General features: G+C 58.7%; 104 protein-coding genes, 3 tRNA genes and 1 riboswitch (1 of these 108 cut by a window edge). Of the genes, 61 read left to right on the top strand and 46 right to left on the bottom strand.

Annotation, left to right across the window (positions count from 1 at the left end):
- From EQV96_RS10785 to EQV96_RS10775, 3 genes are all read right to left on the bottom strand, one after another.
- Positions 1-1,429: the 5' portion of a proline--tRNA ligase gene (locus EQV96_RS10785; RefSeq protein ID WP_095003347.1), read on the bottom strand. It extends 287 nt beyond the left edge of the window; the window shows 1,429 of its 1,716 coding nt (coding positions 1-1,429); the start codon lies at positions 1,427-1,429; its stop codon lies off the left edge, out of view.
- A 103-nt stretch (positions 1,430-1,532) separates the two neighbouring features.
- Complete coding sequence (locus EQV96_RS10780; RefSeq protein ID WP_095003348.1) at positions 1,533-3,077, bottom strand: AmpG family muropeptide MFS transporter; 1,545 nt, start codon at positions 3,075-3,077, stop codon at positions 1,533-1,535.
- A gap of 42 nt (positions 3,078-3,119) precedes the next feature.
- Positions 3,120-3,473 (bottom strand): MGMT family protein, encoded by a 354-nt coding sequence (locus EQV96_RS10775; protein WP_095003349.1) that lies wholly within the window; start codon positions 3,471-3,473, stop codon positions 3,120-3,122.
- 141 nt (positions 3,474-3,614) lie between these two features.
- Here EQV96_RS10775 and EQV96_RS10770 point away from each other — a divergent pair, with 141 nt between their 5' ends.
- Positions 3,615-4,628 carry a DUF481 domain-containing protein gene (locus EQV96_RS10770; protein WP_095003350.1) on the top strand — a complete coding sequence of 338 codons (1,014 nt, stop codon included), beginning with the start codon at positions 3,615-3,617 and terminating at the stop codon, positions 4,626-4,628.
- Positions 4,629-4,806: 178 nt separating this feature from the next.
- Here the strand turns inward: EQV96_RS10770 and EQV96_RS10765 are convergent, their stop codons facing one another.
- The 5 genes from EQV96_RS10765 to EQV96_RS10745 form a co-directional block, all read right to left on the bottom strand.
- Positions 4,807-5,796 (bottom strand): fimbrial protein, encoded by a 990-nt coding sequence (locus tag EQV96_RS10765; protein WP_095019393.1) that lies wholly within the window; start codon positions 5,794-5,796, stop codon positions 4,807-4,809.
- A 10-nt stretch (positions 5,797-5,806) separates the two neighbouring features.
- A complete protein-coding gene (locus EQV96_RS10760; RefSeq protein WP_095025561.1) occupies positions 5,807-8,398 on the bottom strand; it encodes a fimbria/pilus outer membrane usher protein in 2,592 nt (863 codons plus the stop codon).
- Between the two features lie 99 nt (positions 8,399-8,497).
- Positions 8,498-9,175: a molecular chaperone gene (locus EQV96_RS10755; protein ID WP_095003365.1), complete on the bottom strand. Its 678-nt coding sequence runs from the start codon at positions 9,173-9,175 to the stop codon at positions 8,498-8,500.
- 93 nt (positions 9,176-9,268) lie between these two features.
- Complete coding sequence (locus EQV96_RS10750) at positions 9,269-9,790, bottom strand: fimbrial protein (RefSeq protein WP_095019395.1); 522 nt, start codon at positions 9,788-9,790, stop codon at positions 9,269-9,271.
- A gap of 783 nt (positions 9,791-10,573) precedes the next feature.
- The gene (locus tag EQV96_RS10745; RefSeq protein ID WP_095019396.1) at positions 10,574-11,332 is read right to left on the bottom strand and encodes an SDR family oxidoreductase; all 759 of its coding nucleotides are present in this window, start codon (positions 11,330-11,332) and stop codon (positions 10,574-10,576) included.
- Positions 11,333-11,384: 52 nt separating this feature from the next.
- On the opposite strand from EQV96_RS10745, the gene EQV96_RS10740 reads away from it, so the two are divergent.
- From EQV96_RS10740 to groL, 4 genes are all read left to right on the top strand, one after another.
- Entirely contained in the window at positions 11,385-12,110 is a 726-nt protein-coding gene (locus EQV96_RS10740) for a HugZ family protein (protein WP_095020921.1), read from the top strand.
- Between the two features lie 71 nt (positions 12,111-12,181).
- Positions 12,182-12,652 carry an FxsA family protein gene (locus tag EQV96_RS10735; protein ID WP_095003356.1) on the top strand — a complete coding sequence of 157 codons (471 nt, stop codon included), beginning with the start codon at positions 12,182-12,184 and terminating at the stop codon, positions 12,650-12,652.
- Between the two features lie 241 nt (positions 12,653-12,893).
- Entirely contained in the window at positions 12,894-13,187 is a 294-nt protein-coding gene (locus EQV96_RS10730; RefSeq protein ID WP_016779794.1) for a co-chaperone GroES, read from the top strand.
- A 49-nt stretch (positions 13,188-13,236) separates the two neighbouring features.
- Positions 13,237-14,877 carry a chaperonin GroEL gene (gene groL, locus EQV96_RS10725; RefSeq protein ID WP_016779795.1) on the top strand — a complete coding sequence of 547 codons (1,641 nt, stop codon included), beginning with the start codon at positions 13,237-13,239 and terminating at the stop codon, positions 14,875-14,877.
- 226 nt (positions 14,878-15,103) lie between these two features.
- On the opposite strand, the gene EQV96_RS10720 is transcribed toward groL, so the two are convergent.
- A complete protein-coding gene (locus tag EQV96_RS10720) occupies positions 15,104-17,053 on the bottom strand; it encodes an LTA synthase family protein (protein WP_095020922.1) in 1,950 nt (649 codons plus the stop codon).
- Between the two features lie 203 nt (positions 17,054-17,256).
- On the opposite strand from EQV96_RS10720, the gene colR reads away from it, so the two are divergent.
- The 5 genes from colR to EQV96_RS10695 all read left to right on the top strand — a co-directional run bounded on the left by colR (position 17,257) and on the right by EQV96_RS10695 (position 21,028).
- A complete protein-coding gene (colR, locus tag EQV96_RS10715; protein WP_016779797.1) occupies positions 17,257-17,940 on the top strand; it encodes a two-component system response regulator ColR in 684 nt (227 codons plus the stop codon).
- Entirely contained in the window at positions 17,930-19,210 is a 1,281-nt protein-coding gene (locus tag EQV96_RS10710) for a HAMP domain-containing sensor histidine kinase (RefSeq protein ID WP_095003358.1), read from the top strand. Before colR ends, EQV96_RS10710 begins: the two co-directional genes overlap by 11 nt.
- Before the next feature lie 196 nt (positions 19,211-19,406).
- A complete protein-coding gene (locus tag EQV96_RS10705; protein WP_095003359.1) occupies positions 19,407-20,087 on the top strand; it encodes a class I SAM-dependent methyltransferase in 681 nt (226 codons plus the stop codon).
- Between the two features lie 3 nt (positions 20,088-20,090).
- Complete coding sequence (locus EQV96_RS10700) at positions 20,091-20,807, top strand: lipopolysaccharide kinase InaA family protein (protein ID WP_095019398.1); 717 nt, start codon at positions 20,091-20,093, stop codon at positions 20,805-20,807.
- Positions 20,807-21,028 carry a hypothetical protein gene (locus EQV96_RS10695; protein WP_095003361.1) on the top strand — a complete coding sequence of 74 codons (222 nt, stop codon included), beginning with the start codon at positions 20,807-20,809 and terminating at the stop codon, positions 21,026-21,028. The genes EQV96_RS10700 and EQV96_RS10695 overlap by 1 nt, the downstream gene beginning before the upstream one ends.
- Positions 21,029-21,204: 176 nt before the next feature.
- Here EQV96_RS10695 and EQV96_RS10690 read toward each other — a convergent pair whose 3' ends face one another.
- The 7 genes from EQV96_RS10690 to EQV96_RS10660 form a co-directional block, all read right to left on the bottom strand.
- Complete coding sequence (locus EQV96_RS10690) at positions 21,205-22,302, bottom strand: DUF1513 domain-containing protein (protein WP_095003362.1); 1,098 nt, start codon at positions 22,300-22,302, stop codon at positions 21,205-21,207.
- A 14-nt stretch (positions 22,303-22,316) separates the two neighbouring features.
- Positions 22,317-23,381 carry an imelysin family protein gene (locus tag EQV96_RS10685; RefSeq protein ID WP_240882004.1) on the bottom strand — a complete coding sequence of 355 codons (1,065 nt, stop codon included), beginning with the start codon at positions 23,379-23,381 and terminating at the stop codon, positions 22,317-22,319.
- A 26-nt stretch (positions 23,382-23,407) separates the two neighbouring features.
- Positions 23,408-24,823: a di-heme oxidoredictase family protein gene (locus EQV96_RS10680; protein ID WP_095024295.1), complete on the bottom strand. Its 1,416-nt coding sequence runs from the start codon at positions 24,821-24,823 to the stop codon at positions 23,408-23,410.
- Between the two features lie 850 nt (positions 24,824-25,673).
- Positions 25,674-27,020: an imelysin family protein gene (locus tag EQV96_RS10675; RefSeq protein ID WP_095003032.1), complete on the bottom strand. Its 1,347-nt coding sequence runs from the start codon at positions 27,018-27,020 to the stop codon at positions 25,674-25,676.
- 161 nt (positions 27,021-27,181) lie between these two features.
- Complete coding sequence (locus EQV96_RS10670; RefSeq protein ID WP_095003033.1) at positions 27,182-29,233, bottom strand: GGDEF domain-containing phosphodiesterase; 2,052 nt, start codon at positions 29,231-29,233, stop codon at positions 27,182-27,184.
- Between the two features lie 243 nt (positions 29,234-29,476).
- Positions 29,477-30,073 (bottom strand): Fe-Mn family superoxide dismutase, encoded by a 597-nt coding sequence (locus EQV96_RS10665; protein ID WP_095003034.1) that lies wholly within the window; start codon positions 30,071-30,073, stop codon positions 29,477-29,479.
- A gap of 205 nt (positions 30,074-30,278) precedes the next feature.
- On the bottom strand, positions 30,279-30,881 hold the full coding sequence (locus EQV96_RS10660) for a LysE/ArgO family amino acid transporter (RefSeq protein WP_095003035.1): 603 nt from the start codon (positions 30,879-30,881) through the stop codon (positions 30,279-30,281).
- Between the two features lie 103 nt (positions 30,882-30,984).
- Between EQV96_RS10660 and EQV96_RS10655 the strand changes: the two genes are divergently transcribed.
- From EQV96_RS10655 to EQV96_RS10630, 6 genes are all read left to right on the top strand, one after another.
- Positions 30,985-31,881 carry a LysR family transcriptional regulator ArgP gene (locus EQV96_RS10655; RefSeq protein WP_240882002.1) on the top strand — a complete coding sequence of 299 codons (897 nt, stop codon included), beginning with the start codon at positions 30,985-30,987 and terminating at the stop codon, positions 31,879-31,881.
- A gap of 38 nt (positions 31,882-31,919) precedes the next feature.
- Positions 31,920-32,918, top strand: a complete 999-nt coding sequence (locus tag EQV96_RS10650) for an NAD(P)-dependent oxidoreductase (RefSeq protein ID WP_095003037.1) — start codon at positions 31,920-31,922, stop codon at positions 32,916-32,918.
- Positions 32,919-32,947: 29 nt separating this feature from the next.
- The gene (locus EQV96_RS10645) at positions 32,948-33,769 is read left to right on the top strand and encodes an ATPase (protein WP_095019405.1); all 822 of its coding nucleotides are present in this window, start codon (positions 32,948-32,950) and stop codon (positions 33,767-33,769) included.
- 259 nt (positions 33,770-34,028) lie between these two features.
- Positions 34,029-35,351 (top strand): MFS transporter, encoded by a 1,323-nt coding sequence (locus EQV96_RS10640; protein ID WP_095019406.1) that lies wholly within the window; start codon positions 34,029-34,031, stop codon positions 35,349-35,351.
- Positions 35,352-35,980: 629 nt separating this feature from the next.
- Positions 35,981-36,277, top strand: a complete 297-nt coding sequence (locus EQV96_RS10635) for a hypothetical protein (protein WP_095003040.1) — start codon at positions 35,981-35,983, stop codon at positions 36,275-36,277.
- Between the two features lie 188 nt (positions 36,278-36,465).
- On the top strand, positions 36,466-37,086 hold the full coding sequence (locus tag EQV96_RS10630; protein WP_095003041.1) for a flavin reductase family protein: 621 nt from the start codon (positions 36,466-36,468) through the stop codon (positions 37,084-37,086).
- Here the strand turns inward: EQV96_RS10630 and EQV96_RS10625 are convergent, their stop codons facing one another.
- Together EQV96_RS10625 and EQV96_RS10620 are read right to left on the bottom strand one after the other, a co-directional pair.
- Positions 37,087-37,320: a hypothetical protein gene (locus EQV96_RS10625; RefSeq protein ID WP_095003042.1), complete on the bottom strand. Its 234-nt coding sequence runs from the start codon at positions 37,318-37,320 to the stop codon at positions 37,087-37,089.
- A gap of 34 nt (positions 37,321-37,354) precedes the next feature.
- On the bottom strand, positions 37,355-37,669 hold the full coding sequence (locus EQV96_RS10620; RefSeq protein ID WP_095003043.1) for an antibiotic biosynthesis monooxygenase family protein: 315 nt from the start codon (positions 37,667-37,669) through the stop codon (positions 37,355-37,357).
- Between the two features lie 319 nt (positions 37,670-37,988).
- Between EQV96_RS10620 and EQV96_RS10615 the strand changes: the two genes are divergently transcribed.
- Positions 37,989-38,918 carry an AraC family transcriptional regulator gene (locus EQV96_RS10615; RefSeq protein WP_095003044.1) on the top strand — a complete coding sequence of 310 codons (930 nt, stop codon included), beginning with the start codon at positions 37,989-37,991 and terminating at the stop codon, positions 38,916-38,918.
- On the opposite strand, the gene EQV96_RS10610 is transcribed toward EQV96_RS10615, so the two are convergent.
- A complete protein-coding gene (locus EQV96_RS10610; protein WP_240882000.1) occupies positions 38,913-40,544 on the bottom strand; it encodes a 5-guanidino-2-oxopentanoate decarboxylase in 1,632 nt (543 codons plus the stop codon). The two genes, EQV96_RS10615 and EQV96_RS10610, sit on opposite strands and share 6 nt — an antisense overlap.
- 111 nt (positions 40,545-40,655) lie before the next feature.
- Here EQV96_RS10610 and EQV96_RS10605 point away from each other — a divergent pair, with 111 nt between their 5' ends.
- Both EQV96_RS10605 and EQV96_RS10600 read left to right on the top strand, forming a co-directional pair.
- Positions 40,656-41,540 (top strand): LysR substrate-binding domain-containing protein, encoded by an 885-nt coding sequence (locus EQV96_RS10605; RefSeq protein WP_153327336.1) that lies wholly within the window; start codon positions 40,656-40,658, stop codon positions 41,538-41,540.
- Positions 41,541-41,681: 141 nt separating this feature from the next.
- Positions 41,682-42,734, top strand: a complete 1,053-nt coding sequence (locus EQV96_RS10600) for a Fic family protein (RefSeq protein ID WP_095003047.1) — start codon at positions 41,682-41,684, stop codon at positions 42,732-42,734.
- Positions 42,735-42,737: 3 nt separating this feature from the next.
- Here the strand turns inward: EQV96_RS10600 and EQV96_RS10595 are convergent, their stop codons facing one another.
- A complete protein-coding gene (locus EQV96_RS10595) occupies positions 42,738-43,355 on the bottom strand; it encodes an NAD(P)-dependent oxidoreductase (protein ID WP_240881998.1) in 618 nt (205 codons plus the stop codon).
- A gap of 29 nt (positions 43,356-43,384) precedes the next feature.
- Positions 43,385-44,269 (bottom strand): MBL fold metallo-hydrolase, encoded by an 885-nt coding sequence (locus tag EQV96_RS10590; protein ID WP_130871929.1) that lies wholly within the window; start codon positions 44,267-44,269, stop codon positions 43,385-43,387.
- 112 nt (positions 44,270-44,381) lie between these two features.
- On the opposite strand from EQV96_RS10590, the gene EQV96_RS10585 reads away from it, so the two are divergent.
- Positions 44,382-45,287 (top strand): LysR family transcriptional regulator, encoded by a 906-nt coding sequence (locus EQV96_RS10585; protein WP_095003050.1) that lies wholly within the window; start codon positions 44,382-44,384, stop codon positions 45,285-45,287.
- Positions 45,288-45,674: 387 nt separating this feature from the next.
- Here EQV96_RS10585 and EQV96_RS10580 read toward each other — a convergent pair whose 3' ends face one another.
- The gene (locus EQV96_RS10580) at positions 45,675-46,556 is read right to left on the bottom strand and encodes a helix-turn-helix domain-containing protein (RefSeq protein WP_095019411.1); all 882 of its coding nucleotides are present in this window, start codon (positions 46,554-46,556) and stop codon (positions 45,675-45,677) included.
- Positions 46,557-46,729: 173 nt separating this feature from the next.
- Here EQV96_RS10580 and pobA point away from each other — a divergent pair, with 173 nt between their 5' ends.
- Positions 46,730-47,914, top strand: coding sequence for a 4-hydroxybenzoate 3-monooxygenase (pobA, locus tag EQV96_RS10575; protein ID WP_095003052.1), 1,185 nt, complete (start codon positions 46,730-46,732; stop codon positions 47,912-47,914).
- 57 nt (positions 47,915-47,971) lie between these two features.
- Positions 47,972-49,489, top strand: coding sequence for an MDR family MFS transporter (locus tag EQV96_RS10570; protein WP_095019413.1), 1,518 nt, complete (start codon positions 47,972-47,974; stop codon positions 49,487-49,489).
- A 49-nt stretch (positions 49,490-49,538) separates the two neighbouring features.
- On the opposite strand, the gene EQV96_RS10565 is transcribed toward EQV96_RS10570, so the two are convergent.
- The 3 genes from EQV96_RS10565 to EQV96_RS10555 all read right to left on the bottom strand — a co-directional run bounded on the left by EQV96_RS10565 (position 49,539) and on the right by EQV96_RS10555 (position 53,430).
- Positions 49,539-50,873, bottom strand: coding sequence for a sigma-54 dependent transcriptional regulator (locus EQV96_RS10565; protein WP_095024302.1), 1,335 nt, complete (start codon positions 50,871-50,873; stop codon positions 49,539-49,541).
- Positions 50,874-50,876: 3 nt separating this feature from the next.
- Positions 50,877-52,631 carry an ATP-binding protein gene (locus EQV96_RS10560; protein ID WP_240881996.1) on the bottom strand — a complete coding sequence of 585 codons (1,755 nt, stop codon included), beginning with the start codon at positions 52,629-52,631 and terminating at the stop codon, positions 50,877-50,879.
- A 73-nt stretch (positions 52,632-52,704) separates the two neighbouring features.
- Positions 52,705-53,430 (bottom strand): 4'-phosphopantetheinyl transferase superfamily protein, encoded by a 726-nt coding sequence (locus EQV96_RS10555; RefSeq protein ID WP_095003055.1) that lies wholly within the window; start codon positions 53,428-53,430, stop codon positions 52,705-52,707.
- Positions 53,431-53,562: 132 nt separating this feature from the next.
- Between EQV96_RS10555 and EQV96_RS10550 the strand changes: the two genes are divergently transcribed.
- The 3 genes from EQV96_RS10550 (at position 53,563) to EQV96_RS10540 (ending at position 57,241) form a co-directional block, all read left to right on the top strand.
- The gene (locus EQV96_RS10550) at positions 53,563-54,240 is read left to right on the top strand and encodes a response regulator (RefSeq protein WP_016779832.1); all 678 of its coding nucleotides are present in this window, start codon (positions 53,563-53,565) and stop codon (positions 54,238-54,240) included.
- A complete protein-coding gene (locus tag EQV96_RS10545) occupies positions 54,237-55,583 on the top strand; it encodes an ATP-binding protein (protein ID WP_095019415.1) in 1,347 nt (448 codons plus the stop codon). The genes EQV96_RS10550 and EQV96_RS10545 overlap by 4 nt, the downstream gene beginning before the upstream one ends.
- Before the next feature lie 323 nt (positions 55,584-55,906).
- Positions 55,907-57,241, top strand: coding sequence for a dicarboxylate/amino acid:cation symporter (locus EQV96_RS10540; RefSeq protein ID WP_095003057.1), 1,335 nt, complete (start codon positions 55,907-55,909; stop codon positions 57,239-57,241).
- 50 nt (positions 57,242-57,291) lie between these two features.
- On the opposite strand, the gene EQV96_RS10535 is transcribed toward EQV96_RS10540, so the two are convergent.
- Both EQV96_RS10535 and EQV96_RS10530 read right to left on the bottom strand, forming a co-directional pair.
- Positions 57,292-57,786, bottom strand: coding sequence for a SprT family zinc-dependent metalloprotease (locus EQV96_RS10535; RefSeq protein ID WP_095019416.1), 495 nt, complete (start codon positions 57,784-57,786; stop codon positions 57,292-57,294).
- Between the two features lie 145 nt (positions 57,787-57,931).
- Positions 57,932-58,534 carry a Yip1 family protein gene (locus EQV96_RS10530; RefSeq protein ID WP_095003059.1) on the bottom strand — a complete coding sequence of 201 codons (603 nt, stop codon included), beginning with the start codon at positions 58,532-58,534 and terminating at the stop codon, positions 57,932-57,934.
- A 268-nt stretch (positions 58,535-58,802) separates the two neighbouring features.
- Between EQV96_RS10530 and ttcA the strand changes: the two genes are divergently transcribed.
- Together ttcA and EQV96_RS10520 are read left to right on the top strand one after the other, a co-directional pair.
- Positions 58,803-59,627: a tRNA 2-thiocytidine(32) synthetase TtcA gene (gene ttcA / locus EQV96_RS10525; protein ID WP_095003060.1), complete on the top strand. Its 825-nt coding sequence runs from the start codon at positions 58,803-58,805 to the stop codon at positions 59,625-59,627.
- A 19-nt stretch (positions 59,628-59,646) separates the two neighbouring features.
- Positions 59,647-60,318 carry a DNA-3-methyladenine glycosylase I gene (locus tag EQV96_RS10520; RefSeq protein ID WP_095024304.1) on the top strand — a complete coding sequence of 224 codons (672 nt, stop codon included), beginning with the start codon at positions 59,647-59,649 and terminating at the stop codon, positions 60,316-60,318.
- 81 nt (positions 60,319-60,399) lie between these two features.
- On the opposite strand, the gene EQV96_RS10515 is transcribed toward EQV96_RS10520, so the two are convergent.
- From EQV96_RS10515 to arsC, 3 genes are read right to left on the bottom strand one after another with little or no spacing between them, the layout of a single operon-like run.
- Positions 60,400-60,807 (bottom strand): DUF2069 domain-containing protein, encoded by a 408-nt coding sequence (locus EQV96_RS10515; RefSeq protein ID WP_095003062.1) that lies wholly within the window; start codon positions 60,805-60,807, stop codon positions 60,400-60,402.
- Complete coding sequence (gene wrbA / locus EQV96_RS10510; protein WP_095003063.1) at positions 60,800-61,405, bottom strand: NAD(P)H:quinone oxidoreductase; 606 nt, start codon at positions 61,403-61,405, stop codon at positions 60,800-60,802. Before wrbA ends, EQV96_RS10515 begins: the two co-directional genes overlap by 8 nt.
- The gene (gene arsC / locus EQV96_RS10505; RefSeq protein ID WP_095019417.1) at positions 61,402-61,755 is read right to left on the bottom strand and encodes an arsenate reductase (glutaredoxin); all 354 of its coding nucleotides are present in this window, start codon (positions 61,753-61,755) and stop codon (positions 61,402-61,404) included. The genes wrbA and arsC overlap by 4 nt, the downstream gene beginning before the upstream one ends.
- A gap of 126 nt (positions 61,756-61,881) precedes the next feature.
- Here arsC and EQV96_RS10500 point away from each other — a divergent pair, with 126 nt between their 5' ends.
- Positions 61,882-62,346, top strand: a complete 465-nt coding sequence (locus EQV96_RS10500) for a TlpA disulfide reductase family protein (protein ID WP_095003065.1) — start codon at positions 61,882-61,884, stop codon at positions 62,344-62,346.
- A gap of 86 nt (positions 62,347-62,432) precedes the next feature.
- Here EQV96_RS10500 and EQV96_RS10495 read toward each other — a convergent pair whose 3' ends face one another.
- The 4 genes from EQV96_RS10495 to EQV96_RS10480 form a co-directional block, all read right to left on the bottom strand.
- Positions 62,433-62,837: an META domain-containing protein gene (locus EQV96_RS10495; RefSeq protein WP_095003066.1), complete on the bottom strand. Its 405-nt coding sequence runs from the start codon at positions 62,835-62,837 to the stop codon at positions 62,433-62,435.
- Positions 62,834-63,271, bottom strand: a complete 438-nt coding sequence (locus EQV96_RS10490) for a hypothetical protein (RefSeq protein WP_095003067.1) — start codon at positions 63,269-63,271, stop codon at positions 62,834-62,836. The genes EQV96_RS10495 and EQV96_RS10490 overlap by 4 nt, the downstream gene beginning before the upstream one ends.
- Positions 63,272-63,322: 51 nt before the next feature.
- Entirely contained in the window at positions 63,323-64,312 is a 990-nt protein-coding gene (locus tag EQV96_RS10485) for a 2-hydroxyacid dehydrogenase (protein WP_095003068.1), read from the bottom strand.
- A 134-nt stretch (positions 64,313-64,446) separates the two neighbouring features.
- Positions 64,447-67,212: a response regulator gene (locus tag EQV96_RS10480; RefSeq protein ID WP_240881994.1), complete on the bottom strand. Its 2,766-nt coding sequence runs from the start codon at positions 67,210-67,212 to the stop codon at positions 64,447-64,449.
- A gap of 202 nt (positions 67,213-67,414) precedes the next feature.
- Between EQV96_RS10480 and EQV96_RS10475 the strand changes: the two genes are divergently transcribed.
- From EQV96_RS10475 to EQV96_RS10445, 7 genes are all read left to right on the top strand, one after another.
- Entirely contained in the window at positions 67,415-68,143 is a 729-nt protein-coding gene (locus tag EQV96_RS10475; protein ID WP_095003070.1) for a response regulator transcription factor, read from the top strand.
- On the top strand, positions 68,133-69,494 hold the full coding sequence (locus EQV96_RS10470; protein WP_095003071.1) for a sensor histidine kinase: 1,362 nt from the start codon (positions 68,133-68,135) through the stop codon (positions 69,492-69,494). The genes EQV96_RS10475 and EQV96_RS10470 overlap by 11 nt, the downstream gene beginning before the upstream one ends.
- Positions 69,495-69,738: 244 nt before the next feature.
- Complete coding sequence (gene cysM / locus EQV96_RS10465; RefSeq protein WP_095003072.1) at positions 69,739-70,641, top strand: cysteine synthase CysM; 903 nt, start codon at positions 69,739-69,741, stop codon at positions 70,639-70,641.
- Positions 70,641-71,993, top strand: coding sequence for a 23S rRNA (uracil(1939)-C(5))-methyltransferase RlmD (gene rlmD / locus EQV96_RS10460; protein WP_095019421.1), 1,353 nt, complete (start codon positions 70,641-70,643; stop codon positions 71,991-71,993). Before cysM ends, rlmD begins: the two co-directional genes overlap by 1 nt.
- Before the next feature lie 118 nt (positions 71,994-72,111).
- Entirely contained in the window at positions 72,112-74,367 is a 2,256-nt protein-coding gene (gene relA / locus EQV96_RS10455) for a GTP diphosphokinase (RefSeq protein ID WP_095003074.1), read from the top strand.
- A 123-nt stretch (positions 74,368-74,490) separates the two neighbouring features.
- Positions 74,491-75,324 carry a nucleoside triphosphate pyrophosphohydrolase gene (gene mazG / locus EQV96_RS10450; protein ID WP_095003075.1) on the top strand — a complete coding sequence of 278 codons (834 nt, stop codon included), beginning with the start codon at positions 74,491-74,493 and terminating at the stop codon, positions 75,322-75,324.
- Between the two features lie 22 nt (positions 75,325-75,346).
- Positions 75,347-75,892 (top strand): DUF2058 domain-containing protein, encoded by a 546-nt coding sequence (locus EQV96_RS10445; RefSeq protein WP_019827734.1) that lies wholly within the window; start codon positions 75,347-75,349, stop codon positions 75,890-75,892.
- Between the two features lie 153 nt (positions 75,893-76,045).
- Here the strand turns inward: EQV96_RS10445 and EQV96_RS10440 are convergent, their stop codons facing one another.
- The 4 genes from EQV96_RS10440 to purM all read right to left on the bottom strand — a co-directional run bounded on the left by EQV96_RS10440 (position 76,046) and on the right by purM (position 78,925).
- Positions 76,046-76,228, bottom strand: coding sequence for a hypothetical protein (locus tag EQV96_RS10440; protein WP_016779856.1), 183 nt, complete (start codon positions 76,226-76,228; stop codon positions 76,046-76,048).
- A gap of 266 nt (positions 76,229-76,494) precedes the next feature.
- Positions 76,495-77,208 (bottom strand): DUF3108 domain-containing protein, encoded by a 714-nt coding sequence (locus EQV96_RS10435; protein WP_095019423.1) that lies wholly within the window; start codon positions 77,206-77,208, stop codon positions 76,495-76,497.
- An 8-nt stretch (positions 77,209-77,216) separates the two neighbouring features.
- Positions 77,217-77,867: a phosphoribosylglycinamide formyltransferase gene (gene purN / locus EQV96_RS10430; protein ID WP_240881992.1), complete on the bottom strand. Its 651-nt coding sequence runs from the start codon at positions 77,865-77,867 to the stop codon at positions 77,217-77,219.
- The gene (gene purM, locus EQV96_RS10425; protein ID WP_016779859.1) at positions 77,867-78,925 is read right to left on the bottom strand and encodes a phosphoribosylformylglycinamidine cyclo-ligase; all 1,059 of its coding nucleotides are present in this window, start codon (positions 78,923-78,925) and stop codon (positions 77,867-77,869) included. The genes purN and purM overlap by 1 nt, the downstream gene beginning before the upstream one ends.
- Before the next feature lie 371 nt (positions 78,926-79,296).
- Between purM and EQV96_RS10420 the strand changes: the two genes are divergently transcribed.
- The 5 genes from EQV96_RS10420 to EQV96_RS10400 all read left to right on the top strand — a co-directional run bounded on the left by EQV96_RS10420 (position 79,297) and on the right by EQV96_RS10400 (position 83,906).
- Complete coding sequence (locus tag EQV96_RS10420; protein ID WP_095003078.1) at positions 79,297-80,331, top strand: DUF2066 domain-containing protein; 1,035 nt, start codon at positions 79,297-79,299, stop codon at positions 80,329-80,331.
- 35 nt (positions 80,332-80,366) lie between these two features.
- Positions 80,367-81,440, top strand: a complete 1,074-nt coding sequence (locus EQV96_RS10415; protein ID WP_095003079.1) for an AI-2E family transporter — start codon at positions 80,367-80,369, stop codon at positions 81,438-81,440.
- Between the two features lie 224 nt (positions 81,441-81,664).
- Positions 81,665-82,369, top strand: coding sequence for a DnaA regulatory inactivator Hda (hda, locus tag EQV96_RS10410; protein ID WP_016779862.1), 705 nt, complete (start codon positions 81,665-81,667; stop codon positions 82,367-82,369).
- A gap of 225 nt (positions 82,370-82,594) precedes the next feature.
- Positions 82,595-83,221: an NlpC/P60 family protein gene (locus tag EQV96_RS10405; protein WP_095003080.1), complete on the top strand. Its 627-nt coding sequence runs from the start codon at positions 82,595-82,597 to the stop codon at positions 83,219-83,221.
- Between the two features lie 145 nt (positions 83,222-83,366).
- Positions 83,367-83,906: a C40 family peptidase gene (locus EQV96_RS10400; RefSeq protein WP_095003081.1), complete on the top strand. Its 540-nt coding sequence runs from the start codon at positions 83,367-83,369 to the stop codon at positions 83,904-83,906.
- Positions 83,907-84,070: 164 nt separating this feature from the next.
- Here the strand turns inward: EQV96_RS10400 and EQV96_RS10395 are convergent, their stop codons facing one another.
- Positions 84,071-85,378, bottom strand: coding sequence for a sorbosone dehydrogenase family protein (locus EQV96_RS10395; RefSeq protein ID WP_095003082.1), 1,308 nt, complete (start codon positions 85,376-85,378; stop codon positions 84,071-84,073).
- Between the two features lie 122 nt (positions 85,379-85,500).
- Positions 85,501-85,746: riboswitch (cobalamin riboswitch) on the top strand.
- A gap of 77 nt (positions 85,747-85,823) precedes the next feature.
- On the opposite strand from EQV96_RS10395, the gene cobO reads away from it, so the two are divergent.
- The 14 genes from cobO to EQV96_RS10330 all read left to right on the top strand — a co-directional run bounded on the left by cobO (position 85,824) and on the right by EQV96_RS10330 (position 97,206).
- Positions 85,824-86,435, top strand: coding sequence for a cob(I)yrinic acid a,c-diamide adenosyltransferase (cobO, locus tag EQV96_RS10390; protein ID WP_095003083.1), 612 nt, complete (start codon positions 85,824-85,826; stop codon positions 86,433-86,435).
- A 10-nt stretch (positions 86,436-86,445) separates the two neighbouring features.
- Complete coding sequence (locus EQV96_RS10385; RefSeq protein WP_240881990.1) at positions 86,446-87,759, top strand: cobyrinate a,c-diamide synthase; 1,314 nt, start codon at positions 86,446-86,448, stop codon at positions 87,757-87,759.
- On the top strand, positions 87,756-88,406 hold the full coding sequence (gene bluB / locus EQV96_RS10380; RefSeq protein WP_095003085.1) for a 5,6-dimethylbenzimidazole synthase: 651 nt from the start codon (positions 87,756-87,758) through the stop codon (positions 88,404-88,406). Before EQV96_RS10385 ends, bluB begins: the two co-directional genes overlap by 4 nt.
- On the top strand, positions 88,403-89,311 hold the full coding sequence (gene cbiB / locus EQV96_RS10375; protein WP_095019427.1) for an adenosylcobinamide-phosphate synthase CbiB: 909 nt from the start codon (positions 88,403-88,405) through the stop codon (positions 89,309-89,311). The genes bluB and cbiB overlap by 4 nt, the downstream gene beginning before the upstream one ends.
- The gene (cobD, locus tag EQV96_RS10370) at positions 89,304-90,296 is read left to right on the top strand and encodes a threonine-phosphate decarboxylase CobD (protein ID WP_095003087.1); all 993 of its coding nucleotides are present in this window, start codon (positions 89,304-89,306) and stop codon (positions 90,294-90,296) included. The genes cbiB and cobD overlap by 8 nt, the downstream gene beginning before the upstream one ends.
- Complete coding sequence (locus EQV96_RS10365) at positions 90,293-91,744, top strand: cobyric acid synthase (RefSeq protein WP_240881989.1); 1,452 nt, start codon at positions 90,293-90,295, stop codon at positions 91,742-91,744. Before cobD ends, EQV96_RS10365 begins: the two co-directional genes overlap by 4 nt.
- Before the next feature lie 94 nt (positions 91,745-91,838).
- Positions 91,839-92,360 carry a bifunctional adenosylcobinamide kinase/adenosylcobinamide-phosphate guanylyltransferase gene (gene cobU / locus EQV96_RS10360; protein WP_095024311.1) on the top strand — a complete coding sequence of 174 codons (522 nt, stop codon included), beginning with the start codon at positions 91,839-91,841 and terminating at the stop codon, positions 92,358-92,360.
- Positions 92,357-93,412, top strand: coding sequence for a nicotinate-nucleotide--dimethylbenzimidazole phosphoribosyltransferase (gene cobT / locus EQV96_RS10355; RefSeq protein ID WP_240881988.1), 1,056 nt, complete (start codon positions 92,357-92,359; stop codon positions 93,410-93,412). Before cobU ends, cobT begins: the two co-directional genes overlap by 4 nt.
- A complete protein-coding gene (cobC, locus tag EQV96_RS10350) occupies positions 93,409-93,987 on the top strand; it encodes an alpha-ribazole phosphatase family protein (RefSeq protein ID WP_095019430.1) in 579 nt (192 codons plus the stop codon). Before cobT ends, cobC begins: the two co-directional genes overlap by 4 nt.
- A complete protein-coding gene (locus EQV96_RS10345; protein WP_240881987.1) occupies positions 93,987-94,718 on the top strand; it encodes an adenosylcobinamide-GDP ribazoletransferase in 732 nt (243 codons plus the stop codon). Before cobC ends, EQV96_RS10345 begins: the two co-directional genes overlap by 1 nt.
- 88 nt (positions 94,719-94,806) lie before the next feature.
- A complete protein-coding gene (locus EQV96_RS10340) occupies positions 94,807-95,220 on the top strand; it encodes a MarR family winged helix-turn-helix transcriptional regulator (RefSeq protein ID WP_095003093.1) in 414 nt (137 codons plus the stop codon).
- Positions 95,221-95,281: 61 nt separating this feature from the next.
- On the top strand, positions 95,282-96,481 hold the full coding sequence (locus tag EQV96_RS10335) for an MFS transporter (RefSeq protein WP_165484598.1): 1,200 nt from the start codon (positions 95,282-95,284) through the stop codon (positions 96,479-96,481).
- Entirely contained in the window at positions 96,478-96,600 is a 123-nt protein-coding gene (locus EQV96_RS23260; RefSeq protein ID WP_254925250.1) for a hypothetical protein, read from the top strand. Before EQV96_RS10335 ends, EQV96_RS23260 begins: the two co-directional genes overlap by 4 nt.
- 54 nt (positions 96,601-96,654) lie before the next feature.
- The gene (locus tag EQV96_RS10330; RefSeq protein ID WP_165446506.1) at positions 96,655-97,206 is read left to right on the top strand and encodes a glutathione peroxidase; all 552 of its coding nucleotides are present in this window, start codon (positions 96,655-96,657) and stop codon (positions 97,204-97,206) included.
- Positions 97,207-97,292: 86 nt separating this feature from the next.
- On the opposite strand, the gene EQV96_RS10325 is transcribed toward EQV96_RS10330, so the two are convergent.
- The 3 genes from EQV96_RS10325 to EQV96_RS10315 form a co-directional block, all read right to left on the bottom strand.
- Positions 97,293-98,594, bottom strand: a complete 1,302-nt coding sequence (locus EQV96_RS10325; RefSeq protein ID WP_095003096.1) for an outer membrane protein transport protein — start codon at positions 98,592-98,594, stop codon at positions 97,293-97,295.
- Between the two features lie 146 nt (positions 98,595-98,740).
- Complete coding sequence (locus tag EQV96_RS10320) at positions 98,741-99,220, bottom strand: hypothetical protein (protein ID WP_095003097.1); 480 nt, start codon at positions 99,218-99,220, stop codon at positions 98,741-98,743.
- 266 nt (positions 99,221-99,486) lie between these two features.
- On the bottom strand, positions 99,487-99,711 hold the full coding sequence (locus tag EQV96_RS10315) for a hypothetical protein (protein WP_019407963.1): 225 nt from the start codon (positions 99,709-99,711) through the stop codon (positions 99,487-99,489).
- A 972-nt stretch (positions 99,712-100,683) separates the two neighbouring features.
- On the opposite strand from EQV96_RS10315, the gene EQV96_RS10310 reads away from it, so the two are divergent.
- Both EQV96_RS10310 and rmuC read left to right on the top strand, forming a co-directional pair.
- On the top strand, positions 100,684-101,007 hold the full coding sequence (locus EQV96_RS10310) for a hypothetical protein (protein WP_095003098.1): 324 nt from the start codon (positions 100,684-100,686) through the stop codon (positions 101,005-101,007).
- A 172-nt stretch (positions 101,008-101,179) separates the two neighbouring features.
- Entirely contained in the window at positions 101,180-102,544 is a 1,365-nt protein-coding gene (rmuC, locus tag EQV96_RS10305; RefSeq protein ID WP_165446514.1) for a DNA recombination protein RmuC, read from the top strand.
- A 115-nt stretch (positions 102,545-102,659) separates the two neighbouring features.
- Here rmuC and EQV96_RS10300 read toward each other — a convergent pair whose 3' ends face one another.
- Positions 102,660-106,130, bottom strand: coding sequence for a PAS domain-containing hybrid sensor histidine kinase/response regulator (locus EQV96_RS10300; RefSeq protein ID WP_095003100.1), 3,471 nt, complete (start codon positions 106,128-106,130; stop codon positions 102,660-102,662).
- 241 nt (positions 106,131-106,371) lie between these two features.
- Here EQV96_RS10300 and EQV96_RS10295 point away from each other — a divergent pair, with 241 nt between their 5' ends.
- Together EQV96_RS10295 and EQV96_RS10290 are read left to right on the top strand one after the other, a co-directional pair.
- Positions 106,372-107,523 carry a TDT family transporter gene (locus tag EQV96_RS10295; protein WP_240881986.1) on the top strand — a complete coding sequence of 384 codons (1,152 nt, stop codon included), beginning with the start codon at positions 106,372-106,374 and terminating at the stop codon, positions 107,521-107,523.
- Between the two features lie 115 nt (positions 107,524-107,638).
- Positions 107,639-109,513 carry an MFS transporter gene (locus EQV96_RS10290; protein WP_240882137.1) on the top strand — a complete coding sequence of 625 codons (1,875 nt, stop codon included), beginning with the start codon at positions 107,639-107,641 and terminating at the stop codon, positions 109,511-109,513.
- Positions 109,514-109,609: 96 nt separating this feature from the next.
- Here the strand turns inward: EQV96_RS10290 and sugE are convergent, their stop codons facing one another.
- The 3 genes from sugE to rdgC all read right to left on the bottom strand — a co-directional run bounded on the left by sugE (position 109,610) and on the right by rdgC (position 112,061).
- Positions 109,610-109,924, bottom strand: coding sequence for a quaternary ammonium compound efflux SMR transporter SugE (gene sugE / locus EQV96_RS10285; RefSeq protein ID WP_095003103.1), 315 nt, complete (start codon positions 109,922-109,924; stop codon positions 109,610-109,612).
- Positions 109,925-110,042: 118 nt separating this feature from the next.
- Positions 110,043-111,008, bottom strand: coding sequence for a bile acid:sodium symporter family protein (locus EQV96_RS10280; protein WP_095003104.1), 966 nt, complete (start codon positions 111,006-111,008; stop codon positions 110,043-110,045).
- A gap of 132 nt (positions 111,009-111,140) precedes the next feature.
- A complete protein-coding gene (rdgC, locus tag EQV96_RS10275; RefSeq protein ID WP_088379231.1) occupies positions 111,141-112,061 on the bottom strand; it encodes a recombination-associated protein RdgC in 921 nt (306 codons plus the stop codon).
- A gap of 160 nt (positions 112,062-112,221) precedes the next feature.
- On the opposite strand from rdgC, the gene EQV96_RS10270 reads away from it, so the two are divergent.
- The 3 genes from EQV96_RS10270 to EQV96_RS10260 all read left to right on the top strand — a co-directional run bounded on the left by EQV96_RS10270 (position 112,222) and on the right by EQV96_RS10260 (position 112,687).
- Positions 112,222-112,297: transfer RNA gene (locus tag EQV96_RS10270), tRNA-Val, on the top strand.
- Between the two features lie 19 nt (positions 112,298-112,316).
- Positions 112,317-112,393: transfer RNA gene (locus tag EQV96_RS10265), tRNA-Asp, on the top strand.
- Between the two features lie 218 nt (positions 112,394-112,611).
- Positions 112,612-112,687 (top strand) — tRNA-Val (locus EQV96_RS10260).
- Positions 112,688-112,738: the final 51 nt, after the last annotated feature.

Below are 112,738 nucleotides of genomic sequence, written 5' to 3'. Positions count from 1 at the left end.
CCAGGGCAACCTGGAACGGGGCCAGGGCATCGCTCCAGATAATGCCACGCTCGTCGTTGTTCTGCTCGATGGCTGCGGCAACCACGCGGGAAACACCAATGCCGTAGCAGCCCATGGCCAGGGTGACCGGCTTGCCGTTTTCGCCCAGTACCTGGCACTTCATGGCTTCGCTGTACTTGGTGCCCAGCTGGAAGATGTGACCCACTTCGATACCGCGCTTGATTTCCAGCGTGCCTTTGCCGTCCGGGCTAGGGTCGCCGGCCACCACGTTGCGCAGGTCGGCAACGGTCGGTACTGGCAGGTCGCGCTCCCAGTTCACGCCGAAATAGTGTTTGTCGTCGATATTGGCACCCACACCGAAGTCGCTCATCAGCTCGACCGAGCGATCAATGATGCATGGCAGTGGCAGGTTCAGCGGGCCCAGAGAGCCAGCGCCGGCGCCGATGGCGTCACGCAGTTCGGCATCCGAGGCCATGACCAGCGGGCTGTGCACCAGCGGATGGTTGGCAGCCTTGATTTCGTTGAGTTCGTGATCGCCACGGATCACCAGAGCGATCAGTTTGCCAGCTTCGGCGGCGTGAACGATCAGGGTCTTGACGGTTTTCTCGATTGGCAGGTCATAGCCATCAACCAATTGCGCGATGGTCTTGGCATCCGGTGTGTCGACCAGGCGCAGCTCCTGGGTGGCAGCAGGGCGCGAAGTTTCGGCGGGTACGGCTTCGGCTTTTTCGATGTTGGCCGCGTAGTCGGAACCATTGCTGAACACGATATCGTCTTCGCCGGATTCAGCCAGAACGTGGAACTCGTGGGAGCCGGCACCGCCGATGGAGCCGTTGTCGGCTTCAACTGGGCGGAAGTTCAGGCCCAGGCGGGTGAACACGTTGCAGTAGGCCTGGTGCATACGGTCATAGGTGACCTGCAGCGAAGCGGTGTCTGCGTGGAAGGAGTAGGCGTCCTTCATGATGAATTCGCGGCCGCGCATCAAGCCGAAGCGCGGGCGGATTTCGTCACGGAATTTGGTCTGGATCTGGTACAGGTTGATTGGCAGCTGTTTGTAGCTGTTCAACTCGTTGCGGCACAGGTCGGTGATCACTTCTTCGTGGGTCGGGCCCACGCAGAACTCGCGACCGTGGCGGTCTTTAAGGCGCAACAGTTCAGGGCCGTACTCTTCCCAACGGCCGGACTCCTGCCACAACTCAGCTGGCTGGATACTCGGCATCAGCACTTCCAGAGCGCCTGCAGCGTTCATTTCTTCGCGAACAATGGCTTCGGCCTTGCGCATGATCCGCAGGCCCATGGGCAGCCAGGTGTAGAGGCCCGAAGCAAGTTTGCGAATCATGCCTGCGCGCAGCATCAGCTGATGGCTGATAACGACCGCATCTGAAGGCGTTTCTTTCTGTGTGGCGAGCAAATATTGACTGGTGCGCATGGTTAGCCGGTGCCGTTGCTGATGACTAGAAATGACTCGGCATTGTACGGGCGAGATCTGCCTGCGTACAGGGCGGGCGGGGGAGGTGTGCTCCCCCTCGTGTTTATTGGGCCTTTTCCAGGTCGACAACGGGCTTTTGCCGGGCCCGGCGGCTCTCCTGATACCAGTGCAAGGCAATCAGCAGCAGCGTCGGGATGCCCATCACCGCGGTAATGATAAAGAAGTTGTGATAACCGAACTTCTCGACCATGACCCCCGAGTAACCGCCCATCAAGCGCGGTAGCAGCAGCATGATCGAGCTGAGCAGGGCGTACTGGGTGGCGGAGAATTTGAGGTTGGTCAGACTGGACAGGTAGGCTACGAATGCTGAGGTGGCGAGGCCGGAGCTGAAGTTGTCGAGGGAAATGGTGACAATCAGCATCTGCAGGTTCGGGCCCATATCGGCCAGCAACATGAACAGCAGGTTGGTGCCTGCCGATGCTGCACCACCGATCAACAGAATTGGCAAAATGCCGAAACGCACGATCAACAAGCCGCCCATGCCCGCACCGACAAGGGTCATGATCAGGCCGAAAATCTTGCTGACACCGGCAATCTGATCCTTGGTGAAACCCTGGTCGATATAGAACACGTTGGCCATTACGCCCATGACCGTGTCCGACATGCGGTAAGTGGCAATCAACCCCAGCAGTAGCAGGGCTTGCCAGCGATACCGAACGATAAAGTCATTAACCGGGGTCAGAACCGGAGCCAGGCCGCGTCGTCCGATGGATGAAAGGCACAACACGGTGAGCAGGGTGTACAGGATGGCGCGTAGAAACGCCCGGTCTTCCAGTATCAGGTTCAGCGGGCTGACCCCTTCAAACAACACGCCAGCAAAATCGGTGTTGTAGAGCTGGGTGAACATGGCCGGGACAGATACCAGCAGTACGATCAGTACAAAAACTGACGCCAGCTGATGGCCAAAGCTGTAGCGCCCGGCCGACAGCTGGGTGCGCAACGGTACCGGCGGTTCGCGCATAAACAGGGTGGTGAGCAGTGCGGGGACCATCAGCAGGCCGAACAGCACGTAGGTGCCGGTCCAGGCCGAATGTTTGTAGTTGAAGCCCGTCGAACCGAAGCCTTCGGCAAAGAACAGGGCGCCCGCCGTGGCCAGCAGGGCCGCTACGCGATAACCGGACATGTAACTGGCGGCGAGCGCGGCCTGCCGGTTGTCTTCGGCGATTTCCAGGCGATAGGCATCGACGGCAATGTCCTGGGTCGCCGAAGCGAAAGACACTACAACCGCAATGGCAATCAGCCAGGACAGATGTTTTTGCGGGTCACAAAAGCCCATGCCGATCAGGCCCAGGATAACCAGTGACTGTGACAGCACCAGCCATGAGCGACGCCGGCCAAGTTTGCCGAGTAATGGCAGGCGCCATTGGTCCAGCAGCGGCGACCACACCCATTTGAAGGCGTATGCCAGCCCGATCAGGCTGGCATAGCCAATGGTTTCGCGGGCCACACCGGCTTCGCGCAACCAGACGGAAAGGGTTGAAAACACCAGCATGTACGGCAAGCCGGCGGCAAAACCGAGCAGCAACAGCACTAGGGTCGAGGGGCTGGAATACGCAGCTAGCGCTTCGCGCCAGGTTTTACGGGGCATGGACTGGAGTCTGCCTCTGGTTGCGGAAACAAAGGGCGCACTCTAACCGCAGTGCTCTATCTGGCGCCAGCCATGGCGTCGCATATCCACGCGATTATTCATGATGCTCAAGCCTTCTGCCCGCAAACGCGCGCGCTGTTCATCACCAGACGGGCTACCTGCAGGCAGACTGATACGACCACCGGCGGCGAGCACCCGGTGCCACGGCAGGCGTGTATCGTCGGGGAGCTGGCTGAGCGTTCGCCCAACCCAGCGCGCTGCGCGACCCAGACCCGCCGCTTCGGCGAGTTGCCCGTAAGTAACCACGTAACCTGCAGGCACCATCATCAAGGTTGAATACAGCGCCGTGCGCCGAATCTCGGCGGGAGTTTGAAGAATGTCTGGCAGTGTATTCAAGGGACACTTCTGGTCAAGATGGGGGTTGTTACAGAACTATAGAATGAACTCCGGCACAATGAGTCGGTCTTTCTTCCTCAAGGGCGTATCCATCCGGATAATGCCGGCATTCTTCCGTTTTTCTGAGTTTCGCATCCGCTTATGTTGTCCAGAACCCTGTTATGCCTTGTTGTCATGTGCCTTGCTGCGCCCGTGTTTGCCGATACGGTGTGGTTGAAAAACGGCGACCGCCTGAGCGGCAAGATCAAAGTCTTTGATGGCGGCAAATTACTGATTCAGACCGAGTATGCGGGGGCCGTGCCCATTGACTGGAAGCAGGTCAAGACCCTGGAAAGTGATCAGGAATTGCTGGTCAAGCAGGATGCCTGGACCGGTGAAAAGGCCAAGTCATTGCAGGCGGCCGAAGACGGCAGCGTAACCCTGGTCAACGGTGAAGCACCGAAAACCGTAGCTCTGGCCAGTATCCAGCAACTCATCAAGCCCAAACCGCTGGTCGAAGACATGGTCTGGAAAGGCAATGTTGATGTGGCGATGGACTACAAACGGGCGGACAAGGATACCGACGACTACGATCTCGATTTCAAGACCACTGCCCGCCACGGCGCCTGGCGTCATCACGCAGAGGGTGAGTACAACCGCGAGTTTCAGAACGATGTGGTAACCACGGATAACTGGACTGCTGAGTACGCGCTGGATTACTTCATCAGCGACAAGTGGTACTGGCAAGGTCGTTTGACCTATAACCGCGACCGGGTGGAAGACATTTCCCGTCAGCGTACAGTCGGTACCGGCCCCGGCTACCAGTTCTGGGATGACGAATTGGGCGCATTCTCGCTGGGCTCACTGCTCAATCGCACTGATTACGAATACTCTGACGGTAAGAAAGACAACTTCTACTCGCTGGCCATGAAGTGGGATTACAACCGTTACCTGATGGGCAAAACAGTCTCGTTTTTCACCAATGGTGAATTGGGCAAGTCGCTGGAAGGGGAGTCGGACTACAGTCTCGATTCCGAAATCGGCTTGCGTTACAAGGTCACGGAATGGGCATCGCTGAATCTAAAGGCCGAGAAAGACCTGATTGGCAGCTCGAGTGGCTCTGATAACGCCCTCAACAAGACCCGCTATACCGTAGGGTTTGGCGTGGTCTGGTAGTAAAACCGTACGGCATGACTTGAGAGGGCGGGCTTGGATCTTGTGGGGAATCAGAAAACACCCGTTTGAATTCCAAGGATGTTGAAATTCACCAATGCCTGCCTCATTAGAGGCAGGGCTCTCCCTCAAAAACTAAGGTTCTGACCTGATATCTAGATGCAACCATCGACTTAAGGTATCAGTTGTAGGTCAGGGTAAATGTTGCCGTGCTGTTTGCCACGCCACCACTTACGCTTGCGCCGGTCTGATAATACCGGGCCGTCAGTGGGATTGAGTAGTTGCCGTCGTTCGTGACGGTCCCTACGGTAATATTAGTCGCCAGCTTTACAGGCGTACTGTTGTGAAGTAATTGTAAACCTATGCCCTTGGCCATGGTCCCGGAAGGGGTGGAGTTCAGCGCCAATACACCCTCGACGGCAGACGCATGGGGGCTGCCGTCCAGTTTGACCTGTACACGAGTGTTTGCATCGCAATTTAGCTCTATGGCGAATGGTGTTTCGGCGGCGACGCTACCGGGCCCAGTAAAAGTGCTCATCGGTATTCCATCGCCCATCGGAACGTTGATGGAAGCGCTGGTGACGGAGCAGGCAACGGGAACAATAGTATTAACGCCCACTAATGTGATGTTGGCGGTATAGAAGTTTCCAACAATGGACGCTCTGGCAATTCTTCCGGTGGTAAGAGTTCCTGCTCCTACGGCACCCGCCTTTGTTTTGATAAGTCTTACACGCATACCGCGGGGGATTGAAATATAATTGTTGGCGCCTAGGGGTTCGTCGTACGGTACGATGTAAGTGTTTGATTCATTATTTGTACTTATCCCGACCCCGTCAATATTGGTGTTGTATATTCGGTTTGCCAGGGGGCTCAGGACAGTAAATATTTCATTTGTCCAGCGGTATGTCCAACTCGTGTTGCACCCGAAAAAGGGATAGGAACTATGATATGGGCCGGTGCTTATTGTCGCCAATACGGTGCCAGCAGGACTGTCCCGCTGAACAATGATAGAACCAAAATTGATATCTTTTCTTATTTCTGAAGTGGCCCCGTTATAGAAAGAACAACTGGCTGTGGCGATGTTCGAAAAGGCAAGAATGAACAATCCGAAAGTAGCGTGACCTCTATGTTTTACGATAAGGTCACTGGCTTTATATTTGGCAAGAGTCATGGTTTTCCGCCTATTGACAGATGCTTGAAAGGGAGCTGATGGCGGGGGTGGCGTTTTGCTCTACAAGCAGCTCAGGCAAGATGAAGTGTGACGTGCATTGCTGGCCAGATTTATCCCCCCATTTTACATGCAGTGCTCCGGACTGCGGCACACCGCTGAGGTATACCTCGCCCTCCAGGCCGACAACGCCCTCATTATTAGAATGAGTTGAGTTCTCCAGCAGTGTCGCGGTAGCGCCAAAAGGTACGGGCTTGCCGCCGTGACTCAAAGAAATCAATACACGCTTGCCAACACGAGTCTTAAAGTCTGCCAATACAAGCGCACCTTTGGTAGGAATCACCGTTTTGGTATTGATCTCAATATCAACGTCGTCAGTGAGTGTTGCGGTGTCAAGCGCTACCCGGTTTTTTCGGTATGTACTGAGATAGGGCACGACAGCATAACCACGCGAGTCGGTTTTTACACCGGTAGTATTCTTTACTTTGGCACCGGCTGCGTCAGGTGCCCGAACCAAGGCCATGGTTTCACCATGTTGTTGTGAAAGCGTGACACCATAAGGGTGGGCTACAATACCGCCTTGCAAGTTGTAATTGACTTGCTGTGATCGGGTGTCGTAGTTATAACCAATCCTGGCTTCTCCATAAGTGCCTTTGTAGTTTGCGTTGGCATTACCGCTACTGCCGACACCTTGGTTTGCGTACCGCTGTTGAATACTGTAGCTCAGGTTGTTGTCTGCCAGTGCGGTGCCGCTCAGGCCTACGTCATGAGCGCTGCTGCCTTGCTTGCTGGCGTTGAAATTGTAACTGGCCCAACTGTTAGGGAGTGTCTTGCCCAAAGGGAACTGAACTTTGAAGGAAAGTTGCTGATCTTTGTTGTTGCGTCCAGTATCAAGCGGTGTCTGGGTGAAAGTATACGCCAAGCCGTAGTTGATGCTGCGGTAACTGAGGTCATAACCTGCCGTCAGGCTGCGCTCATATTTGTTTTGACGCCAGAAACTTTGTTGGTATCCATTAAGATAGAAGTTTCCTTTGTCTCCAAAAGATTGGTTGATGCTGAGCTGCGTCTTGCTGCGTTTAGTGCTGGTTCCGCGCCAATTATTGAAGTTGTCGGGGTCAATTTCGTTGGCTTCCTGAAAATCGTAGTAGCCGCTGGTGGAGTAGCGATATCCAGCCAACGTAAAGGTAGTGTCAGTGGTATTAATGGTTTTTGAATAGAGGAAGCGGTAAGACTGCCCTTGATGGCTGGACCCGTTGCGTAGTTTGGCGTGTGCCTGTGTAGCATCCACAGATACCGCCCCCCAACCTTCCAGCGTATGGCCAATACCAACAGTCGTTGCATTATATTTTCCAGATGCCAGTAAGCCACCATAGAGGGTGTAGTCATAGGGCAGTCCGTAAATCAGCGTGCTTTGCATAAAACTTGGTTTGCTGGCTGCGCTGGCGTTGGAACGATATTGTCCTGCAGTCACTGAATACTTCAGGCGCCCTTCACGTAGCATTACAGGTACCGCAGAAAATGATTGAGTTGAAAGGCGTACGGTGCCATCACTTTCGGTGATTGCAATTTCCAAGTCACCACTGGAGGACGTGGGATACAAGTCAGTGATTGTGAACGCACCCGCCGAGACATAGGTTTGATAAATAATGTAGCCATTTTGTCGCACGGTGACCTGGGCATTACTCTGGGCAATGCCTCGAACAACGGGTGCAAACCCTTTCAGACTGTCAGGGTACATGTTGTCGTCCGAATTTAATTGAATACCGCGGTATAGCACACTGTTGAAAACGTCACTGGGCGTTGAGCTGTCACCCAACGTCAGTTGCCCCTTTAGTGACTGAATATCCTTTTGCGCATAAGTGTCGAGGTTCTGCCAGTTGTTATTTCCGTTACGTGAATTATACGTAGAATAATTACGCAGCCTCCACGCGCCCAAGTTCAGGCCACTGCGTAAATTTAAATAATAGCTGTCGTTTGTCTTTGAGCGATTATTGCTATTATTATTGAGCGTGTTGGAGCCGCTGAAACTATAGTTCAACAGTGCAGCCGAAAGGCCTTGATCCCATAGCTGAGGATCCACGTAGCCATGAGCCTGGCTTGTGAGTGCGGCTTGGGGGATGCTGATATCCAGCCGCTGCAGTTTGAAATCGAACCGGCTGCTGGCATAGGGGATGTAGTCTGACAATGTACTGATTGCGCTTGTTGAGGGCAGTTGCTGCAAGGCCGGGAAAGCTTCCAGCTTGACCCCCATCTCCTGGAGTTGAGGTGAGGTCAGTTCGGGTTGAAGTGTTCCAGCGATACTCACAAAGTTTACGTCTCGATGGGCTACCCGATTATCATTTAGATATATATCGACACTGTATAGACCTGGTAGTTGCCCGCCCTGGTTGGCGAAGTACTCTAGGTCGATGGGCTTTTGTCCAGGATCACCCATTTCCAGAGCGTGGGGGTTGAAGTATTCCTGCGCAAAAGCTGAAGAGGGCTGGAAGGCGAGTTCTAATGTTGCGGGTATGCTGATCAATAAAGTCAGGTGAGTGCAGTGCAAGAGTGGCGCACGCTGGCGCACCTGGAATTTAAGGGCCTGGTAGAAAGGGGCTTTTTGCATGCGAACGACCTCGATACAACTGCAGTGAAACTCAGTCGCTATCGCTTGGCTGTGTGAAGTTTAGGGTGGCCTGGACAATAAAGTATGCAAAGTACCTGGCTACTGCAGTGCGGCACTTGCGGTGGGGGAAACTCCGCCATAATCGTTGATGGCTTGCCAGCTGACAGGTCCGGTCGCGTCGGGAGGAATCTCCCAGCTGAGCGTTTTTTGTGGGGCAACCATACCGGCATTTTGTATTTCTTTATCTCCCACGCGGACGTGAAAAAAAGAAACATGATACGGCGTTGGATTGTTAACTTTTAGCTGCCTGCCCTGGCGAGTAAAGGTCAATGCCTTGTAAGCTTCGGTCGCATCACCAGGGAGACCAGTAGGACGATAAAAAACCTTGATTCGACTTTTGACCGAAATTTGTAACTGGTTGGAATCGCTTTTCTCCGAGGCTGATATTGTTTTTACATTCACCCAGAATGCCGACTCTTTATCGGCGGGTAACTGCCCTCCCGTATGAATGATGCGCAGGGTGTTTTCTTGGTCTGCGTCAAGGCGAAAGAGGGGCGGCGTTATGATAAAGGGGGCTTTGTTGCTGTCGTGCAGGTTTTCTACCCAGGACTGAATCAGATAAGGCTCTGACGTTCCAGTATTGCTTACCGAGAAGGAAGAGTCTTTTCTTGCGGTGTCATAAATAACTCGAGTGCCTCCTATTACCACTCCCGCCGAAGCAGTATGAGTCAGGCTGGCGAGAGTTAGAGTAATACAGATGGACGTGAGCCATTGCATTGTGTGGTTTTCCTCAAGGTGCCTACCCCTTGCAAGGGGTGGGCACAGGTTGTCAGTACGCATTGAAATTACTCAATGCACGGTGAGTGGGGGCTAGTTGTAGTTGATAGTGAAGTCTGTGCTGCCGTTAGCCGGACCTGAAGTGACCGCCTTGGTAGCCATGTACTTGGCATAAAAAGTAAAGGTAGTGTCACTGGTGGTGGACAGCGTGCTGCTGGTGGAGCTTGTGCCGATCGGAATTTGTGTTGAGGCATCTTTTTCATACAGTGCGATGCCTACACCGGTCGCGACACCTGGCTCAGTCGTAAGTTTCAGGATGCTTGAGTTGTCACTGTCTGTGGGGCCGTCGAACTTTACGGTGGCCGTGCTGACGGTAGAAGGGCAACTGGTCAATACGATATCGAATTTAGTGGGTGACGAAGTAACACCGGCGGTGCTCAAGCTGCTCGTGGTGACAGAATTAAGTGGGACTGTCTGAGTGCCAGTCGCTGGCGTCACTGTGCATGCCGCGCTGAGAATAGTGCCCGTAAAGTTGATTGTTCCGTCCGCAGCATTAGCGATGCTTGCAATAGAGGAACCTGTCAGCAGTGTAAGAGCGATGATTTTAATTCGCATGCAGTTATTTCTCATGTCGTTTAGTTAAGTGTGTGGATAGTGCAATATATGAGGTGTTCCTGTTTTGCTGTTAAATTCTGTTACTCTTGTTGGGTGGAGGTTATGTCGCCTTGAATTCCTGGTTGACATCACAGTTTCTCTTTTAAGAGATACTGTGCGGTAGCTGCTTGGGTGTGTATGTTCGTTGTTTGGCTTTTAAATGCTATATGGGCATTTGCTATTGTTCTTGTAAGAGTTTTCTGAGAGGTTGCTGTGGCTAGACTATATAGCCGCTCACAGCAAAACCCCGGCATGAATGCCTGATATAACGGTCATGCCTGCGATGCCAGAGAAAAATAAGACCAATACCTGCATCGGCTACTGTATCAATCAGGTTTGCTCGAATATTCCCGGGATCAAGCCGCAGTAAAATTCCGCCTCAATCCAACAAGTGCGGGCTCGGGTATTGCGGGGCTATGAACTGCGCCTGGAGAGCGGTGGTGATAGGTGGGCAGCGCTAGTCACCCCCACCTTGAACATCGATTTAGCAAGCGTTGGGATTATCGGAGCAACGTTCAGGTCGAGCGAGAGCGTCGAGTGAAAGACCCGGTCGGCAAGGTGTTTGTTATCCGATTTTGATGTGTCGAAAGCCTGTGAATTGGCTTTCTTGGCGGTTTACCGCTTAGTCCGGCATCTCACAGCTTTGCGCTGACGCACTCCGAACGAGGTGAACGGTGAGGCCTGGATTGGGGGTCCAGGCCGTTTCATGATTGAATCCAAGCCTATCTTTGCGGGAGATGATGCCTAGATCCGCAACCCGCCATCCAGTTCCAGAATGCGCCCAGTGTAGTAGTCGTTTTCAAAAATGTACGCTGCCGAATGAGCGATTTCTTCAACCTTGCCCATGCGCTTGAGCGGAATGCCCGAGGTCATTTTTTCGAGGGCTTCGGGTTTCATGCCCAGGGTCATTTCGGTTTCGATAAAGCCCGGTGCAATCCCGGCTACTCGAATGCCGTAACGCGACAGTTCCCTGGCCCAGGTCACGGTGGCAGCAGCAACCCCGGCCTTGGCCGCCGAGTAGTTGGTCTGGCCGACATTGCCGGCACGGGAGATCGACGAGATATTGATGATCGCGCCCTCGCTGTTGAGCTCGATCATTTTCGCCGCTACCTCACGGGTGCACAGGAAAACTCCGGTCAGGTTGACATCAATTACCGCTTGCCATTGCGCCAGGCTCATCTTGGTCATAACGCCATCCTTGACCTTGAGCAGCAGGCCGTCACGCAAAATGCCGGCGTTGTTGACCAGGCCGTTGATCGCACCAAAATCTTCTGCAATTTGGCCAACGGTTTGCGTAACCTGTTCTTCGTCAGCGACGTTGCACAGGTAGGCTCGGGCCTCGACGCCGTGCGCCTGGCAGGCTGCCACCGCCAGTTCGAGTTTTTCCGGGTTGAGGTCGACCAGTGCCAGTTTGGCGCCCTTGGCTGCCAGGTACTCGGCCATGGCGCGACCCAGCCCCTGGCAGCCGCCAGTGATAATGATTACTTTGTCTTTAAGTTGCATGAGTGCCCTGATCTCGACCGTTATCTACGGATTTTTATTAAGGAGTCATAAGTTGAGCGTTGAAGCAGCCAAGCATGCCCGAGAATTACTGCTCAAGGAATACCGTGGCGCCCTGGCTACCCAGTCCAAGGCCATGCCGGGATTTCCCTTCGGCTCCGTGGTGCCTTATTGCCTGGATGAGCTGGGGAGGCCACTGATCCTGATAAGCCGCATCGCCCAGCACACCCACAACCTGCGCAAGGATCCCAAGTGTTCCCTGATGGTGGGGGAGCGGGGCGCTGAAGAGGTGCAGGCTGTTGGCCGTCTTACCGTGCTGGCTGAGGCCGTGCAATTGAGCGATCCCGCAGCCATTGAAGCCGCAGCCGAGCGTTACTACCGCTACTTTCCCGAGGCGAAGGGCTATGACACTGCCCATGATTTCGATTTCTGGGTGCTCAACCCGGTTCGTCATCGCTACATAGGCGGTTTTGGTGCCATCCACTGGCTGGACCAGGTCACGCTGGCAAACCCTTTCGCCGGGCAGGTCGAGGTGCGGATGGTCGAGCATATGAACAGCGATCACGCCAATGCCATTGAACACTACGTCAAACTGACCGGCCTGCCGCAAACAGCGCCAGCTATGCTGGTGGGCATCGACAGCGAAGGCATGCACCTGCGCATCGGCGAAGGCGTGCACTGGTTGGCTTTTCCGGAGCCTTGCAACACTTCGACACAGGTTCGCGAAGCCTTGGTTTTGCTGGCCCGTGCCAGTGAGTGGCCGAAAAAACAGATGGTCTGACCTTGAATTTGCACAGGCGCGCCGTCATCTAGTCTTGGTTGGAAGATATTCTTCCGGAGAGGAATCATTTGATGCGCGCTTTTCTATTGCTCTTTCTGTTGTTTCCAGTGCTAGAGCTGTACGTCTTTTTCAAGGTCAGCACCGCCATAGGGTTTTTCCCCGCGTTGCTGCTGATCATTGCCGGCTCCATGCTGGGTGTTCTGGTCGTTCGCGTCGCAGGCTTGGCCACGGCGCTCAAAGCGCGCGAAAGCCTGAATCGCGGCGAGCTGCCTGCTCAGCAAATGCTTGAAGGCCTGATGCTGGCGCTGGGTGGTGGACTGTTGGTTCTGCCTGGTTTTATCAGCGATGCGGCCGGTCTGTTGTTGCTGTTCCCGCCAGTTCGCCGGTTTCTGGTCAACCGCCTGCGCAAGCGTGCTGAAGAACAGGCCATTCGCCAGCGTGCGTTTGCCGAAGACTTCGAAGCCGCACGACCACGTGCCCATCAGCCTTTGGGGCGTGAGCCCAATGTGATCGAAGGCGAGTTCGAGCATCGCGATAAATAAGGCTTTGGCGTTATCAACACGGCACCTTGGGTGCCGTGTCTGTTTCAAGTGGCACGCCAGGTTAAAAATTTCGTGGGCGTGCCCTTGTAATAAGTGGATGCGCCCTTATGTAACGGACACCGCAGGGTTTTACTGGCAACAGCAAAATCCCAACCGCGAATCGCACCCGGCATTTCCGGACTTGTAAACCCAGCCGGTATTGACACCGGCCGATGAACACCTCAATTAGGAGAGATCGACAATGAAGCTTCGTCCTCTGCATGACCGCGTCGTAATCCGTCGCAGCGAAGAAGAAAAGAAAACCGCTGGTGGTATCGTTCTGCCGGGTTCTGCTGCTGAAAAAGCTAACAGCGGTGAAGTGATCGCCGTTGGTACGGGTCGCGTTCTGGACAACGGTGAAGTGCGTGCACTGGCCGTTAAAGTGGGTGACAAGGTTGTGTTCGGCCCTTACTCCGGCAGCAACACTGTAAAAGTCGACGGCGAAGACCTGTTGGTTATGGCTGAGAACGAGATTCTCGCTGTAATTGAAGGCTGATTTCCCGCTCCTTTTCCCGTTACTACAAAGTATTTAAGGAAGAACGAACATGGCTGCTAAAGAAGTTAAATTCGGCGACTCCGCCCGCAAAAAAATGTTGGCTGGTGTAAACGTCCTGGCTGACGCAGTAAAAGCGACCCTGGGCCCTAAAGGCCGTAACGTGATCATCGAGAAGAGCTTCGGCGCTCCGACCATCACCAAGGACGGCGTGTCCGTTGCAAAAGAAATCGAGCTGAAAGACCGCTTCGAAAACATGGGCGCGCAGCTGGTTAAAGACGTTGCCTCCCGTGCCAACGATGACGCTGGTGACGGTACTACCACTGCAACCGTTCTGGCTCAGTCGATCGTCAACGAAGGCCTGAAAGCCGTCGCTGCCGGCATGAACCCGATGGACCTGAAGCGCGGTATCGACAAAGCGACCATCGCTATCGTCAAAGAACTGCGTCAACTGGCCAAGCCATGCGCTGACGGCAAGGCAATTGCCCAGGTTGGTACCATTTCTGCCAACTCCGACAGCTCCATCGGCGAAATCATTGCCGAAGCCATGGAAAAAGTCGGTAAAGAAGGCGTGATCACCGTTGAAGAAGGCTCGGGCCTGGAAAACGAACTGTCTGTTGTTGAAGGCATGCAGTTCGACCGTGGCTACCTGTCCCCTTACTTCGTGAACAAGCCAGACACCATGGTGGCTGAGCTGGACGGCCCGCTGATCCTGTTGGTTGACAAAAAGATCTCCAACATCCGCGAAATGCTGCCAGTTCTGGAAGCCGTTGCAAAAGCCGGCCGTCCACTGCTGATCGTGGCTGAAGACGTTGAAGGCGAAGCCCTGGCGACTCTGGTTGTGAACAACATGCGCGGTATCGTTAAAGTCGCTGCTGTCAAAGCACCAGGCTTCGGTGACCGTCGTAAAGCAATGCTGCAGGACATCGCTGTTCTGACTGGCGGTACCGTAATCTCCGAAGAGATCGGCCTGAGCCTGGAAAGCACTACCCTGGAGCACCTGGGTAACGCCAAGCGCGTGATCCTGTCCAAAGAAAACACCACCATCATCGATGGTGCTGGCAACGATGCGGACATCCAGGCGCGTGTTACTCAGATCCGTGCTCAAGTGGCTGATACCACTTCGGACTACGACCGTGAAAAACTGCAAGAGCGTCTGGCCAAGCTGTCTGGCGGCGTTGCAGTGATCAAGGTTGGCGCTGGTTCCGAAGTAGAAATGAAAGAGAAGAAAGCCCGCGTTGAAGACGCTCTGCACGCTACTCGTGCAGCCGTTGAAGAAGGCGTGGTACCTGGCGGTGGCGTGGCACTGGTTCGCGCTCTGCAAGCCATCTCCGAACTGAAAGGCGACAACGCTGATCAGAACGTGGGTATTGCTCTGCTGCGTCGTGCTGTTGAAGCACCTCTGCGCCAGATCGTTGCCAACTCCGGTGATGAGCCAAGCGTAGTTGTCGACAAAGTGAAGCAGGGTTCGGGTAACTACGGTTACAACGCAGCCACTGGTGAATACGGCGACATGATCGAAATGGGTATCCTTGACCCGGCTAAAGTGACTCGTTCGGCTCTGCAAGCGGCTTCGTCGATTGCCAGCCTGATGATCACCACTGAGGCGATGATCGCTGAGATCCAGGAAGACAAACCAGCTGGCGGCATGCCAGACATGGGCGGCATGGGTGGTATGGGCGGCATGATGTAAGCCAGCCTTACCCCGCTACGCAAAAGCCCCGCCTGAGTAATCAGGCGGGGCTTTTTTGTAGGTCTGTTAAAAGCCCCTCACCCTAGCTCTCTCCCAGAGGGTGAGGGGATTGACCGAGGCGATGCAGGATTCAACTCAATGCATTCAGACTGTAGAGGGGCTGGGGTTTGCCCCAATCAGCCCCCTCTCCCTTTGGGAGAGGGTTGGGGTGAGGGTCGTGGGTCAATTAGCGTTCTGAAACCTGCACATGTCCCTTTTGCGCCGGCTTCCAGCCCAGCAACTGCTGCTTGAAGCCATGACTGGCACCCTGGTAGTAGGCTATTGCCCGCTCAATCAGCGGATCAGTCGCCGCTACCCGCGATTCAATACTGGTGCTCAGCGCATCATCATGGCGGCGCAGCCCCTGACGCGGGCTGAGAATGGCCAGGTCTTTGCCGTCAAACAAGCCCAGGTGCTGGTAGTTGCCCACGACCACGCGCGGCGGCAGCGGGTTGTCCTGCAACAGGTTGCGGCCAAAGAAGGTCGACTGGTAATCCAGGTTCAGCAAGCCGAGCAAGGTGGGCGCCAGGTCGATCTGGCTGGCCAGTTGCGAGTTTTCACGGGCGTCGATCAACTTGGGAGCATAGATAAACAGCGGGATCTGATAGTTGGTGATCGGCAAGTCTTCCTTGCCGGCACTGCCCGCCGTGTGGTCGGCAACGAAGACGAAAATCGTATTGTCGAACCACGGCTTTTTGCGCGCATCGTTGAGGAATTGGCCGATGGCGTAGTCGGTGTATTTCACTGCGCCGTCGCGGCCGTTACCCGATTTGATGTCGATCCGGCCCTCAGGGTAGGTGTAAGGACGGTGGTTGGAGGTCGTCATCAGTTGCAACAAAAACGGTTTTTGTTGCGCGTAATTGGCATCGGCCAGTTTCAGGGTTTCGCGGTACAAGTCTTCGTCAGCCATGCCCCACGCATTTTTGAAGTGGATATCGGCCTCATTAACGCTGCTTTGGTCGACCACGCGGTAGCCGTTACCGCTGAAGAAGGCGTTCATATTGTCGAAGTAACCGCGCCCGCCATAGACGAACACGCTGTCATAGCCCACGCCATTGAGCTGCTGGCCCAGGCTCGCAAAGCCGCTTTCACGGCCGATACGCTTGACGATTGAACGCCCGGGCGTCGGCGGAATGGCCAGGGTAATGGCTTCCAGGCCCCGGTCGGTACGCGTGCCGGTGGCATAAAAGTTGTTGAAGTACAGGCTCTCTTTACGCAGCTGATCCAGATTCGGCGTCAGGTTGCGGCCATCACCGTTGCTGCCCAGGTACTTGGCACTGAGGCTTTCGATGGTCACCAGTACGATATTGGGCTGGCGCACAGCACCCGGGTTATCGATGTTGCGGCGGATATCCAGTGGGTCCTGGCCCACAAAGGTGGCGTTGGGCTCGGTCAGTTCGGCGCGCAACTGTTTGGCCACTACATCGGTGGGCAGGCTGGCGTAAAACTGCTGGTAATCCAGCTCGTTGTTACGGAACGCAGCGAAGAACTGGTACGGGCCATTGCTCGCCAGTTCATGTTGGTAGGCGTTGCCGCCCTGGCCGCGCGGGCTGTCCTGGTCGAGCAGTTGCAGGCTCAGGCCCGCTACCAGCAGCAGGCCTGCAAAGGTGGCGATACGTCCACCCAGTGTCGGTAGCTCGGCATTCATGGCCGCATTGAACGGTTTACGCACTATCAGGCTCAATACAATGGCAGCCAGGGCGATGGCGCTGAGCAGGATGCCGATTGGATAGGATTCCAGTACGTTATTCAGCACTTCATCGGAGTAGACCAGGTAGTCCACGGCGATAAAGTTGAAACGTACGCCGAACTCATCCCAGAACAGCCACTCGGCCACGCCAGTAAAAAGCATGGCAAACAAGCTGACCGTCAGCAGGCCCTGCAGGAACCACTGGTGGCCGCGGCGACGCCACAGGGCTGGTGGGCATAACAGCAGATAGCCCCCCAGCGGCACGGCGGCATAGGCTAGAAAGCCAAGGTCGTAGAGCAAACCAATGCCAAACACGGGCAGCCAGTTGTTGCCGGCCTCTCCCAGGTGTGTAACTAGCAGAACGCCTCGGGTGATTAGAAAGGTCGCCAGCCAACAGCCAGTCAACAGCAGGAGATAGCGCATAGGCGCGGTGTGCAGCAGACGCATTAGTTGTTTTTCCTTAAACGCGGGGGTGCGAAAGTGTGCCGGCGCCACTGTATTGAGTTTGTGAACCGATAGTAAAAAAAATGTCATTTCTGTGAGAGCTATAACTAAATTGTCTGAGCGCCCTGTGGTGCTGGCCCTGCGCGGTTCTTGGCCTTAAGCTGCGCGGGCCAAGACGGCCGTAACTGTGAACGGAGAGAGTGCCCATGCGAATTCTATTGGTTGAAGACAACCGCGATATCCTCGCCAACCTTGCCGACTACCTGGGTCTCAAGGGCTATACCGTTGACTGTGCGCAAGATGGTTTGTCGGGCCTGCACCTGGCGGCCACCGAGCATTACGACCTGATTGTGCTCGATATCATGTTGCCCGGCATCGACGGCTACACCCTGTGCAAGCGCCTGCGTGAAGATGCCCGGCGCGATACCCCGGTGATTATGCTGACTGCCCGCGACCAGTTGGATGACCGCCTGCAAGGCTTCAAGTCAGGTGCCGATGACTATTTGCTAAAACCCTTTGCCCTGTCCGAGCTGGCTGCCCGCATCGAGGCGGTTTTGCGTCGTGCCCAGGGCGGCGGGCGACGAGAGTTGCAGGTCGGCGAGTTGCGTTACGACCTCGATACCCTGGAAGTGACACGCGAAGGCCGTCTGCTCAAGCTCAATCCGGTGGGCTTGAAATTGCTGGCGGTACTCATGCAGAAAAGCCCCCATGTATTGCGCCGCGAAGTGCTGGAAGAAGCCTTGTGGGGCGATGATTGCCCGGACAGCGACAGCCTGCGCAGCCACGTCCACCAATTGCGTCAGGTCATCGACAAGCCGTTCGACAAGCCTCTGTTGCACACCGTACATGGCGTGGGCTATCGCCTCGCCGAGGTTCGTGATGGAGTTTAGGCAAAGTCTTTCCCAGCGGATCATCATCGCTTTTGCATTGATGAGCGCGCTGGTGGCAGGGACATTCGCTGTGGGCATTATTGCCACCGTGCACCTGGTCGAAGAAAAACTCATATCGGCAGGGCTGGGCGGGGATTTGCAGCGCCTGTTGCTGATGGACAACGGCGCGGAGTGGAACCATCGCCCCAAGCCGAGCCAGCTGTTTTATTTCAGTGGCGGGCGTGGCGACTTTGCCCTGCCCAAGGACCTGCGTCATCTGGATCCGGGCTTTCATGAAGTGTTCCGTGACCAGTTGTCGTATCACGCGATGGTAGAAGTGGTCGATGGCCGGCGTTATGTCCTGCTGCAAGACCAGAGCGATTTTGAAGAGCGCGAGCGCGTGTTGTTTGCTGTGGTCGCCGTCGGTTTTGTCCTGGCGCTGGCGCTGGCGGTGTTCCTGGGTTGGACCCTGGCGCGGCGGGTGATGGCTCCGGTTATCCGTCTGGCACGTCAGGTTCGCCATCGCGATCAGTTACTGGGGCTGGCGCCGCCGTTGGCCCCGGATTATGCGGCCGATGAAGTGGGCGAGCTGGCAGTGGCGTTCGATGCCACGCTGGGTCGGTTGCGCGACACCCTGACCCGCGAGCGTTTGTTCACCAGTGATGTCAGTCACGAGCTGCGTACTCCGCTGATGGTGCTGGCCAGTTCCTGCGAGCTGTTGCTGGAAAGCCCGTCGCTGGATCAGCGCAGTCGTTCACAGGTCGAGCGTATTTCCCGTGCCTGTGAGGAAATGCGCGAACTGGTGCAAACCTTCCTCATGCTGGCCCGTGCCCAGCATGAGGATGCCAACATGTCGCCTACGGTGACCTTGACTACCGTGGCCGAAGGCCTGATCAGCCTGTGGCGCGAGCCAATTGAAGCTAAGGGTCTTGAGCTGATCTACGACCCCGGCAATCCGCTGGATACCCGTTATAACGCCACTTTCCTGCATGCCGTCATGGGCAACTTGTTGCGCAATGCCTTGCACTACACCGACAGCGGGTTTATCCGGCTGACCCTGGAACCCAGCGGTTTTGTGGTGGAAGACAGCGGCGTGGGCATCCCTGAAGAAAAGCGCCAGGCGATGTTTCAGCCCTTTGTGCGCGGCAGCGAAAAACGCGGTGAAGGCCTGGGGCTTGGCCTGTCACTGGTGCAGCGCATCTGCGATAGCCAGGGCTGGCGGGTCACACTGACCACCATGGAGCCAAATGGCTGCCGTTTTCGTGTCGAGCTTGGTCCGGCCGAGGTTTGAAGTCTTTTCTGCGGCCTGCGTTCTGCAGGCCGCACACCCCGAAAGTCTGGGCGTAAGTGGCCCTGCGCCAGTACTTTCAACCTGTAAAACCTTGAAATGTTTGTATGAATGGTCTGACAGAATTTTCACCTGTCCATGACCTGATGCACACGTCCCGCTGATTAAGGTAGTGCTCATTAGCTTCTGGAGCACTTGCATGAACTCGATCATCAAACTCAAATTTTCTGAAAAGTACGACCAGCATCACGCTACGCAATACCTGATCAAGCATCAGGACGGCCTGGCCCGACGTTTGTCGCACAAGCGCGATGAACAATTGGCGCGTCGCGCTTTGCAGCTGGCAGGCGAACCTCAGGTCGTTCTCGATTTGCCTTGCGGCGCGGGCCGTTTCTGGCCGTTGCTGGCACAAATGCCAAGCCGCGAGATCATCGGTGCCGACAACTCGGCGTCCATGCTGGAGGTGGCATCTTTGGCCCAACCCGCCGACGTAGTGAAACGGGTACGGCGCTTGCAGATGTCAGCTTTTGAAATAGATTTGCCTGACAACTCGGTTGACAGTGTTTTTTGCATGCGCTTGTTGCACCACATTGGCGATGCAAGCCACCGGATGGCTCTATTACGGGAGCTTCATCGCGTTAGCCGGGACAGTGTGATTATCTCGTTGTGGGTAGATGGCAATTTTAAGGCCTGGAAACGCAAGCGTCTCGAGCGTCAACGCGCTGCAGAGGCAGATCAATACGGTTACCAAAATCGTTTTGTGTTACCTGCTGCTACAGTGGAGGCGGAATTCAAAAAGGCAGGTTTCACCGTTCAGGACCATTTGGACTTTATTCCGCTCTATGCGATGTGGCGGGTTTACGTATTACGAAAGAGATAACTCATGACCGTTGATTTTGTACAGCAATCCCCCTCTGCGACTGAAGACCCATTCGAGTTTTACTGGAATCAGCAAGGCGAATGGGTTGAAGAGCCCAATCAGCGTCGTGGTGGCGAGAGTGGTGTACAACGGATTCATGATGGTGAAGGGCGCTTGCTCTACGCCAAACGACAGGTGGGGCATACCTACCGTAGCTGGCGTTACCCGCTGGGTCGCCCGACGGTGTTGCGTGAACAGGATGCGTTGCTGGCCTTGAGCGCTTTGTCGGTTGGTGTGCCGGAGCTGGTGTACTGCGGAGCGCAACAAGCAACAGACAAGCAATGGCGTGCATTGCTGGTGACCGTGGGCCTGGAAGGCTTTGTTGAAATCGATAACTGGTACGCCGCCGGTGAGCGCGAGCGCTGCGGTGAAGCGGTACATGACCGAGTGCTTGAAGCGATAGGCCATACCTTGGCTCGTATGCACCTGGGCCGTTGGCAGCACGGCTGCCTGTACGCCAAACATGTCTTTGTACGGGTGACGGGGCAGGGCGAGGGAGCCGAGGTTGACGTGGCTTTGCTGGACCTGGAAAAAAGTCGGCAACGCCTGACGGCCCAAAAAGCCGCTTCCCACGATCTTAAACAACTGCGGCGCCATTCGTCGTGGAGTGCTACAGAGTGGGACAGACTGATCTACTTTTATAAAACAGTGTTTGGCAGCGCTATCAAAGGTTTACGGTGATGAAGCGAGAAATAGCACGAAGTTTGTTTCTGCTGGGTGCCCTGGTCATTGCTGGCGTGGCGTTTGCCGCATGGGAACAGCCTGTGACTCGAGTGTTGAGCGGGGCCCAAATAGGGGCTCATTGTCCGTTGCCGCGCGTGGTCAAAGCTGCGGTAGCAACCCGGCCCGACCACGACCTGTTGCTGTTTATGTTTGGAATGAGCCAGGGGCTGAAGAAGTAATAGCCAAGTCCCTGTAGCAGTTGACGAGCCGTGCGAGGCTACGTCCGGCTGCGCAGCAGTCGTAAAACCATCCAGCGTTGGTGTATCTGATACACCGTGATCTTTGGGTTTACGACTGCTGCGCAGCCGGACGCAGCCTCTTTCCTTAGGCAGCGACTACAAGTGTTTCTGCAGCTCTACATGATATGCAAATGGTTGTCCCAAAGCCCCGAGGGTAAATCCAATGGCTTGGCTATCAGCTCGCTCTGACGGCAATCGTAGAAACGGCAACGGCCCTGGCCGGACGTAACCACAAAGCCATCCTCCACTGCACCCACCCCAGCACAATCCGGTAATGGCGCATCCAGGCGCAGCACGCCACTGTCCAGGTCCCAGATAAAGAACCGATTGCCCCGCGGAGCCGTCAGCGCAACCAGACGCAACTCGCTGTGAACCGCGACACTGGCGGTGTAATGGCCCATGGCGCGCAGTTGCTGCTCGGCCACCGGGAAGGGTTCAAATGGCTGGCCGGGACGCTTGATGGCCAACAGTTCCGACAACTCATGGGCATCCCCCATAAATTGCTGGCAAGCGACGATGGTGCCGTCACTGGCAATGCCCAAATGGCGCACACTGTTCATTTGCTGGCTCAGGGTTTCCTGGCTGATCAGGCTGCCATCACGGTGCATCAGCACCAGGCTGGGTTCCATCGCGTTCAGGTTCATTTCGACCCGGCTTTCGGCTTCGGTACGAATACCGCCGTTGGCCACCACCAGTGTTTCACCGTCAGGCATCCACGACACCTGATGCGGGCCGACGCCGTGGGTGGGAATTTCACCGCTGTGGATCAGGCGCTCGCCTTCAAAGCGATAAACCCCAAGCAAGCCACGGCCCGGATCAGTGGTGTCGTTTTCAGTGGTGTACAGCCACTCGCCGTCTTTATGGATGACCGCGTGCCCATAAAAATGCCTGTTGGGCCGGGACGTCAGGGTTTGCAGCAACTCCCCGTCTGTCAGGCTGATCAGGTAGCTTTCGGTACCGGGGCGCCGCGCCACGAACAGGGCAATGGGCAGTGTCGGATGGTTAATGATGTCATGGCAGCGCTGGCCGACCCGGGTGCTGAACACCTGAGTGCCATCCAGACGATAACCAACAGCCAGGTGATTGCCGTCTGCATCGTCGCGGGCACTCAGCAGCAACGGGCTTTGGCCTTTCTGTTTAAACAGTGACCAACCGCCCAGCGTGATTGCACTGAGCAATAAGCCACCAAGCTTGAGTGCTTGCCTGCGCATCATCGAACCTTCCTTTATCAATCGCCGTCGTTGGCGTTAAAGCCCAGCTGGATGCCCAGGGCCTTGGCCAGTTCGCCTTCGTGCAGGCGGTGAACCACGTTGAGGCTGTCGTAGATGGCGTTGAGCTGGGCGCGCCCGGCATCGTCAGCCAGCAACTCGTTGAGGGTGCGCTGGTTGTCATTGAACAGCTTGAGCGAGGTGGCGTAGGCCGCGTCGATCTTGTCAGCCAACGGCTTTTGTTCAGCGGGTAGCAGGCTGCGCAGGCCCTTGTTGTCGACACCGGCCCAAACGGTCTGGGCTGCGGCCAGGCTGGCGGCCAGGCTTTTGAGTGACGACTCGCTGCGCCATGCATCAGCCTGGAACGGTTGCGGGATGCCTTTGCTCTGGCGGCCCATTGGCGTGCCGAGTTTTTTCTTCAGGGTATCGAGTGCGGTGACCTGCACGCGCAGCACGTCAGCGATGGCTTCGTGGGAGTCGGCGTAGCGCTGGTTGGGGAACTTGCTCATTTGCGCGAGCATGCCGTCCGTGCTGTTCCAGCTGGCCAGAATCTCTTCGGCCAGTTGCTTCTGACGTTCGCCGATGGCAGTCAGCAGCGGGCAGTAACGGGCTTTTTGCGCATCGTCGGCCAGGTTGATATTGCTGTCGAACAGAATGTATTCGTAGGCAGACAGGCCTTGCACCACAACGCTGGACTTGGCCAGGGCCGCGGCATCGATCTGCGGCTGAGCGATCACCAGTTGTTCGACCTGACGGCCGACCAGGTTCTTTTTGTCCGGCCAGAACTGTACCTGCCACGAACGATTACCCTCGGCCAGCGGCCCGATCAGCAAAGGTTGCAGCTCGGCCCAGGCTTTTTGCGCATGCAGGAAGTCGGCGCGGGCCGTTTCCAGGGTTTCCTTGCCCTGGCAGTAGGCCAGTGAGCTGACGGCCAACTGGCGGTCAGCTTCAACCCAGCGGCTGTAGGTAGGCAGGATCACTTGTTTGGCGATGGCTGCCGAGGTGACGGCCTGCGGGTCTTGTGGCGAGCAGGCCGCCAGGGCGATGGCGGCAAGGCTGGTGAACAACAGCTTGGGTCGAAACATGTCGGGGTCCCCGATCTTGTAAAGCGTTAAAGAGAGTTCAGGAACGCCAGCAACGCGGCGCGTTGCTCGGCATTAAAGCGTAACACCTGCTGCCTGGCCGGTTCGGCCTCGCCGCCATGCCAGAGCACGGCTTCCAGCAGGTTGCGGGCACGACCATCGTGCAAAAACTGGGTGTGGCCACTTACCGCCTGGGTCAAGCCGATTCCCCACAACGGCGGCGTACGCCAGTCCTGGCCGCTGGCGGCGAATTCGCTGCGGTTATCGGCAAGGCCCGGGCCCATGTCGTGCAGCAGCAAGTCGCTGTAGGGGTGGATGACCTGATTGGCCAGCTCGGGCTCGGCGGCGTTGGCCGATGTGGTGAACGTTGGCGTATGACATGAGTTGCAGCCGGCCTGGTAGAACAGGTTTTTCCCGGCCAGCACCTGGGGTGCGCCGACATCACGGCGGGCGGGTACGGCCAGGTTGCGAGTGTAGAACTCCACCAGGCGCAGAATGTTGTCGCTGACCTCGGGTTCGCCATCGGGGCCATTGCCGTTGGGCGCCTCGAGGCAGGCAATTTGGGCCTTGGTGCAGTCATCGAAGGGTCTCAGGGAGGTCGTGAGCCCCATATCACCAGAAAAAGCGTGAACATTTTGTTGATTGAGGTTCGGTTGCCCGGCTTTCCAGCCAAAACGACCCAACACTGTCTTTTGTTGCGCGTCATCCCACACCCAGTTCGGGCGCCCGGCAATACCCTCACGTTTGTCGGCATTGGCCAGAATGGCTTCGTTGGGAATGGCCTCGAGCAGCCCCAGGCCGATCATCGGGGGTGCAATGCGGGCCGACATGCGGGTGTCGGGATGCATCGGGCCATAACCCAGCTGGGTAATCTGCAGGGTGGGCTTGCGCAGTTCGACTTCAGTGCCGTCCTTGAAACGCACGGTGACCGGCTCGTAATCGACCCGAACCTTGCCTTCGGGAGCTACACCGGGCACGGCCATATCCTGCAACTGGCCACCATAGACCGGCTCGGGCACGATGCCTGCCTGCTCGATCAGCGTGGCGTAAGCAGGGTCGTTGGGGATCGACAGGCGCACCAGCATCGACACCGAGTTCTTGGCGCCCGGAGCGGGAGGGTGGCCGCGACCATCCTTGATGTGGCAGTTCTGGCAGCCGTTGGTGTTGAACAACGGGCCCAGGCCATCACGGGCGGTTGTGGTGGACGGGGCTATGACCCAGGGGCTGCGAAAGAAGCTGTTGCCGACGCTGAAATCCAGGCGCCGGGTGGGCGACAAGTTGGCCGAGGGCATGGAAAACGAGTTCTGATCGGTTTTGCGCACCGTAGTAGCCCCGCCTGAGCGGGCTTCGCCGGGCTCGGGTTTGGTAAAGCGCGGGGCATTATCACAACCGCCAAGGCACAGGGCCATGAGCAGCAGAGACAGGCGAAGAGGCAACGAAGGCATCAAACGTCCAGATCAGCGAGCAAAATCGAGGGCGCAAAGTTTAGCAGGGAAGGGGAATTGAAATAAGAGGGATTAGCGTTTGCTGTGACTTGGGGCAGACAAATGACCCTGTAGAAACTCTGTTGCCGATCAAGCCCGCCTGTTGTTCGCAAATCCCTCATCCAAACCGGCCGCTCGACCGCCTCGACCGCCTCGGCAGCTTTTGATCTGGCTTTTGATTTTGATCTGCTGGCCCCATCGGCAGGCCGAGTGGAGGTTCTGCGCAGTGGGTCGACCGGCATGGATGCCGGGAGAGCCGCGATGGGCCATGGATGGCCCGTGGCGGCGTGCCCACGGAGCGGGACCGGAGCGAGGGAACCTGAGCGCAGCGAAGGCCGTACGCCAGGGGCAAGCCTTTTTGGTTACTTTTTCGGCGTCTGGAAAAAGTGACTCGCTGTAAGAGCGAAACCAATATCCCAGTTAGACATGAATGCCGGATATGTACTCAAAGTTCAAGTTAGAGCCACCAAGTACATATCCATTCGATGTGCCACGGCTCTCTACGGGTTCCGCCCTCACTCCGGCACTGTTATGGGGGCACGCCGCGACGGGCCATCCATGGCCCATCGCGGTTGGCGCGGCGTCCTGCCGCGCCACCCCCATAACAGCACCTGCGTTCGGCCTTCTGTGAGGGGCATTCACGTCGCTTGGCTAATCGAGTGGCCACAGCAAAAGCAAAGGCAAAGGCAAAGGCAAAACCTTGTCGTAGCGAGCAGGCTCGATGTTGAAGTTCTCTTGCTCGCGCCGAAGCGGCCTACAAAAAAGGCGACCCGAAGGTCGCCTTATTGTTCATTCACTCAAACGTTGCAGATCAGAAATCGTGATCGGCGTTGTCCGGGTTCAGGTCGCTGATGCCCAGCTTGCCAGCGGCTTGCTCGATGGCTCCGGTCTGCTTGACCAGGGCAGCGATGGCATCACGCACAACCTGGTTGCCCGCAGCGTTGTCAGCTGCGATCAACTGGTCGTAGTGCTCGCCCTTGTTGGCGCGGTCAACCATGACCTGGATCTTGGCTTCGGTGTCGGCCAGATCGGATTTGAGCGTGGCGTCGGTAGCCGGGTCAATGACCACCACCAGCGACGACAGGCTTGGGCCGGTCATTTTTGTGCCGTCAGCACGCACGTACTCACCCAGATACACGTTGCGAATGCCCTTGGCATCGTAGAAGTGCGAGTTGTGGGTGTTGTCGCTGAAGCAGTCCTGCTCGTCTTCAGGGGAGTTGGCTTCCAGGGACACTTTCATCCGCTCGCCGGCCAGTTCGCCCAGCGACAGGCTGCCCATGCCGAACAGCATTTTGCGCAGGCCGTTTTGTACCGGCTCGGCTTCCAGCGTAGCGCGGTAGTTGTCAGCCACGTTTGGTGCCCAGTTGCCGACCATTTCGTTGAGGTCGTTGACCAGCAGTTGGGTCACGGCTTTCAGATAGGCGCGACGACGATCGTTATGACCACCGGTGGCGCCTTCGCCTTCCAGGTAGTCCGAAGCAGGACGGTTGCCTGCACCCGGGCCCGTACCGTTGAGGTCCTGGCCCCACAGCAGGAATTCGATGGCGTGGTAGCCGGTGGCTACGTTGGCTTCGGAGCCGCCCAGTTCGTTGAGGCTGGCCAGGGTTTCCGGGGTGATTTCGGTTACGTCGACCTTGTCTTCACCAATCTGGATCTGGGGGTTGGCGATGATGTTGGCGTTGGCACCCGGGTTGCCCAGTGCGCCGGCGTAGTTGGCGTCAACGTAGTCGATCAGGCCTTCGTCCAGGGGCCAGGCATTCACCTGGCCTTCCCAGTCATCGATGATGGTGTTACCGAAGCGGAACACTTCGCTCTGCAGGTAAGGCACGCGAGCTTCAACCCAGGCGGCACGGGCAGCTTTGAGGGTCTCGTCGTTGGGCTTGGCCAGGAATGCATCGATGGCGGTTTGCAGTTTCTTGGCAGTGCTTTCGGCATCGCTGTACACGGCGTGAACCATGTCGGCGTAATGGGCAACGACGGCCTTGGCGGCAGCTTCGTCGACTTTTGCCGCCGTGATGTCAGTGGCAGGCGTCGCGGTACTGGTGGCGGCTGCTGGCGTAGGGGTTGCTGCGGTTTTTTCCTTGTCCTTGTCGCCACAGCCGGCGAGTGAGATAGCAATGGCCAGCAGACTGGCGGTAGCCAGAGGCATACGAATCATGGCGAAAATCCTGCTTCGAGAGGTGGGACAAGCGTGCGGCTGCACGCGAAACTGCCACATGATGCGAAAGATATGCATTTTCTGTAAAGGGCTACTGTTGGAAATATTTCTTATTTACTTCAGCTCTGCCCCGGGTCTTTCGTGAATCTCGAAATAAGGACTTACATAATGACGGCCTTGTTACGTCGGGCCTGCTTGAGATAAGCCACCAGCTCCCGTGCCCCAAGGGGTTTGCTGTACAGGTAGCCCTGGCCTTCATGGCAGCCCTCGGCGATCACATAGGCTTCCTGTTCGACCGTTTCGACACCTTCGGCGATGACCTGCATGCCAAGGCTTTTACCGAGCTGGATGATGGCGCGCACGATGGTGGCATCGTCACCGTCATCGATGAGGTCCTGCACAAAGCTTTTATCAATCTTGATTTTGTCCAGCGGCAGGCTTTTGAGGTAACTCAGGGATGAATAACCGGTACCGAAATCATCAATCGCAATCAATGCACCGGAGCGTCGCAGGCTCAGCAGGTGCTGGGCGGCGGTGCTGATGTCTTTCATCAGGCTGGTTTCAGTCACTTCCAGCTCAAGGCTGCGCGGGGCCAGGCGGTGGCGTTGCAGCAGGTTGTTGACCACCCGGGGCAGGTCTATGTGGTGCAACTGCACGGTGGACAGGTTGACGGCCATGCGCAATTCACTGAAACCCAGGTCGTGCCATTCGCGCAGCTGGCCGCAGGCCTGGTCCAGCGCCCATTCGCCAATGGCAATGATGCTGCCGTTTTTCTCGGCCAGCGGGATGAACAGGTCGGGCGGCACCATGCCGTGCTCCGGATGCTGCCAGCGCAGAAGGGCTTCTACGCCGACCACGCGGTGATCGCTGTAGCGGATCTGCGGTTGATAGACCAGGTAAAGCTGGTTGCACAGCAGGGCTTCGCGCAGGTCTTTTTCCAGTTCGCGCATGCGTCGCATCTCGCGGTCGACGCTGGCGATATAAAACTGATAACGGCTGCGCGAATAGCTTTTGGCCAGGGTCATGGTCTGTTCGGCTTTTTGCAGCAACTGCTCGGTGGTATCGCCGTCTTCAGGGAACAGGGTGATGCCGATGGTGGCGCGCAGGCGGATATTTTGCTGGTCAAGGCTGAACGGCGATTCGAGGTCGTCGAGAATGCTCTGGGCCAGTTCGGCAGCCTCATAGGGCTGTTCGATATGGGCCTGCACCAGGGCAAATTGATCGCCGCCCAGACGGCCAAGCGCACCGAGGCTGCCGCTGTGGGCGCGCAAACGGTCGGCCAGGGCCTGGAGCAACTGGTCGCCGGTTTGATAACCAAACTGTTCGTTGATGCCCTTGAAGTCGTCCAGGCCCACGCACAGCACGGCGACACGGCGTTGCAGGCGGCCGGCATCGGTGAGGATCTTGCCCAGTTGCCCCTGCAATTGCTGGCGGTTGGGCAGGCCGGTCAAAAAGTCGTACTGGGCCATGCGCAGCAACGAACTTTCGGCTTCGTGACGCAAACGGTTGTTGCGCTCGATCGAGGCCAGCAACTGGTTGGATGTATTGACCCACACCCCTAGCTCGTTGTGCTCGTGGCCCTTGAGCAGAGGGATCACATGTTCGCTGGGGCGATCGGGATTGATGCTGGTCAGGTGCCCGATGATTTTTGACAGCGGCTTGGTCAGCAGCCAGTGATAGACCAGATACAACACCAGCCCCATGAGCAGAGCGCGCAACAGGCCGGAAAACAGCATCACCGCCGAATCGGTCAACAGGCCCTGACCGTAAGTTGCGGTGTCGAGGGTGATGCTCAGGTCGCCGTAGTACTCGCTGTATGGGCCTTGGCCAACCAGCGGAATGCGGAACCTGTGCTCCTGACCCAGTATCAGGTCGGTCACCCAGCGGCTCGATGAGCTTTGCAACTCGCGGTTTTTTTCGGCCAGCGGCGCTTCATTGGGATGGCCGATGGCAGCCTTGCGCACCGCCGGATCCTGGAACAGACCTTCGATAACCTGCATGGCCATATCGCGATCCAGGCTGTAAAGCGCCTGGGTTGAGGGGTCGCGAAACATGTCGAGGATTCGTTCGGCATCTGCCGTAACGGCTTGTCGGACTTTGTAGGCGTCGAACACGATCTGTGCGCAGCTCAGCACGCCTCCAACGACCACTGCTGAAAGCAGCACGATGCGGAGCAACTTGAGTGACAAGCTGTTTTTGAATTGCCGCTTCAAAGCGCTATTCCCTGTTCCTGCCATTAATGCCTGTGGCCTTGTATGTGAACGATTTTTTGCCAGAGTGCAAGTGACCAATGTGCAGCGCTTGTAACGGCTACTGTGTCGGTATCTTCACCTTGAACTTGAGGCGCAGCCTGAAAAATTCCCGCCGCTTTCATACTAGCTGGCCCGGATTGGATGGGCTTTTTAGCAAGCCAAAAAAAACCCGGCAATGCCGGGTTTTTTTATCTGGAGCGAGACTTAGGCAGTGAAGGGTTTGCCTTCGAACTGCTCAGCAACGAACTTCCAGTTAACGAGGTTCCAGAACGCTTCTACATACTTCGGACGCACGTTGCGGTAGTCGATGTAGTAGGCGTGTTCCCAAACGTCGCAGGTCAGCAGCGGGGTGTCGCCGCTGGTCAGCGGGTTGCCGGCGCCGATGGTGCTGGCCAGGGCCAGGGAACCGTCAGCTTTCTTCACCAGCCAGCCCCAGCCGGAGCCGAAGGTGCCGATGGAAGTCTTGCTGAATTCTTCTTTGAACTTGTCGAACGAACCGAAGGCAGCGTTGATGGCATCAGCCAGCGCGCCAGTCGGTTGGCCGCCGGCGTTTGGCGCCAGGCAGTTCCAGTAGAAGGTGTGGTTCCAGACCTGAGCGGCGTTGTTGAAGATACCGCCCGAAGAGGTTTTGACGATCTCTTCCAGGGTTTTGCCTTCGAACTCGGTGCCTGGCACCAGGTTGTTCAGGTTCACGACGTAGGTGTTGTGGTGCTTGTCGTGGTGAAACTCCAGGGTTTCTTTGGAGATGTGCGGCTGCAGGGCATCGTGTGCGTACGGCAGCGGCGGCAATTCGAAAGCCATGATGATTCTCCTAATCAGGTCAGTTGCGATGAGCGCAAGGCCGATCACGGGCGGCCAAACACGCGCCGATGAGTTTTTACTCTTTGCGGCGCAGGGTCAGGATCATAGCACCGGGGTGACGGCATAACCACGCGACAACTGTGTGGGATAGACGTTTCAGCACATGTGGGACTATTTTTTTTTGCCTGTGGGAACAGGGTTATGCTCAGCCCGAAACAATTAACTGCAGCGCCACTGCATACATCATCACCGCTACCAGCAAGTCCAGGATGCGCCAGGTGTTTGGCCGTGCCAGCCACGGTGCAAGCCAGGCAGCACCCAGCGCCAGGGTGAAAAACCACATCAGCGAAGCACTGGCCGCGCCCACCACATAAGCGCCGGGCACGCTTTGCTGGGCGCCAAGGGAACCGATCAGCAACACTGTATCAAGGTAAACGTGGGGGTTGAGCAGGGTGACGGCCAGTGCGCTGAGCATCACTGCCTTGAGCGAGCGGGCAGTCTGGCTGGCAGAATGCTCAAGGCTCGATGTGGAAAACGCCCGGCGCAGCGCCTGGGTGCCGTACCAGAGTAAGAACACCGCCCCGCCCCAGCGCGCAACACTGAGTAATAGCGGGTTTTGCGCCAGAAGGGTCGCCAGGCCAAACACCCCGGCCGCCACCAGCAGGGCATCGCACACTACGCAAAATGCCGCCACGGGCAGGTGGTGTTCACGGCGCAGGCTTTGCGCCAGCACAAAGGCATTCTGGGTGCCGATGGCCATAATCAGGCCGAACGCGACCAACAGGCCATTAAGGTAGCTTTGCCACATAAGGATTACTCGTTGTACTGCAGGCGGGGTTGCTGCTGGCTATTCTCCTGCCCTTGGATGTATAAGAAAAACCAATATTGCTGATCGCTCATTAGGAAAACTGATGTTCGACTATAAGTTGCTCTCGGCCCTGGCCGCCGTTGTGGAACAGGCCGGTTTTGAACGGGCGGCGCAGGTGCTTGGGCTGTCCCAATCGGCCATCTCCCAGCGCATCAAATTGCTTGAAGCCCGTATCGGCCAGCCGGTGCTGGTACGCGCCACGCCGCCAAGCCCGACCGAAATCGGCCGGCGCCTGCTCAACCATGTACAGCAAGTGCGTTTGCTGGAGCGTGACTTGCAAAGTGCGGTGCCGGCGCTGGACGATGAAGGTTTGCCCGAGCGCCTGCGCATCGCCTTGAATGCCGACAGCCTGGCCACCTGGTGGGCGCCGGCCGTGGGGGATTTTTGCGCCGAGCAGCACCTGTTGCTGGACCTTGTGGTTGAGGATCAGACCGTTGGCCTCAAGCGCATGCGCGCCGGTGAAGTGGCTGCCTGCCTGTGTGCCAGTGAACGGCCGGTCGCCGGGGCCCGCAGTGTGCTGCTGGGCGCCATGCGTTACCGCGCTCTGGCCAGCCCGGCGTTTATCGCCCGGCATTTTCCGGGTGGCGTCAGCGCCGCGCAGTTGCCCAAGACCCCTGCGCTGGTGTTCGGCCCGGATGATTTTCTGCAACATCGTTACCTGGCGGCACTGGGGGTGGACGGCGGCTTCGAGCACCATTTGTGCCCATCCTCAGAAGGCTTCATTCGTTTGACCGAGGCCGGTCTTGGGTGGGGGCTGGTGCCTGAGCTGCAAGTGCGCGAACAATTGGAAAATGGCAGCCTGGTGGAGCTTTTGCCAGATAAGCCCATCGACGTGCCATTGTACTGGCATCATTGGCGCAATGGCGGACAACTGCTGGGGCAACTGACCGAACATTTATCGCGTTCGGCTAGTGCCTTTGGCCTGATAACCGGCGTTTAAAGAGCAAGCAGCACGAATTACAGCATTTGGAGTGATTGATGAAAATTCTGGTCACCGGCGCAAGCGGCTTCATTGGCGGACGCTTTGCGCGTTTTGCCCTGGAGCAGGGCTTTGACGTACGGGTCAGCGGGCGTCGGGCCGAAGGTGTCGAACACCTGGTACGACGCGGCGCTGAATTTATCCCGGGTGATTTGACCGATGGCCTGCTGGTGCGCGACTTGTGCGTGGATGTCGATGCGGTGGTGCATTGTGCGGGGCATGTGGGTGCCTGGGGGCGCTACCAGGACTTCCACCGCGACAACGTGCTGGTGACTGAAAACGTAGTTGAAGCCTGTCTGAAACAGCGGGTGCGGCGTCTGGTGCATTTGTCATCGGCAGCGTTGTACTTCGATGGTCGCAACCACACCGACCTGACCGAAGAACAGTTGCCCAAGCGCTTCAGGCACCCTTTTGCCGCCACTAAAAACCTGGCGGAGCAGAAGGTGTTCGGTGCCCAGGAGTTTGGCCTTGAAGTGATTGCGCTGCGCCCGCGTTTTGTGACGGGGGCAGGGGACATGAGCCTCTTCCCGCGATTGATCAAACAGCAGCGCAAAGGTCGTCTGGCCATTGTTGGCAACGGTCTGAACAAGGTCGATTTCACCAGTATGCAAAACCTCAACGAAGCGCTGATGAGCAGCCTGTTGAGCAGTGCAGCGGCGTTGGGCAGGGCCTACAACATCAGTAATGGCACGCCGATACCGTATTGGGATGTGGTCAATTATGTGATGCGCCAGATGAACGTGCCCCAAGTGACCCGTTATCGTGGTTACGCCACGGCCTACAGTCGTGGCGCGCTTAACGAAGCTGCCTGCAAGTTATGGCCGGGGCAGCCCGAGCCGTCACTCTCGCGTTTGGGGGTGCAGATCATGGATAAAGACTTTACCCTCGACATCAGCCGCGCCCGGCACTACCTCGACTACGATCCCAAGGTGAGTCTGTGGTCCGCGCTTGATGAATTCTGTGGTTGGTGGAAAGCTCAGGAATCCCCTTACCGCTAACCGCTTGCCGCCATTTTTAAAGGTTTACGATGCGTAACGATGCCCGCGACGACTTTGACAATGTGCCGACCCTTCGCGCCGATACCGATGACCATGACGAACCGGCGTCCAGCTTTGGTGCCCGTGAGCGCACCACGGTGTATTCGCGCAATACCCCGGTGATCAAGGTCAAGGGTCCGAGTACCGGGCCTTTGTGGGCCATGATCTGCGCCTTGCTGGTGGCCGTTGGCGGGCTGGGCTGGTGGAGCTTCCAGCAGATTTCGCTGATGGAGCAGCAGTTGGTGGCCACCCAGGAGAGCTTTGCCCGTATCAGCGAAGAGGCAGCCGGGCGCCTGCAGGCCATATCCGGCAAGGTGGTTGCCAGTGAATCGACAATCAACAATGGCAGCGAAGCCTTGAAGTTGCAGATCAAGCAGCTAGAAGAACAGCTGCTTGAGCAGAGCAAGCGTCAGCAAGGGCTGGTGGCGGGGCAGCAGGGGGATCTGGATCAGCGCTTTGAGCAAATCAATGCCGCGATGTTGATGCAAGTGACTGCCCAGAAAGAAAGCCAGGCCAGGCTCGAAGCCGATATCAAAAGTCTGGGTACTGAACTGGCCACGCTCAAGGCAGGTGTCGCCCAACAGGCCACGGATGTGGCGGCCTTGAAGAAACAGGGCAACCCGGGCGCGGCGGTGGAGCGCCTGGAGCAGGATATGATCGTGCTCAAAAGCGAACTTGAGAACCGCCCCGCACCAGCTCAAGGTGCCAATGCTGCCGAGTTCGATGTGTTCCGTGCCCAGATGACGCGCAACATCAACACCCTGCAAAGCCAGATGCAGAACCTGCAGAAGCAGATCAGCGCTCGACCTTGAGCCTGTGCTGAGGGTTTGCCCCTCACCCCGGCCCTCTCCCGCAGGGAGAGGGGGCTGATGTGTGGCGTCAGTCATACCTGCATGTGCCTGTCGGCGGATTTCCGCTTATTGCAACGCTGAAAATCAGCGGATTCCCGCCTACCCATCTCCCGCAAGCCATGTAAACCGTGGTCTCAAGCGTTGGCACAAGTTCTGCTATAGCCCAGCAAGCTCGCGTTTTGACGCGCTATAAAAAAACAATGAAAGAAGGATCCATTCAATGGATAACTCCAGCACCCTGCCTGCCGGGGCCGTGTCTGCGGCGCCTAAAGAAAAGACCACCTCCAGCCGTATCAAATCGATTTTCAGCGGTTCCGTCGGCAATATGGTCGAGTGGTACGACTGGTACGTTTACGCCGCGTTTTCGCTGTACTTCGCCAAGGCCTTCTTCCCCAAGGGCGACACCACCGCACAACTGCTCAACACCGCCGCGATCTTCGCCGTGGGCTTTTTGATGCGCCCGATCGGCGGCTGGCTAATGGGCCTGTACGCGGATCGCAAAGGCCGCAAGGCCGCGCTGATGGCTTCGGTCCTGTTGATGTGCTTCGGTTCGCTGGTAATTGCCCTGTCGCCGGGTTACGAAACCATCGGCGTGTGGGCGCCTATCCTGCTGGTCTTCGCCCGCTTGCTGCAGGGCCTGTCGGTGGGTGGCGAATACGGCACCTCGGCCACTTACCTGAGTGAAATGGCGACCAAGGAACGTCGCGGTTTCTTCTCGAGCTTCCAGTATGTAACCCTGATCTCGGGGCAGCTTATCGCTTTGGGCGTGCTGATCGTGCTGCAACAGACCCTCACCGAAGAGCAACTGTACAGCTGGGGCTGGCGCGTACCGTTCGTGATCGGCGCCCTGTGTGCCGTGGTCGCGCTGTATCTGCGTCGAGGCATGGAAGAAACCGAGTCGTTCAAAAAAACCAGGGTCAAGCCTAAAGAAAGCGCCATGCGCACCCTGCTGCGCCACCCCAAAGAGCTGATGACCGTAGTTGGCCTGACCATGGGCGGCACGCTGGCGTTCTACACCTACACCACCTATATGCAGAAGTACCTGGTGAACACGGTGGGCATGAGCATCTCGGATTCCACCACCATCTCGGCCGCCACGCTGTTTCTGTTCATGTGCATTCAGCCGCTGGTGGGCGCGCTTTCCGACAAGATCGGCCGTCGTCCGATCCTGATCGCCTTCGGTGTACTGGGTACCCTGTTTACCGTACCGATCCTGACCACCCTGCACACTATTACCACCTGGTGGGGTGCGTTCTTCCTGATCATGGCCGCGCTGATTATTGTCAGTGGCTACACCTCGATCAACGCCGTGGTGAAAGCGGAACTGTTTCCCACGGAAATTCGCGCACTGGGTGTTGGTTTGCCTTACGCACTGACCGTGTCGATCTTCGGCGGTACAGCTGAATATATCGCTCTGTGGTTCAAGAGTGCAGGTATGGAAACCGGTTACTACTGGTACGTGACAGCTTGTATTGCCTGCTCGCTGGCGGTGTACGCCACCATGAAAGACACCCGCAAGCACTCGCGCATCGAGACTGACTGACAGCCCACCCGCTCCCACAGGGGTTAGCCGATACTGCTATTTGACAGGCTGGCCAATTGGCCGGCCTGTTTGCTTTTCAGATCCGCCTCCCGGCGATCATGGCCACCAATATCCCCGCCAGTACCCGCCAAGGGCCGATGGTGCCGAAATCCAGCTCCGAATCATCCGCCAGGTAGTCACCCAAGGCAGTTCCCAAGCGGTGGCGCAAACTTTTATCACCCAAAACGCCAAGGTGAACTGAGGAAGTTCGTTCATTCCAGGCTCCAGTTCTCGAGGGGTACAAAGCCGTTTGGGTACCGGCTTTTTTGCCGGCGAAGACGGGTGCTCGCGCCGCAAAAAATGGGTAATGGACTGATGAAAGCCTGTCTGTGAGTGCGATTTATTTGAATTAATAGTCAGTTAATTCTGTTAGCCCACTATCAATCTCAGCAACACCTCTATGGCCGGCAGAACATGTGTGCCGCCCCACCGGGAGCTGGACGTCGTCAAGAGCCTGGTTCGGCGCGGGCCTACATATCGAATTAATCGATTCCTTAGTGCTATTTTTTGCGCTTTTTAATCAAATTAATCGGCGTAGTCTTAAACCCATACCCACTGAACACCCCAAACACGAAACAAGGAGCTTTATCATGAAAACCAAACTTATCCTCGCTGCTGCTTTTTCTGCCCTGGCCTTCAACGCTTTTGCCGCCGATGGTTTCGATAAAACCCATTCGTCGAGCTTTGCTGAAGATGGCTACAGCCGTACAGGTTCTGCTGCAGTTGCTGCTGACGGTTATGACCGCACAGGTTCGGCTACGTTTGCAGAGGACGGCTACGACAAAACCGGCTCGGCCACCTTTGCAGAAGACGGTTTCAGCCGTACCAAATCGGACACCTTCGCTGCTGATGGCTACGATCGCACTCACGGCGCCCACTTCAGCTAACACCTGAATCAGGCACTCCAGCCCGGCCTTGGCCGGGCTTAGTCGTTTTTGGGGGTAAGACAGTGGAGATCCAATCCTTAGCAGCCTCGTTCCTACGGCAGTTGCTACAAAACCTCGCAAGCTTTTGTAATCCCGGCAAATGCCTTGCACTATAGGCCCTCTATCTCAGCCGTTTGCGGACACTTCCCATGCATGACGATATCCATTTCTATGAACCTTCCCAGGGCCACGGCCTGCCCCATGATCCGTTCAATGCCATAGTCGGCCCGCGACCTATCGGCTGGATTTCGTCACAGGATGCCCAGGGCCGTCTGAACCTTGCGCCTTACAGTTTTTTCAACGCGTTCAACTACATCCCGCCGATCATCGGGTTTTGCAGTGTGGGCCGCAAAGACAGTCTCAATAACATTGAACAAACCGGCGAGTTTGTCTGGAACCTCGCCACCCGGCCGCTGGCCGAAGCCATGAACCAGAGCTGTGCCATGGTTGGGCCCGAGGTCAATGAGTTCGAGCTGGCCGGGCTGAGCACCGTACCGTCACGGGTGATCAGCGTGCCACGGGTGGCCGAGACGCCGGTGTCGTTCGAATGCAAGGTCACCCAGATCATTCAGTTGCAACGGGCAGACAAGGAACTGGTGCCGAGCTGGCTGATTCTGGGGGAGGTGGTGGCGGTGCATATTGCCAGGCACCTGCTCAAGGACGGGATTTACGATACCGCGGCCGCCGAACCGATCCTGCGTGGTGGCGGCCCGGCGGACTACTTCCAGCTGGGCCCTGAAGCACTGTTCAAAATGCATCGCCCACGCTGATTACCAAACCAGTTCGGCGTCATCAGTGACGCCTTGCAGGGCTTCAAGTTGCTCGGCCGCGGCGGCATCGGCGGCGGTCGCAGTCTTGAAGGTGTGCTCGGTGAGAATTTTGTGAAAGCGCGGCGCTCCACCTTCGTACAAGGCTTTGACCGCAATCGCTGCGTGATAAACGCCGGGCTCAACCGGAACTACAGCTGATACCGCTTCAAACTGTGCAAATTCTTTACGCGCCATGCTTCAACTCCCGGCCTATGGAAAAACCGGCATTCTACCTGTTCAGCCCGCCCACATCGCTGAAGGTCTGAAAATCGAGACTGTCCACCACTTGCTGGTGCACCAGCGCGCCGTATATTTCCATAAGCGATGAATTGAAATACGCGAGCATCGAGGGTTCATCCTGCCAGTAGCCCGCCACCTGCCACAGCTGCGGGTCGTTATCACAATGCTGCAAGGCAAAGTGCAGGCAGCCGGGGGTCTGGAGCGTCGGTTCGATCAACTGGCTCAGGCAAGCCTCGACCCGGGCCGAACACCCTGCGCGGGCGCGAACCAGTGTCAAATGACTGACGGCATTAAGCTGGGGCATGCAGGCCTCCACAAAGCAAAGTGGTGTTGGGGGGAGGTTCAAAGCTTAGGGGCCGGCCCCTGTACGCCGTTAGTCGATTCCTGCCCCAGGCTTGCACGATTCTGCAAAAGCGCACCGAACCGCTGCCTCATGGCATCATCGGGCAAAGGGCCAGTTCATCAGGGTTTCGAGCAAGGTCAAGCGTCTGCAACGGCTTGGGCAGGCCTGTGCCTTCAGGCAATGACAGGATCAGGCAAGACAACGACAGAAATCAGCTACCCCTTGGCCTTGCACAAACTTAAGCTGTGCCTGCCCTGTTGCTTTGATGAGGATGCAACCCATGTCACTGCTGGAACCGCCGCGACCCGCGCTCGAGCCCGCGCTTGAAAAACAGCGCGTGGAACTGGCTGACCTGATTTTTCGCCATGCCCCGCAAGACGGTTCGTTCACCACCGGTGTCGACGCGCTGTTTGTGTCGCGCCACAGTCATCCCAGCGATTTCGCTCCCAGCCTGCCAAAACCCGCGCTGTGCATCATGGCCCAGGGGCGCAAGGAGGTGCGTCTGGCGGACGAGTACTTTGCCTACGACCCGCTCAATTATCTGGTGGTGTCCGTGTCGATGCCGATCAGTGGCCGGGTGCTGGAAATCTCCCCCGAACACCCGGTACTGGCCTTGCGTCTGGATATCGATCCGGTGGAAATCACCACGTTGATCAGCGATGCCGGCCCCCTGGGCGTGCCGTCGCGACCCACCGGGCGCGGGCTGTATGTTGAGCCTATAGACCAGCCGATGCTCGACGCAGTCTTGCGTCTGACACGTCTGCTCGACACACCCAAAGACATTGCCATGCTGGCGCCATTGATTCGCCGTGAGATTCTGTATCGGTTGTTGCGCAGCCCCCAGGGCTATCGCTTGTATGAAATCGCCAGCCAGAACAGCCAGAACCATCGCGTCAGCCGAGCTATTTCCTGGCTTAACGGCAACTTTGAGCAGCCGCTTCGTATCGACAGCCTGGCGCGCGAAGCCAATCTCAGCGTGTCGACCTTGCACCACAGGTTCAAGGCCATGACCGCCATGAGCCCGTTGCAGTACCAAAAGCAGCTGCGTCTCAACGAAGCCCGGCGACTGATGCTCAGCGAGGGGCTCGATGCCTCGGCGGCGGGTTACCGTGTGGGTTACGAAAGCCCGTCGCAGTTCAGCCGCGAGTACAGCCGCCAGTTTGGCGCGCCACCTGTTCGAGACCTGGCGCGCCTGCGCATGAGCCTATAGTGTCAGCAATTCTTGCCAGCGCGCCTCGTCGATTTCAATCACGCTTGGCCCCTGGCGGTCGGCGGCACTGGCCAGGGCGGCGCGCAATTGCGCCTCGCCCTCGACCACCTGCGCGGCGCAGCCCAGCGCCTTGGCCACAGCGATAAAGTCCGGGGTGTAGATATCGACCCCCACGGGTTCGATGGCGCGATTGAGCATGTATTTTTTGATCTCACCATAGCCCTGGTTATTCCACAGCAGCACGATGATCGGGGTTTGCGCTTCCACTGCGCTGGCCAGTTCGGCGAGGGTAAATTGCAGTCCGCCATCACCTGTCAGGCACAGCACCGGGCCACCCGTTTTGCCATTGGCCCGCCGCCCCAGCCAGGCCCCCACTGCCGCGGGCAGGGCGTAGCCGAGGGTGCCGTAGCCGGTCGAGGAGTTAAACCAGCGCCGTGGCTGCTCGGGGTTAAACGTCAGGTTGCCGGTGTACACCGGCTGAGTCGAATCGCCGACGCACACGGCATCCGGTAGAACATCGAAAACCGCCTGCAAAAAACGCGTCTGGGCGCGGGTCGGGGCATCCCATTCGGTGGCCAACTGCGTCTGCAGACGGCTGACCCGCACAGCGCCCCACTGCGGATCCCGTGCTGGCAACTGCGCAAGACTTGCCACTAATGCCTCGCTCGCCAGGTTGGCATCGGCCACCAGCGCCAGGGTCGGCGGGTAATTGCGTACGGTCTGGTCCGGGTCGATATCAATACGCAGCAACGCGCCCGGGATCTCGAAGCCGCCAGCAAAAGTCACATCGTAATCGGTCTCGGCCAACTCGGTGCCGATCGCCAGCACCACATCCGCTTCGGCCACCAGCGCGCGGGTGGCGACCAGGGTTTGGGTCGAGCCGATCAACAGCGGGTGAGAGGAGGGCAGCATGCCCTTGGCGTTGATGGTCAGGGCCACCGGCGCGCCCAGTCGCTCGGCCAGTTGCAACAGGGCTGGCGCTGCATCGATGGCGCCGCCACCCGCCAGAATCAGCGGGTGTTTGGCCTGGGCCAGAAGCTGGCCCATCTGTTCAATGGCAGCAGGCGCGGCGCCGGGGCGGGCAATGCTCACCGGCAGGCTGGCGAGCAGGGCGTCGGCATTCTCCACCAGCACGTCCAGAGGTATTTCAATATGCACCGGCCGCGGTCGGCCGGCCTGAAACAGGGCAAAGGCCCGGGCCAGTACGCCTGGTAGTTCCGTCGCCGACATCAGCGTATGGGAAAACGCCGCCACCCCGGCCACCAGCGCGCTCTGGTTCGGTAGCTCGTGCAGCTTGCCGCGCCCGCCGCCCAGTTGGCTGCGCGACTGCACACTGGAAATCACCAGCATCGGGATCGAGTCGCCATAGGCCTGGCCCATTGCGGTGGTGATATTGGTCATTCCCGGCCCGGTGATGATAAAACACACCCCCGGTTTGCCGCTGGTGCGGGCATAGCCGTCGGCCATAAAGCCAGCACCCTGCTCATGACGCGGGGTGATGTGGTTGATCGTCGAACCGGCCAGCCCTCGATACAGCTCAACGGTATGCACTCCCGGAATGCCGAACACCTGTTCGACTCCGTACGCCTCCAGCAACTTGACCAATACTTCGCCGCACGTCGCCATGTGTCCTGTTCCTTTTTTGTTCTGGAAAAGACCATTGAAACGGCCGGCTGTGGTACGCACAACGCAAACGTGCTCATACTAGCCATGTCCTGGACTCATGGCTGACCATTGATGAAACGCCTTCCACCACTTCCTGCGCTGCATACGTTTTTGATCACGGCCCAGTGCTGCAACTTCACCCGTGCCGGCGAACAGTTGCATATCACCCAAGGGGCGGTGAGCCGACAAATTGCCGGGCTGGAAGAGCATCTGGGTTACCCGCTGTTCCACCGCCAGGCCCGTGGCCTGAGCCTGACCGAGCAGGGCCAGGCGCTGTACCCGCGTATCGAACAGGTATTCGACCTGATTGGCGAGGCCGTGGAGTACGCCAGCATTCGCCGTACCCCGCTGCAGATCAAGGCACCCACCTGCATGCTGCGCTGGCTGCTACCCAAATTGCTGCATTGGCAAACATTGCGCCCGGATGTGCCGGTGGAACTGACCAGTAGTGTGCAGCACGGGGTGGATTTTCGCCGTGAGGCGTTTGATGCGGCAGTGGTGTACAGCCCGCAGCCAGGGCCCAAGCGACAGGGCAGGCACCTGTTTGACGAACAACTGACCCCGGTGTGTGCCCCGCAGCTGCTGGAGGGTCGCGATGCCATCAACCAGCTGGGCGATCTGACGCAGCACACCCTGCTACATCCCAGCCGAGACCAGCAGGACTGGACCCAGTGGCTGAATGCGGCGGGGGGCGATGTGTCGGCGATCCGCAAGAGCCAGTACTTCGACACCCTGGACCTGGCCATGACCGTTGCCGCCCAGGGCAACGGTGTTGCGATAGGCGACTGGTCATTGATTGGCGACGACCTCAAGGCAGGCCGACTGGCCATGCCTTTCGATTTCAAAGTGCGTACCGGCGCCGCCTACCTGCTGGTGTGCTCACCACGCCACGAGGCGTCTGCGCCGTTGCGCGAGTTGCTGGACTGGCTGGTGGAGCAGACGCGCTGCACGGATTAACCCTGTATCGATACAGCCCATTCTCCTGGTGCGGAAAAAATCGCTGTAACAGTTTAAAGGGGGTATTTCTTGAGTAAATGGGGTAAAAACAGTCAATAAAGCCCCATTTAATCCTTTGGATTACCCTATTTAAGGACGTTTATGCACTCGCTCACCGTCGAACATCTGACCCAACTTCGCTTTGACGGCCTGCAGCTTTCAACCCTGAGGGCGCTGGGCGAGTACAGGGGCAAGCAAAAGCTGTTTGTCGCCCAATCGGCAGAAGCGCTCGCAGATCTCAAGCAGCAGGCAGTAATTGAGTCCGCAGAATCATCCAGCCGTCTGGAGGGCGTAATCGTTTCGCCCAGCCGCCTGAAATCCTTGATGATCAAAAATGCCCAGCCTAAAAGTCGCTCCGAGCAGGAAGTTGCCGGCTATCGGGATGCGCTGTCGCTGATACACGAAGCCTGCGATGCCATGCCTTTCTCGGAAGGCACGGTACGCCAGTTACATACGATTCTTTATCGATACTTGCCACAAGAGGGAGGCAGCTGGAAATCAACCAACAACGACATCATCGAGCGTCATCCTGATGGCAGTCTCAGGGTGAGATTCACACCCACTCCCGCTCATCTGACGCCGATGGCCATGAGTGATCTGCTAAGCCGCTATTACAGCGCAAATCAGCAAAAACTTGCCGATCCACTGGTTTTGGTTCCGTTGTGTGTTTTGGACTTTTTGTGTATCCACCCCTTTGCAGATGGCAACGGTCGCGTTGCACGCCTGCTGACTCTCTTGCTGCTCTATCAGTTTGATTACGTCGTAGGCCGTTTCATCAGCCTTGAGCGGATTTTTGAAGACAGCAAGGAGAGCTATTACGAAACCCTGGAGGCCAGCTCTGTTAATTGGCATTCAGGCACTCACGATGCAGGGCCTTGGCTCAATTACTTTTGGGGCGCGCTGATCAAAGCCTATAAAGAGTTTGAAGCGCGGGTTGGAACCATCGAGAAAAAGTACGGTAACAAGAGCAGCCGCGTTCGCATAGCCGTACTGAACCGTTCACTGCCTTTTTCAATCAGCGAGATTGAGCAGGCATGCCCCGGTACGAGCCGAGACACGGTGCGCCTGGTGTTACGCGCTTTGAAATCCGAAGGTTTGATTGAGTCCACCGGCAAGGGGCGAAGCGCGAAATGGCGCAATCGCCCCGTACCCTGAAACTTAATACCCCACCGTAAAGCGCTGGCGGGAATGCTTGGGCTGTTCGACCTCATCGAGCATGGCGATGGCAAAATCGGCGAAGCTGATCCAGCTTTTGCCTTCGCTGTTAATCAGCAGGCGGTCGCTGCCCAGACGGAACTTGCCCGTGCGTTCGCCTTCGACAAATTCGGCCGAGGGTGACAGGAAGCTCCAGTCCAGGTCTTTTTCGCCGCGCAAGGTGTCGAGGTAGACGCCGCCCGCCGTGGCTTCAGGCCGGTATTCGTCGGGGAAGCCCGGGCTGTCGATGACTTTGGTGTCACCCGGCAGCATCAGTGAGCCTGCACCGCCCACAAACAGCAGGCGTTTGACCCCGGCTTTTTTTACCGGCTCGATAATGGCCGAGGCCGGCAGGGTCGAGAAATGCGCGGCGCTGAGCACCACATCATGGCCAGCAACGGCGTCCTGCAAGGCCTGGGCGTTGTTGACATCGACATCCTTGACCACCACTCCCGTACGCTCACCCAGTTTTTTCGAGGCATTGCGGGCAATGGCCGTGACGCTGTGACCACGACGCAGGGCTTCTTCCAGCAGTTGGCTGCCGGCACGACCGGTAGCCCCGATGATTGCGATTTTGCTCATGATATTCTCCAGTGAGTAGGTAGTAGCGTTCACCACTGCATTTCGCCTTTGGCCACCTTGGCACTCAGTTCCAGCGAAGATTCTTCGCCCAGGTCCGGGTAGCGTTTTTTCATGGCCGCTATCAATTCGCCCGAGTTGCGGGCCTTGAGCGCCTCTTCGTCAAACGCCTTGATGTAGTCGCGGGTGAAGTACACCGCTTTCAACGAGCGGTCGCTGTCACCCAGGTAATGGCCCGGTACCACGATTTTCGGTTGCAGGCTGTCGATACGTTTAAGGGTGGCCAGCCATTGCTTGTGCGATTGCGGTGTCTGGGTGTCGGCCATCCATACGTGCAGGTTGTCGGCCACTACCACTCCGCCCACCACCGCCTTGATGGAAGGGATCCATACAAAGGTGCGGTCCGGTTGACGTCCGCTCAGGCCGACGATATCCAGTTCACGCCCTTCAAGGTCCAGGGTGTTGCCCTTGAGCACCTGCGGCACGATCAACTGTTGCGGCATATCGGCCCCCATCTGCGGGCCCCAGAACGCCAGCTTGGCATCTTTGGTCTGGTTGATATGCTCAACCACCGGCCCCGGGGCCACCACCTTGGCGTCCGGGAACGCCTGGGTCAGGGTCTCCAGGCCGAAGTAGTAGTCCGGGTCGCCGTGGCTGATATAAATGGTGGTCAAGTGTTTGCCGCTTGCGCGAATCTTGTCGACCACCTGGCGGGCCTGGGCCTTGCCAAACTGGGCATCGACCAGGATGGCGTCCTTGTCACCACTGATCAGCACCGAAGAAACCGGGAAAATCGCCGCTGCACCGGGGTTGTACACGTCAAGGGTCAAAGGCGCCGGGGCCGCCGCCGCATGGGCTGCAAAACCCAGCATTGCAGCGCTGAGGGCAAAACGGCGAAGGGTGGAAAATCCGCTCATGGGTGATTCCTGAATCAGTGGCCAGGGTTGGCGATGGACAGAGCTTAGTTGCCCGATCGCGAACTAAAAATGCGATGCTTGAACATAGTTTGTTTCAGATATCGGGCAGATCATGGATCGTCTTATTGCAATGCGGGTGTTTGTCACCGTCGTCGACCTCGGTAGCCAGTCTGCGGCAGCCGACCACCTGGATCTGTCGCGCCCCGTGGTGTCGCGTTACCTGGCCGAACTTGAAGAGTGGGTGGGCGCACGCCTGATGCACCGCACCACGCGCAAGCTGAGTCTGACGGCAGCGGGCAATGAAACCCTGCCGCGCTGCCGGCAGTTGCTGGAACTGGCCGACGACATGCAGGCCGCGGTGGATGTGCCCAGTGATGCGCCGCGGGGGCTGTTGCGGATCAGCGTCAGCACCTCGTTCGGCCAGGCGCAATTGGCGGCGGCAGTCACCGACTACGTACGGCTTTACCCCCAGGTCAGCATCGACCTGCAGATGCTCGATCGTACCGTGAACCTGGTGGATGAACGCATCGACCTGGCAATTCGTACCAGCAATGACCTGGATCCGAGCCTGATTGCCCGCAAGCTGACCGTTTGTCGCTCGGTGCTGTGCGCATCCCCGGCCTATTTACGCCAACACTCGGCGCCGCAGCAGGTCGATGACCTTAGTGGGCACAACTGCCTGACCCATTCCTACTACGGCAAGAGCATGTGGCATTTCACCTGCGAGGGTGAGGAGGTGTCGGTACCGGTGCAGGGCAATATCAGCGCCAATGAAGCCAGCACCCTGTTGAGTGCCACACTGGCTGGCGCGGGAATTTCGCTGCTGCCCAGCTATCAGGCCGGGGTGTTTGTACAGCGCGGTGAGCTGGTGCGCCTGTTGCCCGAAGCAGAACCGCGCCTGATGAACATCTACGCGGTGTACGCCTCACGTAAACATATGCCGGCCACGCTGCGCAGCATGCTCGACTTCCTCGCCGAGCGCTTTACCGACGAACCGGTGTGGGATAAATATCTATAGATACGCTGTTGCAGATCAAGCCCTATTGTGGGAACGAGCCTGCTCGCTCCCACAAGTGCAGTTTTCCCTCGCTGCAGCGGCTACAGGAATTACATGTCTAGTCCATTTGAAGGATGAAATCGGGCACGACCACTCGTACAACTGGCATGGCAAGAACCTGTGTCTGAACTAGCCTCAAAGCTGTGACGTCAAGGGAGCCAATGCCATGACTACCAAAACAAAAACAACATGTATGACTGTTTTTATCGTTTTCGCTGCCGCTGTCCTGTTTGCTAGCGCTTGCTACCGCGCCGAGCAAACCCGCCAGGCAGCCGGATTGATCGCCAGTTGCAATGGCGCGCACTGCAATGCCATGTTCAGCGCTCTGAGGTAGGATGCCCCGGAGTGTCAGGGCGGGCTGATTATGTCAGTCCGCCCGGTTCGAAAAGTACTGGGTGATGTCCCACTCAGGCGTCGGAAAAACCGCGCAAAGTACGCCGGATCTGCAAAACCCAGGCTATCAGCCACTTCGCTGATGGTCATCGGTGTATAAATCAAATGACGCTTGGCCTCCAATAACAACCGCTGGTGAATGATCTGCAACGCCGACTGTCCCGCCAGCTCGCGGCAGATGCTGTTCAAGTGCGCCACTGAAATCCCCACCTGATGTGCCAACTGCTCAACACTGGGCTGCTGGCGAAACTGCGCCTCGACCCGTTGATTGAACAGGCCCAGATACTCGTGCCCCCGTGGTAGCAACTGTCGCGCCTCACGCCGCTGGAGCACCTGGCGTGCCACCCACACCAACAGCACGCTGACCAGCGACTGCAGCAGCATTTCGCGGGCAGGGCGTACGCTGTCGTATTCGCTTTGCAGCTCACTGAACAGGTTGTTGAGGTAATCACTGTCCTTGCCTGCGGGGTAACTGGCGACCCGCTGCAACAGACTGATGTTGTCGCCCAGCTGGGCTTGCAACTGCGCCACCAACGGCGCGGCCAGGGTCAGGACAAAGCCTTCTACGTTGGGCGAAAACTCAAACCCGTGTACGCACAAAGGCGGGATAACCTGAACCGCCGATTGCTCCAGGATATGGCGCTGCCCCTCGACCTCAACCTGCGCCCGACCCTGGTGGACATAGAGCAACTGGCACAGGTCGGCGTGCCTGTGCGGGCGGATCTCCCAATCGTGGACGCGGCTGCGCAGCGATATGGTTTCGCAGTGCAGCAGATCGGGGCCAAGTCGGTCTTGCTGCTCGCCATAAAGCTTGAACACCGGGACTGAAGGAATCATTGGCGTCGTACCTGTTGTCGTATCGTCGGCCGATAATCGCACTAATTGGCGAAAAGTACCGGTAATCCCAGGGTTATCACCTTCAATTGCTGCTCTCGCAAGCGAAAAATACAGGCACTAACCTATAAGAATCTACTCACCCCGTGGGGTCGAGTCTGCGAGAGACAACAATAATGAGAACTCAAGTCGCTATTATCGGTGCCGGTCCTTCAGGGCTGCTGCTTGGCCAACTGCTGCACAACGCCGGGATTGATAACGTCATCATCGAGCGCCAGACCGGCGAATATGTCCTCGGGCGGATTCGCGCCGGGGTGCTGGAGCAGGGCATGGTCGACCTGTTGCGCCAGGCCGGTGTCAGCCAGCGCATGGACGCCGAAGGGTTGGTGCATGCGGGCTTTGAGCTGGCGCTGGATGATCGCCAGGTGCATATCGACCTCAAGGGCCTGACCGGCGGCAAGACCGTGATGGTCTATGGCCAGACCGAAGTCACCCGCGACCTGATGGACGCTCGCGAGGCCGTCGGCGCACAAACCCTTTACAGCGCCAGCAACGTCCAGCCCCACGATATGAAAACCGATACGCCTTATGTCACCTTCGATAAAGAGGGCGAAAGCTGGCGCCTGGACTGCGATTACATTGCGGGCTGCGATGGTTTTCACGGGGTGGCGCGCCAGTCGATTCCGAGTGATGTACTGAAAATTTTCGAACGGGTGTATCCCTTCGGCTGGCTCGGTGTATTGGCCGACACTCCACCGGTCAATGACGAACTGGTGTATGCCCGCCACGAGCGCGGTTTTGCCCTGTGCAGTCAGCGCTCGGCCAGCCGTAGCCGTTATTACCTGCAGGTTCCTGCTGGGGAGAAGGTCGAGGACTGGTCCGACCAGCGCTTCTGGGACGAGCTGAAAACCCGCCTGCCCACGGCCCTGGCCGAACGCCTGGTGACCGGGCCTTCCCTCGAGAAAAGTATCGCGCCGCTACGCAGTTTTGTCGTTGAACCGATGCAGTACGGGCGCCTGTTTCTGCTGGGGGATGCCGCTCATATCGTGCCGCCGACCGGGGCCAAGGGTTTGAACCTGGCGGCCAGCGATGTCAGCACCCTGTTCACTATGTTGTGCAAGGTCTACACCGAGGGCCGCACCGACTTGCTGGAGCGCTATTCCGAGGTGTGCCTGCGGCGTATCTGGAAGGCCGAGCGCTTCTCGTGGTGGATGACCTCGATGTTGCACCGTTTTCCGGACAGCGACGGCTTCAGCCAGCGCATTACTGACAGCGAGCTGGCGTATTTCGTCGACTCCGAGGCAGGCCGCACCACCATTGCAGAAAATTACGTCGGGCTCCCTTACGAAGCTATCGAATAGGATCCTATCGAGTACACTGAGGGCCATCCGATACAAGCTTCGCCTACAGGTGTTCACGTGACCAGTCTGAACCAGCCTCCCCAGGCCAAACCGGCCATTCGCAGCATTTTGATTGCCCTGATGCTGGCGATTTTTCTGGGGGCGCTGGATCAGACCATCGTCGCCGTCTCCATGCCCGCCATTTCCGCCCAGTTCAAGGATGTCAGCCAGCTGGCGTGGGTGATTTCCGGCTATATGGTGGCCATGACCGTGGCGGTGCCGATCTACGGCAAGCTCGGTGACCTGTACGGGCGCCGCCGCCTGATGCTGTTCGGCATGGGCCTGTTTACCCTGGCTTCGCTGTTTTGCGGGCTGGCACAGAACATGGAGCAGTTGGTGCTGGCGCGGATCATTCAGGGCATTGGCGCCGGCGGGATGATTTCTGTCAGCCAGGCGATCATCGGCGATATCGTCCCGCCCCGTGAACGCGGCCGCTACCAGGGGTACTTCAGCAGCATGTATGCCCTGGCCAGCGTTGCCGGGCCGGTGCTGGGCGGTTATATGACCGAGTACCTGTCATGGCGCTGGGTATTCCTGATCAACCTGCCGCTGGGGCTGGCGGCCTGGTGGATCTCCCACCGTACCCTGGTCGGCCTGCCGGTGCCGCAGCGCAAACCCGTGATTGACTACCTGGGCACTATGTTGATGATCCTGGGCCTGACTTCACTGCTGCTGAGCATCACCTTTATCGGTCAGGGCCAAAGCTGGCATGACCAACAGGTCGCAGGCTTTCTGGTGGTGGCGCTGATCGCCCTGGCGCTGTTTGTCTGGCATGAACGGCGCACGCCAGAGCCGTTGCTGCCCATGCACCTGTTTGCCAACCGCCATGCGGTGCTGTGCTGGTGCACGGTATTTTTCACCAGTTTTCAGGCTATTTCGCTGATTGTGTTGATGCCGCTGCGCTATCAGAGCATCACTGGCGCCGGTGCCGACAGCGCGGCCCTGCACCTGTTGCCGCTGGCCATCGGGTTGCCGATGGGGGCTTATTTTGCCGGTCGCATGACTTCGGTAACCGGGCGCTACAAACCGATGATCTTGAGCGGGGCGGCGCTGATGCCCCTGTCCATTTTGGGCATGGCATTCAGCCCGCCCGGCGCCGAGTTGTTGAGCGGGGTGTTTATGCTGTTCAGCGGGATAGCTTCCGGCATGCAGTTCCCGACGTCGCTGGTGGGCGCGCAGAACTCGGTGCAACAGCATGATATTGGCGTGGCGACCAGCACCACCAACCTGTTTCGTGCCCTGGGCGGGGCGATGGGGGTGGCCTTGATGTCGGCCCTGCTGCTGGCATTGCTGCATGACTCGTTACCGGTACCGGTCATGGGCCAGCCGCTGATTGGCGAAGGCAGCTCGGGCAATGTACTGCTCGACAGTCTGAGCGCGGTTCAGGGGCCGGCGCTGCAAAGCCTGAGAGCAGAACTGCTGCTGACCTTCCGTCATCTGTTGAGCATCAGTGCGGCAGTGTCATTGCTGGGGCTGGCGGCGGCGCTGGCGATGCCCGACCAGGTACTGCGCGGGCGTGAGGACAAGGCGCGCTAGGGCTGAACAAAAGCCCCGCGTCCCTCTCCCGAAAGGCCAGGGGGGTGGTTTATTCGGCACTTAAAAATGCTTCACGCGCCAACCCGTGGCGTTGCATTTTCTCATTCAGGGTACGTCGCGGCAGCTGCAGCTCATTGAGCACTGCCTTGATATCACCTTTATGCCGGGTCAGCGCCGCGCGCAGGCACTGCGCCTCGAAGGCTTCCTGTTGCGCCACCAGTGATTGCCCCGCGTCGGTGTCGGGCAATTGCGGCTCGCCCAAACCCAGCACATCCCGCTCGGCTACGTTGGCCAGCTCGCGCACATTGCCTGGCCAGGCATGGCTGAGCAGACGCGACAGCTGCGGGCCGCTCAGCACTTGTGCACTGCGCCCCAGGCGTTCAGCGGCATTGCGTGAAAAGGCGTCGTACAACAAGGGAATATCCTCGCGCCGCTCACGCAGCGGCGCCAGGCGTAATTCGGCCACGGTCAGGCGATAGGCCAGGTCTTCACGAAAGCGTCCGGCGCGGGCTTCGTCGAGCAGGTCGGGTTTGGTGGCGGCAACCACCCGCAAGTTCACGTTGATGCTCTGGTTGGAGCCCAGACGCTCGAGTTTTTGCTCCTGCAGCACTCGCAGCAGTTTGGCTTGCTGGGCCAGTGGCATGCTTTCGATTTCATCCAGAAACAAGGTGCCACCATCGGCGTACTCCAGCTTGCCGATACGCTTGCCCTGGGCGCCGGTAAAGGCGCCGCTTTCATGGCCGAACAATTCGGCTTCAAACAGTTGCTCGGGGATTGCCGAGCAGTTGAGGGCCACAAAGGGCTTGTCGGCACGTGGGCCAAAATCATGCAGGCAGCGGGCGACCAGCTCCTTGCCGCTGCCGGTCTCGCCGCGAATCAACACATTGACGGGCAGAGGCGCCAGTTCCAGGACCTGACGGCGCAAGGTCTGCAAGCTGCGCGATACCCCAAGCAGGCGCCCGTCGATCTGCTCACGCAGGCCCGCCTGCTCATGCAAGCGGCGGTTTTCCAGTACCAGTTGGCGCTTTTCCAGCGCGCGGCGCAGGCTGCTGAGCAGGGCTTCGGGGCTGAAGGGCTTTTCCAGAAAGTCGTAGGCGCCATCACGCATGGCTTCTACTGCCATGGGTACATCGCCATGGCCGGTCAGCAAGATCACCGGCAAATCCGCGTCCAGTTGCTGCAACCGGGTCAGCAGGGCCAGGCCGCCCATACCCGGCATGCGCACATCGCTGACAATCACTCCGGCAAAATGCGCAGGCAACCGGTGCAGACAGTCTTCGGCGTTGTTGAAAAGCTGCACGTCAAAGCCGCTCAAGCTCAACCACTGTTCGACGGCATTGCGAATACTGGCCTCATCATCGACCACGATCACCGAGTTGAGCATGTCTCAAGATTCCTGTGCGATGGGCAGTGTCAGCGTGAATTGCGCGCCATCAACGTGATTGCAAGCAGTCAGGCGACCACCGATTTCATGAACAATGGCGTATGACACCGCCAGGCCCAAGCCTAATCCATCGCCCACGGGTTTGGTGGTGAAGAACGGGTCGAAAATTTTACCCAAATATTCATCGGCAATTCCGCCGCCGCTGTCAGTGACGGTCAGGCGCCACAGTTGCTGGTCGGCTTCGATACGGATCTCAAGGTGTTTACGCGGTTTGTCGCCCATGGCGTCCAGGGCATTGCGCAGCAGGTTGATCAGTACCTGCTCCAGGCGAATTGCGTCGCCACGCACCCAGGCCGGACGCTGCAGATTGACGCGCAAGTCGATCTGTTCGTCCTTCAGGCGCGGCTCCAGCAGCTGCAGGGACTGATCCACCACATTAGCCAGATCCAGTTTTTCACGCAGGCCGCTGGGGCTTTGCCTGGCGTAGGTTTTCAGGTGGCCGGTGAGGGCGGCCATACGTGTGAGCATCTGCTCCAGGGGTTCCAGGGCTTTGTAGGCGTCATCGATACGACCGTGATCGAGCAACAGGCGCAAGGTCGCCAGCTGCATGCGCTGGGCGGTGAGGGGCTGGTTGATTTCATGGGCCAGCGCCGCTGACATTTGCCCCAGCGCCGCCAGTTTGGCGGATTGCACCAGGCCATCCTGGGCGGTGCGCAGATCCCGGGTACGGGCCTCGACCAGTTGTTCAAGTTCTGCCCGATTGCGCTGGCGCAAACGGGCGAGCCGCCAGCGCTGGAGTAAAAACAGCCCCAGAAATACCAGCGTCAGCCACAGGCCGATTGCCGCCAGGGCGGCATTGCGGCTGTCTTCGGCCGGTATTGCCGGGCGACGCAGCAAGTGCAGCGTCCAGCCCTCGATGTTCAGGGGTTGCGAGCCCCACAGGTAGTCAGCCTGGCCCTGCGGGCCATTGACGCGGCTCAGGTAGCTGTTGTCACCAAAACTGTGCAAGGTCTGCGAGGTCATCAGCGTTAGCGGTTGCTTGTCGTATTGTCGCGTCACGCTGATGGCGCTGCGGTCGCGGTCGTTCAGCTCGCGCAGGTGGCGATAGCGCCAGCCGGGCTGATTGGCAATAAATACAATGCCCCGGTTGTCACTGACCAGCAGCGTGTCGCTGCCGTGGCTCCACTCGCGCTCCAGTTCCGGAAACTCCAGTTTGACCACTATGGCGCCCAGAAACCGGCCGTCAGCACCCTGTACCGCGCTGGACATAAAGTAACCCGGTATGCCGCTGGTTACGCCCACGGCATAAAAGCTGCCGGTACCCTGGCTGCGTGTCTGGCTGAAATACGGGCGGAACGCGTAGTTGTGACCGACGTAACTATTGGACGTGTTCCAGTTGCTGGCGGCTACTGCCAGGCCGGTGCTGTCGAGCAACTCCAGTGTCGAAGATTGTGCTGCACCGTTGATACGTTCCAGCTTGCGGTTGAGCAGCGCCTGCACCTGTGGCGTCATGGGGTGCGCCAGTGCGTCCGACAACTCCGGGTCCAGTGCCAGTACGGCTGGCAGGGCGCGATAGCGTTCGATCACCGTGTACAGCGAATTGGCATACAGGCTCAATTGTTCAGGCCCGCGCCTGGCGCTCTCTTCCAGTGCGTGCTGTTTGGCCTGACGCATCGCCCAGCCGCCAGCCAGAATGGCTCCGGCCAGGATCAACAGGCAATACAGCGCCAGACGCAGGGCGCGAGACGTCACAGGCATGGTGGCAAACCGTTCGAACAGGGGCGCGCACGATAGCATGGCGGGCGTATCCCGCGGCCACAGGGCAACGGGGTCAGGCTTTTATCGCCACCACGCTGAGCAGTTGCCCGTCCAGCAGGCAAAACTGCGCATCCAGCTCACTGCCATGTTGCCACTCAGGTGACAAGTCGGTGAGCAGGCGCAGGCGTACATGCCCTTGGGGGGTCCAGTTCAACACTTCGGCGTGTTCAAAGTAGAAGCGTTTTTGCACCAGCGGGTATAGCGCCTTGAACAGGCTTTCCTTGACCGAAAACGTCAAGGTGACCAGCAGCGCAATCTGATCTGCAGGCCCGGCGGCCATACGCACAAGCTCATCGGGAGTAAGGATTTCCTTGGCCAGGCGCCTGGCGCGTTCGAGACTGAGCAGGGTTTCCAGGTCGATGCCCAGGGCCTGCCAGTCACGTTTAAAGGCTACCAGTGCCCCGGCGCGGCCGTTACTGTGGGTGATGGCGCCGCTGATATGGTCTGGCCACACGGGCGCGCGGTCTTCACCCAGGCCGGGAGCCACGCAAGTACCATCCAGTTGCCGCAGCGCTGCGCGGGCGCACAGGCGCCCGGCCAGAAATTCGGCTTGGCGTTTGGCCACTGAGCGTTGAATACTCGCAGGCATATCGATTGCACTGCGGGCAAAGTCGTCGTCTTCAAGCTGTGCCGGGATAAAGTCTGTGCTCAGCCACACACTGGCGGGCAGGACCTCTGGCAAGGGCCAGTCGTCACGCAATGGCGTGCAGCAGGCAGGCAGGGCGGGGAGTCGGTTCATGCCGGGCATTGTGCCGGGGCTTGGCCCGGCTGTGCAATTGTTCAGAGTATGTTCAGGGCACACAACTTACTGTGTGGCTAGGCTGTATGGGACACACGTCCTTCGAGACGCGGATTGGCTTGGGAGAGCGCGATGAAATTGCTGGTGGTTGAAGATGAGGCGTTGCTGCGCCATCACTTGCAAACCCGTCTGACAGAAAGTGGCCATGTGGTCGAAGCGGTGGCCAATGCCGAAGAGGCGCTGTACCAGACCGAACAGTTCAATCATGACCTGGCGATGATTGACCTGGGTTTGCCGGGGCTCGGTGGCCTGGAACTGATTCGCCAGTTGCGTGCCCGGGGCAAGACGTTTCCGATCCTGATTCTCACCGCCCGTGGCAATTGGCAGGACAAGGTCGAAGGGCTGGCAGCGGGCGCTGACGACTATGTGGTCAAGCCCTTTCAGTTCGAAGAGCTGGATGCGCGGCTCAATGCCTTGCTGCGCCGCTCCAGTGGCTTTACCCAGCCGACGATAGTGGCGGGGGCGCTGGTGCTCGACATCAACCGCAAGCAGGCGGTGCTCGACGGCGAGCCGCTGGCGCTGACCGCTTATGAATACCGGATTCTTGAATACCTGATGCGCCATCACCAGCAAGTGGTGGCCAAGGACCGACTGATGGAACAGCTGTACCCGGATGACGAGGAGCGTGATCCGAATGTGATCGAGGTGCTGGTCGGGCGCCTGCGACGCAAGCTGGAGGGGGCAAACGGCTTTAAGCCAATCGATACGGTGCGCGGCCTGGGGTACTTGTTTACTGAGCGCTGCCGATGATTCGTTCGCTTCGCGTTCGATTGATGCTGGCGGCAACCCTGTTGGCCGTGTTGTTTATGCTGGCGCTGTTGCCGGCGATGCAGGGAGCGTTCAGTCTGGCGCTCAAGGACGCCATAGAGCAGCGCCTGGCGTCAGATGTCACCACGCTGATTTCAGCGGCAAAGATGGAAAAGAACCGCCTCAAGATGCCGGCGTTGCTGCCCGATGAGCAGTTCGATCTGCCGGACAGTCGCCTGCTGGGTTATATCTATGACCGCGACGGGCACCTGGTGTGGCGCTCGCGGGCCACTCAGGAAGAAACCATCAATTACCGGCCGCGCTATGACGGGCGCGGCAACGAGTTTGCAAGTATTCGCGAAGATAACGGCGAAGAGTTTTTTGTCTACGACGTAGAGGTCAAGTTGCTCGGTGGCAAAAGTGCTGCCTTCAGCTTTGTCGCCCTGCAACCGATGCGCGAATACAACCGCACACTGGAAGGCCTGCGGGAAAATCTTTATCTGGGGTTCGGCGCAGCTTTGATTGTGCTGCTGGCATTGCTATGGATTGGTCTGACGTGGGGGTTACGTGCCTTGCGACGTTTGAGTCAGGAACTGGATGAAATCGAAACCGGCGAGCGCGACAGCCTCAGCGAGCAGCACCCGCGTGAGCTGCTGCGCCTGACCGGCTCGTTGAACCGCTTGCTGCAAAGCGAGCGCGAACAGCGTTCGCGTTATCGCGATTCCCTTGATGATCTGGCCCACAGCCTGAAAACCCCGCTGGCAGTTTTGCAGGGTGTGAGCGAAAGCATGGCCCAGCGCCCGGCTGACCGTGAGCAGGCCTGGGTCCTGCAAAGCCAGATCGAGCGCATGAACCAGCAAATCGGCTATCAGTTGCAGCGTGCCAGCTTGCGCAAGAGTGGTCTGGTACGTCACCAGGTCGAACTGCTGCCGGTGGTACAGAGCTTGTGCAATACGCTGGACAAGGTCTATCGCGACAAGGGGGTCAAGGTCAGCTATGACATCCCTGAGCTGAGCCATGTGCCGATTGAGCAGAATGCCTTGTTGGAATTACTGGGCAACTTGCTGGAAAACGCCTACAGGCTGTGCTTGAGCCAGGTACGTATCAGTCTGCACCGTAACGTTCACGGCATTGAGGTCTGCGTCGAAGATGACGGTCCTGGAGTGCCGCCGGATCAGCGTGCGCGCATCCTGCAGCGCGGCGAACGGCTTGACCGCCAGCATCCGGGGCAGGGCATTGGTCTGGCGGTGGTCAAGGACATCATTGAAAGCTATGACGCCACCTTGACCCTGGAAGATTCCTCGTTGGGCGGCGCGGCGTTCAGGATTTATTTCCCGGCGGGCTAATCGACGAACCCTGGTAGCTGCTACGGGAGTACGTGGGGTTCAGGCGGATATCCGCCACCTTCTGCGTTTCAACACGCCCAATGGGCGGAATTCCGCCAAACCCTGACCTGCAAAATATATAAGAATTTTCCTTCAAACTCAGGCGCCATAGGCTATTGCGCGGCATTTGCGCAATGTGGCCCACGGCTTGCAATAAGTGCGAGAGGGCTGCCGTAAGAGCAGCCCCAAAAACAAATCCCTCCAAGTACAGGAGGGTTCGCGCTTTAGGTGTCACCAGTCTCAGACGGAATGATGATTGAGTGATGCACTTGAGGAACTTTGCAATGACGACTCGTCAGCCACTGTACAAATCCCTGTATGTGCAAGTAATCGTAGCGATCGCTATCGGTATCTTGTTGGGCCATTACTACCCGGAAACCGGTGTTGCCCTCAAGCCGTTGGGTGATGGCTTTATCAAACTGATCAAGATGGTCATCGCGCCCATTATTTTCTGTACGGTGGTGAGCGGTATTGCCGGCATGCAGAGCATGAAATCGGTCGGCAAGACCGGCGGCTATGCCTTGCTCTACTTCGAAGTCGTGTCGACTATCGCGCTGTTGATCGGCCTGGTCGTGGTTAACGTGGTTCAGCCTGGCGCAGGCATGCATATTGACGTGTCGACCCTGGATGCCAGCAAAATTGCCGGTTACGTGTCGGCAGGTGCAGACCAGAGCATCGTAGGCTTTATCCTCAACGTGATCCCGTCGACCATTGTTGGCGCCTTCGCCAATGGCGATATCCTGCAAGTGCTGATGTTCTCGGTGATTTTCGGTTTCGCCCTGCATCGCCTGGGTGCCTACGGCAAGCCGGTACTGGACTTTATCGATCGCTTCGCTCACGTGATGTTCAATATCATCAACATGATCATGAAGCTGGCGCCCCTCGGTGCGCTGGGCGCGATGGCCTTCACCATCGGCGCTTACGGCGTAGGCTCGCTGGTTCAGCTGGGTCAGTTGATGATCTGCTTCTACATCACTTGCGTGCTGTTCGTGCTGATCGTGCTGGGCGGTATTGCCCGCGCTCACGGTTTCAGCGTTTTGAAGCTGATCCGCTACATCCGTGAAGAGCTGCTGATCGTACTGGGTACGTCCTCGTCGGAATCGGCCCTGCCACGCATGCTGGTGAAAATGGAGCGCCTGGGCGCGAAGAAATCGGTAGTGGGTCTGGTGATCCCGACCGGTTACTCGTTCAACCTCGACGGTACTTCGATCTACCTGACCATGGCGGCCGTGTTTATCGCCCAGGCGACTGACACCCATATGGATATCACCCATCAGATCACTCTGTTGCTGGTGCTGTTGCTGTCGTCCAAAGGTGCTGCTGGCGTCACCGGTAGTGGTTTTATCGTACTGGCGGCAACCCTGTCGGCTGTAGGGCACTTGCCGGTAGCCGGTCTGGCGCTGATCCTGGGTATCGACCGCTTCATGTCCGAAGCCCGCGCCCTGACCAACCTGATCGGTAACGCGGTAGCAACCCTGGTGGTGGCCAAGTGGGTCAAGGAACTGGACACCGACACCCTGCAAACCGAGCTGAACTCTGGCGGCCGTCCGCTGGAGGATACCCGTCCGCAAGATGATCTGGGTGTGGCTGAAGGCCCGGCCCCGGTGTTGCTCAAGTAAGTTTGAGTGCATAAAAAAACCCGTCTTCGGACGGGTTTTTTTATGCCTGCTTATTCGACCCGGGTCAGGCCGCTGAACACCAGGGGGTTACGGCAGCGTCGACACAGGTAGCCGCGGCCTTGTTTGACCAAAGCGTGACGCTGGGCCGAAAACGGGAAGTCGCTGTCAGGGCAGGGGCAACGGTAGATATAGCGGGTGGCGCTGCGACGCTTGATGGCGTAGGTATGACAGCGATTGGGCGGCAGTTCGTACACCCCGCGCATGATTAATTGCCATTCTTCGCCGTGGGGCGAGATGCGCTCGCCAAACAGTTGATGGGCAACCAGGTGCGCCACTTCATGGGGGACGGTCTGCTTGAGGAAGTCTTCGCTGTTTTCACGGTACAGCTGCGGGTTGAAGCGCAGCAGGTTTTCATGCAAATGGGCGACCCCGGCTTTTTGCCCGCGCAGTTTGAAACTGACGACGGGGCGTTTGAAGGGGCGTTTGAAAAACACTTCGGCCTGTTGGAAACAGTCTTCGACGCGGGTATTGAGCAGCTCGGGCATGCGGTTCGGTTCTCCAGAGCCGGCGATTATGCCGCAAGCGCTGGGGTTGCGAACCTGTTGGCGCCCAATGGTCTTCATGAGCCCGTGGAAGCGAGCCTGATCGCGAACAGCAATCACGAGCAGGTTCGCTTCCACGGGTTGTGGCCTAGTTGGTGTAGATCGGCCCGACGCCCAGGCCCCAGACGATCACGGTGAAGGCCATGATCGCCACCAGCACCACCAGGCCCACCGCCAGCACCGAGCTGGAAAACAGGAAGCCTTCGTCCGGGTCGATGCTCATAAAGGTAGGCAGGCCCACGTACAGCAGGTACACCGTGTAGCAAATGGCAGCGGTGCCCACCATCATGCCCAGCCACATATGCGGATACAGCGCCGCCAGCCCGCCGATAAACAGCGGGGTGGCCGTGTAGGTGGCAAAGGCCACGCATCGCGGCAGGCTGGGTTGTGCATCGTAGGTACGGGCCATCCAGTGAATGAATGCGCCCATCACGGCCACGCCCACCAGCATGGCGGCGTAGGACAGCAGGGTCATCCACAGGGCGCTGTCCAGAGTCAGCATCACCGGCGCGCGGTTACCGATTACCCAGCCGACCTGGGTAGTGCCAATAAATGCAGAAATGGCCGGAATCGCTGCCAGAATTAACGTGTGCGTGAAATACATATGGCCGATGCTTTCTTCGGCATCACCACGGATTTCGCGCCACTCTTTATCGGGGTGGGTGAAAAGGCCCACAACGTGATGGATCATGGCTGTCGCTCCTGTATAAGACGCATCGCCCCCAGTGGGACGCGTGCCGGTCGCGCAGCCAGAACGTATTGAGAAGCAGACAGGCGTGCGGCCTTGATGACAAGTATAGGAAACCTGCCGCCCCATAACCTCGGCTCCTTAGAGCTTATTGTGCTGTCAGAGGCGGTCTTATCGCATTGGCGTCTTTAGGCAGGCAAGGGGTTCGTTGACCGGGTATTTTTCGGTAAAATCCCCGGCTTTTGGTCTTAACTCGCGGAATTGAAGCGCTATGGGCACTCACTCGGTCTCTCAAATCAAACTCCAGAAACGCCTGCGTCGATTGACCGGTGAGGCAATTGCCGATTTCAACATGATCGAGCATGGCGACAAGGTGATGGTCTGCCTGTCGGGCGGCAAGGACAGCTACACCCTGCTTGATGTGTTGCTGCACCTGCAGAAAGTCGCGCCGATCCAGTTCGAGATCGTGGCCGTGAACATGGACCAGAAGCAGCCGGGTTTCCCCGAGGACGTGCTGCCGGCTTATCTAAAGTCGCTGGGTGTGGAATACCACATCGTTGAAAAAGACACTTACTCGGTGGTCAAGGAGCTGATCCCCGAAGGCAAGACCACCTGCTCGCTGTGTTCGCGCCTGCGTCGCGGCACCCTGTACACCTTTGCCGATGAAATCGGTGCGACCAAGATGGCACTTGGGCATCATCGCGATGATATCGTCGAAACCTTCTTCCTCAACATGTTCTTCAATGGCAGCCTCAAGGCGATGCCGCCCAAGCTGCGCTCCGATGACGGGCGCAATGTGGTGATTCGTCCGCTGGCGTACTGCAACGAGAAGGATATCCAGGCCTATTCCGACTGGCAGCAGTTCCCGATCATCCCGTGCAACCTCTGTGGCTCCCAGGAGAACCTGCAGCGCCAGGTGGTCAAGGACATGCTCCAGGAGTGGGACCGCAAGACGCCGGGCCGCACCGAGAGTATCTTTCGCAGCCTGCAGAACGTGATCCCGTCGCAGTTGGCGGACCGTAACCTGTTTGATTTCGCGAGCCTGAAGATCGACGAAAGCGCAACGCCGCGTTTCGTCAACCTGCTCAATCTGTAAATTGCCGAGAGGAGAGGGCATGCGCGACTACAAATGGCTGCACGAATACTGTCTGAACCGCTTTGGTTCGTCAGCCGCACTTGAAGCCCAATTGCCTGTCCCGAGAACTGCGGAACAGTTGCGCCATATCAGCGATGATCGCTACCTGTCGACCCTGGCCCTGCGGGTGTTCCGTGCCGGGCTCAAACACAGTGTGGTTGATGCCAAGTGGCCGGTATTTGAAGAGGTTTTTTTCGGTTTCGACCCGGAGAAAGTCGTGCTGATGGGCGCCGAGCATCTGGAGCGGTTGATGCAGGATGCGCGGATCATTCGCCATCTGGGCAAGCTTAAAAGCGTGCCACGCAATGCCCAGATGGTGCTCGACATTGCCCACGAGCACGGCAGTTTTGGCGCGTTTATCGCCCAGTGGCCAGTGACTGATATCGTCGGTTTGTGGAAGTACCTGGCCAAGCATGGGCATCAGTTGGGTGGTTTGTCGGCTCCACGCTTTTTACGCATGGTTGGCAAGGACACCTTTGTGCCAAGTTATGACGTGGTGGCCGCGTTGAACGCGCAGAAGCTGGTGGACAAGGCACCCACCAGCCTGCGTGACCTGGCGATTGTGCAGAACGCCTTCAACCAGTGGCACACCGAAAGTGGCCGGCCGATGTGCCAGCTGTCACAGATGCTGGCGTTTACGGTGAATCACTAAGCCGCCGAGCAACTTCAATTGTGGGAGCGAGCCTGCTCGCGAAGGCCGTTCGCGAGCAAGCCCGCTCCCACAACAGCTGCATCACTCGCCGCTCAGGCGTCGATCCAGCTGGTAGCGCCAGCGCACAAACAGCAATGCGCTGACAAATACCGCCACGCTGGCGGCGATCTCCAGCAGGCCGAACACCTGACGGTTCGGATCGAATGCCGCCAGCGCGCCCTTGATCAGGTACAGGTTGACCACATAGCAGGTGAACGAGTGCCCACGGGGGCTGCCCATCAGCATGCCGGGTACCACAAACATCAAGGGCACCAGTTCGATCAGCAGGATCACCCACGGGCGCGCGCCGTGCAGGTTGGCAAACATCAGGTAATAAACACACAGCAGGGCGATCAGGCCAAAGAAGCACGCCAGGCTCACTACCCGCATCAGCCTTACCCGCGGCTGCAGCCACTCGATGGGCGGCAGCACTTTTGGCTTTTTAGCCACGGTTGCTCTCCAGTTTGCGGGCAATGGTGGCCAAACGCTGACCCAAGGCCCGGCACAGGGCGATTTCGTGCTCGTCCAGCCCGCGCTTGCCGTCGGCACCTGCGTGATGGCTCGGGCCATAGGGCGTTCCGCCTGCCGTGGTGTGCAGCAGGGCCGATTCGCTGTAGGGCAGGCCGGTGACCAGCATGCCGTGGTGCATCAGTGGCAGCAGCATCGACAGCAAGGTACTTTCCTGGCCGCCGTGCAGGCTGGCAGTGGAGGTGAACACACCGGCCGGCTTGCCCACCAGCGCGCCGGTCAGCCACAGGTTGCTGGTGCCATCCAGGAAGTACTTGAGCGGTGCGGCCATGTTGCCGAAACGCGTCGGGCTGCCCAGGGCCAGCCCCGAGCAGTTTTTCAGGTCGTCGAGGCTGGCGTACATCGCGCCTTCGTCCGGAATGGCCGGGGCCACGGCTTCACATTCGGCAGAAATGGCCGGCACTGTGCGCAGGCGCGCCTCGAGGCCGCCCTGTTCGATGCCTCGGGCAATTTGCCGGGCCATTTCGCTGGTCGAACCGTTGCGGCTGTAGAACAGAACCAGAATATAAGGCGCACTCACGACAGGATCTCCAGGACTTTTTCCGGTGGGCGACCAATCACGGCTTTGTCGCCTGCGACCAGGATCGGCCGCTCGATCAACTTGGGATGTGCAGCCATGGCGTCGATCAGCTGCGCGTCAGTGAGACCGCTGTCTGCCAGGTTGAGGGCCTTGTACTCGTCTTCGCCGCTGCGCAGCAATTGCCGTGCGCTGATGTTCAGCTTGGCCAGCAGGTCGCGCAGTTGGGCGGCGCTCAGCGGCGTTTCGAGGTAGCGCACCACGGTAGGGGTCAGGCCGCGGGCTTCGAGGAGTTCGAGCGCACCGCGGGATTTCGAGCAGCGCGGGTTGTGATAAAGCGTCAGATCGGTCATGTGCGGGTCGCATCTTGCGTAAGGTGGCGGCTATTCTACCTGCCTGACGGGCGCGCCTGAACCGTATGCGGTAAATGGCCGCTCGCTGATGTATTTTTGTATGTATTTACCGGGAAGGATCAACGCATGTTTAAGCGACTCATGGCAGCAGTTACCGTCTGCGCCACATTATTGCTGGCCGGCTGCGGAAATGATTATGGGGTCGATCAGCACGGACAGAAGATCGCCTCGGAGCGTCTGGACAAGCAATGGAAGGTCATCAACTACTGGGCCGAGTGGTGTGGCCCGTGTCGTATCGAGATTCCTGAACTCAACTCGCTGGAAAAACAGCTGCAGGGGCAGTCGGTGGGAGTGTTCGGGGTCAACTACGATGGTTTGCAGGGCAAGGAGCTGAGCGACGCGAGTACCGCGCTGGGCATCACCTTTACCGTGCTGGCGCAGGATCCGGCGGAGGTGTTCGATTTGCCACGCAGCGAAGCCTTGCCGGTGACTTATATCCTGGATGAGAAAGGCAAGGTGCGGGCAACGTTGATGGGCGAGCAGACCGCGGCCGGTGTGTTGGCGAAGATCAAGGAATTGAGAGGGGCCTGAGTCGAAGCCATCGCGAACAAACCCGCTCCCACAGGCTGGCACCAGTCTGTGGGAGCGGGCTTGCTCGTGATTCAAGCGCCGCGGTATCAGCCTTCTTCAGGCCAAAGCCGCAGCGGCTTGCCCTGTTCAGGCCAGAATCGCACCTGCTCGATCGGCGATATGTCCCAGCGCTGTACGGTCTGCAAGGCCTCGAAGAATCGCTGCTCCTGCTCCATCAACGCCGGCGCACAGGCCTTGCGGGTGCTGCCTACGCCACCAAAGGTCAGCTTGTCGCCGTCGAGGGTGTAAGGTGCGAACCAATGGTTGCAACCGCCACTGCCATAGGCCCGACCAGCATCGTCCAGGGTGACGGTCAGGTGGCTGTTGTCGATCAGCGGTCGTTCGCCGATCCACTCCAGCACGTAGGTGTGGTTTTGCTGCAACTTCACCGGATCACCCGCACACCCCGTCAGGCTTGCGCCCAGCACGGCCAGCAGGATCAAGCGTTTCATTGCGCGGCCTTTTGGCATTGCGGGCACAGGTGCTTGCTGCCTTCAGTGCTCCAGCCCAGCTCGGCAATCCGCGCCGTGGCTGCGGGCTTTTGCGCCTTGGTGCCGAGTTTGGCGTCGACTGCGAACTCGAACTTCAGCTCTTTGGCGCAAGCATCGCAGTTGACCTGCCATTCATGAATCGCCAATTCGCCGAACACCGGCCCTTTGGTGACTGCAACCCACTGGCCACGCGGGTTGATCAGGTGGCGCACCTTGTCGACGCTCAAACGCATGGACAAGGTCTTGCTGCCCTTGAGGGACACAATCAGCACGTCACCGGCTTGAATCGAGCCGCCGTTGCCGGTGACTTGATACAGGCCCGGCGCCAGAGCGCGGCATTCAATCAGGGTGTGCTGCGGGTTAAGCAGGCTGTAGCGGAAATCGTGTTCGACCATGGGTCCTCCAAGTAAGTCGCTATGCTAGCACGCAGGCATCAAAGTCCAGACTCAACCTTCGATCAGGTTTTGCGCCGTACCGTTTCTCCAGGCTGCGATATTGCTCAAGGTCGTGCTGGCAATTGCATTCAACGCCTCGCGGGTCAGAAACGCCTGATGGGCCGTGATGATCACATTGGGGAAGGTCAGCAGCCGGGCCAGCACGTCATCCTGCAAGGGCAGGTCGGAGCGGTCCTCGAAGAACAGTTGGGCCTCTTCTTCGTACACATCCAGCCCAAGATAGCCCAATTGGCCACTTTTCAGCGCCTCAATCAGCGCCGGCGTGTCGACCAGCGCCCCCCGTCCGGTGTTGATCAGCATGGCGCCGTGCATGAGGGTGGCCAGGCTGGTGGCGTTGATCAGGTGCTTGTTGTCTGCGGTCAACGGGCAGTGCAGGGAAATGATATGCGAACCGGCCAGCAGTTCGGGCAGGCTGACGTAGCGAGCGCCCAGCGCCAGCAGTTCGGCGTTTGGATAAGGGTCGAAGCACAGCAGCTTGCAGCCGAAACCGGCCATGATCTTGCCGAATGTGGCGCCGATCTGGCCGGTGCCCACCACGCCCACGGTCTTGCCCACCAGATCGAAACCGGTCAGCCCGTGCAGAGTGAAGTCGCCTTCGCGGGTGCGGTTGTAGGCGCGGTGCAAGCGGCGGTTGAGCGCCAGGATAAGGGCCACGGCATGTTCGGCGACGGCGTGGGGGGAGTACGCGGGGACGCGCACCACACTCAGGCCCAGGCGTTTGGCGGCGGGCAGATCCACATGGTTGTAGCCGGCCGAGCGCAGGGCGATCAGGCGGGTGCGGCCAGCAGCCAGTTGCTCCAGCACCGGGGCGCTGAGGTCGTCGTTGATAAACGGACAGATCACTTCGTAGTCATGGGCCAGTGCTACGGTGTCCAGGGTCAGGCGCGCGGGCTGGAAATGCAGCTCGTTACCGTCGTCTTGTGCGGCCGCGATGAAACTGTCGCGGTCGTAGGTCTGGCTGCTGAAAAGAATCGTGCGCATGGGGTCTTCCTTGGTCTGTAACTACAAATCGGCTTTTATGGGAGCGGGCTTGCTCGCGATGGCATCACGGCGGTTTACCTGACATACCGCGCCGCCCGAATCGCGAGCAAGCCCGCTCCCACACGATGATTTTGCTATGCAGTACTGCGTGCTTCTTTGGCCAGGCGTGTGATGGCCTGATCCAGCTCGTCCAGGGCGGCGACGGCGTTGGGGCTTGCCTGCTTGAGCAGGGTCTCGCTGCGCTGGCAGGCCGCACGCAATTGCGGTACGCCGCAGTAACGGGTTGCGCCGTGCAAGCGGTGGACGCGCTCGATCAATGCGTTGTTGTCTCTGGCCTCACGGGCCTGGCGGATAGCGTCGCGGTCGGCTTCCAGCGAAGCCAGCAGCATGGCCAGCATGTCGATGGCCAGGTCCGCCTTGCCTGCCGCCAGTCGCAGCCCCTCATCGTGGTCGAGGACGAGCAATTGCGTGGTGTGACGGGTCGGTTCGTGCGAGTTTTCGCTGGCCTGATTGCGCAAGGCCAAGCCCGTCCACTTCAACACCACTTGGGCCAACTGCCGTTCGCTGATCGGTTTGGTCAGGTAGTCGTCCATGCCGCTTTGCAGCAAGGCGCGTTTTTCGTTGGCCATGGCGTGGGCTGTGAGCGCAACGATCGGCAGCGGCGTACAGTGGCGCTCGCTTTCCCACTGGCGCAGGACTTCGGTGGTCTCGCGCCCGTCCATGCCGGGCATTTGCACATCCATCAGCACCAGATCGAAATCGTGTGCCTTGACCGCATCAATGGCGGCATAACCGCTGTCCGCTGCAGTCACCTTGGCGCCCATGCCTTCAAGCAGGGTTTGCACCAGCAGCAGATTGGCCGGGTTGTCATCCACACACAGAATGCGCGGCGCGCGGCTGGCCAGCGGTTCGCCGGGTTCGCTGCGGGTTTGTCGCGGGCTGACCAGGTCGGCCAGGGCCCGACGCAGTTTGCGGGTGCAGGCGGGTTTGGCCTGGAGCTGGCTGTGGGGGTTGTCCACCACCGCGTTGAACAGGCCCTGCTCGGTGGTCGGGCACAGAACCAGTACCTTGCAACCCAGGTGCTCGAGATCCCAGATGTGCTGGTTGAGACGCTCTGGCGGGGTGTCATTGGCCGTTACGCCCAGAACTGCCAGATCAATAGCCTGGGCGGTCTGGTGAGCGCCGGTCACACAATTGGTGAGGTTTTCCAGAGTAGTGCAGGGCGTGACTTCCAGGCCGCAGTCTTCCAGTTGATGGTGCAGGGCCTGGCGGGCCAGGTCGTGTTTTTCCAGGATGGCTACGCGCCGGCCCAGCAGCGGCGCGCCGGGCAAGTCTTCGACATCATCGCGAGCCTTGGGCAGCCTGACGCTGATCCAGAACACCGAGCCTTCGCCAGGGGTGCTTTCAACGCCGATTTCGCCGCCCATCTGTTCGACCAGTCGCTTGGAAATCACCAGCCCCAACCCGGTGCCGCCGGGCTGGCGAGACAGTGAGTTGTCAGCCTGGCTGAAAGCCTGGAACAGGGCGCGGATATCCTGGGCGGTCAGGCCGATGCCGGTGTCCTGCACGCTGATGCGCAGTTGCACACTGCCGTCGGTTTCATTTTCGTCCTGGTCTTCAAGCATGGCCCGCACCGCGATGGTGCCCTCGCGGGTGAACTTGATGGCGTTGTTGATCAGGTTGGTGAGGATTTGCTTGAGCCGCAGCGGGTCGCCGATCAGCGACAGCGGGGTGTCGCGATACACCAGGCTGACCAGTTCCAGGCCTTTGTCGTGGGCCGAAGGGGCGAGGATGGTCAGGGTGTCCTGCAGCAGGTCGCGCAAATTGAACGGAATGCTGTCGAGCACCAGCTTGCCGGCTTCGATTTTCGAAAAATCGAGAATCTCGTTGATGATGCCCAGCAGGTTGTCGGCCGATTTTTCGATGGTGTTCAGGTAGTCGAACTGGCGCGGGGTCAACTCGCTTTTTTGCAGCAGGTGGGTAAACCCGAGGATACCGTTGAGCGGGGTGCGGATTTCGTGGCTCATGTTGGCCAGAAACTCGGACTTTATACGGCTGGCCTCCAGGGCTTCCTTGCGGGCCAGATCGAGTTCAAGGTTCTGGATTTCGATGGTTTCGAGATTCTGGCGCACGTCTTCGGTGGCCTGGTCGACGCTGTGCTGCAGTTCTTCCTGGGCATTGTGCAGGGTTTCGGCCATGCGGTTGATGCCCGAGGCCAGTTCGTCAAGTTCGTGGCTGCCCAGTGGCGGCAGGCGGGTTTCCAGATGCCCGTCCTTGAGCTGGGCCACGGCTTGTTTGATTTGCCCCAGCGGTGCGTTGATGGTGCGGCTCATGCGCAAGGCCAGCAGGGTGGTCAGCACCAGCCCGGTGACGATCAGCAGCAGGCTGGCAAACAGGTTGCGATAGCTGCGCAGCAGCATGCCGTTATGGGACAGCTCCAGTTCGACCCAGCCCAGCAGGCGATGGGCTTCGTTAGGGATCACATCCCCGGCCAGGTTGCGATGGCGGCCAAATACGGGCAATAAATAGCGCGTGGCATCGTTGTCGGTGCGCTGTTGCAGATGGGTACTGCTGCCCAGTGGAGCCTGATTGAGCATGATCGGCCCGGCATGGGCCAGCGGTTCGTGGTTGGCGTTGAGGAACGCCACGGCGCGCACATCCTGTTGTTCCAGAGATTCGGTGGCGATACGGGCCAGCAATGCGGTGTCGTGGCGCCCCATGGCGGGGGCCACCAGGGGGGCGAGTTGTTCGGCGATCATTTCCCCGCGCTGCAACAGTTGCGATTGCAGTTCGGACTGTTGCAGCCAGGTGAAATAGCCGCCGAGCACGCTTGCCATCAAACTGACGGGCAATAGCGTTAACAGCAATACGCGGCCTTTGATACCGAGGTTTTTAAGCACACAACTCTCCAGCCCTGCATTCTTTTAAGAGTGATCCGGGCTTCCCGCCCGGATCAGGTGGCAGTGTAGCCATATGGTGCCCGGCAAATCTTTGAAAATTTGCCATCAATTTCGGTTTATCAGACGGGGTAAAGCCCGTGCCGGTTGCCCGCAGGGGCTCAATCTTGAATAATCGCCGATTGAGAATTACTTGCAGACGCTAATGAATCCCGTAGCTGTTAGCCCCTCGCGCCTACTGACCATTGAAGACGACCCCGTTCTGGGCGCCTATCTGCACGAGCAGCTGGGGCGTTGCGGGTTTGACGTTATCTGGTGCCAGAATGGCCTGGAAGGTCTGGCCCGTGCCCGCCAGGAGCACTTTGACGTGGTGCTGATGGATATCCTGCTGCCCGGCATGAATGGCTTGCAGGTGCTGACGCAACTGCGTCAGACCCACGCTTTGCCGGTGATCCTGATGTCGGCGCTGGGTGCCGAGGCCGACCGTATCAGCGGTTTCCAGCTGGGCGCCGATGATTATTTGCCCAAGCCGTTCAGCATGGCCGAACTGCGGGTGCGCATCCAGGCCATCTTGCGTCGAGTGGCCCTGGATCGCATGCCTGGCGCCCCAACGGTGCTGGAACTGCCACCGGCCGAGAGCGGTTTGCTGTTCGACGACGAGGCGTGCGATGTGCGCCGGGGCGAGCAATGGGCCGGGTTGACCCGCAGCGAGTTCCGTCTGCTCGATACCCTGCAGCGCAATGCCGACGAAGTGTTGAGCAAGGCCTTTCTCTATCAGCAGGTCTTGCAGCGCGGCTATGCAGCCCATGACCGCAGCCTGGACATGCATATCAGCCAGATCCGGCGAAAGCTCAAAACTATCGGCTATTACCAGCATGAAGTACGCACGGTGTGGGGCAAGGGCTATGTCCTTAGTGCCAGCGATGCCCCGTAAGGTGCCCGGCAAGAATTCGGTGTTCTGGAAGCTGGCGTGTTTGCTGGTGGTTTTCTGCTTGCTGATGATCTGGCTCAGTTGGTCCTGGGGTCGCTATATGGACAAGCGCACCGGCTTTTTGTCCGAGCAGGCCCACGGCACCCTGGTGCGCTATGCCGGTGAGGCCGAGCGCGCCTGGGAGAGCGCTCAGCAAGCCGGCGTCGACCAGTGGTTGCAGGGCATGGGGCACAGGGAGCCGGGCTGGGTCGGGGTGATTGGTCAGGACCTGCAGTCGCTGAGCAGCTACCCGCTGAGTGATCGAGAAAGTGAGCGGCTGACCTTTTTGCGCGGCCTGGACTGGCCCATCAGCCATATCAAGACGGCGCGGCCATGGATAAAGGTGCCCTTTCCCCGCGACCCGTCGGCGGGCAGCCTGGTGATCGAGTTGCCGCAACGCTTTATGCCCGGGCGCTCCCAGGTGATCTGGCGGATTGTCACCAACGGCGTAATTCCTGGCTTGCTGACCCTGTTGCTGTGCGTGGGCCTGTACCGCGTGCTGATCGTGCCGCTTAACCATCTTCGCGAACAGGCCAATGCCTGGCGGGCTGATCAACTGGGGGCGCGGCTATCGAGCCAGATCACCAGCCGCCAGGACGAACTGGGTGAGCTGGCGCGGGCGTTCGATCAGATGTCCGAGCGCTTGCAGAGTACGGTCTCGCAACAGCAGCAATTGCTCCGCGACTTGTCCCATGAGCTGCGCACGCCCTTGAGCCGTTTGCGGGTAGCCTGTGACAGCGAGCAGGGGGGCGAGGCCTTGCGTGAGCGCCTGGGCCGTGAAGTCGACGGCATGCAACGGCTGGTCGAAGACACCTTGCAACTGGCCTGGCTGGATGCCGAGCGCGGGCCGCTGCCGGTGGAAGACATTCAGGTGCAGGCGCTGTGGGAGATGCTCACCGAAAACGCCCGCTTTGAAAGTGGCTGGCCGCAATCGCGACTGCCTTGTCTGGTGGATGAGCATTGCTGGGTGCGCGGGCATCTCAACAGCCTGGCTCAAGCCATGGAAAATATCCTGCGCAATGCCATTCGCCATTCACCACCCGAGGGTATCGTCAGCCTTGATGGCCGGCGCGAAGGCAATATGTGGCACCTGTGGCTCGATGACCAGGGCGCAGGTGTGGCACCTGAAGAACTGGAGCGGATCTTTGCGCCTTTTACCCGCCTTGATGGCTCGCGTCCCGGCGATGGCGGCTTTGGTCTGGGCCTGAGTATTGCGCGCAATGCCCTGCGGCTGCAGGGTGGCAGTTTGTGGGCAGAGAACCACGGCGGCGGGTTGCGGGTGCATGTTCGTTTGCTTGCCGGACATGCCGCGTAAACGCTCAGGCCGCGGCTGTACAGACATCCCTGTGGGAGCGGGCTTGCCCGCGATGGTATCAGTCCGTTTTACCTGACAGAGCGCGGCGTCAGAATCGCGGGCAAGCCCGGCTCCCACAGGAATTATTGTGATGGGTTTGCGGCGCTTATAGCCTTTAACCATAAGCACCGTACTTTGCGTGATATGGGCTGTCGGCGTTTGTCGGTATGATGTGCGGCCCCGCGGTCTGGATTGCGAATACGCCATGACATTGCAGTACCCAACTATCGCCGATTGCGTCGGCAACACTCCTCTGGTGCGCTTGCAGCGCCTGGCTGGAAACACCACCAACACCTTGTTGCTCAAGCTCGAAGGGAACAACCCTGCAGGCTCGGTCAAGGACCGTCCGGCTCTGTCGATGATTGCCCGCGCCGAAGCGCGCGGCCAGATCCAGGCTGGCGATACCCTGATTGAAGCCACCTCGGGCAATACCGGGATTGCCCTGGCCATGGCCGCGGCGATCAAGGGCTACAAGATGATCCTGATCATGCCCGACAATTCCAGCGCCGAGCGCAAGGCTGCCATGACCGCCTACGGTGCCGAGCTGATCCTGGTCAGTCAGGAAGAGGGCATGGAAGGCGCCCGCGACCTGGCCGACAAGATGCAGGCCCAGGGCCTGGGCAAGGTGCTCGACCAGTTTGCCAACGGTGACAACCCCGAGGCTCACTACACCGGTACGGGCCCGGAAATCTGGCGTCAGACCAACGGTACCATCACCCACTTCATCAGTTCGATGGGTACTACCGGTACCATCATGGGCGTGTCGCGCTACCTCAAGGAGCAAAACCCGGGCGTGCAGATCGTCGGTTTGCAGCCGATGGAAGGCGCTGCCATTCCGGGCATCCGCCGCTGGCCGACCGAGTACTTGCCCAAGATCTACCAGGCCGACCGCGTAGACCGCATCGTCGACATGGCCCAGCGCGAAGCGGAAGACGTCACCCGCCGACTGGCCCGTGAAGAAGGCATTTTCTGTGGTGTGTCCTCGGGCGGGGCGGTGGCAGCGATGCTGCGCCTGAACCAGGAAGTCGAAAACGCGGTGATGGTCGCGATCATTTGTGATCGAGGCGACCGTTATCTGTCGACCGGCATTTACGATGCGCCCAACTGATGGCCAAGCAAGAGAGAGGCCTGCGCTTCCAGCCTGCTGGCGGCACCAAGGCTGCGCAAGTGCCTGCGGGCAAGAAACAGCGTTTGAATATCGAGCGCCTGGCCAACGACGGCCGCGGTATTGCCTTTATTGAAGGGCGTACCTGGTTTGTTTCGGGGGCTCTGGCCGGTGAAGAAGTCGAAGCCCGCGTGCTGGGTGCCCATGGCAAGGTCGTTGAAGCCCGTACCGAGCGTGTTTTCAAGGCCAGCGAGATCCGTCGCCAGGCACCCTGTGCCCATGCGGGCAAGTGCGGCGGCTGCAGCGTGCAGCATTTGCCCCATGAAGAGCAGCTTGCACTGAAACAGCGCATGCTCGCCGAGCAACTGTCCCGCGTGGCCGGTGTCGAACCTCAAGAGTGGGCAGCGCCGCTGACCGGTCCCGAGTTTGGCTACCGCCGCCGGGCACGTATCGCCGTGCGCTGGGATGCGCGGGCCAAGCACCTGGACGTGGGTTTCCGTGCTGCTGGCAGCCAGGACATCGTCGCCATCGATCACTGTTTGGTTCTGGTACAGGCTTTGCAACCTATCATGACCGGGCTGCCCGCCATGTTGCGTCAACTGGGCAACCCCAAGGCACTGGGCCACGTGGAGTTGTTCAGTGGTTCGGCGATTGCGGTTTTGCTGCGCCATATGGCGCCGCTGAGCGCTGCCGACATGCAGGTCCTTGAGGCATTTTGCATTACCCATAACGCCCAATTGTGGCTGCATGGCGAAGGCGAGCCACAGCCGGTCGATTTGACCCGGGCCTTGGGCTATCGTCTGGAAACATGGGATTTGCAGCTGGCGTATCGCCCCGGGGATTTTGTCCAGGTCAATGCCGGCGTCAACGAAGCCATGGTGGCTCAAGCCATAAAGTGGCTTGCGCCACAAGCTGACGAACGGATTCTTGACTTGTTCTGTGGGCTGGGTAACTTCGCATTACCACTGGCACAAAAAGCGCGTGAAGTCGTGGCTGTTGAAGGTGTTGCGACCATGGTCGAACGCGCCGCGCAAAACGCGGTCAGTAACAGCCTGCATAATGCAGTGTTTTTTCAGGCCGACCTGTCACAGCCGCTGGTGGATGCAACCTGGGCCAAAGCCGGCTTCAGTGCCGTACTGCTTGATCCGCCTCGCGACGGCGCTTATGAAGTGGTACGAAAGTTGTCTGGCCTGGGTGCCAAACGTTTGGTGTATGTGTCGTGCAACCCGGCCACCCTGGCGCGCGACACGGTTGAACTGATTAAACAGGGTTACCGGTTAAAACGTGCCGCAATCCTCGACATGTTCCCGCAAACAGCGCATGTCGAGGCGATGGCGTTATTTGAAGCAGACTAGGATGTCTGTCTATTTCAACGGGCCCGCAACCCGCGACGCTATGCCCTGTAGCGCGCGGTTGGGATCAGGGCCTGTGATTTCGGCGCATTGAACCTGCGCTGTAGGGAAGGTAAGCAAGATGGTACAGGTCAGAGCACACCAGCCGATCAACACCGACGGCAGTCTCAACCTCGAGGCATGGCTGGATCATGCGGTGAGTGTCGATGTGGCGCTGGACCGTGAAGCCTTGAAAGAAGCGTGTGAGTTTGCACGCGAGGCCGAGCAGCAAGCCAATGCGGCGAAAAACCTGTGGGCCGAGGGCACCTCAAGCTTTCGTACCGGGTTGGAAATCGCCGAGATATTGGCCGATCTGAAACTGGATCAGGATTCCCTGGTTGCCGCGATTCTCTATCGTTGCGTGCGCGAAGGGCAGGTGCTGTTGCCTGCCGTCAGCCAGCGCTTCGGTCCGGTGGTGGCCAAACTGATTGATGGTGTACTGCGCATGGCGGCCATCAGTGCCAGCCTCAGCCCCCGTCAATCGATGGTGCTGGGCACCCAGGGCCAGGTCGAAAACCTGCGCAAGATGCTGGTTGCCATGGTTGATGACGTGCGCGTGGCACTGATCAAGCTGGCTGAACGTACCTGCGCGATTCGCGCGGTCAAAAATGCCCCGGACGAGAAGCGCAACCGCGTCGCCCGCGAGGTGTTCGATATTTATGCGCCATTGGCGCACCGCCTGGGCATCGGCCACATCAAGTGGGAGCTGGAGGACCTGTCCTTCCGCTATCTGGAGCCCGAGCAGTACAAACAGATCGCCACCTTGCTGCATGAGCGCCGCCTCGACCGAGAGCGCTTTATCAGCGATGTGATGAACCAGTTGCGTACCGAGCTGGAAGCCACCGGCGTGACCGACGCCGACATCAGCGGCCGGGCCAAGCACATCTACTCGATCTGGCGCAAAATGCAGCGCAAGGGCCTGGCCTTCAGCCAGATCTATGACGTGCGTGCCGTACGGGTACTGGTGCCGGAAATGCGCGACTGCTATACCGCGCTGGGCATCGTCCACACCCTGTGGCGACATATTCCCAAGGAGTTTGACGACTATATCGCCAACCCCAAGGAGAACGGCTACCGCTCGCTGCATACTGCCGTGATCGGGCCTGAAGGCAAGGTCCTGGAAGTGCAGATTCGCACCCATGCCATGCACGAAGAGGCCGAGCTGGGGGTTTGCGCGCACTGGCGCTACAAGGGCACTGACGTCAAGGCCGGGTCCAACCAGTACGAAGAGAAAATCTCGTGGCTGCGCCAGGTGCTGGAGTGGCACGAAGAACTGGGCGATATCGGTGGCCTGGCCGATCAGCTGCGCGTCGATATCGAGCCGGACCGGGTGTATATCTTCACCCCTGACGGGCATGCCATCGATCTGCCCAAGGGGGCGACGCCGCTGGACTTTGCCTACCGGGTTCACACCGAGATCGGCCACAACTGCCGTGGTGCCAAGATCAACGGGCGCATCGTGCCGCTCAACTACAGTCTGCAGACCGGTGAGCAGGTCGAGATCATCACCAGCAAGCACGGTACGCCGAGCCGCGACTGGCTGAACCCGAACCTGGGCTATGTCACCACCTCGCGGGCGCGGGCGAAAATCGTCCACTGGTTCAAGTTGCAGGCGCGCGATCAGAACGTCGCTGCCGGCAAAACCATGCTCGAGCGCGAACTCGGCCGTTTGGGCCTGCCGGCGGTGGATTACGAGAAGCTCGCCGACAAGGCCAACATGCGAACCGCCGAGGACATGTACGCGGCGCTCGGGGCTGGCGACTTGCGCCTGGCGCAGTTGATCAACCTGGCCCAGCAACAGGTCGAGCCTGAGCGCGGCAGCGAGCAGATGGAGCTGATCCCGCGCAAGGCCACGGGCTACAAGCCGGGCAAGCGTGGAGACATCCAGATCGAAGGCGTCGGCAACCTGCTGACCCAGATGGCCGGGTGCTGTCAGCCGCTGCCGGGGGATGCGATTGTCGGTTACATCACCCAGGGCCGTGGCGTCAGCATTCACCGCCAGGACTGCGCCTCGGTGCTGCAACTGGGCAGTCGTGAGCCGGAGCGGATGATTCAGGTCAACTGGGGGCCGATCCCGGTCTCGACCTATCCGGTGGATATCGAAATCCGCGCCTACGATCGTTCGGGCTTGTTGCGTGATGTGTCGCAGGTGTTGCTCAACGAACGGATCAACGTGCTGGCGGTCAACACCCGCTCGAACAAGGAAAACAACACCGCGTTGATGACCTTGACCATCGAGATCCCGGGGCTGGATGCGCTGGGGCGTTTACTGGGGCGGATCTCGCAACTGCCGAACATCATCGAAACCCGCCGGATCGGGCGTAGTGAGCCGCGCTGATCCTTTGTGGTAGCGGGCTTGCTTGCGATTGCATCACCTCGGTGAGTCAGCTGTACCGGGGTGTTCATATCGCGAGCAAGCCGCTCCCACAGGGTGTGGTTAGCGTGTGCCAAAGGATTACAGATGTACAACCTCGACGACCTGCTGCACCTCATGGCCCGCCTGCGTGACCCGCAGTACGGCTGCCCGTGGGATATCAAGCAAACGTACGCCACTATCGTGCCTTATACCCTCGAAGAGGCCTACGAGGTCGCTGACGCCATTGAGCAGGGTGACTTCGAGCACCTGCAGGGCGAACTCGGCGATTTGCTGTTTCAAGTGGTGTATTACAGCCAGCTGGCTCGGGAAGAAGGCCGTTTCGAGTTTGCCGGGGTGATCGACAGCATTACCCGCAAGCTGATCCGCCGTCACCCCCATGTCTTTCCCACCGGTGACCTGTATGCGCCGCTGGATGTGCCGCGCTTGAGCGAAGAACAGGTCAAGGTACGCTGGGATGAGATCAAGGCCGAGGAGCGCGCAGAAAAGTCTACCGCCCCCGAGCAGTTGTCCTTGCTTGACGATGTGCCCGTCGCCTTGCCTGCCCTGTCCCGCGCCGCCAAGCTGCAAAAGCGCGCCGCCCAGGTCGGTTTTGACTGGCCAGCGGCATTGCCGGTGCTGGACAAGGTGCGTGAAGAGCTGGATGAAGTGCTGGAGGCCATGGCCGACAACGATTCGGCGGCCATTCATGACGAAATCGGCGACCTGCTGTTTTCCGTGGTCAACCTGGCCCGTCATCTTAAAGTGGACCCGGAAACCGCCTTGCGTGGTGCCAATGCAAAATTTGATCGACGTTTCCGGTTTATCGAGCAGGCATTGCGCGATACCCTGCGTCCCATTGAAAGTTGCACCCTTGAAGACCTGGACGCCCTGTGGGGTGAAGCCAAGCGCCAGGAAAAGAATTTGCCCAGCTGCGGCTGAGTTTGCCTAAGTGAGTAAGTAGATGAGCATTTCCCTACGCGACCAGTTGCTCAAAGCCGGACTGGTCAACGAGAAGCAGGCCAAGCAGGCCGGCAAAGAAAAACAGAAACAACAGCGTCTGGCCCACAAAGGCCAGATCGAACTGGACGACACCCAGCAGCGTCTGGCTGCCGAAGCCAAGGCCGAGAAGGTCAAGCGCGACCAGGAACTGAACCGCCAGCAGCAGGAGAAGGTCGAGCAAAAAGCCCGTGCTGCGCAGATCAAGCAATTGATCGAAGTATCACGTCTGCCCAAGCTGACCACTGAGGACTACTACAACTTCGTTGATGACAAAAAGGTCAAGCGCCTGTCGGTCAACACCCTGATGCGCAACAAGCTGGCCAATGGCTCGCTGGCGATCGTGCAGCACCAGGGCGGCTACGAAGTCATCCCCCGTGAAGCTGCACTGAAGATTCAGGAGCGCGATCCGCGCCGGATCGTGCAGCTGAATATCCTGGTTGAGCCGAAAACCCCGGAAGAAGACGATCCGTACGCGGCCTATCAGATCCCTGATGACCTGATGTGGTAGTGCTGGCATAACCTGTGGGAGCGAGCCTGCTCGCGAAAGCGTTCGCTGCTCTTCGCGAGCAGGCTCGCTCCCACAGAGTGTTGCGTTGGCGCATAACAAAACAAACCCCGCTTCGGCGGGGTTTGTGTTTTTCAAGACAGTAGTTTCTTCTGCTCAGGCCTGGCGTTTCTGCGCTTCCAGCTTTTCCAGCTCAGCCTTGTAGCTGTGAGCGTCGCTTTCGCGGTGGAACATGCCTACCAGTATGTCTTCTTGATGCACATCCCATAGGTGTACACCGTGGGCTACCAGTTGGTGGAACATACGTGAATCGTCGCGCTCAGTTACTTTGATAGTCATCTGCTTGCTCCAAATTCTGATGAGGGCCTGCGGCAAGGCGTCGCAGGACTTCTTTATAGAATCTGTTAGCTTCCTAAGTAAATAGCTGATTGTCGCGCTGTCATCTTGCAGAAAATCCTTAAACCCTGCAGCCCTTTAAGCACGGGGTGTTTACGGATTTGTTTAATAGTTTTATGAAAAATGTTTCATGTTTTTGGTGTGTTACAGACCAAAAAAACCTCGCCGAAGCGAGGTTTTTTTGAGGCTTGCAGCTAAAGGCTTGTCGCTTAGTTGCCCTTGACCGTTTTGCCATCCACCGTGCCGTCCAGCAGCATGATGTTGTATTCCTTGCCGTCTTTTTCGACCTGGCGCAGTTTGACCAGCAGCGAACCCCAGTTCTTGGCGAACCACATTTCAGTGATGCGCTTGTTCTGTGTCGGGTCGCGTACGCGCTCAACCTTGATTGCGTCGACCTTGCCAGCCTTGGTTTCAACCACTTCAGGGCCGATCACGCGAAAGTCATAGGTGTCGACGTCATTGCCATCAACCACCTGGTAGCTCATGGACTTTTTGCCGGCTTCTACGTCACGCTGCAGTGCCAGCTGGTAGGTGGACTTGTCGAGCATGCCGCTGAGCAAGGGTACTTTGACAGCGTCGCCCTGATCGGTGCCGGTGACCATCTTGGCCGCCCAGTCGAAATCCAGATCGATCTTCTTGGCTTTTCCCAGGCCGCCACGTTCAAAGTGGTAGGTCAGCGGGATCAGCGTGTTTTTCTCGATTTTGAGGGTGCTTTCTTCGTTCAGGCTGGCTACCAGCATTGAAGCCTTGAAATTCAAGGTCCAGATACCATTGTCACCCTTGGTCAGGCTGCGCTCGGCAGAACCGCTCATGGGCAGCTGTTTCCAGTCTGCGGTGTAGCTGGCCTTGAAAGGCTGAAGATCGGCCGCTTGGACTGCTGGAATAGCCAGCAGGCTAAGGGCGAGAAGCAGGGCACGACGCATAAGTTCTCCTAGGTTCGTATCAAGTGGCCGCTGGCCGCAAGTAATTGACCGTCCAATAATGCGCCTCGCTCGTCAAGTGACAAGCGACCTTCGGCAAACCAGCGCACTGCATGCGGATAAATCCGGTGTTCCTGGGCGTGAACCCGTTGCGCCAGGCTATGTGGCGAGTCATCGGACTCTACCGGTATCACTGCCTGTACGACCAGAGGTCCGCCGTCGAGTTCCTCGGTCACAAAGTGCACGCTGCAGCCGTGCTCACCGTCTCCTGCTTCCAGCGCCCGCTGGTGCGTGTGCAAGCCCTTGTATTTGGGGAGCAGGGAAGGGTGGATATTCAGCAGGCGACCCTGATAGTGACGCACGAATTCTGCGCTGAGAATGCGCATGAACCCGGCCAGAACCACCAGTTTCGGTTTGAATTCGTCGATGACTTTGATCAATGCAGCATCGAAGGCCTCGCGGCCCTCGAATGCCTTGTGATCCAGTACGCGGGTATCGATACCCGCGTCTTTGGCGCGTTGCAGGCCGTAGGCATCCGCGCGGTTGGAGATCACCGCGCGGATTGTTGCCGGGCTGGCCTTGACGTCATCGCTGTCGATCAAGGCCTGCAAGTTGCTGCCGGTGCCTGAAAGCAGCACCACTACATCACAGGTATCAGGCATTAGTGCGCCTTGATGTTTTGCAGCTCAACTTGCGCAGCGCCTTCAGCGGCGGTTGCGATCTGACCGATGACCCAAGGCTGCTCGCCCGCTTCACGCAGTACGTTCAGCGCGGTTTCAACGTCAGCCTGAGCTACGCAGATGACCATGCCAACGCCGCAGTTCAGCACGCGGTGCATTTCGTGCTCGTCCACGTTGCCTTTTTCCTGCAGCCAGTCGAAGACGGCAGGGCGCTGCCAGCTGGCAACGTCAACCACCGCTTGTGCACCTTTTGGCAGTACGCGCGGGATGTTGTCGAGCAGGCCGCCACCGGTGATGTGGGCCATGGCCTTGACCACGCCGGTTTCCTTGATCAGTTTGAGCAGCGGCTTGACGTAGATGCGGGTCGGCGCCATCAGCAGGTCGGTCAGTGGCTTGCCGTCGAGCTGGATGTTTTCGATGTCGGCACCCGACACTTCGATGATCTTGCGGATCAGCGAGTAGCCGTTGGAGTGCGGGCCCGAGGACGGCAAGGCGAGCAGGGCGTCGCCGGCAGCGACCTTGGAACCGTCGATGATCTCGGATTTTTCTACAACGCCAACGCAGAAGCCGGCCAGGTCGTAGTCTTCGCCTTCGTACATGCCTGGCATTTCAGCGGTTTCGCCGCCAACCAGCGAGCAACCGGACAGTTCGCAGCCAGCGCCGATACCGGTCACCACCTGGGTCGCGGTTTCAACGTTGAGCTTGCCGGTGGCGTAGTAGTCAAGGAAGAACAGAGGCTCGGCGCCGCATACGATCAGGTCGTTGACGCACATGGCAACCAGGTCGATACCGATGCTGTCGTGCTTGTTCAGGTTCAGGGCCAGGCGCAGCTTGGTGCCGACGCCGTCAGTGCCGGAAACCAGAACAGGCTGCTTGTAGCCAGCCGGAATTTCGCAGAGGGCGCCAAAACCGCCGAGGCCGCCCATCACTTCCGGGCGTGCAGTGCGCTTGGCCACGCTCTTGATGCGTTCGACCAATGCTTCACCGGCGTCGATGTCTACACCGGCGTCTTTGTAGCTCAGGGATGGTTGCTTGCTCATAATCCAGGCCTTTAGGGGGGATTCGGGGGTATCGACCGAGTTCAGGGGGCAGGCTTGCAAGTGCTCAAGGATTGCACCAGAGCATTTGCAGGGTGCCCGGCTGTTGGCGGTCTGCGAAGGCGCGCGATTTTATCAGGCTTGAAGGGCAGCGGCCATCCTCGGGCCGACAGGCAGGGTTATATCTGGCGAAAAAAACCTTTTTTAGTCGTACTTGGGTCTGCGCACAGGCCTGTATAAGGTATAGAGAGGTTGTGTGACCGCGTGAAAACGCGAAACGGGCGTGAATGATTTGGCCGTGGCCGTGTCAGAAGTCTGTTCGAGTGTTTTTATGGCGTCCTTAATAGGCTGCTTTTTGTCATCGGGAATCTTTCATGCGTTTTAGCCAATTTTTAGCCGTGGGCTGTCTGTCTTTTTTCAGCCTGGCCAGTCATGCCGAAATCCTCACCGGTCTTTATCAGGTGCTCGAGCCAGTCACCACCCAGTCACCTGATGAGCGCACCCAGGCTACGCAAAAGGCCCTGGAAACCCTGGTGTTGCGTCTGACCGGAGATGCCGCGGCGATTAAGAGTCCGGCGCTGGAGGCGATTCGCAAAGATCCGCAGCAAATCATCAGTCGCTACGGCTATGACGCCGGCCCGCCGCAAAGCCTGCAAGTGGACTTCGATCCGGTGAGTACCGATCGTGCGTTGCATCAGGCCGGGCTGTCGCTGTGGGGCAGTAATCGCCCTGCGCTGCTGGGCTGGTGGCTGAATGACTCGGTCGAAGGTTCGAGCCTGGTGGGGGACGGTCAGTCAGTGGCCGAGCCGTTGCGTCGTGCCGCGCAGCATCGGGGTTTGCCATTGCGCTTGCCGTTGGCGGATTTGAGTGAACAGCTTGTGGGTACGGCTGAAAATCTTGAGGGCAGCAATCCTGCGCCTTTAAAAGACGCTTCCGAGCGTTATGGTGCGGACGCATTGCTGGCGGTGCATGCTCGTGAAGATGACGGGCAGTGGAGCGCCAAATGGCGTTTGTGGGTAGGTGATCAGCAGGAGCAGGGCAGCGCTCAGGCTCCTGATCAGGCAGCGCTGGCCGATGCCGTGATGCTTGCGGTCAGCCAGCGTCTGGCGCCGCGCTATGCGGTCAAGCCCGGGGTTTCTTCCGAGCAGTTGCTCGAAGTGCAAGGCATGACGTTGCAGCGTTATGCGCAGCTGGGGCATTTGCTTGAGCCTTTTGGTGCGCAACTCAAGAGCGTTGACGGTGATCGTGTTGTGTACCTGGTAAACGGCAGCGCCGAGCAGTTGCGTTCGCAATTGGGGCTGGCGCAGTTGCAGGAAGTACCGGCGGGGCAAGTGCCTGTTGCGGCTGATGGGGGGCAGGCGTCAAGTGTTGCCTCAGGCCCTGCGGCGCAGTTGCGGTTTCGCTGGTAGGTTGATGTCTTCTTTATATAAGGATGGGGTGGCTCATGGCTGATTCGCGACGGTGGGTGTGGTGGGGCGTGGCGTTGGGATTCGCCCTGTTCGTGTATTTCCTGCATCCGATACTCACGCCTTTTCTGGTCGCCATCGTCCTGGCCTATATGTTCGACCCGGTGGTCGATCGACTGGAAAGGTTCGGACTTTCAAGAACCTGGGGTGTGGTTGCGGTCTTTACCGTGTTCACTGTCATTTTGATGACATTGCTGCTGGTACTGGTGCCGCTGCTGGCCAAGCAACTGTTGAAGCTCTATCAGTTGGCACCGCAGATCCTCGACTGGCTGCAGCACACGGCAATGCCGTGGGTGCAAGCCAAGTTCGGCTTGAGTGACAGTTTCTGGAAGTTCGACAAGATCAAGGCGGCGATCACCGAGCATATGGGGCAGGCGACTGACATTGTCGGAATCGTCCTGTCCAAGGCCACGGCTTCCAGTCTGGCGCTGATCGGCTTTTTGGCCAATCTGGTGTTGATTCCGGTGGTGGCGTTCTACCTGTTGCGTGATTGGAACATCATGATGGCCAAGATTCGCGGTCTGTTGCCGCGGGCTCGGGCAGATCAGATCGTGTCACTGGCCAAAGAGTGCCACGACGTGCTCGGCGCGTTTGTGCGCGGTCAGTTGCTGGTGATGCTGGCGCTGGGGGTGATCTACTCGGCGGGCCTGATGCTGGTCGGCCTCGAGCTGGGGTTGTTGATCGGCTTGATGGCGGGTATAGCGGCCATCGTGCCGTATATGGGCTTTATTGTCGGCATCGGTGCGGCGTTGGTTGCCGGGTTATTCCAGTTTGGCGGGGATCTGTACCCGATGCTCGGCATCGTGGCGGTGTTTATGATCGGCCAAGCCCTGGAGGGCACCGTGCTTACCCCGCTGCTGGTGGGTGACAAAATCGGTATGCACCCGGTGGCGGTGATCTTTGCGATTCTGGCTGGCGGTGAGCTGTTCGGTTTTACCGGTGTATTGCTGGCCTTGCCGGTAGCGGCCGTGATCATGGTGCTGGTGCGCCATGTGCAGGATTTGTATAAGGATTCCCAGGTCTATAAAGGCAGTGAGGATCCGCAGTTGTAGAGGGTGGGTTGTGAAGCGGCGGGGTTGTCGCGAGGCGGCCCGGCCTTCTTTGTGCGTTCGAGGCGGCTCGCAGGCGCCAGAAAAAGCCCAATCAATCCAAGACCTTAACGCAAACCTTTGATTTTGCTCGTGGTCTGTTACATTGTGTGCCCGGCGACACGGGTATAAACTTTTCAAACCTTACACAGAGGCCACTAACGGTTCGCTTGAACTGTTCAGTCAGCATGAAACCGATTCAGCTGCCCCTAGGTGTGCGTCTGCGTGATGACGCTACCTTCATAAACTACTATCCAGGCGCCAATGCCGCTGCACTCGGCTATGTCGAACGTCTGTGCGAAGCCGACGCCGGCTGGACAGAAAGCCTGATTTACCTGTGGGGCAAACATGGCGTAGGGCGTACGCACCTGCTGCAGGCCGCTTGCCTGCGCTTTGAGCAGATGGGCGAACCGGCGGTTTACCTGCCGCTGGCCGAGTTGCTGGATCGCGGCATAGAAATCCTCGATAACCTTGAGCAGTACGAGCTGGTTTGCCTGGATGACCTGCAGGCGGTGGCCGGGCGTGCTGATTGGGAAGAGGCGCTGTTCCATCTGTTCAACCGGCTGCGTGACAGCGGCCGGCGCCTGTTGATTGCAGCCTCCACCTCGCCTCGAGAATTGCCGATCAAACTGGCAGACCTCAAGTCCCGCCTGACCATGGCGCTGGTTTTCCAGATGCGCCCCCTGTCCGATGAGGACAAGCTGCGGGCTTTGCAGTTGCGTGCTTCACGCCGTGGCCTGCACCTGACTGACGAAGTCGGGCATTTCATTCTCACGCGCGGTACCCGCAGCATGAGTGCCTTGTTTGATTTGCTCGAGCGGCTCGATCAAGCGTCCTTGCAGGCGCAGCGCAAGCTGACCATTCCCTTCCTGAAAGAAACCCTTGGCTGGTAGCTCAGCCCTTCAAACATAAGGGTTGTAGCCGGTTTTGACAGTTTCCAGGCGCCAAAAATCCTGCGCGGCCAAAGGGCTGTGGGCGCAAAATCTGTCGTCAGGGGTGTAAAGCCTTAGATGTCACGACGAAACCATCAAGTCACATTTAGATCGATTGAATTTGCAAATGAGGATCATAGAAGGCATAGTCGCGGCTACTTTTTCTAATAAGCCACGGTCGTGCCCATGCTAAAGCGCTTCGCACCCCTCGTGCCCCTCGCACTCGTTACCCTGTTGTTTGGTTGTGCTGCTCACACGCCAGTGTCGCAGCAAGTCGTCCAGGCTCAGGTTCAAAAGTCATCTTCGGTCTCGCAAACTTCCGCTCTTTATCAGGAAGAACTGGCAACCGAAAAAGAACTGGCTGAGTTTTCTGCCAACAGCAAGCCTTATGAATTGCCAGCTCTGGCTGACAGCATTCTAGAGCGCGGTATGTCCTTGATCGGTACCCGTTACCGTTTTGGTGGCACCTCCGAGGCAGGCTTCGATTGCAGCGGCTTTATCGGTTATCTGTTCAAGGAAGAGGCGGGCATGCAATTGCCGCGCTCAACCCGCGAAATGATCAACGTAAAAGCACCGCTGGTCGCACGGAATAATTTGAAACCGGGTGATTTGCTGTTCTTCAGCACCAATGGTCGTGGCCGTGTGAGCCATGCCGGGATTTACCTGGGTGATGACCAGTTTATTCACTCCAGCAGCCGCCGCAGCGGTGGTGTACGGATTGATAACCTGGGTGACAGCTACTGGAGCAAGACCTTTATTGAGGCCAAGCGCGCCCTGGCGATGGCCCCTGCGAGCGTCGTAGCCCGCAAGTAAAGTTAATGTGTTACTTGAAGTTCTGCAGCTAAGAGCTAGAATTAAGTCGCAATGTTAAATTTCTGAAGCCGCGAAGGTGCCCCCTCTCGCGGCTTTGGGGTTCGCGGCCTGAGTTGCCGTATCCAGAATCAGGAACATTCTGTTTATGTCGATCATGGCCCGCGTTGCTCTCCTCACTTTAGCAGCACTGCTCAGTGCCTGCGCCAGCCGCACCCCGCCAGCCCCCGTGGCACAAAAGCCGGTTGTGTTTATCACTCACCCCGAAGAAACCTCCCCGGTTGCCGCAGACGTGCTTTTTCGCGCCCTTGGCCTGGTAGGCACGCCTTATCGCTGGGGCGGCAATACCCCGGATTCGGGGTTTGATTGCAGTGGCCTGATCAAGTACGTATACAACGACGCCGCGGGTATTTCGTTGCCGCGCACCACGCGCGAGATGATCGTGATGCGTGCGCAGAGCATCGGCCAGGACAAGCTGCAAACCGGTGACCTGCTGTTCTTTGCAACCAATGGTGGCTCCCAGGTCAGTCACGCCGGGATCTACGTAGGCGAAGGGCGCTTTGTCCATGCGCCGGCCACGGGCGGTACGGTCAAGCTGGACAGCCTGAACAAGGCCTACTGGCAGAAGGCTTATCTGAATGCCAAGCGCGTGTTGCCGACCGAGCAGCATTTGGCACGTTTGCCCTAAAGCCCCTCACCCCAACCCTCTCCCGAAGGGAGAGGGAGCTTGACCGAGTTGAATCTGGATTCAGCGCAAGGTTTCCAGGCTGCCAAATATCTGAAGCAAACCCCATTCAGTCCCCTCTCCCTCCGGGGGAGGGCTAGGGTGAGGGCGGCTCTTGATTAGAAAGCCTATTTTCCCGACACCCGCCAAACCTTGTTGCCTACATCATCGGCCACCAACAAGTCCCCTTGCTTGTCGATCACCACGCCCACTGGCCGGCCCATGGCTTTTTCGTCGGCGTTAAGAAAGCCGGTCAGCACATCGATCGGCATGCCCTCCGGTTTGCCGCCGGCAAAAGGCACGAAAATCACTTTGTAACCACTGTGGGGTTTGCGGTTCCAGGAGCCGTGCTGGCCGATAAAGGCACCCTGGGTAAAGCCGGGTAAATGGCTGCCTTCGGCAAACGTCAGCCCCAAAGACGCCGTGTGTGGCCCAACGGCGTAATCCGGGGCAATGGCCTTGGCCACCAGTTCAGGGTTTTGCGGGTTGACCCGCACATCCACATGCTGGCCGTAGTAGCTGTAGGGCCAGCCATAGAAGCCGCCATCCTGGACTGATGTGATGTAGTCGGGCACCAGGTCACTGCCGATTTCGTCACGCTCATTAACTGCTGTCCAGAGCTTGCCGGAGGTGGGCTCCCAGTCCATGCCATTAGGGTTGCGCAGGCCCGACGCAAAAATGCGGTGGCTGCCGGTGGCCGGGTCGACTTCCCAGATCGCGGCACGACCTTGCTCCTTGTCCATGCCATTTTCGCCCACATTGCTGTTGGATCCGACGGTCACATATAACTTGGTGCCGTCCTTGCTGGCGATCACGTTTTTGGTCCAATGGTGGTTCAGAGGCCCGCCGGGTAAGTCCACCACCTTGACCGGTTTGGCGCTGATGCTGTTTTCACCGGCTTGATAGGGGAAGCGCAACAGCTTGTCGGCATCTGCCACATACAGATCGTTACCCACCAGCGTCATGCCAAAGGGAGAGTTCAGGTTCTCGATAAACACGGTGCGGGTTTCGGCGACGCCATCGTGGTCCGCGTCGCGCAACAGGGTAATCCGGTTTGCACTTGGCACTCCGGCCCCGGCGCGGGACATGACCTTGTCTGCGATCCAGCCCTTGATGCCCTTGCTGTCATCCGGCTTGGGCGGCGAATTGGATTCGGCCACCAGCACGTCGCCGTTGGGCAGTACATAGAGCCAGCGCGGGTGGTCGAGGTTCTGGGCGAAAGCGGCGACGTGCAAGCCGTGGGCAGCCACTGGGGTGGCATTATCGGGCCAGCCGATGGCGGGGGCGATATTGACCGTTGGAATCAGGGTTTTATTGGGTTCGGGAAGCTTGGGTGATGGGCCGGTTCCCTCACTGACTTGCAGGGTCGAGCTTTCGCCGCAAGCGACCAATCCTGCGGCAAGAACAATAACAACGGCGTGCTGGCGCTTGAGCATGTGGTTCTCCATAAGATCTTGTCTGGTAGTAGAGAAGCGTAGCTGTTTAAAGGTTCAGCCCGGGCGCCGGATAAAGCCTTTAGGCGCCGGCTTTAATTGACGCTCCACCCCCAACCCTCTAACCTTCGCGGCTTGTTTCAGGTGCTCTGTGGCCACGGGTCGACAGAGTGAAACAGGGAAGCCGGTGAGGGCGTGTTGGACCTACACAACCGCCACGATCCCGGCGCTGCCCCCGCAACGGTAAACGAGTCAAAGCCACGCTCAGTGCCACTGTGTTTTTTGCACGGGAAGGCGCGTGGACAAGGGTGCACCCTACAGGTGCCGCCCGCTTGTGAGCCCGGAGACCGGCCTGATCCATCCACCACTCTCGCGGCGGGCGATGCAGTGTGTTTTTTTAATTTCCCCCGCCTCCCGTTTGCATCATCGAACCCAACGGAGAGTTGCCATGAATGAATCCCCCGAACGCGACGAACGCCATCAGGCGCGCATGCTGCGCAAAAAAGCGGTTATGGACGAGCGCATTGCCAGCTCGCCCAATGAATGCGGACTGCTGCTGGTATTGACCGGCAATGGCAAAGGCAAGAGCAGTTCTGCGTTTGGCATGCTGGCCCGCGCCATGGGCCACGGCATGCAGTGCGGCGTGGTGCAGTTCATCAAGGGTCGCAACAGCACCGGTGAGGAGATTTTCTTCCGCCGTTTTCCCGAGCAGGTGCGCTACCACGTGATGGGTGAAGGCTTTACCTGGGAAACCCAGGACCGCCAGCGCGATATCGCCGCCGCCGAAGCCGCGTGGGAAGTGTCCCGCGAGATGCTGCGCGATCCGTCCATTGGACTGGTGGTGCTCGATGAGCTGAATATCGCGCTCAAGCACGGCTACCTCGATCTGGAACAGGTGCTCGCCGACCTGCAAGCCCGTCCGCCCATGCAGCATGTGCTGGTCACCGGCCGTGGCGCCAAACCTGAATTGATTGATCTGGCTGATACCGTGACTGAGATGGCGGTGGTCAAACACGCTTTCCAGGCCGGGATCAAAGCCCAGAAAGGCATCGAATTGTGAGTGTTGAAGTATGAGAGCGTCACGTCATTGCCCGGCGGTGCTGATCGCCGCGCCGGCTTCCGGTCAGGGCAAGACCACGGTTACAGCGGCTTTGGCCCGGTTGCATCGCAATCAGGGGCGCAAGGTGCGGGTATTCAAGTGCGGCCCGGATTTTCTCGACCCCATGATCCTGGAGCGCGCCAGCGGTGCGCCGGTGTATCAGGTGGATTTGTGGATGGTGGGCGCCGAGGAAAGCCGTCGCCTGCTGTGGGAAGCCGCCGGTGAGGCGGACCTGATTTTGATTGAAGGTGTGATGGGGCTGTTTGACGGCACGCCTTCCAGCGCCGATCTGGCACGGCATTTTGGCGTGCCGGTGTTGGGGGTGATTGATGGCACTGCCATGGCCCAAACCTTTGGTGCGCTGGCCCTTGGTTTGGCGCGCTATCAGCCGGATCTGCCGTTTGCCGGGGTGCTGGCCAATCGAGTTGGCACCGTACGACATGCACAGCTGCTCGAAGGCAGCCTGACCGAAGGCTTGCGCTGGTACGGCGCGCTGTCCCGCGAGACCGGAATCGAGCTGCCCAGTCGTCATCTGGGTTTGGTGCAGGCCAGTGAGCTGAACGATCTGGATGCGCGTCTGGATGCGGCTGCCAATGCCCTGGCCAGCACCTGTGAGGTAGCGCTGCCACCGCCGGTTGAGTTCGCTGCGCCTGAGCCGGTGGCCGTCGAGCTGCTGCTGGCAGGTGTGCGAATTGCCGTGGCCCGCGACGAAGCTTTTGCCTTCACTTATGGCGCCAGCCTCGCGTTATTACGTGATATGGGCGCCGAACTGCTGTTTTTCTCACCGATCCGTGACAGTCAGCTGCCTGAAGCAGACAGCCTGTATTTGCCCGGTGGTTACCCTGAACTGCATCACCTTGAGCTGTCGCGCAACGTGCCGATGCTCACGGCGATTCGCGCACACCACAGGGCCGGTAAACCGCTGCTGGCCGAGTGCGGTGGCATGCTTTACCTGCTCGATGCCCTGACCGATGTCGAGGGCCAGCGCGCCGAACTGGTTGGCTTGCTGGCAGGGGAGGCGACGATGCAAAAGCGCCTGGCTGCCCTGGCGCTGCAAGCTGTGGACATGCCTGAAGGGCTGTTGCGCGGCCACACCTACCACCACTCGCTGACCAGTACCGAACTTGAGCCTGTTGCTCGCGGCCTGAGCCCCAATGGCGGGCGCGGCGCCGAAGCGGTGTATCGCGAAGGGCGAATGACCGCTTCTTATGTACACTTTTACTTCCCGTCCAATCCTCAGGCCATTGCCGCGTTGTTTGCGCCATGTGCCGTGAAGGTGCCATGAGCGATAACGCATTCAGCCCGCAAGAACGCGCCGCCGTGTACCGCGCCATCGCCGAGCGTCGTGATATGCGCCACTTCAGTGGTGGCACTGTGGCACCCGAGTTGTTGTCGCGTTTGCTGGAAGCGGCGCATCAAGCCCCGAGCGTGGGCTTGATGCAGCCGTGGCGGTTTATCCGCATCACTGACCGCGAGCTGCGCGGCAAGATCCAGGGTCTGGTGGAAGAAGAGCGGGTACGCACCGCGGATGCCCTGGGCCAGCGCTCCGATGAATTCATGACGCTCAAGGTCGAAGGTATCAACGATTGCGCCGAGGTGCTGGTGGCTGCGTTGATGGATGACCGCGAAAAGCACATTTTTGGTCGCCGTACGCTGCCGGAAATGGACATGGCGTCCTTGTCCTGTGCCATTCAAAACCTGTGGCTGGCGGCCCGGGTCGAAGGGCTGGGCATGGGCTGGGTGTCATTGTTCGAACCGCAGGCACTGGCTGATCTGCTGGGGTTGCCTGCCGGGGCCAAGCCGCTCGCTGTACTGTGCCTGGGCCCGGTCGAGGCGTTTTATCCAGCGCCGATGCTGGTCCTGGAAGGGTGGGCGCAAGCGCGTCCGCTCAGTGAACTGGTGTACGAGAATTATTGGGGAGTGAGTCCATGAGTGTGGCGTTGCTGTGCGTTGCCGGGGTGGCGCTGGATGCGTTGCTCGGCGAGCCCAAACGCTGGCATCCGCTGGTTGCCTTTGGCCGTATGGCCGAGCGTATTGAGCAGCGTTTCAATTCCGGCGGCCGTGGCTGGCGCAGTCATGGTGTTACGGCCTGGGTACTGGCAGTGCTGCCGCTGACGATCCTGGCCACGGCCCTGTCCTGGCTGCCTTATATTGGCTGGCTGGTGGACATTGCGGCGCTGTATTGCGCACTGGGCATGCGCAGCCTCGGTGAGCACGTACAACCAGTAGCCGAGGCATTGCGCGCCAATAACCTGGATGAGGCGCGCACGCGGGTGGGTTATCTGGTCAGCCGTCAGACCAGTGAGCTGGATTCTACCGAAGTGGCCCGCGCCGCCACCGAGTCGGTGCTGGAAAACGGCAGCGATGCGGTATTTGCCGCGATTTTCTGGTTTGTGGTCGCGGGTGCGCCAGGGGTGGTGCTCTATCGTTTGAGTAATACCCTGGATGCCATGTGGGGCTATCGCAACGAACGCTTTGAGCGTTTTGGCTGGGCTGCGGCGCGGATCGACGATGTTCTTAACTATATTCCTGCAAGGTTGGTTGCGTTGACCTATGCCGCTTTGGGTAAAACCCGACTGGCCCTGAAGAGCTGGCGCAAGCAGGCACCGCTATGGGACAGCCCCAATGCCGGCCCGGTCATGGCTGCTGGTGCCGGAGCGCTGGGTGTTGAGTTGGGTGGCCCGGCGATTTATCACGGCGAACTGCATGAGCGCCCGCAATTGGGCGAAGGTGCACCGGCAGACGCCGAGTCGATCGGCCGTGGCTGGCAACTGGTGCAGCGTGGCGTATGGCTGTGGCTGCTGATCCTGTGTGTCTGGAGTGAATTCTATGCTTGAGCACGGTGGGCGTTTGCGCAAGGCGGCGTTGCACTACGGCATTGCCGAAGCGGACTGGCTGGACCTGTCCACCGGCCTGGCGCCCTGGCCCTTTGCTATCCCCCAGGTGCCCGAACGTGCCTGGGCGCGCTTGCCTGAGGCCGATGACGGCCTTGAGCAAGCGGCCTGCGCCTATTACGGCGCGCCGCATGTGCTGGCGGTACCGGGTTCACAGTGTGCCATTCAGTTGCTGCCGCGTTTGCGCCGTAGCGGCAAGGTTGGCGTGCTGTCGCCGTGTTACGCCGAGCATGCCCATGCGTGGCGGCGCAGCGGGCATATCGTGCGGGAAATCATGGAGCAGGAAATCGACTTCTACATCGACACACTGGATGTGCTGGTGGTGGTCAACCCCAACAATCCCACGGGCTTGAGTCTGACCCCGGAACGCCTGCTGGAGTGGCATGCGCGGCTGATGCAGCGCGGCGGCTGGCTGGTGGTGGACGAAGCCTTTATGGACAACACGCCGCAACTGAGCCTGGCCGCGCATACCCAGCGTACCGGGTTGATCGTATTGCGCTCTTTCGGCAAGTTTTTTGGCCTGGCGGGCGTTCGGCTGGGTTTTGTGCTGGCTGAACTCAAGTTACTCAAGTTGCTGGCCGAGCAAGTCGGTCCCTGGGCGGTCAGCGGCCCGACGCGGATTGTCGGCCAGGCCTGCCTGCTCGACTCCGAGGCCCAAGCTCGTCAGCGCGAACGCAGCGAACTGGCCAGCGGGCGTCTGGAACGTCTGTTGGGCTTGCATGATCTGCCGCCGCAAGGGGGCTGTGCGCTGTTCCAGTGGTTGATCACCTCCCATGCCGATAGCCTTTACGAGTTTATGGCGCACCGCGGCATTTTGCTGCGCCTGTTTACCCACAACAGCAGCGTGCGTTTTGGCCTGCCAGCCGAAGAAGCTGACTGGCTGCGCCTGGAGCAGGCTCTGGCGGCGTACACCAAGGAATCCTTATGAGTACGTTGATGGTGCAGGGCACCACGTCCGATGCCGGTAAAAGCACCCTGGTGACGGCCCTGTGCCGCTGGCTGACCCGTCAGGGCGTGGCGGTGGTGCCGTTCAAACCACAAAATATGGCGCTCAACAGTGCCGTGACGGCCGAAGGCGGTGAAATCGGTCGCGCCCAGGCAGTACAGGCGCAGGCAGCCGGGCTGGCACCGCACACGGATATGAACCCGGTGCTGCTCAAGCCCAATAGCGACACCGGAGCCCAGGTAATCATTCATGGTCGTGCTGTCACCAGCATGAATGCCGTGGCGTATCACGATTACAAGGCCATCGCCATGCAGGCCGTTCTGGCCTCGCACCAGCGTTTGAGTGCGGCGTACCCGGTGGTGATGGTAGAAGGCGCCGGTTCGCCGGCCGAGATCAATCTACGGGCCGGTGATATCGCCAACATGGGCTTTGCCGAGGCGGTGGACTGCCCGGTGGTGCTGATCGCCGATATCAATCGTGGTGGCGTGTTTGCTCATCTGGTCGGTACTCTGGAATTGCTCTCGGACACCGAGCAGGCGCGGGTCAAGGGCTTTATCATCAACCGCTTTCGCGGCGATATTGCGCTGCTCCAGCCCGGCCTCGACTGGCTGGAACAGCGCACCGGCAAACCGGTGATCGGTGTGCTGCCCTATGTGATGGACTTGCACCTTGAGGCCGAGGACGGCATCGACCAGCGCCAGACCGACAAGGCCGACCAGGTGCTCAAGGTGGTGGTGCCGGTGCTGCCGCGCATCAGCAACCACACCGACTTCGACCCGCTACGCCTGCACCCGCAAGTGGACTTGCAGTTTGTCGGGCCGGGGCAGCCCATCCCGCCTGCCGACCTGATCATCCTGCCCGGTTCCAAAAGCGTGCGCAGTGATCTGGCCTATTTACGCGCCAATGGCTGGGACACGGTCATCAGCCGTCACTTGCGCTATGGCGGCAAGCTGCTGGGCATTTGCGGCGGTTTGCAGATGCTTGGTGAGCAGGTGCACGACCCGCTGGGCCTTGAAGGCACTGCGGGCAGCAGTGCCGGGCTGGGCTTGCTGGCATTCAGTACCGAACTGGCTGCCGAAAAACAGTTACGCAATGTGCGCGGGCACCTGGCCCTGGAAAACGCCGAGGTCATGGGTTACGAAATCCACGCGGGCGTGACGACGGGGGCTGCTCTGGAGCAACCGGCAGTGCATCTGGATGACGGACGCCGTGAGGGTGCACAAAGCGCGGACAGGCAGATTCTCGGTACTTACCTGCATGGCCTGTTCGAATCCCCTGCCGCTTGCAGCGCGTTGTTGCGCTGGGCCGGTTTGCAGGATGTGCAGGCCGTGGACTACCACGCCCTGCGCGAGCGGGATATCGAGCGGCTGGCGGATCTGGTGGAAAACCACCTGGATACGGCGTACTTGCGCGAACTGTGCGGAATTTGAATCGTGTGGGAGCGAGCCTGCTCGCGAACAATGCCACTTCGCGAGCAGGCTCTCTGCCACAGTGGACTTGCCGCATTTCCAGAGGTTAATTGACATGCTGCAACTGATTTTGGGTGGCGCCCGTTCGGGCAAGAGCCGTCTGGCTGAAAAGCTCGCGGCCGAGTCTGGCTGTGCTGTTACCTATATCGCCACCAGCCAGCCGCTGGACGGCGAGATGAATGAGCGCGTGCGTCATCATCGCGAACGCCGCCCTGAACATTGGGCGCTGATTGAAGAACCGATCGAATTGGCCCGCGTACTGCGCGACAACGCGCGCGCCGATGCTTGCCTGCTGGTTGATTGCCTGACGCTATGGCTAACCAACCTGCTGATGCTTGAAGACCTTCAGCGCCTGAACGCCGAGCGTGATGCGCTGCTGGAATGCCTGGCTGAGCTGCCGGGCGAAATCCTGTTTGTCAGCAACGAAACCGGAATGGGTGTCGTACCGCTGGGCGAATTGACTCGCCGCTATGTCGATGAAGCCGGTTGGTTGCATCAAGCCCTGGCCGAGCGCTGTCAGCGAGTCGTGTTGACAGTGGCTGGCCTGCCCCTGACGTTGAAAGGAACTGCACTATGAGCACCCCCTGGTGGCTGAAGCCCTGCAAACCCGTTGATCGTGACATGCAAGCTGCTGCGGGCGAGCATCAGCAACAACTGACCAAACCCGCGGGCTCGCTAGGTCAACTTGAGGCGCTGGCAGTGCAACTGGCCGGGTTGCAAGGGCGGCTCAAGCCCCGTGTCGATCAACTTTGGATCGGCATTTTTGCCGGCGATCACGGCGTGGTTGCCGAGGGTGTCTCGGCTTATCCGCAGGCGGTGACCGGGCAAATGCTGCATAACTTTGTCAGCGGCGGCGCGGCGATCAGCGTGTTGGCCCGTCAGTTGGGTGCGCAACTGGATGTCGTGGACCTGGGCACGGTCACGCCGATGCTGGAGCTGGCCGGGGTGCGGCACCTGCAGTTGGGTGCGGGTACGGCCAATTTCGTCCAGGCCCCGGCGATGTCTGACAGCCAGGGTTTGAGAGCCCTGCAGGCCGGGCGCGACAGCGTGCTGCGGGCGCAGGCGGCAGGCAGTGAAGTGTTTATTGGCGGTGAAATGGGCATCGGCAACACGGCGTCCGCGAGTGCGGTGGCCAGTGCGTTGCTCGCTTGTCCGGCTTCGCTGTTGACCGGGCCGGGTACTGGCCTGGATGCGGCGGGAGTGAGCCACAAGGCACGGGTGATTGAGCGGGCGCTGGCGTTTCACGAGGGGCATCTCGATGATCCGCTGCAGACCCTGTTTCGTCTGGGTGGCTTTGAAATTGCAGCCCTGGTCGGTGCTTATGTGGCCTGCGCTCAAGAGGGTCTGGTGGCGGTGGTCGATGGCTTTATCTGCACCGTTGCGGCCATGGTCGCCGTGCGCCTGAATCCACAGTGTCGTGAGTGGCTGGTGTTCAGCCACCGCGGGGCAGAGCAGGGCCATCGTCATGTGCTCGAGAGCCTGCAGGCCGAGCCATTGCTTGATCTGGGATTGCGCCTGGGCGAGGGCAGCGGTGCTGCGCTGGCGGTGCCGTTGATGCGTCTGGCCTGCGACCTGCACGGGCAGATGGCGACGTTTGCCCAAGCCGCAGTGGCAGATCGCCCGGCATGACCGTACAGCTGGATTTGCTGCGTCATGGCGAAACCGAGCTGGGAGGCGGTTTGCGCGGCAGCCTGGACGACGCCTTGACGGCTCTGGGCTGGACGCAAATGCGTGATGCGGTCCAGGGCAAAGGGCCGTGGGATCGTATCGTCAGCTCGCCGTTGCAGCGTTGTGCATTGTTTGCCCGGGAGTTGAGCGTGCAGCTCGATATTCCCGTGTCTTTCGACAAAGATCTGCAAGAGCTGCATTTTGGTGCGTGGGAAGGGCGCAGTGCTGCGGCGCTGATGGAAACCGACGAGCAGGCCCTGGGCTTGTTCTGGGCTGACCCCTATGCTTTTACTCCGCCCGAGGGTGAGCCAGTGCTGGCGTTTTCGGCGCGGGTGTTGGCTGCCGTCAGCCGTTTGCAGCAACAGTTCGCCGGTGAGCGTTTGCTGGTGGTTTGCCATGGTGGGGTAATGAAACTGTTGCTGGCCCGGGCTCGTGGCTTGCCCCGTGAGCATCTGTTGCAAGTGCCTGTGGGCCACGGCGCGCTCATTGGTTTGCGGGTCGGTGCGGATGATCAGTTGCTCGAGGTTGGCGAGTGATGTTGCCGTTCTGGATTGCCCTGCAGTTTTTAAGCAGCTTGCCGATTCGCTTGCCCGGGATGCCCCAGCCTCAAGAACTGGGGCGCTCTTTGTTGTTTTACCCGCTGGTGGGATTGTTGTTCGGCCTGCTGCTGTACGGCGTTAGCGGGCTGCTGTCCGATGCGCCGTTGATGTTGCACGCCGCCTTGTTGCTGACCCTTTGGGTGTTGCTCAGTGGCGGTTTGCACCTGGACGGCCTGGCTGACAGTGCAGATGCCTGGTTAGGCGGTTTTGGTGATCGCGAACGCACCCTGACCATCATGAAAGACCCGCGCAGCGGGCCGATTGCGGTGGTTGTGTTGATTCTGGTGTTGTTGCTCAAGTTTTGCGCGCTGCTGGCGTTGCTTGAGCAGGGCAACGGTACTGCCTTGCTGATTGTCCCTTTGATCGGGCGCAGTGCTTTGCTGGCAGTATTCCTGACTACGCCCTATGTGCGCGCAGGTGGCTTGGGGCAGGCGCTGGCTGATCATCTGCCACGCAAGGCAGGCTGGTGGGTGCTGGGGCTTAGTGCCCTGGTTTGTGTACTGTTGGCCGGTTATTCGGGGTGGTGGGCGCTTGGCCTGGCAGCGCTGGGGTTCGTTTGGTTGCGCAGGGTGATGATCCGTCGTTTGGGCGGCACTACCGGTGATACTGCCGGGGCGCTGCTGGAACTGCTCGAAGTGCTGGTGCTGGTAGGATTGGCGCTGATCTGACGGTGCACGTGCCCGCTCCCACAAAAAACCGGGCGGGTGGCGTTACATAAATCTTGATTGTCTTTTATTGCGGGTATATACATACAAAATGTTACCAACCCAGTGTTTATGTACCAATCTGCGACGTGCTGCACGTGGCGTGAGCAGGCACTACGACGGCGCTCTCGATGGCTTCGGGATCAACGTCGCCCAGTATTCCTTGCTGTGCAATCTCAAGCGGCTCGATCAACCGAGCATTTCCACCCTGGCAGAAGCCATGGGGCTGGATCGCAGTACCTTGGGGCGTAATGTGCGGGTGCTTGAGGGCGCCGGGTTGCTGAAAATGACTGAGGGCGCAGACCAGCGTAACCGGCTGGTGTGCCTGACTCGGGCAGGTGAGGACTGCCTTGCGGCTGCCTTGCCGGCCTGGGAGGCCGCCCAGCAGCGCTTGATGGACCGTTTGGGCGAAACCAGGCGTGCGCAGCTGTTGCAACTGTTGGATGAGCTGGCGGGTAAAGACTGAAACTCAGTCGTTTGACTTTAAATGGGTATATACCCGCTTCCGGAGAATAATAATGACAACGGTGTGGCGCAACAGCGCTTGGGTTCTTCTTGGCAGTGCGCTCATTCTGGCATTGTCGTTGGGTGTCAGGCATGGCTTCGGGTTGTTTCTGCCGCCCATGAGCGCGCAGTTTGGCTGGGGGCGCGAGGTGTTTGCATTTGCCATCGCCCTGCAAAATCTGATCTGGGGCTTGGCACAGCCCTTTACCGGGGCGTTGGCTGATCGCTTTGGCGCGGCGAAAGTGGTGATCGTTGGCGGCGTGCTGTATGCCGTAGGGCTGTTGCTGATGGGGTTGGCAGACTCACCGCTGTCGCTGTCGTTGAGTGCGGGGTTGCTGATTGGTATCGGCCTGTCGGGCACATCGTTCTCGGTAATTCTGGGGGTGGTTGGCCGTGCCCTGCCTGCAGAAAAACGCAGCATGGGCATGGGCATCGCCAGTGCCGCAGGATCTTTCGGTCAATTTGCCATGTTACCCGGCACCCTGGGCCTTATTGGCTGGCTCGGCTGGTCGACGGCGCTTTTGGTGTTGGGCGTACTGGTAGCGATGATTGTGCCATTAGTGGGCATGCTCAAGGATCGTCCGCTGCCAAGCCTGGGCGGTGAGCAAACCCTCAGGGAGGCCCTGCGTGAGGCCTGCTCGCATTCGGGCTTCTGGCTGCTGGCGTTGGGTTTTTTTGTTTGCGGCTTTCAGGTGGTGTTTATCGGTGTCCACCTGCCAGCCTATCTGGTGGATCAGCATTTGCCGGCGACAGTTGGCACCACGGTGCTGGCGCTGATCGGTCTGTTTAATATCTTCGGTACTTACACGGCTGGCTGGCTCGGCGGGCGCATGTCCAAGCCGCGCTTGCTGACGGCCTTGTACCTGGCGCGGGCGGTAGTGATCGTATTGTTTTTGTGGGCGCCGATCACACAACTCAGCGCTTACCTGTTTGGCATGGCCATGGGCTTTTTGTGGTTGTCGACGGTACCGCTGACCAATGGCACGGTGGCGACCCTGTTTGGCGTGCGTAACCTGTCGATGCTGGGCGGGATCGTATTTCTCTTCCATCAGCTGGGGGCTTTTCTGGGCGGCTGGCTGGGTGGCGTGGTCTATGATCAGACCGGCAGCTATGATCTGATCTGGCAAGTCTCGATTTTGTTGAGCCTGTTGGCGGCTGCCTTGAACTGGCCCGTGCGCGAGCGCCCGGTGGCCCGTTTGCAGGCGCAAGGGAGTTTAGGATGAGTGCAAGCTGGATCTGGTTGGGTGCAGTCAGTGCCGGTGCCTTGTTGCTGGCTCTTGTCTGGTGGGGCTGGCATCAGGGTGGGCTGGCCTTGATGCAGTTGGGTATGGGTGCTTGCTAGTGTAGCGGCGGATGAGTAAGTTCTGAGCTTGCCTCTTTCTCAAGGACACCGATGATGCTTAAGCGCTGGATTGCGATGCCTGTATTGCTGTTGGCCTGCGCCGGTTCGGTCTGGGCGGCGGATTGCCCGCCTTTACTGGAGGGCTCGTTGCCCAAGTTGCGGGCCAAGGAATCGATTGATCTGTGCCAGCGCTTTGCCGGTAAACCGCTGTTGATCGTCAATACCGCGAGTTTTTGCGGATTTGCTCCGCAGTTCAAGGGGCTTGAGGCGTTGAACCAGCGCTACAAGGGCCAGGGGCTGGAGCTGATCGGCGTGCCTTCAGACGACTTCAAGCAAGAGGCCAAGGATGGTGAGGAGACGGCAAAGGTCTGCTACGTCAACTATGGCGTGACGTTCACCATGATCGATCCACAGCATGTGCGCGGGCCTGATGCCGCGCACCTGTTCAAGGTACTGGCCGAGCAGAGCAATGCGCCGAAGTGGAACTTCTACAAGTATGTGGTGGATCGCCAGGGCAATGTGATTGCCAGCTTCTCCAGTTTAACCAAGCCCGACAGTCCTGAATTGATCGAAGCCATCGACAAGGCCATTGCTTCAAGGCCCTGAATCGCAGCCATTAAAAAGCCCCGCCTCGGTAACGAGAGCGGGGCTTTTTTTGATTCAGCTGGCGAGGGGATTAGCCTCGCGGAGAATCAGAACTTGTAGGTTGCACCTACAGCAAAACCGTTAGCGCTGTTTTCATATTTGGAGCTGTAGTAACTACCGATCTGAGGTTTGGCGTCATCAACCTTGACGGACTCTTCCTTGAGGTAGGAATAAGCCACGTCAATGTTCAGGTTGTCATTGACGGCATAACCGGCACCCAAGCTGAAAATGGTACGGTCGCCGGTAGGGATACGTGGCGAGCGATTTTCATTGTTGGTAGGCGACTGGTCCCAGGTCAGACCGGTACGCAGTACCCACTGCTTGTTCAACTGGTACGAAGTACCGATGGCGTATGCCCAGGTATCGTGCCAGTTCTGCTCTTCCTTGATGGTGCTGAACAGTGCGGGCGATGCGGCGCCGCCGGCAGCGGCGGTTACGCCTTCGTTCTCTACGGTGATGTCTTTCAGGCGGCTCCAGCGAGTCCAGGTAGTACCTGCATAAACCTTCCACGCGTCATTGATTTCTTGTGTAACCGACAGGTCCCAGGATTCAGGGGTGTCGATTTTCAGCGAGGCGTCATAACGGTTGCTTTTCAGGCGGGCAGCCGTGAACGGGTCGCTGCTGGCCGTGACGTTAGTGTGGCCTTCGAGCTTGTATTTAACCTTGGAGTGGTAAGTCAAACCAACGCGAGTGGTATCGGTAGCCTGTACCAATACACCAACGTTAAAGCCCAGAGCGGTATCGTCGCCCTTGATTTTTACATTGCTGTCGCCTGCCCCGGCCAGTGGGTTCGGGGTCAGTCTGACTTCGGACTCGAGTGTACCGGCGATGCGGTTAATGGTCGGGCCAAAGCCGATCGATACCTTGTCGTTGAATGCATAGCTGACGGTAGGTTGCAGGGTTACAACTTTTACTTCGCTTTTGCTGCCGAAGCCGCGGCCCTGGAAGCTGCTTTCGTAGTCGGTCACAAGGCCGAACGGAGCATAAACACCGAAGCCTACGGCCCACTCGTCATTGAGCTTGTTGGTGTAAAAGCCCATAGGGACGGCAGTAAATGGAACCATGTCGCCTTTATTGGTACCCGAGATGCTGCCACGGGCATCCTTGATATCGGTCGAAGCATCAATAACAGCGATACCGCCTGTTACTTGCTGGCCGCTGAGGCGGGACATACCGGCAGGGTTACCGAAAACGGTACTTGCATCGTCGGCAGAAGATGAACGACCTGCGAAGCCGGTCCCCATACCGCTGACGCTTTGTTCGTTGAGTGCGAAGCCGCTAGCGAAAATCTGGCTGGAAGCCAAAGTGACGGCGAGGCCAAGTGTGGTCTTGAGCATTACTTTTTTCATTATTAGAACTCCTTATGATCACCGGACGAAAACTACCAACATTTTTGTGGTTGCGCTATAGGCTAAATCGAAGAAGATAGCGATGTTTTGTAGGACAATCCGACCGGTTTTAAATCATTTACACGTTGTTATAGTAGGTGGGAATCTCAAGCAATCTGGTTGAGAGGTGAGACGCAGCTGTGCCAGGCGTGGGCAAAATCGCGCAAACGTCCATGTGGTTCAAAGGCTTGGCGCCAGATCCTTGCCATGCCCAATAAATCGTCAGCCGCGGGGACAACGACTTTGTGTTGCTCTATCAACAGCCAGGCAATGGCGGTGGCGTAGCGCAAATTAACCGTGAGCTCGATATGAGGGCTGCACAAAAACGCATGCTGACTGGCCAGCCCGCGAACCAGGCTCGCCAGATCCGGGTCGTGGGCCAGGTATTGGTCCCACAGGTCCGCATGGCGTATCTCACGTATGCAATAAAGGCCGTGACCGTGGCGATCGTGCAGGGCCGAGCCCAGGTGCGACTGGCTGGCCGCAATACCTAGCAACAAAGCTTCTGCATCCGGGTTGTCTTGCCCCAGATACAGAAGCGTTGGCCGGATCACGTAATGGCTCAACTCTCTGGCAGCGATACCCATAAAGTCCTCGAGGCCTGAAAATGACCAGCGAGGCCCATGCGCTTGGCAGCAGTGGATCGGAAGGGGTCGCTGGAAGCGGATCATGCCGCTTGAGTTGAAGTGTAGTGTCAGATTCTCGCTGTAAAGTTATGTTTTTAAAACATTTAAAGCTTCGGTCAGCGGGCTATATATCCGCAAGTAATTAAACAATGCCGGATATTTCTTAAAGTGCAGGCAATAAAAAGCCCTGCTAATCAGGCAGGGCTTGATGTGTAGCGCTCAAGCTATCAGGCAATCAGGGCCTGACGGGTACGCTCGATCACAGCTTGCAGAGGTTCTGCGCTGGAATACTGGTCGGGGTACAGGCGTTCGCTGTGACGGGCAATACCGTGTTCGTTGACCAGGGTGAAACTGAAGCATCCTTTGCGAGCGGCCATAATCAGGCAGTTCATTGGGGCAAAGGCGTTGGTTAGGGTGCGAATGGCATCCTGAGTATGGATTTGAGTAGACATAGTTATTAGGTGTTCCTACAAATGACACGGAATCTGATCCGTGCTGCGTTAAAACGTTCCAGTGACGTCGAGCCATTCTTTGGCTGGACGAAGAACCTGACTGGAACAAAGCCGCCAGTTGGAGCGCATTAAGTATGTGGCGCTTGGGCTGGCAGGTAGGTACTTAGGAGGGCAGGCAGTCACAACAGGAGCTAAGGTTCCGTGCTCCGGGTGAAGATCCTGATCAATTTGCAGGTTGGTTCGGTCAGAGTAAAAGAACTTCGCGATACCCTGTGCGTTTGTGCAGAGGCCGTATCGTCGCAAGATTTACCTGGAAACCATCGAGGGGGTCGATCCCGTTTGTTCAGCTTACGTTCGCTTTTTGCGAGGTGCTGGAGGGATTTGTTCGGCCCGAATTGACTTTCAGCTTGGTACTAACGCTGCGGATACTAACGGGTTGAATTTTTAAACGCAAGTATGCTAGCAAAAATACTTTATGTGGCCATGCCGCAACCTCAGGTTGGCGTGTGGCGCTGACTAGTACATTTCAGCGGTTTCGCCAGTAGCGCCGTGTGTGTGTTCTGTCGGCAACAAGCCCCTTGAATGAAGCGCCGCAGCGGTGCGTCAGCGTGCAAGCCGTGCCCGGTAAAGGCCCGATTTTTTGCTCTGAATGTGAGCTTGTGCACATTAACAGTGCTGGTGGCAAAATCAGCGCAGATACCCGTGTTTTGCTCTTGCTAGCCTGCCTTGTAAATTTAAGTCAATGAAAAACATCGTTTTTTTTAATTGGTGAAAAAATCGACAGTTTGACCTGAGGCCGCGCGGGGTGGGCGTTTGCGGGGGTTAAAGCAAGGTTGTCCACTGACTTATCCACAGGATCTGTGGATTGTCCAAAGCGCTTGCTCTAGATCAAGGGTATCGACTTTTTTGGGCTTTACCCGGACGAAAAAAGGAGTAGAGTGGCGCGCCTTCTGTTCTGCCCTACAGTGTCGTATGAAGTTCCGCACCGCTACTTCCTCTGTTGCTCGTCCCAATACATCCACTGAAGCACCCAAACGCTTTTCTTTGCGGGTCGCGATCTGGCTGCTGGATAACCCGCGCCTGAGCGCCAGCCCCAGCGTCAAACACGTGGCCGGTCATTTGCTCAAGCAACCTGCCCGCCAGGGTGTGGTGCTGGCGCAAAGCCGTTTGGGCCAGTTGATGTGCCGTGAATGCGGCAGCGCCCGCGATCAGCGCATTGGCCACGAACTGTTGCGTCAGGCCGCTCGCGCCGGTGATCGTCTGGCCCAGCAGGAATTGAACAAGACCCAAGACTGAGCTGTCTTCGGCGCGGCCTGTTGGTTAACCTTGTTCTTTTACCTCGTGCGGAGGGTTTATGGCCCTGGATCTAAGCAGCCTGTTGCTTGGCCTGGCAGTAGCGGGCGTGCCGTTGCTGGCGTTAATCTGGCAGTTGCAACGCAAACTCGGCAGCCATCCCGCTGAGCTGGCGTTGCTCAACGAGCGTTTGAATACGGCGCAGTTGGCCCAGGAAGGTCTGGGCGCCCAGCTGGATGCCTGTCGCGACGAGGTCAGTGACCTGGGTCAGGCCAATGCCGCCAAGCAGGCCGAGCTGGCAGCATTGAGCCGCGAAGTAGAGCTCTTGCAGGTGGAGCGCGACAATGGGCGCGACGCCGCCCATGCCTGGAACCTGGAGCGCAACCAGAAAGAAGTCGAACTGCGGCGCCTGGATGCTCATGCGTCTGGGCTGGCTGCAGAGTTGCGTGAACAGCAAGACAGCCATCAGCAACGACTGAACGACCTGCAGGGTTCCCGGGACGAGCTGCGGGCCCAGTTTGCCGAGCTGGCGGGCAAGATCTTTGATGAGCGCGAGCAGCGTTTCGCCGAAACCAGCAATGAGCGCCTCGGGCAGTTGCTCGATCCGCTTAAAGAACGCATTCAGTCGTTTGAAAAGCGCGTCGAAGAAAGCTATCAGCAGGAATCGCGGGAGCGCTTTTCCCTCGGCAAAGAACTGGAGCGCCTGCAACAGTTGAATTTGCGCCTGAGCGATGAGGCGACCAACCTGACTCGCGCCCTCAAAGGCCAGAAGACCCAGGGTAACTGGGGTGAGTTGATTCTGGAGCGGGTGCTGGAGCACGCGGGGCTTGAGAAGGGCCGCGAGTACCAGACTCAGGTCAGCCTCAAGGGGCCGGACGGAGAGCGTTTCCAGCCAGACGTGTTGATCATGTTGCCCGGTGACAAGCAGGTGGTGGTCGACTCCAAGGTCAGCCTGACGGCTTATCAGCAATATGTGGGGGCTGACGACGACGTGATCGGGCAGGCGGCGCTCAAGCAGCATGTGCTATCGCTGCGCAATCATGTGAAAGGGTTGGCCAGCAAGGACTACAAGCGTCTGGAGGGGTTGCACAGCCTGGATTTCGTGTTGTTGTTCGTGCCCATCGAAGCGGCTTTTTCGGCGGCGTTGCAGGCCGAGCCCAACTTGTTTCAGGAAGCATTTGACCGTCATATCGTGATCGTCAGCCCAACCACGCTGCTGGCCACCTTGCGGGTAATCGACAGCCTCTGGAAACAAGAGCGCCAAGGCCAGAACGCCCGCGAAATTGCCGAGCGTGCCGGTTGGCTGTACGACAAGTTTGTTTTGTTTATTCAGGATCTGGATGAAGTGGGCAATCGCCTGCAGCAGCTGGACAAGGCCTACAGCTCAGCTCGCAATAAGCTGACGGAAGGCCGCGGCAATCTGGTCAGCCGCAGCGAACAGCTCAAGCTGCTGGGGGCCCGGGCCAGCAAGAGCCTGCCAGCCGACCTGCTGGAGCGGGCCATGACCGACGAAGAGGGTGTCGCCCACCCGGCGGAATAAGCGGTGTGCATGGCTTTGTGGGGGGGGGGGCTTGCTGCGATGGCATCAACCAGGCTCTGCAAGTAAACCGAGTTGGCACTATCGCGAGCAAGCCCGCTCCCACAAGGGCGCTCAGCTAGAGCGGCACATGCCTGCTCAGCAGCGCCCGCAGCACGGCGGGCTTGACCGGCTTGGGCAGATACTCAAGACCGGCCGCATGCACCTCGGCGATCATCTCGGGGCGGCCATCGGCGCTGATGACCACGCCCGGTACAGGCTCGCCCAACTGGGCTCTTAGCCAGCGCATCAGCTCTGTCCCGACCTCGCCATCATCCAGATGGTAATCAACCAGTACCAACTGCGGCCGCACGCCTTCATTAAGCAACGCCGCGCATTCTTCGCGGTTGCGCGCTGTCCAGACCTGGCAGCCCCAGCGTGTCAGCAGGCTTTGCATGCCGATCAGGATGCTGTCTTCATTGTCGATACACAGCACTCGGGCGCCTGTTAGCGGTTGGCCATTCTGCTCGGCGACCACCGGCTGCGGTGCGGCCTGGCTCTTTGCCATCGGCACGCGCACGCTGAATACGCTGCCAAAGCCGGGCCATGAGCGCACTTGCAGGCTGTGCCCAAGTACGTGGCACAAGCCGTCGGCGATGGCCAGGCCCAGGCCCAGGCCTTTTTCGGCGCGGGTCTGGTGGCTGTCGAGGCGTTTGAATTCTTCAAAAATGACCTGCAGTTTGTCTTCCGGGATGCCCGGGCCACGGTCCCACACCTCAAGGCATAGCTCACTGCCGCGTCGGCGTACGCCCAGCAATACCGGGCCCTTGGCGTAGCGGAAGGCATTGGTGAGGAAATTTTGCAGGATCCGGCGCAGCAGTTTGATATCACTGTTGACCCGCACGCGGCTACCGTGAACCCGGAAGCTCAGGCCCTGTTCCTGGGCCTGTGCAGTGAACTCATTGCCCAGGGTTTCGAACAGGTCATTTATGGCAAAAGGCTTGATGTCGGGCGTGATCTTGCCGTTTTCCAGGCGGGAAATATCCAGCAGGTCGCTGATCAGGTCTTCAGCCGAACGCAGTGAGCTGTCCAGATGCTGCACCAGCTTGCGGGCTTCGGCGCTCAAGCCTTCCTCTTGATGAGAAAGAGCAGACGAGAACAGGCGTGCCGCGTTCATGGGCTGCATCAGGTCATGGCTGACTGCTGCCAGAAAACGGGTTTTCGACTGGCTGGCTGTTTCAGCCACGCCTTTGGCTTCGGTTAACGCCTGATTCAACTGCGACAGTTCAAAGGTGCGCTCGGCAACACGTTGCTCCAGGCCTTCATTGGCTTCGGTCAGGGCCTGTTCAGCTTCGCGGAACGCGGTGATGTCGGTGAAGCTCATGACGAAACCGCCGCCGGGCATCGGATTGCCGATCAGCTCGATGACGCGGCCATTGGGGAACAGGCGCTCGGAGGTATGCGCCCGACCCTGGCGCATCCAGTGCAGGCGCCGGGCCACATGCACTTCGGCTTCGCCGGGGCCGCACAGGCCGCGTTCAGCGTTGTGGCGGATAATGTCAGCAATCGGGCGCCCCACGCTGATCAACCCCTCCGGGTAGTCGAACAATTCCAGATAACGTCGGTTCCAGGCCACCAGCTTAAGTGACTGGTCGACCACGCTGATGCCCTGGGTGATGTTTTCAATGGCGCCCTGGAGCAAGGCGCGGTTGAACTGCAGTACTTCGGACGCTTCGTCGGCAATCCGCACCACGTCTTCCAGCTGCATTTCCCGGCCTTCAATCGCCGCTTTTACTACCGCACGGGTAGAGGACGCGCCGAGCACACCGGCCAGTAGCCGTTCGGTGTGGGCGATCCATTCGCCATTGGCGTTCTGGTTAGGGTTAAAGCCCTTGCCCTGACGGTAGGCGAAGCGAATAAAGCTCTGGTGCGCGCGTTCTTCGCCGACAAAGCGTGCGGCGAGGGCCAGCAGGTCATTGATCTGTACCGACAGCATCGAACGACCGCTGGGGTGGCTGCTCAGCTCCTGGCCGATAAAACGTCCGGCCTGCCAGTGTTCTGACACGCGGGTTCGCGACAGCACCGAAACCCAGGCAAACAGGGTGAAGTTGCCTGCCAGTGACAGCACTACACCCTGTGTCAGCGGGGTGATCGAAAGGCCCAGCGGGTTACTGTGCAGCCACGCCAGCCCAGGGAAGTGGCTCAGGTGCCAGCCAAAGCTGTGGGCGATGATCGGCAGTACCAGGGTGTAAAACCAGATAAAGGTGCCTGTCGCCAGTCCGGCGAAAACCCCCCGGCGGTTGGCCTGCTTCCAGTACAGGGCGCCGAGCATGGCCGGCGCCAGTTGGGTGACGGCAGCGAAGGCAATCTGGCCAATGGTGGCCAGGCTGGCGGTCGAGCCCAGCAGGCGGTAGCTGACATAGGCCAGCAGCAGAATCACCACAATCGACACGCGCCGCACCGAAAGCATCCAGTGGCGGAACACCTCGAACGGGCGCTCGGCGTTTTTGTGGCGCAACAGCCATGGCAGCAGCATGTCGTTGGAAACCATGGTCGACAGCGCCACGCTGGCCACGATGACCATGCCGGTGGCCGCCGATGCACCGCCGATAAAAGCCAGCAAGGCCAGCGCCGGGTGGGCCTGGGCCAGGGGCAGGCTGATCACGAATGAATCCGGTAATACCGAGCTTGGCAGCAACATTTGCCCGGCCAGGGCGATAGGCACTACAAACAGCCCGGCCAGAATCAGATAGGCCGGGAACACCCATTTGGCCAGTTGCAAGTCCTGGGGTTCGATGTTTTCCACCACGGTAACGTGGAACTGACGGGGCAGGCAGATAATCGCCATCATGGCCACGCCAGTCTGGACGATCATCGAGGGCCAATTGACGGTTTCTTTCCAGTACTCCTCAAGCCGCGGTGCGAGCATGGCTTGATTGAACAGATCGTCGAAGCCGTCATACAGCCCATAGGTTACGAAAGCGCCGACGGCGAGAAAGGCGAACAGCTTGACCAGCGACTCAAAGGCAATCGCCAGCACCATGCCGCGGTGGTGCTCGGTGGCATCGAGGTTGCGGGTGCCGAAGAGGATGGTGAACAGCGCCAGCACCAGGGTCACGATCAGCGCCGTGTCCTCGACCCTCGAGCCGGTTGCATCGGCGCCGGCGCCGATCAGCAGGTTGACCCCCAGCACAATGCCTTTGAGCTGCAGGGCGATATAGGGCAGTACGCCCACCAAGCAGATCAATGCCACCACAATGGCCAATGACTGGGACTTGCCGTAGCGGGCGGCAATAAAGTCGGCAATCGAGGTGATGTTCTCCTGTTTGCTGATCATCACCATCTTTTGCAGCACCCAGGGCGCGCATACCAGCAGCAGTACCGGCCCCAGGTAAATCGGCAGGAATGCCCAGAGTTGTTCGGCGGCCTGACCAACGGCGCCGAAGAACGTCCAACTGGTGCAGTACACCGCCAGCGACAGGCTATACACCCACGCGCGAACCCGCGGCGGCAGTGGTTTGCTGCGCCGGTCACCATAAAAGGCAATGGCAAACATAATGGCCATATAGGCCAGGGCAACGGCGGCAATCAGCCCGCTGGACAACGACATGGACGCTCCTGAAGGTATAAGGCCGCAAGCAATCCCGCTTGAGACAGCTAGTCTCGCATGATGTTCGGAGCGCGTCAGTGTCGACCATGGTCTGAGCGCGGCCTGGTGTCGCAGGGTTTGAAGTTGGTCGATATGATCTTATATAGGTGTAGTAGATAACAGTTAGAGAAATTACCCGTTATATAGATATTCGATTTGGTTCTACTCTAATTGCACCTCAAACGAGGCTCAGGAGGAACCCATGACTTGCCCAAACAAAGCCAAAGCCGCTTTTCGGCCATTTAGCCACTTGCAGCACCCCCGCGAAGTGATCCGCCAGTTCACCCCGAACTGGTTTGCCGCGACCATGGGTACGGGGGTTTTGGCCTTGGCACTGGCTCAATTACCGATGCATATTCCCGGTGTACATGCCTTTGCCGAAGGGTTGTGGTTGTTCAATATCGGTCTGTTTATTCTATTCAGCGTGCTTTATGGCGCGCGCTGGATGTTGTATTTCGACGAGGCGCAGCGCATTTTCGGGCACTCCACGGTGTCGATGTTTTTTGGCACCATTCCCATGGGCCTGGCGACCATCATCAACGGCTTTCTGGTGTTCGGCGTGCCGCGCTGGGGCGAAGGCATGGTGCAGGTGGCCGAAGTGCTGTGGTGGATCGATGTGGCCATGGCGCTGGGCTGTGGCGTGCTGATCCCCTACCTGATGTTTACCCGTCAGGATCACAGCATCGACCAAATGACTGCTGTCTGGCTGCTGCCGGTGGTGGCCGCTGAGGTTGCGGCAGCCAGTGGCGGTCTCTTGGCACCGTATCTGAGCGATACCGTCACGCAGTTTCATGTGCTGATTACCAGCTATGTACTGTGGGCGTTTTCGGTGCCGGTGGCATTCAGCATCCTGACCATTTTGATCCTGCGCATGGCGCTGCATAAACTGCCCCACGAGAGCATGGCTGCATCCAGCTGGCTGGCGTTAGGCCCTATCGGTACGGGTGCACTGGGCCTGCTGTTGCTGGGTGCCGATGCCCCGGAAATTTTTGCGGCCAATGGTCTGGCACGAATCGGTGAGATTGTCGAAGGCCTGGGCCTGATCAGCGGGGTGATTCTGTGGGGTGTGGGCTTGTGGTGGATTGTGATGGCGGCATTGATCACTATTCGCTACTTCCGCTCGGGCATCCCGTTCAACCTGGGCTGGTGGGGCTTCACCTTCCCGCTGGGGGTGTACTCGCTGGCCACCCTGCGCCTGGGCAGCATGCTGCACCTGAGCTTCTTTGATGTAGCCGGTTGCATCCTGGTGCTGGCACTGGCGCTGATGTGGCTGTTGGTCGGCAAGCGCACCGTGCAAGGGGCTTATCGCGGCGAGTTGTTTGTCTCGCCCTGCATTGCCGGGTTGAAGAAGTAAAACGTACCCTCGGGTTCTGTGCGCCTTTGCACAGAACCCGAGCAAGGTTGTGCCCTGAGTGTTACAACGGCCCTCCAAAGAAAAAGCCCTTCAGCGCAACGTGAGTACATGGATGATGAGTCACCCCTCGCAATTCAGCTTGCTAGGCAAGCGCCGCTTCCTGCCTTTTTTCGTGACCCAGGCCCTGGGCGCGCTCAATGACAACCTGTTCAAGCAATCGCTGATTCTGGCCATCCTTTATAAGCTCAATATCGAAGGTGACCGGGGTATCTGGGTCAATCTGTGCGCGTTGCTGTTTATCGTGCCTTTTTTCCTGTTCTCGGCCCTGGCCGGTCAGTTTGGTGAAAAGTACGCCAAGGACCGTCTGATTCGTCTGATTAAGCTGGGCGAAATCGCCATCATGGTGGTTGCAGCCATTGGCTTTGCATTCGACCACCTGGCATTGATGCTGGTCGCATTGTTCGCGATGGGCACCCATTCGGCGCTGTTCGGCCCGGTCAAGTACTCGATACTGCCGCAGACCCTGCGGCCAGAAGAGCTGGTGGGTGGTAATGGCCTGGTGGAAATGGGCACTTTTCTGGCGATTCTGGCGGGCACCATTGGCGCCGGGATCATGCTGTCCTCCGGCAATTACACGGTTATCGTTTCGCTGGTGATTATCGCGGTCGCAGTGCTGGGGTACCTGGCCAGTCGCGCCATTCCGTCTGCGCCGGCAGATACGCCGCAGTTGCGGCTGAACTGGAATATTTTCAGCGAATCCTGGGCCACTCTGCGCCTGGGTCTGAATCAGACGCCTGCGGTATCCCGTTCCGTGGTGGGCAATTCGTGGTTCTGGTTTGTTGGTGCGATCTACCTGACGCAGATCCCGGCCTACGCCAAGGACTGGCTGTCTGGCGACGAGACCGTTGTGACGTTGATCCTTACAGTGTTCTCAGTGGGTATCGCACTGGGGTCGTTGTTGTGCGAGAAACTGTCGGGGCGCAAGGTCGAAATTGGGCTGGTGCCCTTTGGTTCGTTTGGCCTGACCGTATTTGGCCTGTTGCTGTGGTGGCATTCGGGGCAGATGCCGCAAAACATCCAGGCCAACGACTGGCTGGGCGTGCTGGGTTTCAGCCAGGCCTGGTGGGTGCTGCTGGATATTCTTGGGCTCGGCGTGTTTGGCGGCTTCTATATAGTGCCGTTGTATGCGCTGATCCAGTCGCGCACCTCGGAGAGCGAGCGGGCGCGGGTGATCGCGGCCAACAATATCCTCAATGCGCTGTTTATGGTGGTGTCGGCACTGGTCACCATCCTGTTGCTCAGCGTGGCCGGGCTGACGATCCCCGAGTTGTTTCTGGTGGTGTCGTTGATGAATATTGCGGTCAACGCCTACATCTTCAAAATCGTGCCTGAATTCAGCATGCGCTTCTTGATCTGGCTGCTGGGCCATTCCATGTACCGCGTGCAGCACAAGCACCTGGAGCTGATCCCGGATGAGGGTGCGGCGTTGCTGGTGTGTAACCATGTGTCGTATGTCGATGCGCTGTTGATAGGCGGCGCAGTGCGTCGTCCGATTCGCTTTGTCATGTATTACAAAATTTACGATTTGCCGGTTCTGAACTTTATCTTCCGTACTGCGGGGACTATTCCCATTGCCGGTCGGGGGGAAGATGAAGCAATCCATGATCAGGCATTCGACAGGATTGCTCGCTATCTGGCTGACGGCGAACTGGTGTGCATCTTCCCTGAGGGCAAGCTCACCACGGACGGACAGATCGACGAGTTCAAGGCGGGGGTGATGCGGATTCTGGAGCGCACGCCGGTGCCGGTGATTCCGATGGCGTTGCAGGGGCTGTGGGGCAGTTTTTTCAGTCGCGATCCGCACAAGGGCTTTTTCCATCGCCTATGGTCGCGGGTGACGCTGGTTGCCGGTGCGCCGATAGCGGCTGATGAGGCTACGCAAAAGCTGTTGCGTGAGCGGGTGATGGCGTTGCGCGGGGCTGTGCAGTAAATCAAAGACACTGTGGGAGCGAGCCTGCTCGCGAAGGGGGACTTGAATACCAGGTCGGCCCAATCGCGAGCAAGCCCGCTCCCACAGTTTTTCGTGCTATGTGCTGACTTTAAGGCCCACCAGGCCGGCAATGATCAGTGCAACACTGGCCAGCCGGAACAACGCCATGGATTCACCAAACAGGATGATCCCGGCAATCACAGTGCCCACCGCGCCAACGCCCGTCCAGATTGCGTAGGCAGTGCCCAGCGGCAGTTCTTTCATGGCCAGACCCAGCAAGCCAAGGCTGATGATCATGGCGCCTACAGTCAGGGCCGTCGGCAACGGGCGGCTGAAACCGTCGGTGTACTTAAGGCCTACAGCCCAGCCAACTTCAAACAGGCCGGCGAAAAACAGAATGATCCAGGACATGGTCTTCTCCATCAACTGATGGGGTCGTCCCCGGAATAATCACTCGATGAGTCGCGAGGTCGTCCTCGCAGTGCGCAGTATATTGCACATGATTATTCCCACAGGCAACCCCGATTTTTCACTCAATAGCAGCCTTGGCTGCTGCCAGGCGATCTTCTTTTTCGCTCATGCGCCGGAAATAGGTCGACAGCAGCGCCCCCGAAATATTGTGCCAAACGCTGAACAGCGCACTGGGCACGGCCGCCAACGGCGAGAAGTGGGCGCTGGCCAGAGCCGCGCCCAGCCCCGAGTTCTGCATGCCGACTTCCAGGGCCAGGGATTTACGCTGGGCCAGGGGCAATTTGAACAGACGGCCGGTAAAGTAACCGAGCAAATAGCCGAAACTATTATGCAGTATCACCACGGCCATAATCAGCAAGCCGGACTTGGCGATTTGCGCCTGACTGGCCGCCACCACGGCGGCGACGATAATCACGATGCTGACCACTGACACCAGCGGCAGCACATCGACGGCAAAGCGCACCCGTGCGCCAAGCAGGCGCTGGGCCAGTACGCCGAGCACAATCGGTAGCAACACAACCTGCAGGATCGACCAGAACAGCTCCATAAACGAAACCGGCAGCCAGGCCGACGCCAGCAGCCAGATCAGGGCCGGGGTCAACAAGGGGGCGAGGAGGGTGGTCACGGCGGCAATCGCCACCGACAGCGCCAGATCGCCCCGGGCCAGCCAGGTCATGACATTGGACGAGGTACCGCTTGGGCAGCAACCGACCAGGATCACCCCAACGGCGATTTCCGGTGGCAGGTGGAACACCTGGCAAAGCAACCACGCCACGCCGGGCATGATCACGAAATGTGCAACCACACCCAGCGCCACACGCCAGGGGTGACGGGCGACTTCGGCGAAGTCATCGAGTTTGAGGGTCAGGCCCATGCCGAACATCACCACGCCAAGCAGCGGCACGATGTAGCCTTTAAGGCCAACAAACCAGGCTGGCTCAAGAAACGCCAGCACGGCAAAAATCAGAACCCAGTAAGCAAAGGTATTACCGACAAAGCGGCTTAAGGCAGCAAGTGCGCGCATGGTGGTCCTTATTGTGGTTGTTCTGGTGGATATGATTGTGGGAGCGAGCCTGCTCGCGAAGATCTCGTGAGCGCCGTGGCGCTAGTTTCGCGAGCAGGCTCGCTCCCACAAAAAAACGATTGCAGCGGGTGTTTAGATGCCCTGTGGGATCTCTTCGCCGCCCAGTGCTTCAAACAGCTGTGGCAAGAACTCGCCGAAGGTCAGCATCATCAGGGTGAAGCTGGCGTCCTGCTGGCCCAGATCGTCATCACCGCCGTCCTGTTCGGCCTGGTCTTGCAGCAGGTCTTCGAACTTCAGGCGTTTGACCACCAGTTTGTCGTCCAGTACGAACGACAGTTTGTCCTGCCAGGCCAGCGACAGCTGGGTTACGACTTTGCCAGTGCTCAAGTGCAGCTGGATTTCGTCGCTGGTCAGGTCCTGGCGCTTGCAGCGGATGATGCCGCCATCTTCATGGGTGTCGCGCAGCTCGCATTCGTCGAGGACAAAGAAGTTGTCGGCGGCTTTCTGGGTCTTGACCCATTCCGTCATCACCGCACTTGGTGCAACCTTGACTGCCAGTGGGCGAACCGGCAGCGAGCCGATCACTTCACGCAGGGTGGACAGTAAATCCTCGGCGCGTTTCGGGCTGGAGGCGTTAACCAGGATCAGGCCCTGTTTTGGCGCGATGGCGGCAAAGGTGGCGGAGCGGCGGATAAAGGCGCGGGGCAGAAACGCCTGGATGATTTCATCCTTGAGCTGATCGCGTTCCTTTTTGTAGACCTTGCGCATTTGCTCGGCCTCGATCTCTTCGACCTTCTCCTTTAATGCATCACGCACCACGCTGCTCGGCAGGATGCGCTCTTCTTTGCGGGCGGCAATCAGCAGGAAGTCCTGGCTGACGTGAACCAGCGGGGCGTCTTCGCCTTTGCCGAACGGGGCAACGAAACCGTAGGTGGCTACTTCCTGGCTTGAACACGGGCGGGCCAGTTTGGTGGCCAGTGCAGTTTCCAGCACCTGTGCATCAAATGGCAGATCTTGGGTCAGGCGATAGATAAGCAGGTTTTTGAACCACATGGGGTGAATCACTCCTATATACAAAGACGCATTATTCGCTTGATAACCTTAATAGGCCAACCCTGCGCTAAGCCTTTGTAGTGCTTGGGAAAATTATTTTAAAAAGTACTTGCCAGACTATAAGTCGCTCCGTAGAATGCGCGCCACACCGAGAGTGAAAGGGTGATTAGCTCAGCTGGGAGAGCATCTGCCTTACAAGCAGAGGGTCGGCGGTTCGATCCCGTCATCACCCACCATTCGCTCACAGTGTTACGCGCAGCGGTAGTTCAGTCGGTTAGAATACCGGCCTGTCACGCCGGGGGTCGCGGGTTCGAGTCCCGTCCGCTGCGCCATTTTTGTTGCCATAAGCCCCTTGAACGCTTGTGGTTGGGATAAGCCTGATAAATGCAGGTTTACCCGAAAGGCTTCGGTTTGGCAGTTCGCTGCGAAATCAAAGATGCAGGGCGATGGAAACGGATGTTTTTACAAGGCTTTGAAAAAAGCCAAATAAAAACAACCACTTACACAAATAGTGTGAGAGAATGCGCCCCGCAACGAAAGCGAAGTACAAGGGTGATTAGCTCAGCTGGGAGAGCATCTGCCTTACAAGCAGAGGGTCGGCGGTTCGATCCCGTCATCACCCACCACTTGCTTTCAATGTTACGCGCAGCGGTAGTTCAGTCGGTTAGAATACCGGC

This window comes from Pseudomonas sp. TMW22080 (genome assembly GCF_022496745.1).
Taxonomy (GTDB): domain Bacteria; phylum Pseudomonadota; class Gammaproteobacteria; order Pseudomonadales; family Pseudomonadaceae; genus Aquipseudomonas; species Aquipseudomonas bubulae.
Note: the sequence above shows the minus strand (reverse complement) of the source record. Positions and strands in the feature narration are given on the sequence as shown.

Excerpts from the sequence above, each read along its gene's own strand:
- EQV96_RS10780 (WP_095003348.1), bottom strand. The coding sequence starts at position 3,077 with ATGCCCCGTAAAACCTGGCGCGAAGCGCTAGCTGCGTATTCCAGCCCC.
- EQV96_RS10770 (WP_095003350.1), top strand. The coding sequence starts at position 3,615 with ATGTTGTCCAGAACCCTGTTATGCCTTGTTGTCATGTGCCTTGCTGCG.
- EQV96_RS10765 (WP_095019393.1), bottom strand. The coding sequence starts at position 5,796 with ATGACTCTTGCCAAATATAAAGCCAGTGACCTTATCGTAAAACATAGA.
- EQV96_RS10760 (WP_095025561.1), bottom strand. The coding sequence starts at position 8,398 with ATGCAAAAAGCCCCTTTCTACCAGGCCCTTAAATTCCAGGTGCGCCAG.
- EQV96_RS10755 (WP_095003365.1), bottom strand. The coding sequence starts at position 9,175 with ATGCAATGGCTCACGTCCATCTGTATTACTCTAACTCTCGCCAGCCTG.
- EQV96_RS10750 (WP_095019395.1), bottom strand. The coding sequence starts at position 9,790 with ATGCGAATTAAAATCATCGCTCTTACACTGCTGACAGGTTCCTCTATT.
- EQV96_RS10745 (WP_095019396.1), bottom strand. The coding sequence starts at position 11,332 with ATGCAACTTAAAGACAAAGTAATCATTATCACTGGCGGCTGCCAGGGG.
- EQV96_RS10735 (WP_095003356.1), top strand. The coding sequence starts at position 12,182 with ATGCGCGCTTTTCTATTGCTCTTTCTGTTGTTTCCAGTGCTAGAGCTG.
- EQV96_RS10730 (WP_016779794.1), top strand. The coding sequence starts at position 12,894 with ATGAAGCTTCGTCCTCTGCATGACCGCGTCGTAATCCGTCGCAGCGAA.
- groL (WP_016779795.1), top strand. The coding sequence starts at position 13,237 with ATGGCTGCTAAAGAAGTTAAATTCGGCGACTCCGCCCGCAAAAAAATG.
- EQV96_RS10720 (WP_095020922.1), bottom strand. The coding sequence starts at position 17,053 with ATGCGTCTGCTGCACACCGCGCCTATGCGCTATCTCCTGCTGTTGACT.
- colR (WP_016779797.1), top strand. The coding sequence starts at position 17,257 with ATGCGAATTCTATTGGTTGAAGACAACCGCGATATCCTCGCCAACCTT.
- EQV96_RS10710 (WP_095003358.1), top strand. The coding sequence starts at position 17,930 with ATGGAGTTTAGGCAAAGTCTTTCCCAGCGGATCATCATCGCTTTTGCA.
- EQV96_RS10705 (WP_095003359.1), top strand. The coding sequence starts at position 19,407 with ATGAACTCGATCATCAAACTCAAATTTTCTGAAAAGTACGACCAGCAT.
- EQV96_RS10700 (WP_095019398.1), top strand. The coding sequence starts at position 20,091 with ATGACCGTTGATTTTGTACAGCAATCCCCCTCTGCGACTGAAGACCCA.
- EQV96_RS10695 (WP_095003361.1), top strand. The coding sequence starts at position 20,807 with ATGAAGCGAGAAATAGCACGAAGTTTGTTTCTGCTGGGTGCCCTGGTC.
- EQV96_RS10690 (WP_095003362.1), bottom strand. The coding sequence starts at position 22,302 with ATGATGCGCAGGCAAGCACTCAAGCTTGGTGGCTTATTGCTCAGTGCA.
- EQV96_RS10685 (WP_240882004.1), bottom strand. The coding sequence starts at position 23,381 with ATGTTTCGACCCAAGCTGTTGTTCACCAGCCTTGCCGCCATCGCCCTG.
- EQV96_RS10680 (WP_095024295.1), bottom strand. The coding sequence starts at position 24,823 with ATGCCTTCGTTGCCTCTTCGCCTGTCTCTGCTGCTCATGGCCCTGTGC.
- EQV96_RS10675 (WP_095003032.1), bottom strand. The coding sequence starts at position 27,020 with ATGATTCGTATGCCTCTGGCTACCGCCAGTCTGCTGGCCATTGCTATC.
- EQV96_RS10665 (WP_095003034.1), bottom strand. The coding sequence starts at position 30,073 with ATGGCTTTCGAATTGCCGCCGCTGCCGTACGCACACGATGCCCTGCAG.
- EQV96_RS10660 (WP_095003035.1), bottom strand. The coding sequence starts at position 30,881 with ATGTGGCAAAGCTACCTTAATGGCCTGTTGGTCGCGTTCGGCCTGATT.
- EQV96_RS10655 (WP_240882002.1), top strand. The coding sequence starts at position 30,985 with ATGTTCGACTATAAGTTGCTCTCGGCCCTGGCCGCCGTTGTGGAACAG.
- EQV96_RS10650 (WP_095003037.1), top strand. The coding sequence starts at position 31,920 with ATGAAAATTCTGGTCACCGGCGCAAGCGGCTTCATTGGCGGACGCTTT.
- EQV96_RS10645 (WP_095019405.1), top strand. The coding sequence starts at position 32,948 with ATGCGTAACGATGCCCGCGACGACTTTGACAATGTGCCGACCCTTCGC.
- EQV96_RS10640 (WP_095019406.1), top strand. The coding sequence starts at position 34,029 with ATGGATAACTCCAGCACCCTGCCTGCCGGGGCCGTGTCTGCGGCGCCT.
- EQV96_RS10635 (WP_095003040.1), top strand. The coding sequence starts at position 35,981 with ATGAAAACCAAACTTATCCTCGCTGCTGCTTTTTCTGCCCTGGCCTTC.
- EQV96_RS10630 (WP_095003041.1), top strand. The coding sequence starts at position 36,466 with ATGCATGACGATATCCATTTCTATGAACCTTCCCAGGGCCACGGCCTG.
- EQV96_RS10625 (WP_095003042.1), bottom strand. The coding sequence starts at position 37,320 with ATGGCGCGTAAAGAATTTGCACAGTTTGAAGCGGTATCAGCTGTAGTT.
- EQV96_RS10620 (WP_095003043.1), bottom strand. The coding sequence starts at position 37,669 with ATGCCCCAGCTTAATGCCGTCAGTCATTTGACACTGGTTCGCGCCCGC.
- EQV96_RS10615 (WP_095003044.1), top strand. The coding sequence starts at position 37,989 with ATGTCACTGCTGGAACCGCCGCGACCCGCGCTCGAGCCCGCGCTTGAA.
- EQV96_RS10610 (WP_240882000.1), bottom strand. The coding sequence starts at position 40,544 with ATGGCGACGTGCGGCGAAGTATTGGTCAAGTTGCTGGAGGCGTACGGA.
- EQV96_RS10605 (WP_153327336.1), top strand. The coding sequence starts at position 40,656 with ATGAAACGCCTTCCACCACTTCCTGCGCTGCATACGTTTTTGATCACG.
- EQV96_RS10600 (WP_095003047.1), top strand. The coding sequence starts at position 41,682 with ATGCACTCGCTCACCGTCGAACATCTGACCCAACTTCGCTTTGACGGC.
- EQV96_RS10595 (WP_240881998.1), bottom strand. The coding sequence starts at position 43,355 with ATGAGCAAAATCGCAATCATCGGGGCTACCGGTCGTGCCGGCAGCCAA.
- EQV96_RS10590 (WP_130871929.1), bottom strand. The coding sequence starts at position 44,269 with ATGAGCGGATTTTCCACCCTTCGCCGTTTTGCCCTCAGCGCTGCAATG.
- EQV96_RS10585 (WP_095003050.1), top strand. The coding sequence starts at position 44,382 with ATGGATCGTCTTATTGCAATGCGGGTGTTTGTCACCGTCGTCGACCTC.
- EQV96_RS10580 (WP_095019411.1), bottom strand. The coding sequence starts at position 46,556 with ATGATTCCTTCAGTCCCGGTGTTCAAGCTTTATGGCGAGCAGCAAGAC.
- pobA (WP_095003052.1), top strand. The coding sequence starts at position 46,730 with ATGAGAACTCAAGTCGCTATTATCGGTGCCGGTCCTTCAGGGCTGCTG.
- EQV96_RS10565 (WP_095024302.1), bottom strand. The coding sequence starts at position 50,873 with ATGCTCAACTCGGTGATCGTGGTCGATGATGAGGCCAGTATTCGCAAT.
- EQV96_RS10560 (WP_240881996.1), bottom strand. The coding sequence starts at position 52,631 with ATGCCTGTGACGTCTCGCGCCCTGCGTCTGGCGCTGTATTGCCTGTTG.
- EQV96_RS10555 (WP_095003055.1), bottom strand. The coding sequence starts at position 53,430 with ATGAACCGACTCCCCGCCCTGCCTGCCTGCTGCACGCCATTGCGTGAC.
- EQV96_RS10550 (WP_016779832.1), top strand. The coding sequence starts at position 53,563 with ATGAAATTGCTGGTGGTTGAAGATGAGGCGTTGCTGCGCCATCACTTG.
- EQV96_RS10545 (WP_095019415.1), top strand. The coding sequence starts at position 54,237 with ATGATTCGTTCGCTTCGCGTTCGATTGATGCTGGCGGCAACCCTGTTG.
- EQV96_RS10540 (WP_095003057.1), top strand. The coding sequence starts at position 55,907 with ATGACGACTCGTCAGCCACTGTACAAATCCCTGTATGTGCAAGTAATC.
- EQV96_RS10535 (WP_095019416.1), bottom strand. The coding sequence starts at position 57,786 with ATGCCCGAGCTGCTCAATACCCGCGTCGAAGACTGTTTCCAACAGGCC.
- EQV96_RS10530 (WP_095003059.1), bottom strand. The coding sequence starts at position 58,534 with ATGATCCATCACGTTGTGGGCCTTTTCACCCACCCCGATAAAGAGTGG.
- ttcA (WP_095003060.1), top strand. The coding sequence starts at position 58,803 with ATGGGCACTCACTCGGTCTCTCAAATCAAACTCCAGAAACGCCTGCGT.
- EQV96_RS10520 (WP_095024304.1), top strand. The coding sequence starts at position 59,647 with ATGCGCGACTACAAATGGCTGCACGAATACTGTCTGAACCGCTTTGGT.
- arsC (WP_095019417.1), bottom strand. The coding sequence starts at position 61,755 with ATGACCGATCTGACGCTTTATCACAACCCGCGCTGCTCGAAATCCCGC.
- EQV96_RS10500 (WP_095003065.1), top strand. The coding sequence starts at position 61,882 with ATGTTTAAGCGACTCATGGCAGCAGTTACCGTCTGCGCCACATTATTG.
- EQV96_RS10495 (WP_095003066.1), bottom strand. The coding sequence starts at position 62,837 with ATGAAACGCTTGATCCTGCTGGCCGTGCTGGGCGCAAGCCTGACGGGG.
- EQV96_RS10490 (WP_095003067.1), bottom strand. The coding sequence starts at position 63,271 with ATGGTCGAACACGATTTCCGCTACAGCCTGCTTAACCCGCAGCACACC.
- EQV96_RS10485 (WP_095003068.1), bottom strand. The coding sequence starts at position 64,312 with ATGCGCACGATTCTTTTCAGCAGCCAGACCTACGACCGCGACAGTTTC.
- EQV96_RS10475 (WP_095003070.1), top strand. The coding sequence starts at position 67,415 with ATGAATCCCGTAGCTGTTAGCCCCTCGCGCCTACTGACCATTGAAGAC.
- EQV96_RS10470 (WP_095003071.1), top strand. The coding sequence starts at position 68,133 with ATGCCCCGTAAGGTGCCCGGCAAGAATTCGGTGTTCTGGAAGCTGGCG.
- cysM (WP_095003072.1), top strand. The coding sequence starts at position 69,739 with ATGACATTGCAGTACCCAACTATCGCCGATTGCGTCGGCAACACTCCT.
- rlmD (WP_095019421.1), top strand. The coding sequence starts at position 70,641 with ATGGCCAAGCAAGAGAGAGGCCTGCGCTTCCAGCCTGCTGGCGGCACC.
- relA (WP_095003074.1), top strand. The coding sequence starts at position 72,112 with ATGGTACAGGTCAGAGCACACCAGCCGATCAACACCGACGGCAGTCTC.
- mazG (WP_095003075.1), top strand. The coding sequence starts at position 74,491 with ATGTACAACCTCGACGACCTGCTGCACCTCATGGCCCGCCTGCGTGAC.
- EQV96_RS10445 (WP_019827734.1), top strand. The coding sequence starts at position 75,347 with ATGAGCATTTCCCTACGCGACCAGTTGCTCAAAGCCGGACTGGTCAAC.
- EQV96_RS10440 (WP_016779856.1), bottom strand. The coding sequence starts at position 76,228 with ATGACTATCAAAGTAACTGAGCGCGACGATTCACGTATGTTCCACCAA.
- EQV96_RS10435 (WP_095019423.1), bottom strand. The coding sequence starts at position 77,208 with ATGCGTCGTGCCCTGCTTCTCGCCCTTAGCCTGCTGGCTATTCCAGCA.
- purN (WP_240881992.1), bottom strand. The coding sequence starts at position 77,867 with ATGCCTGATACCTGTGATGTAGTGGTGCTGCTTTCAGGCACCGGCAGC.
- purM (WP_016779859.1), bottom strand. The coding sequence starts at position 78,925 with ATGAGCAAGCAACCATCCCTGAGCTACAAAGACGCCGGTGTAGACATC.
- EQV96_RS10420 (WP_095003078.1), top strand. The coding sequence starts at position 79,297 with ATGCGTTTTAGCCAATTTTTAGCCGTGGGCTGTCTGTCTTTTTTCAGC.
- EQV96_RS10415 (WP_095003079.1), top strand. The coding sequence starts at position 80,367 with ATGGCTGATTCGCGACGGTGGGTGTGGTGGGGCGTGGCGTTGGGATTC.
- hda (WP_016779862.1), top strand. The coding sequence starts at position 81,665 with ATGAAACCGATTCAGCTGCCCCTAGGTGTGCGTCTGCGTGATGACGCT.
- EQV96_RS10405 (WP_095003080.1), top strand. The coding sequence starts at position 82,595 with ATGCTAAAGCGCTTCGCACCCCTCGTGCCCCTCGCACTCGTTACCCTG.
- EQV96_RS10400 (WP_095003081.1), top strand. The coding sequence starts at position 83,367 with ATGTCGATCATGGCCCGCGTTGCTCTCCTCACTTTAGCAGCACTGCTC.
- EQV96_RS10395 (WP_095003082.1), bottom strand. The coding sequence starts at position 85,378 with ATGCTCAAGCGCCAGCACGCCGTTGTTATTGTTCTTGCCGCAGGATTG.
- cobO (WP_095003083.1), top strand. The coding sequence starts at position 85,824 with ATGAATGAATCCCCCGAACGCGACGAACGCCATCAGGCGCGCATGCTG.
- EQV96_RS10385 (WP_240881990.1), top strand. The coding sequence starts at position 86,446 with ATGAGAGCGTCACGTCATTGCCCGGCGGTGCTGATCGCCGCGCCGGCT.
- bluB (WP_095003085.1), top strand. The coding sequence starts at position 87,756 with ATGAGCGATAACGCATTCAGCCCGCAAGAACGCGCCGCCGTGTACCGC.
- cbiB (WP_095019427.1), top strand. The coding sequence starts at position 88,403 with ATGAGTGTGGCGTTGCTGTGCGTTGCCGGGGTGGCGCTGGATGCGTTG.
- cobD (WP_095003087.1), top strand. The coding sequence starts at position 89,304 with ATGCTTGAGCACGGTGGGCGTTTGCGCAAGGCGGCGTTGCACTACGGC.
- EQV96_RS10365 (WP_240881989.1), top strand. The coding sequence starts at position 90,293 with ATGAGTACGTTGATGGTGCAGGGCACCACGTCCGATGCCGGTAAAAGC.
- cobU (WP_095024311.1), top strand. The coding sequence starts at position 91,839 with ATGCTGCAACTGATTTTGGGTGGCGCCCGTTCGGGCAAGAGCCGTCTG.
- cobT (WP_240881988.1), top strand. The coding sequence starts at position 92,357 with ATGAGCACCCCCTGGTGGCTGAAGCCCTGCAAACCCGTTGATCGTGAC.
- cobC (WP_095019430.1), top strand. The coding sequence starts at position 93,409 with ATGACCGTACAGCTGGATTTGCTGCGTCATGGCGAAACCGAGCTGGGA.
- EQV96_RS10345 (WP_240881987.1), top strand. The coding sequence starts at position 93,987 with ATGTTGCCGTTCTGGATTGCCCTGCAGTTTTTAAGCAGCTTGCCGATT.
- EQV96_RS10340 (WP_095003093.1), top strand. The coding sequence starts at position 94,807 with ATGTTACCAACCCAGTGTTTATGTACCAATCTGCGACGTGCTGCACGT.
- EQV96_RS23260 (WP_254925250.1), top strand. The coding sequence starts at position 96,478 with ATGAGTGCAAGCTGGATCTGGTTGGGTGCAGTCAGTGCCGGTGCCTTG.
- EQV96_RS10330 (WP_165446506.1), top strand. The coding sequence starts at position 96,655 with ATGCTTAAGCGCTGGATTGCGATGCCTGTATTGCTGTTGGCCTGCGCC.
- EQV96_RS10325 (WP_095003096.1), bottom strand. The coding sequence starts at position 98,594 with ATGAAAAAAGTAATGCTCAAGACCACACTTGGCCTCGCCGTCACTTTG.
- EQV96_RS10320 (WP_095003097.1), bottom strand. The coding sequence starts at position 99,220 with ATGGGTATCGCTGCCAGAGAGTTGAGCCATTACGTGATCCGGCCAACG.
- EQV96_RS10315 (WP_019407963.1), bottom strand. The coding sequence starts at position 99,711 with ATGTCTACTCAAATCCATACTCAGGATGCCATTCGCACCCTAACCAAC.
- EQV96_RS10310 (WP_095003098.1), top strand. The coding sequence starts at position 100,684 with ATGAAGTTCCGCACCGCTACTTCCTCTGTTGCTCGTCCCAATACATCC.
- EQV96_RS10300 (WP_095003100.1), bottom strand. The coding sequence starts at position 106,130 with ATGTCGTTGTCCAGCGGGCTGATTGCCGCCGTTGCCCTGGCCTATATG.
- EQV96_RS10295 (WP_240881986.1), top strand. The coding sequence starts at position 106,372 with ATGACTTGCCCAAACAAAGCCAAAGCCGCTTTTCGGCCATTTAGCCAC.
- EQV96_RS10290 (WP_240882137.1), top strand. The coding sequence starts at position 107,639 with ATGAGTCACCCCTCGCAATTCAGCTTGCTAGGCAAGCGCCGCTTCCTG.
- sugE (WP_095003103.1), bottom strand. The coding sequence starts at position 109,924 with ATGTCCTGGATCATTCTGTTTTTCGCCGGCCTGTTTGAAGTTGGCTGG.
- EQV96_RS10280 (WP_095003104.1), bottom strand. The coding sequence starts at position 111,008 with ATGCGCGCACTTGCTGCCTTAAGCCGCTTTGTCGGTAATACCTTTGCT.
- rdgC (WP_088379231.1), bottom strand. The coding sequence starts at position 112,061 with ATGTGGTTCAAAAACCTGCTTATCTATCGCCTGACCCAAGATCTGCCA.